The following is a 115,343-nucleotide window of genomic DNA, read 5'->3' as shown; positions in this document are numbered from 1 at the left end:
TTCGATGCGGCGAACGGCTTCATACTGCTCGACATCAAGCGACACGCCGCATACGGTCATTTGTTTTTTTTCTTTCGCTTGAAACGGTTCGGTTGGCTGAATGGCGATGATATTCGCTCGTTTTCGTTCTTCTCGGATGCAAGGGTCAGAAACATGATAAAAGTGCGGGGCATGTTCAATCGCTAAATGAAAGCGAACGACTCCACCGCACATCGGACACGTCCATTTGTTTCGTAAACTTTGTTCATACACGAGCTCATATTTTTCTCGCGCTAACGTATGAATATCAAATAGCTTACCGTTATATCGTGCTTTATTCATCGGTCAAACTCCTTCGTCTAACGTCAACGTCTATGTTAACAAATCATACAATAAGAGAAAAGGAGTTTTTTTATGGGTGGCGAATAAATAGACAAAGGAGGCGATTTGTATGCACATCCCACCGATTCGTTCACATCCGTTAACTGTTCCGCGCGTGACAAACATCCAACGAGCAACAAACGACAAAAAAGAACAAACGTCACAAAAGAAAAAACGACCTCAAGATCGTTCCATGAAAAAACGCTAATATGCTTGGACGTGCATCCCTTTTCCGTCTTGCCATTCGGCGTATAAAATATCGTTATAGTTTTCAAAACCAGCGTGGCGAATATGTTTTTTTAACCATTGTTCGTCCCAACCGTTCTCTTGTAAATTGTCCCAAATGACTTCCCCGTCGATAATGACCGTCACAGGCAATGTCGCTTCCGATGCAGACATGTGATGATCTTGCCGCGTCGGCTGCTCGAACGGGGCTTTTTTCATGACGCTCACTGTGCCGTCTGTTTCTAAAATGGCGTATTCCACTTCGCGAACGGAAAAGACGTTGCGGGCGCGAAGCAAATGTTGCAGTTGGTTTAGGTCGAGCTTCGTTTTTTTTAACGCTTCATACAAAATTTTTCCTTTCGAAATGACAATGACCGGTTTTCCTTCTAACAACTCGCGAAGTTCTTTTTTCTTTTGTGTAATCATCTCCGTCGTGTAAATGAGCAGTCCCCATAGTCCAATCGCAAACAATACTTTCGAGAGTCCGACTTCTGCATCGTATAAACCGTTGCCGACAAGTTCCCCGAGAACGAGGGCAGAAATAAAGTCAAACGGTGTAATTTGCGTAATTTGTGTTCGCCCAAGTATTTTCGCCATAATAAATAAGGCGATATAACCGACAACTAATTCGACCGCAATTTGTCCAAATTCGTTCATAACGATATCCTTTCGTATGTAGCTTCTTTTGTTAGTATGTCGAGTGTAAAAAAAAACATGCGACCGTTATGATCGCATGTTTTTTACCATCGTCACATGTGGAATGCCCGCGTCCAGAAAGACGTCCGATACCGTTTCGTAGCCGAGCTGCTTGTAAAACGGTTCGGCATGTGTTTGGGCGTTTAGTTTCACCTTTGTGACGTGTTGTGAAGCATATTGTTCGATCGCTTCCATGATCCGTTTGCCGATGCCGCGTCCGCGATATGCTGGAAGGACGCAAATGCGTTCGATTTTCCCGACGTCATCGATTGTACGAAAACGTCCTGCGGCAATCGGTTGATCGTCATCGTATATGACGAAATGAACCGATTCACGCTCGAATGCGTCAATTTCTTCTTCTTCCGATACCCCTTGTTCGTCAATAAAGACGGCGCGGCGAACAAAAAGGGCATCGTGCCAAAGCGCTTCGTCTTGTCCTCGTTTGACGTACATGTGGTTATTCCTTTCCAAGATGAAATGTTTCGTATGCTGACCACGATCCGTTTTCAAGTTGATATAGTAAATGGAAGCGGTCGACTTGTTCTTCAAAGTAGACAGACTGCATCTTGAAGCGGCCGAATACGTCCGAATATTCGTCGTTTGACAAGTTGCGTGCGATCGTAATATGCGGCACGAACGCATAGTCTGTTTGTTCAACAAACGGCGGACGATGCAATTTTTCATGCAGCTGAGCGAGTGGCTCTGTTTTTTCCACTTTTAAATAAATGACGTTATTGACCGGATAAAACGAACTAAATTTTGTGACGCGCAACGGAAACGGTTCTGTTTCGCGCGCGATGTCGCGAAGTTGTTGAACGAGCTCATTGAGCTTGTCTTCCTCCACGTCAAACGCATATTTTAGCGTAATATGTGGCGGAATGAGGGCGTAATGAGAGTCGTACCGTTTGCGATACGAATTCGCAAAATCTTGAATTTTTTTTGATGGAAAAATCGCGATACCACATTTCATGCGACCTTCCTCCTTTCGTCATTATACTTATATATTATAACAAATTTTCGGAAAATACTGTTACATTTCAATCACTTTTTTTAATCCGATTGGCAAATTTGGTTGCCAGTATGTCCAAGAATGGTCGCCGTCAAACTCGTCATAATGATAGCGGCTTTGTTTCGTTCCGAGAACGTGCGAAAGGGCGCGATTCGGTTCAATGAAGTTGCGCACCATTCCGTCTGTCGTTTTTACGTCTGTCTCTTGTTTACCGACGGAATGATAAAGCGCAAGCAAATGCCAGTCCGTAAATGATTGTACGTGCGCCATCACATCATCGTTCACATATGGCGACTGCATGACAACTTTGCCAAACGTATGTGGATATGTCATCGCAGTAAGAAGCGAAACGGTGCCTGCGAGCGAATCGCCAACGAGAATGCGCGTTGTACCCATTTGATATGTCGAAAAATGTTCATCAACGAGCGGCGCCAGTTCGTTCGCAAGAAAGCGCATGTATGCTTCCCGTTTTTTTCCGTTCGGATGATATTTCTCATAGCGATCTGACACGTTGCGATAAGGCACGCCGATGACGACAGCACGTATGCCAAGCTCATCGATGACGCGTGCGATTTTTCCGAACATAAAATAATCTTGTCCATCTTGTGCGATGATGACGAGATGTTTATAAAGCGGCGTGACAGGTTTAGAGCAATATACAGGTAACGATAGTTCCTCGTCTAAATATTGGCTGTGAAGTGTTAACTCTTGCATGTTCTCCCATCCTTTTTCGACGTTGTTCTTTCTTATCGTACCACATTTCTGCATTTTTTGTCGTTGCGTGATATGGTTCTGTTTTTTCATTCAATCGTAAAAATATATTAAACATTTTGATAAAATATATTTGAGATCCCACTTCTTTCGTGATTATCTTTACATCTTATTGCATGGCTCTCTGATGAACATGTATAGTAAAAGAGAGAGCGAGGTGAACAACGATCATGATGGCGAATCGAGTGGAAAGGCATATGATTTGCGCCACTCATCCGTATTATCCGATGATCGACGAGTATTGTTTTCGGTCAAAAAACTTGTACAACTTCGCCAACTATCAAGTGAGGCAAACGTTTTTTCAACAAGGCATGTATCTTTCTTACAACAAGCTAGACAAGCTGCTGAAAACAGAAGGGATGGATGCAGACTATCGAGCGATGCCAATGGCTCAATGTGCCCAACAAACGTTAAGAATGCTCCATCAAAATTGGCAATCATTTTTTAAATCGATGAAAGATTGGGCAAAAAACAAAGACAAATATACAGGCAGACCGAAACCGCCCAAATATCTCAAAAAAGACGGACGGTATGTACTTGTGCTAACGAATCAATCATGCAAAGTCGTCGATGAACACATCACGTTTCCTGCCTGCTTTCAAGGGTTTCGGTTAAAGACAAACATGAAAGGGAAGCTTCAACAAGTCCGATTCGTTCCAAAACACCGCCATATCATCGTCGAAGTTGTTTACAAAATCCCTATTCCGCCGCAAAAACAAGATCATAACAGATATATCAGTATTGATTTGGGTTTAGATAACTTTGCAACCATTGTGAACAATGTGGGGAAACAACCGATCGTCATCAATGGTAAAGGTCTAAAATCCGCCAATCAATACTATAACAAACAAATGAGCCACTATCGCAAAGTAGCGAAACAGATGAATGGACTCGATTGGACAAAACGAATGAGCAAAATGACAGAGAAACGAAATCGCATCGTAGAAAACTTTATGCACCAAGCGAGTGCCTTTGTCATCAAACATGCGTTGTCTTTAGACTGCGATACGATTGTGGTGGGGATGAATAAAGATTGGAAGCGTGAAGTCCATCTCGGAAAGCGCACAAATCAAGCGTTCGTTCACATTCCGTATCAAACGTTTCTTCATCAGTTGCAGTACAAAGCGGTACAGCATGGGATTCGTGTCGTCGTGACAGAAGAAAGCTACACATCGAAATGCAGTTTTTTAGACATGGAAGAAATGAAGAAACAAAAACAATACAAAGGAAAACGAATCAAGCGCGGGCTGTTTCAATCTGAAAACGGAACGCTTATCCACGCAGATGTCAATGGGGCATACAACATTATGAGAAAAGTATTCCCAAAGGCGTTTGCCAATGGGATAGCGGGTGTGGGGTTACACCCGATCCGAGTACATGTCGTTTAAACGACGTGGACGGATAAACAATTTTATTAAAATCTTTACCATTATTCTATGATTTTGATAAAATTGATAACCTAATGAGAGAACGAGAGGAGGATGAGGAATGAAGCGCGTATCTAGTCAAGAAGTGTATGAAAGAACGTTGCAACTATTAACGGAACGTGGTGTGACGATTCCAGCGATTGCTGAGATTGTATATGAAATGCAAAGTCCGTACAATAAAAATTTAACGATGGCAGAATGTATTGAAAGCGTAGAAAAAGTGTTACAAAAACGCGAAGTACAACATGCGATTTTAGTTGGTATTGAGCTTGATAAACTTGCAGAAAACGGCATGTTGTCACAGCCGCTTCAAACGATTGTCGAAACGGATGAAGGGCTGTTTGGCGTCGATGAAACGTTGGCATTAGGAGCGGTTCTCGGATACGGAAGCATTGCAGTGACAACGTTTGGACATCTTGACAAAAATAAAGTAGGAATCATTAAACAGCTTGATACGAAACGTGGCAAAGGTGTGCATACGTTTTTAGACGACTTAGTCGCAAGCGTTGCCGCAAGCGCCTCTGGTCGCCTTGCGCACAACTTGCGCGATGAGGAAGAAGCGGCATTAAATGCGTAAAAGAAGCCGTAAATCCGTATGGGTTTACGGCTTTTTTAGGGAAGAGATGTGAACATCACATGCAGGAAAATAGTCGATGTTGTCGAATAAAAACATCGAAACGATTGTATGCGAGGTGACTATATGTCCATTGACCACGATCGTCTGTTTAAAGAGTTGATCCAAACGTTTTTTGAGGAGTTTATTGTTCTCTTTTTCCCAGCCATGCACGAGCATATCGACTTTCACCATTTGTCGTTTTTATCCGAGGAGCTGTTCACCGATGTGACGGCAGGGGAGAAGTACCGCGTCGATTTGCTTGTCGAAACGAAGCTGAAAGGCGAAGACGGGCTTGTGATTGTGCATATCGAAAATCAAAGCTACGTTCAACCATCATTTCCAGAACGGATGTTTATTTATTTTAGCCGTTTGTTTGAAAAGTACCGTAAACCCATCGTACCTATTGCCGTATTTAGCTACGATACGATCCGCGACGAACCATCGACATTTACCCTCCAATTTCCATTTGGCCACGTGCTAGACTTTCGCTTTTTCACTTTGGAACTTCGCAAACAAAACTGGCGAAATTACGTTCGAAATGATAACCCTATTGCCGCTGCACTGCTAAGCAAAATGGGATATACTGAAAGTGAACGAGTAGAACTGAAAAAACAATTTTTACGTATGCTTGTCCGGTTGGAGTTAGACGAAGCGAAACAACGATTGCTGTTTGGCTTTTTTGAAACATATGTAAAATTATCCGATGAAGAAGAACGAAGACTACGAAGCGAGGTGAATGAAATGGAGACGAAAGAAAAAGAACAAGTGATGGAATTAATTATTTCGTATGAACAAAAGGCGTTAGAAAAGGGAAGAGAAGAAGGAGTGGAGCAAGGAATAAAACAAGGAATGAAGCGTCTTGTACAAACGATGGCGAAAAAAGGGATGAGCGTAAAAGATATTGCAAACGTTACGGATCTTTCGGAAGAAGAAGTAAAGCAGTTCGTAGAGAAAGAATGAGTGGGAAGCCCCCAAAAAGCTCTGGGGGCTATGTTGTTTCTTTTTGTTGTTTTAATAAATCGCGAATTTCTGTGAGCAGTTGTTGTTCTTTTGTGATCGTTGGTGCGGTTTGTTTCGTTTCTTCTTGTTTTTTGATTCGTTCGTGTACGTTGTTTAACAGCTTAATAAATAGAAAAATCGAAAAAGCGATCAGGAAAAAGTCAACGACGGTTTGAATAAAAGCTCCGTATTTGACTTCTGCTTCACCGACTTTCCAAGATAATCCGCTAAAATCGACGCCACCTAAAATGAGACCAACAAGTGGCATAATGATGTCATTCACGAGGGAAGAAACGATTTTTCCAAATGCTCCACCAATGATGACCCCAACAGCTAAGTCGATGACGTTGCCCCGCACAGCAAATTTCTTAAATTCGTTCCACATCGGCATGCCTCCTTTTTCCATACCTTAACATATATCCGTTCTATTTGTCGATTTTTGCATGTGAGGCGCATAGTCGGGCAGTTGTGCATAACATGGCGATGAATATGAAAAAAAGAGGTGAGAACATGTATTACTATCCGAATGTTGTGTATATGCCTGTATATCCATATCCGATCATGCCTTATCCGTTTCCGCGCGAACATACGAAAGATTACGGACCAAACCCGTTTGTCGTACAAATAGAAGAAGCGACGAAACGAAACAACATGTTCCGTACGACGTTATGGACCGGACCTCATTTGCAAGTGACATTGATGAGCCTTCGTGTCGGAGAGGATATCGGTTTAGAAATGCATCGGGGTGTTGATCAATTTTTACGTATTGAACAAGGAGAAGGGATTGTGCGGATGGGCAAAAAGAAAAACGAATTGACGTTTGAAAGACGCGTGACGGATGGCTCTGCCATTTTTGTGCCTGCAGGAACGTGGCATAATGTGATCAACATAGGGAACGTTCCGCTTAAGCTGTACTCCATTTATGCGCCGCCACAACATCCAGCCGGCACCGTCCATCCGACAAAAGCCGATGCTCTTGCAGCAAGAAAATAGGGGACAATTTTTGTCCCCTTTTTCACTGCCAAACTACAAAAAATGTGAAGTGCATCAAAAATTGCCTTGAGTACTCAACTTCAAAACCGAGAAGCTATTGACACAGTGTTGTCGGTTCTATTGGATCTGTGTATTTTGTTCATAGGAAACTGTAATGATTTGAATGCAGAATTTGAAGTATTGATATTATCTCTTTTTATGATTTTGTTCTATTAGTAATTGGATAATGTGTTCGTTTTGTTTAATTTGTATATCGCTATTTTTTTTTAGCTGGTAAGCACATTTCAAAAGAAAAAATAGTGAAAATGCAAAAATAATAATAGCTACAAGTGAAAAGTATCCCATTGCTCTCCGTCCTTAGTAATTAGTTTTCAATCAAATAATAAAAATCATTCATATGAAAAGTCTCGTAAAATCCGAATACAAAAATATTAGTCGGAAATATTGTAAGAGTAAGAATTTTTTTAATTGGAATACCTCCTAGTAATTATAATTTTAAGATATATTTTACATGATTATAGTCCGAAATTCGATATCATTCACATTATTGTAAAAAGTAAGGTTTGTCATATTCCTATATAAGGAGATTTGGGCTAAATTTCTATTACTTTTGCCTTGTGTATCGTTTCAGACATGTTGTTTTTTCGCTAAAGAATGAGTATGCGTTCCGTTATATCAGATAAGACTTATCTGTTATTTTTTATATAAAAAAGGGGTGCATCATCACAACATGTGCTTGACAAGCGATATGCTCCCCTAGACAAGGATTTGCAAAAATCATTGATTCACTGATTTTTCCTTACAAGCGGGAGGGAGACATGTTGCGAAAAAATCAAGCGCAACTTTTAGTGAAGAAAAAAGTTGCATTTTTTTTGAAAATCATGTACATTAGTTAAAAATCAGAAAATTCAATATGCGTGTGCATTCTTATCAAGAGAAGGGGAGGGACTGGCCCGATGAACCTTCAGCAACCAGCCGAAAGTGGTCAGGTGCTAAATCCAGCGGATTGGTGTTCAATTCGGAAGATAAGAAGAAGCGTTTGTCTATGGACAGAAAGCCTTCTTCTTAGAAGGCTTTTATTTTTTTGAGAAAGGGAGAGGGCGAATGAGTCATGTGGAAACAGTATTAGCGCAAATCGGTAATCGAAGCGAGACGACGACAGGAACGGTCAATCCACCTGTATATTTTTCAACAGCTTATCGTCATGAAGGGATCGGACAGTCGACGGGGTACGATTACATTCGGACAGGAAACCCGACGAGACATATCGTCGAGGAGGCGATTGCGCAATTAGAGGAAGGGGATCAAGGGTTTGCATGTAGTTCAGGCATGGCGGCGATTCAAACGGTGTTTGCGCTTTTTGAAAGCGGCGATCATTTTCTCGTTTCGGCCGATTTATATGGCGGGACGTATCGGTTGTTTGAAAAAGGGTGGAAGAAATACGGGCTGTCGTTTACATACGTCGATTTTCGCGATGTAGATGCGGTAAAGGGACAGGTGACGGACAAAACGAAAGCGATTTTTTTAGAAACGCCGACAAATCCGCTCATGCAAGAAGCGGATATCGAAGCGGTTGCGGCGTTTGCGAAACAATATGAGCTGCTTCTTATTGTCGATAATACGTTTTACACACCTGTGTTACAAAAGCCGCTCACGAAAGGGGCAGATATCGTCATTCATAGCGCGACGAAATATTTAGGCGGGCATAACGATGTGCTTGCGGGGCTCATTGTCGCAAAAGGAAAAGCGCTGTGCGAGCAATTGGCGATGTATCATAACGCGATCGGAGCGGTGCTGTCTCCGTTTGACTCATGGCTGTTAATTCGCGGCATGAAGACGCTCGCTCTTCGCATGCGTCAGCACGAACAAAATGCGAAAGCCATTTACGAATTTTTACGTGAACACGAAGACGTCACCGATGTGTTATATCCGGGAAGAGGAGGCATGTTGTCGTTTCGCGTGCGCGATGAAAAGTGGGTCAATCCGTTTTTGCGCAGTTTAACGCTCATTACGTTTGCAGAAAGTTTAGGCGGTGTCGAAAGTTTTATTACGTATCCAGCGACGCAAACGCATATGGATATTCCAGAGGATGTTCGCATTGCCAATGGCGTATGTAATCGACTGTTACGTTTTTCTGTCGGCATTGAACACCATGACGATTTAATTGCCGATTTAACACAAGCGTTTCAACGCATGAAAGAGGTGTAACAAATGGAGTGGCAAACGCAATTGCTTCACAATAAATGGCGAGTGGATGCACAAACAGGGGCAGTCAGCGTCCCGATTCATCATGCGTCGACGTTTCATCAGTTTGATTTTGATACGTTTGGAAAATATGATTATAGCCGCACAGGCAATCCAACGCGCGAGGCGCTTGAAGAAACGATCGCGGAGCTTGAAGGAGGAGTGAGCGGCTTTGCGTTCGCATCAGGCATGGCGGCGATTTCAACGGCGTTTTTGTTGTTGTCAAAAGGGGATCATGTGTTAATTACAGATGACGTATATGGCGGAACGTATCGCATCATCGCGGATGTATTAAGCCGATTTGGCATTGAATATACGTTTGTCGATATGACCGATTTAGATGCCGTAGCGCGCCATATTCGTCCGAATACGAAAGTGATTTATATGGAAACGCCGTCAAATCCGCTGCTGAAAATTACGGACATTCGCGGGGTTGTGAAGCTTGCGAAAGCCCACGGTTGTTTGACGTTTTTAGATAATACGTTCGCGACACCTTTATTGCAGCGTCCGCTCGATCTCGGCGTCGATGTCGTGCTCCATAGCGCGACGAAATTTTTAGCCGGCCATAGCGATGTCGTCGCTGGACTTGCGGTTGTGAAAGATGAGCGACTAGCCAAAGAGCTTCGGAAGTTGCAGTATGCGTTCGGTGCGGTGCTCGGCGTGCAAGATGCGTGGCTTGTGCTGCGCGGGCTAAAAACGCTTCACGTTCGGCTTGATTATGCTTCCCGTTCAGCGATGCAGCTCGCGCAGTTTTTACATCGTCATCCGAAAGTGGCGCACGTATATTATCCGGGGCTTTCGCATCACGAAGGGCACGTCATTCATCGCGATCAAGCGCGTGGGTTTGGGGCGGTGTTGTCGTTTGAATTGGAAAATGAACAAGCGGTGCGGACGTTTGTGAAATATGCGCACATTCCGGTATTTGCGGTTAGTTTAGGAGCGGTAGAGTCGATTTTATCTTATCCGGCAAAAATGTCGCATGCGGCGATGCCGAAAGCAGAACGCCTTCGTCGCGGCATTACGGACGGGTTGTTGCGCATAAGCGTCGGACTCGAGGCGATCGATGATTTAATTGCGGACTTTGAACAGGCGTTATCATATGTATAGGCTAGGCATATGCCTAGCCTTAGCTAATTTGGTCGAGGGCATCGCGTTGTAGTTGTTGCTCGACCATGCGATCGAGTTGTTGAATTTTTTTCAAAGCGAGTTCGTCATCGATTTGGCGATAGTGATGTTTGCCACCTGGTTCTTCATCTGCTTCATCGGCAAGTTTAACGATCGTCTGAAGCGGTTTTCGTTTTAGCTCTCCTTCTGGAAGATACGAATCGGTATGAAGCAAAATGGCGAGGGCGATTTCTTTGGCATGTTGAGGATGTTCACCGAGTCGAATAAGCAATTTGTGCGCTCGCTCCGCCCCTTTAATCGCATGAATGTCGTTTTGTTTATATGTTTCATAGTCCCACGTTCCGTTTGAGTACCATTCATAATGCCCAATATCATGAAGCAGTGCCGCTTTTGTCGCTAAATCGACATTTACTCCATATTGCAGGGCAAGGCGATACGCATGATATGCGGTAGCGATGGCGTGTGCGACGCCTGAACGTTTTACATATTTTTGAGTGATGGGGTGAAGGAAGATGTCAGTTAATGTGACACGTCTCATTGTGCATGCCCCCTTTTTTGTTTTTCTAATTATCATACCATGTCTTATTTAAGAAAGGCAATACATATTTTTTCTGTTTTTCTTTCATAATAAGTGAAAAAAGTATGGAGGATACGTATGTTTTTATCATTGTTATTATCGGTTATGACAGCGCTTTCGTTCAATGGACATGCTTGTACGAAAAAATTAGAGGAAGCAAACGTGCAACTATGCGGCAAAGAAGATGGGGATTGGGTGCGTCATTTTACGCTTCACGTCGGAAAAGCGACGTATGCTTTTCCAGAATGGGAACATATCAATGACCCGAAAGCAACTCCGCAATTGTATTCTGTTGATGTGATGGACGATGGAAAGGAAGATGTCGTCGTTTTTCTCGTGAAAGCACGCGGCAACGGCACGTATAAAAATGAAGTGCACGTATTTGCCCATCACGAAAACGGCATAGAAGAAATGATCGTCGAAGATCCGCGCACCGTCGTTTTAAAAAGCATGAAAATGAAAGAGACAGACGAAGGAACAGAGATCATCATTGATCACGTTCGCGCGTTCATTCCGTACGCGCACGAAGGGCAAAAAGGGGGAAAAACGACATTCGACCGCTTTTTAAAATACGCGCTCGATAAACAAAAGCTGAAAGCCGTATTACTTCTCGAACGAAAAAAAGGGGAATACATCGGCAGTTTAATCATCACATACGAATATAAAGACGGCTTTTTCCAAGGCACTCACATCGACTTTATCCGCCATTAGCCATTGCCGAGGCAATGGCTAAAAAATTTTTTAAAAAAGTATTTGACAATGTGAGAGAAGGTAAGTATAATGAAAAATGTGTTCGATAGGACAACAACATACGATTCCGTAGCTCAGCTGGGAGAGCGCCACCTTGACAGGGTGGAGGTCGCTGGTTCGAGCCCAGTCGGAATCATCTCTAAGATAAGCTTGAAGTCCTTGTGTATCAAGGGTTTCAAGCTTTTTGTATTTTATAGGAAGGCACTCAAAACAGCGTTCAAATTATGATTGGTGCCGTTTCGGTGCCGAAGTATTTTTAGTTTGATTTCGATAGCAGGGCATCGATTTGATTAGCGGCCTCTTCCTGCATATTAGGTAATACATGAGAATAAATGTCTAAAGTTGTTTTGATATTGCTATGACCTAGGCGTTCTGATATTACCTTTGCGTGTACACCCTGAGCAAGGAGCATCGTAGCGTGAGTGTGGCGCAGGTCATGGAAGCGAATCTTTGGAACGTCCGCTTTTTCAATCAACCTTTCGTAAGTCCTTTTCAAATTCTCAGGGTTTACAGGTGTACCTTTTAACGTGCAAACGACAAGGTCATAATCCACATAATCAGGCCCGAGTTGTAGCTTCTCTCTAGCTACTCTAGCCTTATGTTTCCTTAAAACAGCAATGGTTTCATTTGAGAGTTTAATACTACGGACACTTGATTCTGTTTTAGCTCCGCTCAAAAATCTCTTTCCATCTTTACTCAAGGTTTGACGAACATATAATATGCCTTTATCAAGGTCAACATCTTTCCAGCGCAGTCCTAGTATCTCACCCCGCCGCATTCCAGTCGTGATCGCCAAATGAAAAGCAGGATATAGTCGATCTTTGCTAGCTATTTTAAGAAAAGCTCTAATTTCATCGATATCCCATACCTTCATTTCTTTCTTTTTATCCTTTGGTAGCTGGATCTTTTTGGCGGGATTAGAAGGTAAAAGCTCCATGTTCACAGCATAATCAAGCGAGCCTTTTATGATATTGTAAATTTTTTTGATCGTTGCACTCGCAAGACCTTCTTCTTTTAAATTACTCACATAATTTTGCAGCAACATAGGTGTTAGCTGTGACAGTTGAACGTGTCCTAACACTGGAATGATTCGATTGTTCATGTAGTTTTCATAAACTTGTGCTGTTTGGATGCCAATAACGTTCTTTTTCACTTTAAACCATTCGTAAAGATGGTCTTTAAATGGAGTATTCGATGGCTTAAAATACGTGCCTTTGAATATCTCCGCCTCAATTAAAGCAAGTGCCTTTTCAGCATCCTTCTTTGATTTAAACCCGCACCTTTTCGTTCTTCTTCGTTTACCTGTAACTGGATCAGGACCTAGCTCTGCAACAAAATACCATGTATTTCTCTCTTCGTCTCTTTTTACATAACCCATAGAAGACATCCCCCTTTAAACAGATGTCCTCTAAAGGCAACATGACAAGCTTTCTTAACCATAATGTAGCAAATAAAATGCTTATAAACAATTGTAAACATTCAATAAAACCCCCCACATTTTAGAATTGCAGCTCAATAGCCATATACGCCTGCGGAGGGAGCTAGTTAAGAGGAACTCAAAATAAATTTATGTACATATTGCTAAACAACTTATTGTTATGGAATAAATTTTTTCGTTCTTATGAATGACAATAGCGATAAGCTATCCGCTAATTTTTAGCGATTTATTTCTCCTCCCTTTCTTTATGACTTTTAATAATCCTCTTCCTTATACTCATAGCTACAGTTTTGAACCCACTTTAAAATTAAAAAATTACATATTATAGCAGACTGAAAAGGTAATCTCTATCATTTATCTGTTTAGGTCACATTATATTTTTAAAAATTTTATATCCATGATTTATCTTAAAACCCCCCCCAGTACCTATAAAGTGGGCTTTTGTCAAGCACAAGGGCGGGGGGCTGATTTTGTCTACGGGAAAATTTTTATGAAGGGTGGTGTGAATTAAAAAATCCTATCCTTAAGGAAAAATGACATTAATGAATTAACAGTACTGTACATCTATTCAAAAACAGTTTTTAGCCATTCTATCTGTATACTAAAAATTTTTATTTTATCTCTTAACTCCCCGCTCCCCCCGCGTATAAGGCTAATGAGGCGGGGAAAACGCCATAAAAATACAAAAAGGGACATTTTCTTATAAATATTTTATAAGATCATGTCCCCTTTTAGGAGGGAGTACACCAATGAATAAACACACGCTTAACAGTCTGAAGGATGTAATTCTATATTTTAGTAATGGAAGTGATGATTTTCCTATTCTTTCATATAGCGATGATAAAGAAATAAAAACCAAATACCCACAGAGTATTTACTCAATTAATATGAATCACCTCGATTCTGACCTTCGTTATTACTTAAATTTTGCTGAAAAACAAAAGCGGTCATTGTGTTTCTATCCAAATGGCGCAAATGATTCAAAGTATATAAAAGAGATTAAATGGCATTTTGTCGATATTGATGAAGGAGATAAAGAAAAACAATATGAACGTATTCTTTCCGCCCCACTGCGCCCAACGCTAGTTTACAGAGGGAGGGCGGGACATAAACTCCTATATAGAGTAACCAATGCCGTATGGGATAGCTCATGTCGTAAAAAATTAGACCAATCCATATTAATCTTTAAAAATATCCAACAACAATTAATCGAATATTTTAATGGAGATGGAAAGTTAGTATCTCCTAATAATGCTTTACGATTACCTTATACAAAAAATTATAAATATTGGCGGAAAGAAATCGTAGAAGAAGAAATTGTTTTATTTGAGCCTGAAAATATTTATACACAAGAAGAACTTTCTAAGGCTTTTCCACCTGCCAAAAGGATACATACCCAAAATAAGGAAGTTAATTTTGGAGGTTTAGATGAAGAAAAAGAAGAGGTTGTTCGGGCCTTTGTTGACCTTTTAGATACAATGGGGTTATCCTACATTGATTACGGTGATCGATTAGCATTTCAATGTCCGTTACATGATGACTCTTCACCATCTGGTTTTATGTTCAAAGATAATCTAATTATACATTGTTCAACAGGTCAAGCTAACGGACATTGTCCTATTGAAAGAGGAAAGCCTATCGACTGGGTGGCGGAGCAACTAGACGCTGAGGAATTAAAAGAGGTTTATAAAAAACTCTTAAAACGAAGCGAACAGAAGTATCGCGATATACGATTAGAGAGTATGACTGCTGATGTATCTATCCCTCTACATTCTCCTGAAAATATTTTAATAGATGGAATAGTAAAAGAAATGGAGAATGAAATGCAAAAAAGGGGTATTATAGTCGATCAACAATCAAAACTGGTTTATCAAAATATATTAGATTCCGCTCTTTCTCTTAAAAAGCAGGTACTCTCTGTTCCACTGCCGCCAGGCGGGGGAAAAAGTACATTAATCGAAGTCATGTTTAAATATCTTCTTAAACACGATATTAACAAGGCGGGTGCTGTAATTGCAGTTGAAAGAATTGAAACAGCTAAAAAATTAGCGAAAAGTATTGGCCAGTACGAGATATGGCTTGACGGACCAGGGATAGATATTCCAAGACGCGAATTTAAAAAAGCTGCTTATGTTATGGAAAGTGCGTTTACTTCAGAATTATGTAAGAAAAAAGAGGGGATCGAGGAGTATGTATATGGCATTTGTCGTGGTTGCTCAGAGAAAAAAAGTATGTCCGATTGCTCAAAAATATCGGGAGCAGAAACAATATCCAATTGTTATCGTTTCACATGCCCGTCTAGCCATGGATAAAGACCGTTTGAGCAATTACAAAGAATGGGTAGATGTAAATGGTAATAAGCATGAACGGAGGCTTTTAATCATAGATGAAAAACCCCCTTTAGTTACTGTACAAAATCTAACCCTTTCCGATATCAACGAGTTTGAATATGAAATTCACAATATGTCTTACGAAATCGAGGGGGCAAATGAAGTCAAAGAATTAATCGGGAAGGTAAAAGACTTCTATTATCACGAGTGTTGATTATCCAAAATTATACATACGCCTTCCATAAATTCGGGCATACTCAAACAAAGCAGCGGCCATCCCGGATTTCCAATCGAGAGGAAGCTGCCCAGAGAAAAAACGGCGAACGAACGAAATGAAGGAAAGAGAGACGTTCGTCTGTTTTTTTGGTTTGATCATACAGCCATCGCAGCAACACATACGCGATGAACGCCGCAAACAGTTGGTTGTATACCGCATTTTCCGTCGTGCCAAACAAGGTCGGGACATTCAGATATTGCTTCACCCAACGGAAAAAGACCTCAACAGTCCAACGTTGTTGGTACATGTCGGCAATGGTTTCCGCAGACGCATGGAAGAGGTTCGTCACGACCCGAATGTCGCGGCCATTCGCATCTCGAAAGATCACCACCCGGTGACGCTTGGTGGAGCGGCATTGTTTCGTCCCCAACTGGCACGTGAAGTCGGCTTGAACCGATGAGGATGTGCTGGAAAGGCGTTTCAAGCTTTTTTTCTGATGAAGTTCGATGTTGTCCTTCATCCGAATGACAAAGAGCTGATGCTGCTCCACAAATCGATCGAGGCGTTCGATTTTGAAATACGCCCGGTCTTCCACCAGCACTTGTTGAGCGTTCGTCAACTGTTCTCCCACCGGGCCATCATGACGCAGTCCGATGGTTTCCACCACGTCTGCCGGCAACGAGGATTCCGGCGAATACGCGACGTGCAGCTTCACTCCGGCGCGTTCGCCGTGATACGGCGCCCATGGCAGGCGGTTTTTCCCGACCGTGACGGTCGTCGAATCCACCACCCGAAGCGGTTTGGGAAACCGAAGCGAACGGCGGGTTTGGCGGTTGCACTTGGAAATGATCAACGCCAACAAGCGTTTCATGATGTCATAGGGAACTTCTTTCGCTTTCTTGGATACAGTTGAATAATGGAATCGCGGCAATCCATACAGAGGCCCCACATCGGCTCCGTGGCGAAAGCTTTTCCATTGATGCATGGCGGCCAGCAGGAAGAAGTGAATCAACTCGCGCAACGTAAAGGTTCGAGACGAATCACGATACCCAACCGCTTCGGCAATCAGTTGAATCTCTTCATCCGAAACAAGTTTTTGCATCAAATTCGGGAGTGTGGTATGCTTGTTCATAGAGAGCACCTCCTGGGTTTGTTTGTGTCGCTACTCACATTCTACAGGAAAGGTGCTCTTTTTTCTATACCCTTTGGATTTTATTGGATAATCAACACGCCTGTTATTGTATTTTATTAATGAAACTAATGTGGTTCAATATGCAGGAGAACAACCTCTTAACCAAGACATTTATTCAGGTCATGAGGAAAACTTAGAAATACGAACTGTTTCTAAAGAAGGAATAGAATCCTTGATCACTTTTAGACAGGGAGAGAATGATCAGCCTATCCAAGTAAATATTAACTTTAAGGTTGGTTTAGATACTCCACCAGGAATATATAAGCTTAGTAATGACATATTGGGAAAAAAAGTGGGTGTCCCTCAATTATTAGTTGCGGTAGGACTAGACCCTTCACCTATTGAAACATATATTCAAGTGGTAGATAGGGAAATGACTGGTTATTAATAAACAATTTTGCTTTTTAGTTTAAAATTTTGTCTTCTACCAATTCCTTACTTAATGCAGTACCTATAGTAAGAGTATATGATGTTTGTCAAAGTTGATTTAAAAAGTTCTTTAATAACTCGCTTATAATACCTATTATGGGCGGTGTTTTATTAAATTCTCCATTAAAGAATGTTGTTAACTTTCTTGTTTAACTAACCCGAAAATTAGTATTTTCGTCATTTGCTCGTGTCGTAGCACGGCATGAATGTCTATCCTAAAAATTAATATTTTCATACTGATGATGGTGCCTCAACTATGTGGTATGGTTGTCTACCATGGAAGAATGAACTAACTTACGTTATCTGTGGTAAAGCATGCTTCATAGTTGGTTAATAGGGCAGGTTAGTTAAATACAGATTTACCAGCTTTCTTTATACCGAGGAAGGATTTTTTATTTGTAGAAATAAGTTGAGTGTGTGACACCAATTAGGAGGAAAGCTGTAAGGATAATATCACTCATTTATAAATTACCATTTTAAAGGTATTACTAACATATTTATTTTGTAAAAAAATGGATAAAAAATTATAAGGGTAATTTTAAAGTGGGGACAAAGTTATGGGAGAATTAGTACTGAGAAGTGCGTACTACATGGCGACTGCTCAAATATGTGAAGATAATATTGATAGCCACTTTTATAGACAAATAAGAATAATGTTCACTGATTTTTATCATAACATTCTGGCATTAGCAAGAGTCATGAAAAGGATAGAAAAGAAAATTGCAGATGAAGTTTATAGAGTAGAAATAGAACATGATAAATTTAGAGAAATACTTAGACAAACAAAAAATGATAAGTTAGAAAACACAGATGAAGATGCTGAATATTTGCGGTACCTTGCTTCTCAAAGGTTAAATTCATTTTTGCTAAAGTATGAAGATTTAGAATTAGAAACACACATCGCTAACAAAGGTTTGGTAATATCTTCATATAGTTTATTTGAGGATACACTTCTTAAGTTTACTAAAGTATTTAGGCATTATATAAAGTGTGAAGAGAATATAGAAGTAGTGTGTAAACGTGACAGGGGAATTTTTAAATATATCAAATATTTGGAAAAAGCGTGTGGTGTTGATTTAGCAAATGTTAAGAATGGGATTTATTATAATAAAATTTGTAGCTGGAACAAAATCAGAAATCACCTCGTACATGTTGGTGATGTAGTTCCTGATGAAAATAATTTTTTAACAAATGAACTCAATAAGTTAAATATCTCTTTGAGCAAAAATAAAATATTTTTAAGATTTGATAATACAGAAAACCTACTCAACACAATTGATAAACTTTTATCTGAGATTGTTGAATCCTGTTGGAAATTTCTTGGATTAGAAATATTTGAAATAGACTTTTCTTTTTAAAAGAGGAGGATATAATATGTGGATTGGTCTAAAGTAGATTCAAACATCTTGAGCATAACAAATATTAAAAATAGAGTTAACGCTGATATTTTGTTTGTAAGTTTAGTTATGGAGATGGAAAAAAGGTATATATTTACAAGTGAAACTAAGAATATCACAAATGCCTCAGATTATACCTAGGGGAACAGGGGAATAAATAATTATTCTATATATGGATTTTCTGTACTAAGTATGCAAAGTAGTCAAAAAGAAGGGATTATTTTATTTTTGACAATCCAAGACTTAGGGAGGAATTTAAATCTATCGCTAACAATAATCGTAACTGTGATAATTATTATTGGTTAAAGAAATATCCCAATGAGAAGTTTAGAATCAATCCAAAGTATATAAATATATAAAAATCTAGAGAGGAGTCAAGTTGCTCATTAAAAAGTTAAGATAAACGAACACACACTGTTTTAAATTTTTTATGTCAAAGGAAAGAGTGGACATGAGTAATGAGATTTTTCTTCCAATAGACCTAAATGAAAATACGGCTATAGAGTTTTCACAGAAACTTCGCAAATTTAATTTAACGAGTAATAAGAGTGTAATGATTGATATTACAAATTTTTCAAAAAATAATGGGCGTATCGAACCTTTTGCTTCATTATTAGTTATTAACTCACTAAGGCATTTTTTTGCTCATTGTTTAAAAAACGATATAAATTATAGTATTAGATATATAAAAGAACATCGTATAGTTAATACATATGCAAAAACGCTTCGTTTTTATAGTAGTTTAGGCTTAGGAATAGGTGAAACTCCTGATACAGATTATGTTGGTAGTTCAATGAAGAACTTCATTCCTATTATGAGATATCCTGTAAAAACAATTAAGCAATCTCTAGATGAATACAATGAAATAAAAAAGATTGCCGAAAGGATAGCCATAGTGGCATCACGGGGAAAAGAGAAACTTTTTAAATATATAAAATTTTGTTTAATAGAACTATTAAGGAATATAGTTGAGCATAGTGAGTCTAAGTATTTTTGGTATTGTGCGCAATATTGGTCATCTATAAATTGTGTTGAAATAGCAATTATGGACGAGGGAATTGGAATACACGAGTCATTAAAAAAAGAATTGGATGAAGACGATATTAATAATGCGTTGAGATTTTCTTTAATCCCAGGATGTAGTAGTAAACCAACTACTCATTATATTGATGATGCCGAGAATTCGGGATTTGGGTTATATATGATTAGCGAAATAGGTAAGGAAAATGGGGATTTTATTATTGCTTCTAATAAAGATTTAATTAAAAAGTGTAAAACAAATGAAGTTGAAAATTTTACATTTTTAAGGGGGACAATTATAAGACTAAGGTTGAATATAGAGGATTTAAGAGAATATGAGCTTGAGTTGGAAGAGTTAAGAAAAAAAGGTTTACAACTAACTGAAAATTATAAAATTTATAGAGAAAAAAAGAAGTATGCACCAGGAACAGAATTACCAAAATTGTTTTGAGATGGATATTATTATTTTATATGTAAGTTTGAATACAATATAAAAATTAAATTTTTGTTTTTGAGGAACCATTGGTATTGTGTTAGGAAAATGGACAGGTTAAACAGAGAGAAATAGTTGAACTTAGGCAGCTACTTTTCTCTGATTAGTGTAGTATGTAGGTTCAGATTCACATGGTGATACATAGCTAGGATGAGTAGCTCCTTTTTTCGGTTATAAAAGCATTCAATGTATTCGAAAATCGTTTGTCTTGCTTCTTTCCGCGTACGGAATTGATTTAGATAAATGCACTCTCTTTTGATGAGGTTATGAAACGACTCCATACAAGTGTTGTGGTAACAGTTCCCACGTTTTGACATGCTCACCTGAAGGTGATGTTCCTGTAAGAGCTGTTGATAGTCATTCGACGCATACTGGCTCACATGATCCGAACAATGAATGATTCGTTCTGTTGTTTTTTACTATTTAAGGCCCTATGTAAGACTTTGGTGAATAACTCGTTGGTCATTCGTGTACCGATATAAAAAACTACGATTTTACGAGTATATAGATTGATCGCTCAATATAGCTTAATAAATGAATGATGGAAGGGAACGAAGCATCCTTAGACTATTTAATTGGACCTGAACTCCTTACTAAAGTATGGTGAATAGTACCTCAGGTATAATTTAAACACAATTATTCGTAAAAAGTACCTTCGGGAATATGTGAGGAAATGCTGAAAATCCCAGGCCGACATAATAAGTTCTCGCTTTAAATAATAATGCTTTCTAAAAATTTTATTTTTAACATGGTTAATTCTGGATTACCAACATTTAGTAATATATAATATAATATGTACCGAATTTACTTGGCGGCAGGGTAGATTACTTCTTTGTTTTATCAATTAAAGTAATCACAAGGGTACACCGAAAAAGGGCTACCTCATCAGTTTTATGAGATAGCCCTTTTTCAATTGAACACACTTCATAAATATATCCACCGCTCATAATAGCAATTATGAGCGGTTGGTTTATTTTTACATTTCTCCACACTAATTTTTAATTTATTCTTCAATGAAACTATCGCCTTTATGGAACAGGAAATATAATTCTCCAATTTTCATCAGGATTGTATACATCATCTTCTGTTTCCTCTTCTGGACACCAGGATCCAAAAAAGTCCTCCACTAATCCCTCTGTCATCGTAAAATACAGACTGAGAGGATATCTCTGTTTTCTAAAAATATAATCTAGTCGATACCAGTCTTCTTTATCTATAAGTTGTACTTCTCCAAGATTATACTTTATATTCTGTTTAAAAAAATCCCAATTAATTTCGAATACTTTATTTTCACAATATCTTTCAATACAATACTCTAACTGTTCACTGTTAAATTGGGCAATTTCCGCTAGTAAAGCTGCTAATTCAATAGCCTCTTCATAATCGATTAATTGGACACCCTTAGTAATATCAGTTCCACTGGCAGGAAACTTATATGAGAACAGTTCTCTATAGTCTCTAGCAGTAGAAAGTTTATTTTTTAATTCCTCTCCTTTCTCTTTGCTTATTTGCCCTACCAAATCACTTACTACATTAATAATTTTCTTATGTGTCATGGTTACTATTTCCCCATTATTCCATGTTACATCAGGAATGGTAAATATAAGTCCTCTCGATGCTGTTAGTAAAGCATAATATAACAAATAAGGTTCTACTATTTTTAGGTTCTTTCTCTTTGCAAATTCTATAGATGTCAACATAACCGAGGTAGCTAATATCATTTTTACAGACAGGTAATGCCTAAATAACCATTCAGTATTTAATTCTGTATTCCAGCTTTTAGCTAACTCTCTAAATTTTTTTCTCGTTCTTTCTTTGTATTTTGCTAGCTCATCCTCTTTGAACTCTTTCGGAAGATAATCGTATTCAAAAACATCTCCTATAATCTTTCTTACTAAAGCATTGGTCATTAACTATATCCCCCCAACAATTTAATCAGCACTTTGTTTGTCATCAAATTTAATTTGATAATTTGTACTTAAATGTAATATTTTATCAATCTGTGTTTTTATATATAATAATTATAGTAAATAATTGTAATTAGGGGGAGTTGTTTAAATGGAAAAAAATATGATAGGAAACTATGAGGTTATAACCCCCTTAGGGCAGGGGACGTTTGGAGCTACATTCTTAGTAAATAAAGATGGAAAAAAATACGCTTTAAAACTTTTTAAGAATGAAATGATTCGCTCAAAAAATGACATAAAAAGAATTGAAAGAGAGATTGAAGCATTAAAAAAAGTAGACCATCCTAATGTTGTTAAATATATTGATGATGGATTTCACATTAGAGGGTTTGACAAATTCCGTTATCTTGTCATGGAGTATACAGAGGGAGAACCTTTAAGCAACTTTATTGAGAGAAATAAACGATTAACAATTGCCCAGGCTCAAAGAATTGGACTTCAAATTTTAGAAGGATTAAAAGCTATACACGATAATGGTTTATTTCATAGAGATTTGAAACCAGATAATATTTTTATAACACGTTTAGGAGATGTACGTATTCTTGATTTCGGATTAGTTAAATTATTAGATGCTAGCACATTAACTGCAACGGGTGTACCAATGGGTACATATGCATATATGGCTCCAGAACAATTACTAGATAGCAAAAATATTGATTACAGATCTGATTTATATAGTTTTGGTGCAATCTTATTTCACATGGTCACAGGACGTATTCCAATTGAAATACATAGTTTAGTAGAAGCACCATATAAAATACTTAATGAGGTACCTCCGTTCGCTAGTACTTTAAATCCTGCAGTTCCTAATAAATTGGATAATATTATCGCTACACTATTGGAAAAGCAAATTCACCGTAGAAACTTCACCATTGATTCACTTTATTTTGAACTTCGCAACTTAGAAAACAGAACAATTCAAGTTACCTCTACAGACTTAACTCTACGATTTCTTCCTAGATTATTACATAATGAACGTTCTTTGGTCGAAGAATATAACAATACATTTGGAATAGATGGAATTGTATTTCCTGCAAATTTCTTCCCAAAATACAGTGCAGTATATGAAAGTGTTAGGGATAGCGGTAAATTTACCATTATTGATCCAGTTGTTTATAGGCTTGCCTATTCAAAGTTTAGTAATACTAAATCTTTAGTAGATTTACCTTATGTTCTATCACCATATCATAAAGAAAAGCCTGAAGATTTTAATGGTTTAGAAATCTATCAAAAAAGAGCAAAGCAAGTATTAGATTGGCAATTAGCTCAAAAACCAAGTGTTTTAGTAGCACCTTTTCATTTTTATGCAAACGAAAATGATCCTTGGATCGATATTGATATAAAAATATTTCATGAATGTAGAAAATATCTAAACGAAATTAATGAAAAAAGGCCTTTATATGCTGGCCTATCAATTCAAATAGAAAGTTTAACAGATAATTTAAGTACCATTAGACTAGTAAATAAATTTACAAGAACCCAAGCAGACGGATATATACTTATGTTTGATATCAAACTTGATTCCTTTAATAAAGCTCACTACTATGCATTTGGACGTATAGTTAGTATGCTAGGAGATCTAGCTAAACCAATTGTTTTATCAAGGGTTAATGATTTTGGGCTTGGTTTGCTTGGTTTTGGAGCAACGTCTATTTCATCAGGTATTGGTTTTATAGAAGATTTTAAAGAATCAATTTTAATTGAGGAAGCACAGGGGTATAATATCAAGCCGAGATATTATATTCCACAGTTATTGACATCCTTCAATGAAAAAGCTCTCAAAGATGTATTTGAACCAGCTATAGGTAAAGAATTAAAATGTAATTGTCCATACTGTCAAGGAAGTACTGATATAAAATATTTATTTACTCCTAGAGTTACTAAAGGACATTATTTATGGCACAAACAAAAACAAGTTAAGACTTTAAGTGAAATGCATTATGAAGAAAGAACTCGTTGGTTTTTACAACAAACAGATAATGCCCGCGAATTAGCTAAACAATTAAAAAAGGCTACGAAAAGTAAGTTAATTTCCTATGAACATTTTAACATCTGGAGTGAGGTGTTAAAGCCGATGATAAAATCCCCAATATAGCCGGAATAAAATTCCCCACTTACAATAGAACCATAGTGTCAACGAGAGGAGCTATGGTTCATGACTACGAGAGGGGAATTTTTCATGATCAAAGAGATGTATGAAAGGGGAATGAGTATTTCCGATATTGCGAGGGAATTGGGGATCGATCGGAAAACCGTCCGAAAATATATTCACTCCCCCAATCCTCCTTCCAAATCCAAGAGAAAACAAAGAAAAAGCAAGTTAGATCCATTTAAGACGTATCTTCAAAAACGAATGTTAGAAGATGGGGTGTTTAATAGCGAAAAGTTGTTTTTTGAAATTCGACAACAGGGCTATACGGGAGGAAAGACGATTTTAAAAGACTATATGAAACCTTTCCGAGAGACGGCGAAAAAGAAATACACCGTTCGTTATGAAACGCTTCCTGGCGAACAAATGCAAGTCGATTGGAAAGAAGTTGGGGAGGTCGTGATCGAAGGGAAAAAAGTCAAGTTATCGCTATTTGTGGCTGTGTTAGGCTATTCGCGGATGAAATACGCGGTATTTACGACCAGCCAGGATCAGGAACACTTAATGGAATGCCTGATTCAGAGCTTCAAGTACTTTGGTGGGGTTCCGAAGAAGGTGTTATTTGACAATATGAAGACCGTTACAGACGGGCGAGAACAAGGAGTGGTGAAATGGAATCAACGATTTTCCGAATTTGCGAGTTACTACGGATTTATTCCAAAAGTATGCCGGCCTTACCGGGCCCAGACAAAGGGAAAAGTCGAACGAGCCATTCAGTATATTATGGATCACTTCTATGTAGGAACATCGTTTGAAAGCATCGAAGAATTAAATTTCCTTTTACATCGTTGGCTCGATCAATTGGCGAATCGGAAACCAAACGCCACTACCGGTATTTCTCCGCAAGAGCGTTGGGCAGAGGAGTCACTCAAGCCTCTTCCGTTGAAAGATTACGATACGAGTTATCTTTCCTATCGGAAGGTGCATTGGGATGGCAGTTTCTCCTACAAAGGGGAACAATGGCTCTTATCGGCGAAGTATGCGGGCAAAGAAATTCTGGTGAAGGAGCGATTAAATGGAGATATTCGATTGTACTTTCGAGGGGAGGAGATTTCTCACGTGGACCAACAGAAAAAAGTGATTTCATTCGCCGAAAAAATAAAAAAGAAACAGACGGAAATGGCTGCCACCATTTCGCCTGTTTCGGTGGAAGTGGATACTCGTCCATTGTCCGTTTATGACGCATTCCTGCGAGGGGAAAGCTCATGAAAGAACGAATACACGAGTATTGCCACCAACTCCATTTGCCTGTCATGGCGGAGCGATGGTCCGCCATGGCAGAATACGCCTCTACTCATAATATATCATATTCAGAGTTTTTATTCCGTTTATTAGAGGCAGAAATCGTCGAAAAACAGGTACGATCGATCCAAACGCTCATCAAGCTGTCCAAACTGCCGTATCGCAAGACGATCGATACGTTTGATTTTACTGCGCAGCCTTCGGTGGATGAGCGCCGGATTCGAGAACTGCTTACGTTGTCCTTTATTGACCGGAAAGAAAATATCCTCTTTCTCGGTCCACCGGGGATTGGGAAGACACATCTGGCCATTTCGATTGGAATGGAGGCGATCGCAAGAGGATATAAAACGTATTTTATTACCGCTCACGATTTGGTCAATCAGTTAAGAAGAGCCGACCAGGAAGGAAAGTTGGAGAAAAAGCTTCGTGTCTTTGTGAAGCCAACCGTTCTCATTATTGATGAAATGGGGTATCTAAAACTGGACCCGAACAGCGCTCATTACTTATTTCAAGTGATCGCCCGGCGGTACGAGCATGCCCCGATTATCCTCACCTCCAACAAAAGCTTTAGGGAATGGGGAGAAATCGTGGGAGACTCGGTTTTGGCGACAGCGATGTTAGATCGATTACTGCATCATTCCATCATTTTCAACCTAAAGGGGGAAAGCTATCGATTACGGGAAAAGAGGCTCCAAGAAGAAAAACAGAAGGATCAATGAAAGGTCCTTCTGGGGAATTTTAAACCGGCGATTTGGGGGAAAAAATAATCGGCCTTGACATGAGGTAATTAGTCAGTTGGCAGAAGAAAGGGAAAAATCCCTATCTTTTACTTCCGTTGCTCCGTTCTAATATTCGAGCTAGGCTGGATAGTAGTCAATATTTTGAACACTAAAAAGCTTAGGATATGCTATCTTTTTCAGCACCCACTCTTAATTCTGAGAGGGTTATAACTAATTATTGCTAGTAAAACAATAATTATAAAGCCGCTCAAATAACATGAGCGGCCTTAATAGTCATTCTATATCTTCCAGATAGGCATTCAATTTTCGCATTGCATCTCGATATATTCTTATTTGCCTTTTCGCCAAATTGATTCCTTGCAAGTCATTAATTAGACATTGTAGTCTACTTTGGATAATTATAAGATTGTAATCAACATTAATGTGATTCTCACCCACTATATTAATTTGGCGTTTAATTTCCTCAAGATTTTTTATTACGGAATCAATATATAATAATATATCTTCTTTTTGTCTGTTGATATAATCTCTCTCATCTCTTATAAGTTTGGCTAGATAATCTAATATGATATGTTGACCGTTATTATTCATTTTACAAGTCCTCTTTCCATTTAATATTGTCGGAAAGCTTGTCACATCAACCTTTAGAGGACTTTTTATTGGTGCCATAAGTGGTGCCAAATTTGGTGCCGAAACGGTGCCATTCGATAAATTTGGTATAACCTAGTAAATGTTCAAATTAGTAAAACCTTGATATATCAACGTTTTTCAAATGTTAAAGGTCTCATCTTTCTCGAATAAAACTAAGAAAATCAGCTGTTTCACCTTGACAGGGTGGAGGTCGCTGGTTCGAGCCCAGTCGGAATCATCACAACCCCGAGTTCTTTTAGAGAACTCGGGGTTTTTCGTTGTATTCAGCATCTTTTCCTGACTGTCGCAAATGTTTGACAGTTCGACCGCATTTCGTATGCAGGAAAACGATCGATGTTGTCGAATAAAAACATCGAAGCCATTGTATGCGAGGTGAATGTATGTCCATTGACCACGATCGTCTGTTTAAACAGTTGATCCAAACGTTTTTTGAGGAATTTATTGTTCTCTTTTTCCCGACAATGCACGAGCATATCGATTTTCGCCACGTATCGTTTTTATCCGAGGAGCTGTTTACTGATGTGACGGCAGGGGAGAAGTACCGTGTCGATTTGCTTGTCGAAACGAAGTTAAAAGGCGAAGACGGCCTTGTGATCGTGCATATCGAAAACCAAAGCTACGTTCAACCATCATTTCCAGAACGGATGTTTATTTATTTTAGCCGTTTGTTTGAAAAGTACCGCAAACACATTGTACCAATTGCCGTATTTAGCTACGATACGATCCGCGACGAACGATCTGCATTTACTCTCCAATTTCCATTTGGCCACGTGCTTGACTTTCGCTTTTTCACTTTGGAACTTCGTAAACAAAACTGGCGAAACTACATTCGTCAAGACAATCCAATCGCTGCTGCACTGCTAAGCAAAATGGGATATACTGAAAGTGAACGGGTAGAACTGAAAAAACAATTTTTACGCATGCTTGTCCGATTGGAATTAGACGAAGCGAAACAACGATTGCTGTTTGGCTTTTTTGAAACATATGTGAAACTATCAGATGAAGAAGAACGAAGACTACGAAGCGAGGTGAATGAAATGGAGACGAAAGAAAAAGACAAAGTGATGGAGTTAATTATTTCGTATGAACAACAAGGAATGAAGCGCCTTGTACAAACGATGGCGAAAAAAGGGATGAGCGTAAAAGATATTGCAGACGTCACGGATCTTTCGGAAGAAGAAGTAAAGCAGTTCGTAGAGAAAGAATGAGTGGGAAGCCCCCGAAAAGCTTTGGGGGCTTCAATCATTGCGCTGTGTAACCACCATCAATGACAATCGCCTGACCTGTAATCCCTTTCGCTTGATCACTACCGATAAATAGAGCATAATTAGCAATTTCTTCAACAGATAATAAGCGTCGCTGAGGGACAAGCGGATAAATAACTTCCTCTAATACGGCTTCTAGTGACACGTTTCTTGTTTTTGCTAGATCATTTAACTGATTACGTACGAGTGGTGTATCAACGTAGCCGGGACAAAGTGCATTGACGGTAATTCCATAAGGTGCCCCTTCAAGAGCAGCGACTTTTGTAAGTCCAATAACCCCATGTTTAGCGCTATTGTATGCTGCTTTCCCAGCAAATCCGACTAATCCGTTAATTGACGCCATATTAATAATGCGACCATACTGTTGTTGTTTCATGATTGGAAAGGCGTGCTTAATCGCCACAAACGGTGCAGTAAGCATAATGCGAATGAGTGTTTCAAATTTTTCTGTTGGAAAATCTTCAATCAAAGCCACATGCTGCATGCCTGCATTATTCACTAAAATATCGAGCCGACCATAACGCTCAACCGTTTGATGTAAACAGCGATCTAACGTTTCTTCTGACATGACGTCGCAAACCATACCGGTCACGTCATACGAGGACAAAGCAGCAACAGCTTGGTGTACCGTTTCTTCATTAATGTCCGTTAATACAACTTTTGCGCCGTGCTTAGCAAATGTTTTCGCTATTTCAAATCCGATACCACGAGCAGCGCCCGTAATAAACATTACGCGACCTTGTACCATATATGCTCCTCCTTAAATCCCTAATCCGAATGAAAATAAAATAATAGCTAATATCGTGCCTAGCAATGGAACGATGACAGTTAATGCTCCGACTGGATTATATGCATCCTGGTGCGTTTCACCGCAAATAGCCCGAATTGTCGTAACGACATATCCATTATGTGGCAAAGAGTCAAGTGCACCAGACGAAATCGACACGACGCGATGTAATGCCTCTGGATTTACTCCAGCGTCTAAATAATGTGGGGCAATAAGTGGCAAAGCGATCGCTTGCCCTCCAGATGCCGATCCCGTCATACCGGCAATAACACTGACTGCAATCGCACTACCAATGAGCGGACTACCTGGAATGTTCGTAATCGTTTCAACCGCAAGTTGAAAAGCAGGTGCCGCTTTAGCCACTCCTCCAAATCCAACAACCGCCGCCGTATTTCCTAGCGCAAGCAACGCTCCTAACGTTCCTTCTGATAGCGCTCCAGTGAAATTTTGAAAATATTTTCGGTTTAATATATACACAGCGATAATCCCACCAAGTAAAGCGACAATTAATGCTGACTGTTTTAACGAATCGTGGAAGACGAATGAAATGACTAATACAATGATCAGTGGAACAAGCCCTGCAAGCGGATGTGGTAGAAGTCTTGCCTTTTCCTCAGTTGGATCTCCGTCACGAGCAATAAAATATTCGCCATTGGCTACCGCTCGATTAATCATACGTTTCAACCACCAATAGCCAAACAACGCCATAAAAATTGCAACAATAATACTTACTTCCCATCCTGCATAAGGTGATGTGTGCAAATACTCAATTGGAATCCAGTTTTGAATTTCAGGCGATCCGGCAGATGTCATTGTAAACGTCACCGAACCAAATGCTAGTGTTGCTGGTATGAAACGTCTCGGCAAATTAGCTTGCTTAAACAAACTAACCGCCATCGGATAAACAGAAAACGCAACAACGAATAAGCTAACGCCACCATATGTCAAAATTGCACATGCTACAACGACCGCTAGTGCTGCATGTTTTAAACCAATTTTTTTAACAACCCATTTCGATACACTGTCAGCCGCCCCGCTATCTTCCATCACTTTTCCAAAAATCGCACCAAGCAAAAACATTAAGTACCATGATTGAACGAATCCAGAAAACCCGGCCATGTAGTTCCCAACAAAATTCGCCTGTCCTTCGCCAGCAAGTTGCGGAAATAACGGAAGTTCACTAAACAAAGCGACAATAAGCGCGCATAACGGAGCAGCAATAAATAAGTTCATTCCTCTCATCGTCAAAAAGATTAACAACGCCAGACCACCAATTAAACCGATCATACTCCACATCGTTTCATCCCCCTTATACTCATTTTAGAAACCGTTTTCATTTCTCCTTTCCCCCTTTCACTTCTTTTATTTTGCAAACTTCGTGCCAAGTCGTTGTCCATCGCAATAAACACTATATGTATATTGTTTATTCCATTTTTCAAGAAACGCCTTTTCATTTTCCTTGATATATGGACAAATAAAAATTCCGCCATTGTGGAACGAATTCCAGCATGGCGGAATGTCATATGCCGTATTTTTTTATTTTCTCATACATCGCAGATTTACTAATGCCAAGCGACTTGGCTGCTTTTTGTTTATCAAAATGATGCCGTTGCAAACTTTGTTGGATGATTTGTTTTTCAGCTTCTTCTAATAGTTGTTTCAATGTCTTTCCATCCGTTTGATAAACGCCCGTTGTTCGCAAATATTCTGGCAACGCTTCTAACGTAATCGTCTCTCCACTCGCAAAATAAACAGACGCTTCAATGACGTTTTCTAACTCGCGGATATTGCCAGGCCACATGTGACGTCGCAAAATGTCCATCACATCTGGCGTAATGGAACGAATGCGCTTTCCGGAACGTTTACACACTTTGTCGAGAAAGTGATGAATAAGCGGTTCAATATCTTCTGGTCGTTCACGAAGCGGTGGAATGAAAAAGGGAACAACGTTAATGCGATAATATAAGTCTTGGCGAAATAGTTTTTCTTCAATCATCTTTTCTAAAGGTCGATTCGTTGCTGCAATAATGCGCACATCAATGTTGATCGTTTTCGTCGCACCGACAGGTTCAATTTCTTTTTCTTGTAACACTCGAAGTAGTTTCACTTGCATATGTAATGGCATATCGCCAATTTCATCAAGAAAAATCGTGCCACCATCCGCTAATTGAAATTTTCCTTTTTTCCCACCTTTCCTTGCTCCCGTAAATGCGCCATCCTCATATCCAAATAGCTCTGATTCAAGCAAATGTTCAGGGATGGCACCACAATTAATTTTTACAAACGGCTGGTCGCTTCGGCTGCTGAGCTGATGAATGCTATGGGCAAACAATTCTTTTCCTGTCCCACTTTCGCCACGAATCAAAATAGAAATGTCGCTATCCGCAATTCGCTTCACCTTTTCTTTCAATTGTTCCATTTGTTTTGAAACGGAAATAATATGATTAAGTGTATATTTCGCCCCGCTATGTTCTTTCCATTCTTGCAAATATGTTTGTAGTTGAGGAAGCAAACTTTTAATATGACTGTTCATCCGTTTCCACTCATTTGTATCGCGAAAAATAACCGTACCAACCGCTCCGATCACTTTTCCATCCATCCAAATGGGAATACGATTAGCAATCATATAGTTTCCTTGAATATAATGCAAATCAGCAATTTCTTCCTGACCTGTTTGAACAACAATATGCATGCGCGTATTTTCAATTACTTCGGTCACATGTTTACCAATGACTTCTTCTTTCTTTTTCCCTAAGAAATCACAATAATTTTTATTCATATATACGATCGTTCCTTTATGATCCACCACAACAATCCATTCATACGCTTGATCGATAACCGTTTCTAAAATTTTATGCTCAAATAACAACTTCACCCCTCCTTTTCTAATTTTTTAAATTTTTAATCTATTTTACTATAAAAACAAAAGATTGTTTATTCAACTGTTGAAAAATATATACATCCAAATTAACATTTTAACCTCTGGTTTACGCAGTACACCCGATGCGACGTAACACCTCATCTGGGTGCTGTAAGACGTGTTGCTCAAATCGAGTAATCGACTGGACGATGTCCTTTTGATTTTTGCGCAAGATGTTGGCGGTGACTTCATCTTTCAGCCACTTCCACAACCGTGCAATTATCAAACGATCAGATGAAGAAGAACGAAGACTACGAAGCGAGGTGAATGAAATGGAGACGAATGAAATGGAGACGAAAGAAAAAGATCAAGTGATGGAATTAATTATTTCGTATGAACAACAAGGAATGAAGCGCCTTGTACAAACGATGGCGAGAAAAGGGATGAGCGTAAAAGATATTGCGAACGTCACGGATCTTTCGGAAGAAGAAGTACAACGGTTGTTAGAGTAGGGGGGTTACTGTCGTCGACCGTTTCGGAGCGACGACAGTTTTTTGTTTTACAATGAGTAGGTGCCAATATTATGTTCGTTTGCCGTTTAACACGCTCTCTTCTAACACCGCGAATTTATCGCCATACACTTTCGTAATGTGTTTTTCTCCCCATGCACATAACGAGTCTAAAATGTCTTGTAAACTCCAGCCGTATTCACTAAGTTCATACTCTACTTTTGGAGGAACTTGGTTGTACACAATGCGATGAATGATACCGTCCTCCTCTAATTCACGTAACTGTTGTGTTAGCATTTTTTGTGTAATGCCCGGCATGAGTCGTTTCAGTTCACTTGTGCGTTTTTTGCCATGTGTGAGATGACAGAGAATTACACATTTCCATTTTCCACCTATTACTTCTAATGTAGCTTCTACTGGGATATTGTACTTCTTTTTCTGCATATTTTCCTCCTCGTTAATGGGTACTTAAAAGTAACTATAGAACTTTTAAGTATCTATATTACTTTAAAGTACGTACTTTTCGAAAAGATTTATATACATCATAATAACACTTACCGGCCGGTTTGAAATGTTTTCGTGTATAGAACTAACGATTAGGAGGAGAAAAATGACTTCGCATAAAAATCGAAGCACATTGGCACTATTGGCGTTAGCCATAAGCGCCTTTGCGATTGGGACCACAGAGTTTATAAGTGTAGGGTTGTTGCCACTTATATCTAAAGATTTGCAAGTTTCTGTTTCGACAGCGGGATTAACAGTTTCCTTATATGCTTTAGGGGTTACTTTCGGCGCACCTTTGTTAACATCATTGACATCGAATATGTCACGTAAAACGTTATTGCTTTTGATTATGCTTGTTTTTATTGGTGGAAACAGTGTGGCAGCTAGTGCGACGAATATAGGTGTATTGTTAATTGCTCGCGTGCTGTCTGCATTGTCGCATGGAGTATTTATGTCGATTGGTTCTACGATTGCGGCAAGCTTAGTTCCAGAAAATCGTCGTGCAAGTGCGATTTCTATTATGTTTACAGGTCTTACGGTAGCCACGATTACAGGAGTGCCTTTTGGGACATTCATTGGCCAGCAGTTTGGATGGAGATTTGCCTTTATCTTTATTGTGATCGTTGGCATCATAGCATTTATTGCTAATGCTATGCTCATTCCAGCCAACTTGCGAAAAAGTGGTCGCACGACGTTTAGTGATCAGCTAAAGCTTTTAGCTAACGGTCGTTTAGTTCTTTTGTTTGTTATTACGGCTTTAGGATATGGGGGAACGTTTGTCGTCTTTACATATTTATCTCCACTTCTTCAAGAGATTACGGGATTTGGTGAGAAAACTGTCGCATTGATTTTGCTGTTTTATGGTGTGGCGATTGCGATTGGTAATGTGGTGGGGGGAAAGCTCTCCAATCAAAACCCGATTGCATCGTTGTTTTACATGTTTATTGTGCAAGCCGTTGTGCTTGGGATGTTCACATTTACCGCTCCATATAAAATAGCTGCGTTCATCACAATCATTTTCATGGGATTGTTAGCATTTATGAATGTACCTGGGCTACAAGTATACGTGGTGATGTTAGCAGAGCGATTTGTACCTAGCGCAGTAGATGTCGCTTCTGCGATGAATATTTCAGCATTTAATGCAGGCATCGCCATTGGAGCTTATCTAGGTGGTGTGGTTACTGATTCGATTGGACTTATTCATACACCATGGATTGGAGCATTGATGGTTGTTGGGGCTACGCTTTTAACAGGATGGAGTCGAGTTTTAGAGCAAAAAGATGAAAGTATGATCGCACAGGAAAATAGTTTTTAAAAAAGAAATGTACGATTTGAATCGAGTTTTCATTTATTAGGAGGGATAGTATGGTCGCGAAACATTTGCAAGATACAACTACTTTATATAACGGTGTAAACATCCCTTGGCTAGGGCTTGGAGTGTTTAAAGTAGAAGAAGGACCTGAAGTGGTTCAAGCGGTAAAAACGGCTATTCAACACGGGTACCGTAGCATTGATACGGCGTCTATTTACGGAAATGAAGTTGGTGTCGGACAAGGCATACGTGAAGGAATGAAAGAAGCGGGGATATCGCGCGAAGATTTGTTTGTCACCTCGAAAGTATGGAATAGCGACTTAGGGTATGAATCCACAATCGCAGCGTATGAGGAGAGCGTGAATAAATTAGGATTGGATGCACTGGATCTATATCTTATTCACTGGCCAGTCGCTGGAAAATATAAAGAGGCGTGGCGAGCATTAGAGAAACTTTATAAAGAAGGACGTGTCAAAGCAATCGGAGTTAGCAATTTTCAAATTCATCATCTTCAAGATTTAATGCAAGATGCCGAAATAAAACCGATGGTAAACCAAGTGGAATATCACCCACGACTGACTCAAAAAGAGCTTCATTCGTTTTGTCGGGAACATGGCATTCAGTTACAAGCGTGGTCTCCATTGATGCAAGGCTTGTTGCTTGACAATGAGGTTTTGCAGGAGATTGCAATAAAGTATAACAAGTCGGTGGCGCAAATCATTTTGCGTTGGGACTTGCAGCATGGTGTTATCACGATTCCAAAAACGACAAAAGAACATCGTATGGTTGAAAATGAGTCAATATTTGATTTTTCACTCACAGAAGAAGAGATGGAACGAATTGATAACTTGAATAAGAACGAGCGAGTTGGCCCTGATCCCGACCATTTTGATTTTTAATGAAAAAAGTCAGCGCTTTTGTCGCTGGCTTTTTTATATGAGATTGTTTGACGGTGAATACACCTCAAGAAGTAGCGCAAATTCATACTTGCGTACATATGAAGGGAACGCCATTCCTACTACAATGAAAGGTGTTGTAATTATAAAAACTTACGTAGGGGGCGTTGTGTGTGAAAAAGATCGGGCCTAATGGGATGAAGTGGTTGAAAATGATTCATGTATTTTTAGTTGTGCTATTTTTTGGCGGGATTTTAAGTTCAGTTACATTATCTCTTTCGCTTGATTTGACGACATATGATGAAACGTACTTAGGTTATAAAAACATCGTGATGATTAGCGACCATGTTGTAAAATGGGGGGCCATTGGTACGTTACTTGTTGGTGTCGTTTACGGCTTTTTTACGAATTGGGGTTTTTTTAAGCATCGTTGGGTAGGAGTAAAGTTTGTTCTATACATCATTCAAACGATTGTCGGGATTTCCATTGTCGATCAGCTAATGATGGCCAATATGGAACTGTTGGAGACGCAAAAACAATTGGCGTTAAGCAATCCGACGTTTATCCGAAATCATGAGATAAGGCAGTATGCAGTATATTTTCAAGTGGCAGTAACGATTTTTGTATTTATCATTTCTTTTTTACGGCCGTGGAGAAAGAAAAAATGGCCGATGGGAAAGCAGGTGTAAGAAGTGCCCTTGCATGTTCGTAAGGGCACTCCCTTAAAAAATGTCGAAATTAATCGCTCAATCGTTCTCGTATTTCCGTTACGCAAAACTTACAAAACTCTACAAGAACCTTGCAGACATTTCTGTTTGCTTCCTCATTCATCGTGCCCGATTTCGCCAAAGCTACTCTCGTTTGGTATAGCACTCCAGAGGCTTAATTTTCCGTGTAACTCACGGTACAAACAGCTATGCAGGATATGTCGAAAGATTGATGCTTGCATTTAAATCCCTGTCTATTTCAAGACCGCAGTTATCGCATCGAAATATCCGTTCGGATAGTTTAAGTGTTTTTTTCAAATATCCGCATGAATGACATGTTTTCGATGATGGATACCACCAATCCGCTTCTACAAACTCGATTCCGTACCATTCACATTTGTGTTTGATTTTTTTCTTAAAAGTATATAGACGTTGTTGTTGAATAGCATTCGATAGATGGCGGTTTTTCATCATCCCACGAATGTTTAAATGTTCCATGACGATCCGAGAAGGCTTGGTTCTCACCAACTCGTTCACCACTTTATTCTCATAATCCATGCGTTTATGTTCTAACCGAATTCGTATCTTCTGCATCTGCCTTTCGAGTTTTGTAATGTTGCGTGTTTTGACGTAACGGACTACACCTCCTTTTTCTTGAACTTTGTTCATTTCGTACTTCCTTGAGCATTTACGTTGCAACCGACGCAAACGCTTTTCTAGTTTTTTGATTTCTTTCGTTTTATTTATGCTTGGGAATACCCGACCGTCTGAACAAACGGCTAGATTTTGTACTCCCACATCAATTCCTAGTGTATGGCTGTGTAATGCGACAGATGGTTTTGGAACGTCATATCCCACGGATACATACCAATGAACACCGTCAAACGTGATGCGAGGGTTGTAATACTTTGTATTGGTTGGAATTTCCCCTCGTTCGGATAGACGTACCCATCCGACTTTTTCGATATACACATGCGTATCACTAAATTTGATTTTTTCTGTGTCTTGGTAGAAAGATGGCTTGCTTCTCTTTTTGCTTTTGAATCTTGGTTTTTTTGTTTTTCCTTTGAAAAAGTCTTTGTATGCTTTGCACGCATCTTTAATCGCTTGTTTGGTGATGTTATTAGAATAATCATATAACCATTGATAATTAGGGTCGTTTTGTTTTAAAGCTGTTAATCTTTTCCGTAAATCTCCGTCTTTGATGAATTTATCACCGTTTTTGTAGTTGTTTTCTTGTTGTTCAAGCGTCCAATTGTACGCCCAACGAGCCACACCTGCTGATCCAAATAATTTTGTTCGCTGCTTGTTGTTCGGCTCTAACCTAACTTTGATCGACCGAATCATCTTCAAGCCACTCCTTTATCATTTTCTTGGCTCGGTTGGCTCTTTTTCCTTGAAGTTTGCCACGAAAAACGGTGATAATCTGTACTAAATCCTCGACAAGTTCTTGTTCTTCTGTTTTTTCTGTATGGTCGATAATTTCAATATCTACCTCATAACGTTTACAAATCTGTTCAATCAGTTCAAATCCGAAACGAACCAAACGGTCTTTATACAAAACAACAATTTTTTCTACCTCACCATTACAAACCATGTCGATTAATCGAGTTAATCCTTTTTTCGTGTAGTTGATTCCACTTCCAATATCCTCAATGATTTCAAACGAATAGCCTTTCGCAATCATATATGTGCGTACGGCTTCGACTTGACGTTCTAAATCATCTTTTTGTTTTTTACTTGATACTCGACAATAGCCAATGACTTTTTTAGGGACAATCGCTTTTTTTACCCCAAGCACTTGATGAAGCTGTTGTTCGGAATAATATCTAAATCCCGATGGCGCAACATAAGCAGGTTTTAACACGTCATTTTTATCCCAATTTCTTAAAGTTTGCTGACTTTTTCCGATAAGTTTTGCAAATTCGCCAATACTGTAATATTTCATAACAATCACCTCTCTACACAAATAAAACCATAAAATTTGTTATTTATGTAGAGAGTTTTATAAAAAATTATAGAAATTACTTAACTGCTTCAACCCTCCTCTGTCATATCGAGAATATGGGCAACGTCTGTTATATTCATTCCTTTTTCGAGCATTTTTTGAATCGTTTCATTTTTTCCTTCTTCTCGACCTTGTTTTAAGCCTTCTTGCCTTCCTTCTTCCCGACTGCCGCGAATGTTTGAGAGTTGATCAAGAAGCCATTTCAGCCGCATTTCGTATACGTAGCGGTTTTTGGGGGCTACGCTTAAGTTTTGCCATTCTTCTAGCGCTTCTAAAATGTCTTGTTCTGCCATCGCGATTCCCTTCAATTCGCGAAACATCTCTTCATCTATTTTTTTTCGTTCGTCCATCGACAGCGGACAACATCGTTAGCCATGGCCATTCGGACGATTGCTTCAAAGGGGAGACATTAATAAAATTCAAATGCAGGAAAACGATCGATGTTGTCGAATAAAAACATCGAAACGATTGTATGTGAGGTGAATGTATGTCCATTGACCACGATCGTCTGTTTAAAGAGTTGATTCAAACGTTTTTTGAGGAGTTTATTGTTCTCTTTTTTCCTGCGATGCACGAGCATATCGACTTTCACCATTTGTCGTTTTTATCCGAGGAGCTGTTTACCGATGTGACGGCAGGGGAGAAGTACCGTGTCGATTTGCTTGTCGAAACGAAGTTAAAAGGCGAAGACGGGCTTGTGATTGTGCATATCGAAAACCAAAGCTACGTTCAACCATCATTTCCAGAACGGATGTTTATTTATTTTAGCCGTTTGTTTGAAAAGTACCGTAAACCCATCGTACCCATTGCTGTATTTAGCTACGATACGATCCGCGACGAGCGATCTGCATTTACGCTCCAATTTCCTTTTGGCCACGTGCTAGACTTTCGTTTCTTCACTGTCGAATTGCGCAAACAAAACTGGCGAAATTACGTTCGAAATGATAACCCTATTGCCGCTGCACTGCTAAGCAAAATGGGATATACTGAAAGTGAACGAGTAGAACTGAAAAAACAATTTTTACGTATGCTTGTCCGGTTGGAGTTAGACGAAGCGAAACAACGATTGCTGTTTGGCTTTTTTGAAACATATGTAAAACTATCAGACGAAGAAGAACGAAGACTACGAAGCGAGGTGAATGAAATGGAGACGAAAGAAAAAGACAAAGTGATGGAGCTAATTATTTCGTATGAACAAAAGGCGTTAGAAAAGGGAAGAGAAGAAGGAATGAAGCGCCTTGTACAAACGATGGCGAAAAAAGGGATGAGCGTAAAAGATATTGCGAACGTCACGGATCTTTCGGAAGAAGAAGTGGAGCGTTTGTTAGAGTAGGGACCCCCACAGCGCTCCACCTTCTTTTGTTTTTGTAAAATTGTTTTTACACACAAGATTACATTACAATGTTCTTTGTTCGACGTGCTATAGAGACGATTAAAAAATCTTTTCTTGACAACATACTTTTTCAACACCTTGCAAATAACCCTCTCAAAGGGGGTTATTTGGTTTTTGTGGAAAAATCAGGTGTATCATTTTTGGAAGATCGTATATACTATGTATATACATTTTGGTTGGGGGGTGATATAATGAACTCAAAGGAACATTTAGAAAGCAAAATAAACCAAAGTAAAGGAGGAGACTACATGTCTACAGTTGTTGCTCAAAAATGGGGAAACAGTTTGGGCATTCGTATCCCAAAAGATGTTGCTGATCAAATAGGGATTAAACAAGGTTCCGAAATAGAATTAAATGTGATTGGAAATGAAGGGATCATCACATTAAAACCAAAAAGAACACGGAAGAAATACACACTGGAAGAACTAATATCACAGATTACACCTGAAAATCGACACGAAGAAATTGATTTCGGGATAGAAGGGCGTGAATTGATTTAATGTCAGCAGACGTACCAGAGAGAGGCGATTTCGTTGTTTTAAACTTCAATCCACAAGCTGGACATGAGCAGGCTGGGAGAAGGAATGCGATTGTTTTATCGCCTAAAGAATTCAATCAAGCAACAGGATTTATAGCTGTTTGTCCGATTACCACTCAAAAGAAGGGTTACCCTTTCGAAGTGGATTTACCAAAAGAAGGAATATTTCTTGGTGGCGATGGCTATCCAATAACAGGGGTAGTTTTAACTGATCAAATTAAATCATTGGATTGGAAAGTTCGTCATCTAAAAATTTTAAAGAAGTATAATCCAGAAGATGCACAAATTGAAGAAATAGATAAAATAATTGATGAATGCCTAGCGAAAATAGAAACATATCTGACTTGACATAATCCTTTCTCTTTCAGAAAGGGTTATTTTTTACTTTAAAGTTTCTTGACAATTGTTGAAAAGCTAATTTTAGTTGGTCAGGTGTCGAAAAACCGAAATGAGTAAGTTGGTCGTTTTTATTTTAATTGCGGAAGTTGTGAGTCAAATTGGCATTTTGTTTGCTTACTTTTGTCATTAAATCCACAAGAAAAATGAGTCTAGTAAACGGTTCAACATAGCAAAAAACTAGTCCTATCAAGGAGTTGATTCTTTAATGGCTGGCGCAAGTACATCTTTTGGTGATGAACTAGTAAAAATATGATTTAAACAACCAAGTGATATGTAAAAGCGGGCGAAATATTTGATACAATGAAGAAATAACAAATGAACAGGAGGGGAGAACGATGTTGTTTGAAAACGATCAACCAGCAGCTTGCTTCTAAGACGGGGCAAGCGCACGTTCCGTCTTGTAGAAAAAAGAAAAAAGACGGAGGGGGAAAAGATGAGACAAACGTTTTTCGGTTCGTTGTATTTGTCGCTCGCTGCTAGCATTTGGGGTGGAATGTATGTCGTTAGTAAATATGTGCTCGATTACGTTCCGCCATTTACGCTCGTATGGCTTCGTTATGCGATTGCTTTTTTTGTATTATGGACGATTTTACGACTAAAGCGCATCCCGATGCCAAAAGGAAAAAACGATTGGAAACCGATCATATATATTGGAGTTGTTGGATACGTTCTTTCGATTTCCTTACAGTTTGTCGGGACGAAATGGTCGGATGCGCACACGGCTTCGCTCATTACGTCGGCCACGCCTGCTTTCATCGTCATCTTTGCCCGTTGGATGTTGCATGAAACGATGACGATGCGGAAACTCAGTGCGTTGTTACTCGCAACTGCGGGGGTTGTTGTCGTCGTTGGATTTAGCGAGGGGGAGACGACTTCGTTTTTAGGGAACGTCTTACTCGTTGGAGCAGCGGTGACGTGGGCGCTTTTATCTGTGCTCGTCAAAATGGCATCTGCGCGCCTTTCCGTATTAGTGATCACGACATACGCCATTTTTGTCGCTTTCATTGGCACAACGCCGATGATGGTATGGGAATGGTGGGAAGGGATGTCAAAAACGTTTTCGTTTCCGGTCGTGCTCGGGATTTTTTATCTCGGAATCGTGTCGACGGCTGGGGCGTTTTTTCTTTGGAATAAAGGGATGGAAATGATGGATGCTGGGGTCGGTTCGCTCTTTTTCTTTTTCCAGCCACTTGTCGGATCTTTGTTCGGTTGGCTGTTTTTGCATGAACAATTGCGCTTCTCATTTTGGGTTGGTGGAGCGTTCATTGTTGGTGGAGTCGTCATGGCTGTTTTGGAGAAAAACGGAGTAGAAAGCGAACGGCAAAATGAAGAAAAAGTCAGCGTGTGATGCGCTGACTTTTTACTATGACACTATTGTATATGCGGTTAACACAAGGACGGATATGAAAACGACGCTCATGACGTTTGCGCCGAGCCATGAGGCAAGTACGGCACTCACAAAGCCGAGGATGCCAAATACCGGATCGTCTTGAATAAGAAATATACCCGGAATAATTAAAGCGCCGAGCGTGGCGTATGGGACGTTGCGCAATACACCGCGCCAAAATGGCGGCAAGTTCATGCGATGAAAAACCGTCAACGGAAGCATGCGCGGAATGTATGTCACGATGCCCATGCCAACAATGATGAGAAAAATGTTATCGTACATATTCCGCCTCCTTTCCTTTTTCTACAATCCACTGTATACATATAGCTGAAACGATTGTAGAGATGACGATGGCCCATCCTTTTGGGACGTTGAGCCATAATAAAAGCGCGCTGTTCATAAGACCAGAGCACACCGCAAGCCAAAGCGCTTTTCGTTCGGTTTTGATGGCGGGGACTAATAGCCCGACAAACATCGCATACAAGGCGACAGATAAGCCGATTTGTACGGTTTCTGGCAAATATGCGCCAACGATATGTCCGATGGCTGAATGGACGACCCAACTGCTGTAGGAAATGAAAATCAGTCCGAACATATACGAAGCAGAGACGGTTCCTTCTTTCATGGCGGCGACAGAAAACGTTTCATCTGTGATGCCGAATGCGTATAGCGCTTTTTTCCAAAGTGCGTCATGTTCTGCTTTTTCATGAAGAGATGCGGACATTAAAAAATGCCGAATGTTTAAAATAAATGTCGTTAAAATGATTTCAAATGGGCCGGTGCCAAGAGATAGTAAATTGAGCGAAATGTATTGTGCGGCCCCTGCAAATACAATCATGCTCATGAGCGTCGTATCGATCAGCGTTAACCCTGTTGATTTCGCTAACAACCCGAACATGAGCGCAACAGGCGCATATCCAATCGCAATCGCTGTTCCTGACTTCACTCCATCCCGAAACATATGCATTCCCCCTTCTTTTGTATTTTCATAAAATTTTTTCTATTTCGCAAGACATATATGTCAAATGTGAAACTTTTTTTTCTCTTTTTCGTATATTCAAGTATTTAAGATGAAGGGGATGATCACTATGTTGAAAAAATTGCTGGAAATGCTTTTACACAAAAGCATGCATAAACATCGTTACAGCAGCAGCGATCGTTATACGTACCGTCCGCATCGCCATCCATCGCAATACGGCTATAAGCATTATAAGAAAAAACATCATAGCCACAGCATTTTCTCTAGCTTTTTTGGCAGTTCATGATTTTTATTGAAAAGCCGTATCGAGAAGGAACGGTCGTAAACGGTCGGTACACGATTCAAACGCAACTTGGAGAAGGCAGCTATGGTGTAGCGTACGTGGCGCGCGATGAAGAAACGAAGGAGCTTGTCGTTTTAAAACAGATGAAGCGGACGAAAAGAAAGAAGCGGCGCGCATCGTTTGAACGAGAAGCGCTCATTTTAAAAAAGCTCAATCATCCTCAAATACCGAAGTTGTACGACTCGTTTGACGTGCGCGGCACGTTGCATCTTGTCATGGAATATATTGAAGGAGATACGATTGAGACGCTTATTTTTGATAAAAACAAAACGTACGATGAAAAAGAAGCGTTTTCACTATTGGCAGATGTGTTGCGTGTCGTGCAATACATTCACGCGCACGGCATTGTCCATCGCGATTTACGCATCCCAAATATCGTTTTTCGTAACGGGATTGTATATGTGCTCGATTTTGGACTTGCGCGCTTTTTATCCGAAAAAAATGAACGGCTGTTTACACTTGAACAGCGGCTCAGGCGAACCATTGATGTAACAAGCGACATATACGCCCTCGGCCATTTTTTATTGTTTTTATTGTACTCTTCTTATGAGCCGACAGCGGACAAAGAGAAAAGCTGGGAAGACGAACTGTCCTTGTCAAAAGAAGCACGTCATGTGTTGCGACGCATGTTGCAGCTAGATCGGCCGTATGGTTCTGTGGAACAATTGATGCGCGATGTCGCGATCATTCCGTAGGCGTTTTGTGCGCCTATTTCTTTTTTTCGATGTCGCGTTTTGCGCGAAGAAAAGCAATGAGCCAAACGATTTCGTCTTCCGTCACCGTTTTTCCATCGACCGTCATATGAAACGCCGCATTCGTCAGCTCAATGGTCGGTTGTTCATCATCTATGGCGCCAAGCAAATAATCCGTTGTTGTGCCAAATAAGATGGCGAGTTCTTTGACAGCTTCTAACGACGGTTGACGATACCCCGATTCATAGCCAGCATATGTACTTTTTGCGATATTTAGTTGATCGGCAATATATTGCAGCGACCATTGTTTCTTTTTCCGCAACTCCGATAATCGTTTTGAAATCATCATCTGTCTCTCCCTTACTATGCTTCGTTCGCAAAACGAATAAAAATACTTGTTATTTTCTATTTTCCTAAATATAATTGAATTAAAGGTACGCGAATCGCGAACAATTTTATTTATAGTTTACACGATGTAACACAAAGAATACAATAGATGACTTAAAATCGCCATATTTGAGGTGACGATGATGAAAAATATTTTGTTGCTTGCGACAGGCGGCACGATTGCTTCTGTGCCGAGTGAAGAAGGGTTGACGCCGAAGTTGACGGCAGAAGAATTGACGAGCTACATTACGATCGACAATCAGCCGTATCGGCTACATAGCCAAATTTTAATGAACATCGACAGCACAAATATGCAGCCAGAACATTGGCGCGATATTGCTGAGGCGATTTATACACATTACGATCAATATGACGGTTTCGTCGTCACACACGGAACGGATACGATGGCTTATACAGCAGCCGCGTTATCATATATGATCCAAAACAGCCACAAACCGATTGTCTTGACCGGTTCACAAGTGCCGATCGGTTTTCCGAAAACAGATGCGAAAAAAAATATACGCGATGCGCTTCGTTTTGCGTGCGAAGACGTCGGCGGGGTATTTGTCGTCTTCGATGGGCGCGTCATTTTAGGAACGAGAGCGGTAAAAATGCGGACGAAAAGTTATGACGCCTTTGAAAGCATTAACCATCCGTACGTCGCCTACATTCATGGGGAAACGATTCATTATCAATATGAGCTCCAGAAGCCGAGCGGAAAACTGCAGTTTGATGCGTCGCTTTGTCCGGATGTGTTTTTGTTGAAGCTTCATCCGGGCACAAAGCCAGAAATATTTGATTACATTCGCCATTTATATCGCGGCGTCATCATCGAAAGCTTCGGAAGCGGCGGCGTGCCGTTTCAAGGGCGCAATTTGTTGCCGAAAATAAAAGAACTTATTGATGATGGCATGGCCGTCGTCATTACGACGCAATGTTTAGAAGAAGGGGAAGACTTAACGTTATACGAAGTCGGGCGAAAAGTAGCGCAAAACACCGTTATTTTATCCGGTGATATGAATACGGAAGCGATCGTACCGAAGCTGATGTGGGCGCTAGGAAAAACGACGAATTTGCTTGACATTAAAAACATGATGGAAACGCCAATCGCAAATGATATGACACGAAAACAAGAAGAAAGTTGGGATGCGTAAATGATGCAAACGAAAGATGTACGAATCGAACGAGATTTGCTTGGCGAAAAAGAAATTCCATACGACGCATATTACGGCATTCAAACGATGCGTGCGGCAGAAAACTTCCCGATTACAGGGTATCGATTGCATCGCGAACTCATTCAAGCGATGGCGATCGTAAAAAAAGCGGCTGCGCTTGCGAATATGGAAACGGGTCAACTCGATGCGCGCATCGGTCAGGCGATTGTCAAAGCGGCAGAAGAAGTGATCGCAGGACAATGGCACGATCAGTTTATCGTTGACCCGATTCAAGGCGGCGCAGGAACGTCGATTAATATGAATACGAACGAAGTGATCGCGAATCGCGCACTTGAATGGTTAGGGGAGAGAAAGGGAAGTTACCATATCATTAGCCCAAATACGCACGTCAACATGTCACAATCGACAAACGACGTGTTTCCGACGGCCATTCATATTGCGGTGTTAAACATGGTGAACCAATTGCTTCAAACGATGGAGCATATGCACGATACGTTCGCCGATAAAGCGAAACAGTTTGATCACGTCATTAAAATGGGGCGGACGCATCTGCAAGACGCTGTTCCGATTCGGCTCGGGCAAGAATTTGAAGCATATCGCCGCGTCGTGAAGCGCGATATGGAGCGCATTGCGCAGTCGCGCCAACATCTATATGAAGTAAATATCGGCGCAACAGCGGTAGGTACAGGATTAAATGCCGATCCGGTCTATATTGAGCGCGTCATTTTTCATCTCGTTCGTTTGACAGGATTGCCGCTTGTGCGCGCAGAACATCTCGTTGATGCGACACAAAATACAGATGCGTATACAGAAGTATCGGGCGCTTTAAAAATATGTATGATCAACATGTCGAAAATTGCCAACGACCTTCGTCTCATGGCGTCTGGTCCGCGCGCGGGGCTTGGAGAAATTACATTGCCTGCTCGCCAACCCGGTTCGTCCATTATGCCAGGAAAAGTGAATCCGGTCATGGCGGAAGTGGTGAATCAAGTCGCATTTCAAGTGATCGGCAACGACCAAACGATTTGTTTAGCATCGGAAGCAGGGCAGCTCGAGTTAAACGTCATGGAGCCTGTGCTTGTGTTTAATTTGCTTCAGTCGCTTCATATGATGGACAACGTGTTTCGCGTGTTTACCGACTACTGCTTAGCTGGCATTGAAGCGAATGAAGAAAGATTAAAACAACATGTCGAAAACAGCATCGGCGTCATTACAGCAGTCAATCCGTACATCGGCTATGAAGCGGCATCACGCATCGCAAAAGAAGCGCTTCGTACCGGAAAATCGGTGCGTGAATTATGCCTCGAGCAAAATTTGTTGAATGAAACAGAGCTATCTGCTATTTTAGACCCGTATGCGATGACAAGTCCAGGCATTGCAGGAAAATAACACGAATCGACAAAGAAAAGGAAGGGTACATACGATGTCAAGCGGAGCAAACATGCACATTACCATTCGACTACAATTTGCGAAAAACGTTGTCGCTTTTAGCGACATTGCGACAGCGGTCGGACAAGCTGGCGGGGATATTGTCGGCATCGACGTCATTTCTTCAAGCAAAACACATACGGTGCGAGATATTACCGTCAGCGTTCTTGACTCAAAACATGCGGACGTTGTTGTCGATACGTTGCGGAAAACGACAGGTGTCAAAGTGATTCACGTCTCTGACCGCACGTTTTTAATGCATATCGGCGGAAAAATTGAAGTGAAATCAAAAATTCCGATTAAAACGCGCGATGATTTAGCGCGCGTGTACACGCCGGGGGTGGCGCGCATATGCACGGCGATTGCGGAAGATCCGACGAAGGCGTATTCGTTAACGATTAAACGAAATACGGTAGCGGTCATTTCCGACGGAACGGCCGTATTAGGACTTGGAGATATTGGACCGTATGCAGCGATGCCGGTGATGGAAGGAAAGGCGATGTTATTTAAACAGCTTGCGGGCGTCGATGCGTTTCCGATTTGTTTAGATACGAAAGATACGGAAGAAATTGTGCAAATCGTCAAAGCGATCGCCCCAGCGTTTGGCGGCATCAATTTAGAAGATATCGCCGCACCACGTTGTTTTGAAATTGAAGAACGGTTAAAACAAGAGCTCGACATTCCTGTTTTTCACGATGACCAACATGGCACAGCTGTCGTCTTACTTGCCGGTTTGTTAAATGCGTTAAAAATTGTAGATAAAAAGATTGAAGACATTAAAGTTGTATTAACAGGCATCGGTGCTGCAGGAATTGCCTGCACGAAAATATTGCTTGCGGCTGGTGTGAAAAACATTATCGGTGTCGATCGTCAAGGGGCGATTCATCGCGGCGTACAATATGACAATCCGTATTGGAACGAATATGCGCAATTAACGAACCCTGAAAATATGACAGGCTCTCTTTCCGACGTCATCGTTGGAGCGGACGTATTTATCGGCGTATCGGCACCGGGGATTTTAACGGTAGAAGATGTGAAAAAAATGGCGAAAGACCCGATCGTTTTCGCGATGGCAAACCCTGTTCCAGAAATTGATCCAGAGCTTGCCGAACCGTACGTTCGCGTCATGGCAACAGGACGTTCCGACTATCCGAACCAAATTAATAACGTCCTTTGCTTCCCAGGCATTTTCCGCGGGGCGTTAGACTGCCGCGCCATCGAAATTAACGAAGAAATGAAGCTAGCGGCAGCTGAAGCGATCGCCTCTGTCGTCACCGACGAAGAATTAAGCGAAACATACATTATCCCAAGCGTCTTTAACAACAAAGTGGCTGAACGCGTGCGCGAAGCCGTCATGAAAGCCGCATACAAAACAGGCGTCGCCCGAAAAGACGATATGATGTTCCGATAAAAACATGGCGTGATTGCGCCATGTTTTTTCGTTTCAAGTTTAAGGCATAAGCTTCCGTTGCTTCTTCGTTGTGTTTGAAATAGAATGGTAGAGTGAAAGAAAACGACATGATAGGTGAATATATTTTATGAAGCGATTATACACATGGTATGTGGCGCTCATCTCGATTATGGGGTGTGCCTTATTTTTGTATATACGTCCCTTTGAGCATGTAGAACAACAATGGCTGTTGTTGCTTTTACTTTCTTTCTCGACGACTTTGTTAAGTATTTATATCGTCCATCTCCCTCCAAAAGGGAATGCCTTTTCATTAGACTCAACAATTTATTTAGCTACCATCTTCGTATATGGATTAGAAACGTCTTTAATGGTGTTGTTATTTAGTATGATTCCGACATATTTTTTTCATGAAAAGAAGATGGAATGGTGGAAACATGTATGTAATTTTGCGATGTATACATGCATGATTGTTGGGGCTTATTATTCTTTTTTGATGCTTGGGGGAGAAAGTGGTATTTTTTCGCTCCATGATCTTGGTGCGTACTTCGTTTCTTTAGTTGTTTATTCTTTTATCAACATATTGTTGATGATAGGGTTTTTTTCATTTTCCCCTTCTTTTAGTTTTAGAAATATGTTGATTAGTATAGTGAAGGAATGGTTTTTTACTTATGGTGTGACGCTATTAGCGTCATTGATTTTAGTCAGTCTCCTTTTGTTGCATGAATATTTTGGGATTTTACTATTTACGAGCATTGGTTTATTGTTATCTTTCACGTTTAGACAGTATGGACAGTTATATGAGAAAGTGGCGCATGACAAAGCGTACATTGAACAGTTATTAAACTCGTTGCCTATCGGAATTGTCACAATGGATGAAGCGACATCGAATCATTTTATTAATGATTCCGCAGCTACATTGCTTCGTTTGGATAAAAAAGAAATAAAACAATGGATTGAACGTGAAAGAAAAAGTGAGCGCAATGCTTCGTTTTGGGATCTTTTCACTTTCCCCGATCCATTTCAACAAGTAAAAGTATCATATGAAAGAGATGGAGAGGAAAAAATATTTTTAGTGTCGCAATCGAATTTGCATCATTTATATGGTGAAATAATAGGTAGAACGATTTTCTTCCTCGACATCACCGAAATGGAACAGCTAACGAAGCGAATACATCAATCGGAAAAGTTGGCGTTAATGGGGGAAATGGCGGCAAAGGCAGCGCATGAAATTCGCAATCCGCTTGCGGTCATTCACGGTTTTTTAGCGTTTATGAATGAAAATTTAGCGGAAAACGAGCGCGAACAGTATCATATTCCGCTTTTATTACAAGAAATTGATCGCATTAACGCGATTGTGGAAGATATGCTTCTTATCGCAAAACCGAGCGCCCCCGTGATGAAAGAAGCGTATATGGAAACGATCGTTCAAGATGTTCTTTCTCTTTTTCAACAAACGTTAGAGGCGAAAAATATACGCGTGCACGTGCGCCTTGATCACGTGCCGTTACAGCTTGATTCGAAACAAATGATGCAAGTGTTATACAATTTGCTTCACAACAGCATCGAAGCGATGGAAGAAGGCGGAACGATTTGCATATATTCCGATGTCGATGAAACGTACAACATGTACATGTACGACTCTGGAAGCGGCATTCCGACACATATGCAGGAGACGATTTTTGAACCATTTATTACAACGAAGTCATCAGGGACCGGATTAGGATTAACGATCGTCAAACGAATTATTGAAAACCATGGCGGAACGATTGCGCTTCACGACAGCTCGGAACAAGGAACGACGTTTGTCATTCGCCTTCCGATTCAATGATAAAAACAGCATACTTAAGGTTTTGTTCATCATTTCACAACTGTCGTCGACCTCCAATCTTGCAAAAACCCCGGGGGATCGACGACAAGCTGTTTTTCGGGATTTTTGCATATGTAGCAAGGAATATAGACTATTGACTGAATTTTCGAATATGGGGATACGATCGAACTAGAGATGGTAAAAGGGAAGTTATAAAATTATGCATTTTACTTTTTATTCAAAATTTGATATAATTATTAAAGCAGGGAACATCTTTCTTTCCGATTTCGGTAAAGCGAGATGTTTTTTTCATGGAGATATTGATTTCACAAAGAAATGGAGGGATTTCTTGTGAAGAAATACGCCATTGTATATTGTGAAAATCAATTTGGTTCCATGGATGGAAAAACAGCGAACGGACTTGTGCGCGATTCTGGATTGTATGAAATCGTGGCGGTTATTGATTCGACAAAAGCTGGTCAAGACGCGGGAGAAGTGCTTGATCAAAAGAAAAACGGCATTCCGATTTGTAAAAACCTTCAAGATGCAATGACCTCCGCAAAAGAAAAACCGAACTACTTCATCTTAGGAATTGCTCCAGCGAACGCTTTTCTCAAAAAAGAAGAACGACAAGTCGTTATCGAAGCGATGGAAGCAGGCATGCATATCATTAACCCACTTCAAGAGTTTTTAACAGAAGACGAAGAAATGATGGCAATCGCCAAACGTTGTGGAGTAACGATTCGCGATATTCGCAAACCGCGTCCAAAAAAAGCATGGACGTTATTTACGGGACGCATTTTGCAAGTGAAAGCGCCTGTTGTGGCGGTGCTCGGAACAGATGGGGCATGCGGAAAACGAACGACAGCGATGATTGTCGCAAAACATATGCAACAGCGTGGTTATAAAACAGCGTTTGTTGCGACAGGACAAACAGGTTTAATTCAAGGTGCTTCGTACGGATTTGCGATGGATGCGTTTCCGCTTCAATATATGATCGGCGAACTCGAACGAGAAATTGTGCGCGCGTACGAAACGGAAAAACCCGACATCATTATTGTAGAGGGACAAGGGGCGTTAAGCCATCCTGCCTATGTTAGCTCGGCTGGCATTTTAAAAGGGGCGCGGCCACAAGCAGTCATTTTGCAGCATCCACCGAAGCGAAAAGTGCTCGGTGATTTCCCGTTTGTCGAAATGCCTACGGTCGAAAGTGAAATCGCATTAATTGAACATTTCGGAAAAACGAAAGTTGTTGCGATTACGTTAAACCATGAAGGGATGACGGATGAGGAATTAAAACAAACGATTTCCGAATATGAGCGAACATTCCGAATGCCAGTCACAGATGTATTAAAATACGGCGCAGACAAAATTGTCGATTGTCTGATCGATTATTTCCCATCGTTACAAAAGGATGAGGTGGTAGTATCATGACGCCGAGAGTCGAAATTGACTTGCGGAAAATTCGTCATAATGCTGTCACGTTGAAAAAATGGTGTGAAGAAAAAGGAATACAAATGACAGCTGTCGTCAAAGGGGTGGGCGGAGATGTGCAAATTGCTCGCACCCTTGTCGATAGCGGTTTGACAAGTTTAGCGGATACGAAAGTCGAACGAATCGCAAAATTAAAATCAGCGCACATTCCAGCAACGTATATGCTGATTCGTACACCTGCGTTAAGCGAAGTAAATAAAGTTGTTCAATACGTTGATGTGAGCGTTCAATCGGAAATCGACGTCGTGCGTGCGATTTCAGCGGAAGCGGTCAAGCAAAATAAAACGCATGCCATGATCATTATGGTTGAAATGGGCGACTTGCGCGAGGGGATTATGCCGAAAGACGTCCCGGCATTTATCGAACAAATCCGCCCGTTGCCAAACATTCAAATTGTCGGCATCGGCGCAAATTTCGCCTGTTTTGGAGGCATTATTCCGACGGATCAAAAAATGCGTGAGCTTTCGTCACTTGCGAAACATATTCAAAAAGAGTATGCGTTGTTTTTACCGTACGTATCCGGTGGCAATTCCGCGAACTATTATTGGTTAAAACAAACGAAAGATGTCGGTTGCATTAACCATCTCCGATTTGGCGAAGCCATTTTTTTAGGACGAGAAACGATTCGCGGGGCAGCTATTCCTCATCTATATCAAGATGCGTTTTGTCTCGTCGCGGAAGTGATCGAAGTGAAAACGAAGCCATCTGTTCCGTACGGTGTACAAAGCCGCAATGCGTTTGGGGAAATACCGATGTTTCAAGAGCGCGGCATGATGAAGCGCGCCATCGTCGGTATCGGTCGCCAAGATGTGCACGTGAGCGGATTGACGCCACTTTCTCCTGTCGCCATCATCGGATCGAGCAGCGACCATATTATTGTCGATGCCACACGCACTGACATTCGCGTCGGTGATCATATTCGCTTTGCGGTCGATTACGGTGCGATGATTTCCCTTATGAGTTCTCCATACGTTCAAAAAACATACGTCCAAACGGATGAAAAAAACGGCCATTTCCCGACGAAAACATCGGCATAAAAGAAGTCAGCGACTAACACGCTGACTTTTTTTATGCTTTTAACTGAGAATATGTGATGCGTATGTCTTTTCACTTAAAACTGTTGTGCGGCTTCTTGTGCGCGTTCGATTGCTTGTTGTTTTATGCTTTCCGCTTCGTTCGGAAAAGCGTTCATTCCTTCAACGGCAATCGTTTCGACGTCTGTAATGCCAATAAAAGCGAGCAGCGCGCGCAAATAGCGGTCACCAAATTCCATTTCCTTCGCTGGACCTTCGGAGTAGATGCCACCGCGTGCTTGAATGTGAATAGCTTTTTTTTCTTTTAACAATCCGACTGGACCTTCTTCTGTATATTTAAAAGTTTTCCCGGCAAGGCAAACCGTATCCATATACGCTTTTAGTTTTGGTGGGAAGCTAAAATTCCACATCGGTGTAACGAATACATATTTGTCAGCTTCCATAAATTGTTCACACAACTCGTTTATACGCGCTACTTTTTGTTGCTCATCTTTGTTTAATTGCTCTCCGGCTTGAAGTTTCCCCCAACCACTAAACACATCTGCATCAAGGTAAGGCAAGTCGATGTCATAAAGATGTAGTTCGACGATTTCGTCTTCTGGATGATGTTGTTTGTAGGCGTTTAAAAACGCACGTCCGACTGATAAGCTAAATGATTGATATTCTTGCTTAGGATTGGCAGTAATGTATAGCACTTTCGCCATTGTTTTTCCTCCTTGATATTTATTTCTAAAATAGATGTAACTATAATATAGTATATTACTTACTTTTGTAAAGTAAAAAACTTTTTGTTCATGTGACAAACGTCGAAAAAAAGGGTAAAATACGGATGTGGGTATAAAAACGAAAAGGACGGATGATTCATGGCTGGGCAACGATTTCATCATTCTAAAGCAGAAAAGTTGTTGAATCCGAAAAGGAGAGAGTTGATTGCTCCAGAGGAAGTCGTTTCGTTATTGCACATTAGCGAACGGGACGTTGTGGCGGATTTAGGGGCAGGGAATGGCTATTTTACTGTCCCGATAGCGAAAGTGGCAAAAACGGTATATGCCGTTGATGTGCAACAAGAAATGCTTGACTTCTTAAAGCAACACGCCGAAAAAGAAAGGGTAGAAAACATTTCTTACATCCTAAGTGATGTGACCGCAACGACGATTCCATCGCAATCGGTTGATCAAGGGCTGATGGCGTTTGTTCTTCATGAAGTGGCCGATCGGGAAGCAGTGTTTGCGGAAATCGCTCGCATCATGAAGCCGAACGGTGCGTTTCTTTTGGTTGAGTGGGAAGCGGTCGAAAGCGACATGGGTCCACCGATTCATGAGCGCATTCCGTCGCAACAACTGATGGATGAGGTGAAAAAAACATTTGCGGACGTTGCGCTCGTTCATTTTCACCCGAGCGTATATGGAATCGTGATGAAAAAGTAGTCATCGCATAGTCGATGGCTATTTTTTTATCCGTTCGTTTATTCGAACGACATGCATATTTTTCATTTGTTGTTAAAAAATAATAGGGAATGGAGGGGCGTTATGAAATTGTTCGCATTTGGGCTGATGATCGTTTGTTTACACGCATTGCCGTATTTCGTGCTTGGGGAAGATGCGCATATGCGCGTACACGATAATTTAGATTCAAACATCGCTTGGTATCGTGTGCTTGTAAAAAGCGGCGAGCTGTTCGGTTCCGTTCATGCGACAATTCCGCAAGTGATAAACGGCTTGCCGCGCAACGCATACGGAACGGAGTTTAGCGGCATCGTCTGGCTTCATGCCCTTTTCCCGTCCGTCTATGCGTACGGATTGAGCCAGCTGATCACGCGCGTCTTTGCATTTATCGGCATGTATGCATTGTTGAACACGCACGTGATAAAAGAAAAGACAGCGGAGTGGATTCGTGTCGGAGTGGCGCTTGCGTTTGCGTTGACGCCGTTTTGGCCATCGGGGATGCTTAGCACGCTCGGCATGCCGCTAGCGCTCTGGGCGCTACTTAACATTCGTGCTGGTGATCGTTCATTGAAAAACTATGTCGTCCTGACTTTGTTGCCGCTCTATTCTAGCTTTGTGCTCGGCTTTTTCTTTTTTTTAAGCGCGATGTTTTTGTTTTGGATCGTGGATGCGTGGCGCCGTCGCCCGAACATTCCGTTATTGTTGGCGCTCGTATATATGACCGTTCTTTATTTGGCGGTGGAATATCGGCTCGTTCATTCGTTTTTATTTTCGACCGAACCGACAAGTCGTGATGAATATTTCCACGCCCGTCTGTCGTTATGGCGCTCGCTGCGATTAACATTAAAAAACTACATATTCGGTCATACGCATGTGATGACGATTCATACGCTCATTATTTTACCTGTGACGTTTATCGCATTATATATCGTATGGAAAAAAAAGTGGTGGCGAAACGAACGGCTATTTTGGCAACTTCATGTCTTGAATGTTGCGCTATCGCTTTGGTATGCGTTTTGGTTTTACAAAGGATGGCTCCCTGCGACGGAGGCATTTCCGTTTTTAGATCGGTTTAATTTTGCGCGCTATCATTTTTTACGTCCGATGGTCATTTATGTGCTGTTTGCTTTGTCGCTTCGCATCATTTGGCGCGCGTGGGATCGGCGCATCGTTTCGTTTGCACTTTTGGCGCAGCTTGTTGTGGCGCTGTTGTTTCATGAACAAATCGTCTATCGCGATAAGCCAACGTTTCGGGCGTTTTATGCCGAAAAGCAATTTCAAGACATGAAACAATATATCGGAAAGCCTGTTCATACGTATCGGGTCGTCAGCATCGGCATTCACCCAGCGATCGCTCAATATAACGGCTTTTACACGTTAGATACGTACAACAACTTTTATCCGCTTTCGTACAAACATCAATTCCGGCAAGTGATTGCGAGCGAGTTAAACAAAAATAACAAGCTAAAGGAATATTTCGATGAATGGGGCGGACGTTGTTATGTGTTTGTGGCGGAGCTTGGCAAACGTTATATGTTTACGAAGCAATCAAAAAAACGCATTCGCCATATGCAGCTTCATACAGACGTGTTATACGACATGGGAGGGCGATACGTCTTGTCAGCTGTGCCGATTGACAATGCGAAAAAAAATCGCTTAAAGCTATTGCGAACGTTTGAACACGATGAGTCCGCATGGACGATTTATTTATACGAAATAGAAAGGAGTGAAACGACATGACGATTTTAGCGATCGTTGTCCCTTGTTATAATGAGGAAGACATATTGCCAGAGACGATTGAACAGTTGCTTTCGTTAAGAAATGAGCTTGTAGATGAACAACTTATTTCTCCGAAAAGTAAAATTGTATTTGTCGATGATGGAAGCCGCGATCGGACATGGTCGATCATTTATAAAGCATGTTTGCGACACGAAGAAATAAAAGGGATTAAACTGGCGGGAAACGCCGGACATCAACATGCGCTCCTTGCGGGGATGTTTGCCGCCAAACAAATGGCGCATTGCATTGTGACGATGGATGCCGATTTACAAGACGATATATATGTCGTTCGTGAGTTTTTGCGTAAATTTCATGAAGGATATGACATCGTTTATGGGGTGAGGAAAAAGCGCGATGTCGATTCGTATATGAAACGATGGACAGCTGAAACGTTTTATCGCATGATGAATCGCATCGGCGTGCATCTGATTTACAACCATGCGGATTATCGCCTCATGAGTCGGCGCGCTGTCGAAGCGTTACAACAATTTCGTGAAGTGAATATGTTTTTGCGCGGCGTTGTGCCGCTTCTTGGTTTTCCGTCTGCCACCGTATATTATGACCGAAAAGAGCGGAAAGCAGGAGTGACGAAATATCCGCTGATGAAAATGATCCGGTTTGCGTTTGATGGATTGACGTCATTTAGCATGATGCCGATTCGTTTCGTTTCTGTTCTCGGCTTTTGTTCGTTTTTTGTCAGCATCTTGTTTGCGGTGTATGTGTTATTTTTAAAAATGACTGGTCATACCCAAACAGGTTGGACGTCGCTTATGATGTCCATTTGGCTTGTCGGAGGATTACAGCTCATTGCGATCGGGTTAGTTGGAGAGTATATCGGAAAAGTATATAAAGAAACGAAACAACGTCCACGCTATATTGTGGATATGGATTTGTTAAATGGACCGATCATCGCGTCACGCGAACGAGAATCGTTTAGTGAAGAAGGAATTAGTTAAGGCTCCGGTTAAGCGGAGCCTTTTTGCGTCATTGTTCGTTGAAACGATTGAAATAGGGCGAATGAAACGAACGTAAGCACGATGCCTGTCATATATGGTAAGCTCGGTTTTAATGTAAACAGCCATCCGGCAATGGCAGGTCCGCCAATGCGTCCGAGCGAATCGAACGACGATAACAGCCCTGTTGCGCTTCCTTGTCCGTCGGTCGTCTGTTTCGTTAATAAGGCGGATACGCATGGGCGAATGACGCCGTTGCCGAGGCCGAAAATCGTTAAATAAAGGGCAGCCGTCCAAAAATGGTCGATGAATAAAATAAGGAAAAAGCCGAGCGCTGACATCAATAGTCCACCGCGAATGACCGTTCCTTCACCGAACGATTGAATGAGTTTTCCGAGCAGTCCCCCTTGCACGATCGCACCGGCAAGTCCCATGATCATAAAAATATAGCCGAGCTCTGTCGATGAAAGTCCTGCGCGTTTTGCGGCAAAATAAGCAAACGTTGCTTCAAGTCCCGCAAGCGAAAACGTGACGATGAATTGCAATATGTACAGACGTGATACGTCGCTTCGTAGCGCCGTCATCAGTGACGGACGTTTCGTTTCTCCGTTCGATCGCTTTTCTTTCGGAAGCGATTCATGTAAAAATAAGAAAACGAATACGGACGTGATGAGCGCTAAACTGCCTGCGATCCAAAACGGAACGGTTAAGCTCATCTTTGAAAACACGCCACCGATCGCTGGTCCGAAAATAAAGCCAAGCCCGACAGCCGCACCGATCATGCCCATTCCTTTCCCGCGGTTTTCTTCGGTCGTGACGTCTGCGACATATGCCATCGCTGTCGGCATCGTAGCGGCGGATAAAAAGCCACCGATGATGCGAGCGGCAAATAACATCCAAAGTTTTGTCGCTAAAGCGAACAAGAAAAACGAAAGCGCCAAACCGAAAATGCCGAGCAGTAAAAACGGTTTGCGTCCGTAACGATCAGACAATCGTCCCCACATCGGCGCAAACAAAAATTGCATAAACGAATATACAGCCATTAACCAGCCGAGCTGTGTCGGAGTCGCACCAATGTTTTCGGCGAAAAACGGAAGGACGGGGATAATAATGCCGAATCCAACCATCACGAAAAACATCACAACAAATAAAAGCGGCAAATAACGCCGATCGTTCATCATTACCATCTCCACTATGTAGTTTGCATCTTTATCATAATGGAAACGTCGTCATTTTTCAAAGATGTCGCTGCATTGACAACGGAAAAAGTTTTCGTGAAACTGAAAAGAGGATGAACGATGTGGGAGAGTTGAGAAAGATGACATATATGAATCAACATGTGTTAAACAATTTGTTTTACATTTTAGTGAGCGTTTTTTTCTTTTTCTTTTTGTACGATTACGTTCGTTTTTTTCAACGAAAAAAAGTGTATCAACGGTTGTTGTTTGTTGCATGCTTAAGCGTGCCGCTTATTTTATGTATGAAATACCCGATTTACATCGCGCCCGATTGCGTGCACGATTTGCGGCAAGTTCCGTTTCTTATCGGCACGTTTTATGGCGGATGGATGGTGAGCTTGCCGTTGCTTATTATTTTACTCGTTGCCCGATGGGTGATGTATGGGTATCAGTTTATTACGGTCGCTGTGTACGTCATGATGTTTATTTTCGGAAGTTTGTTTTCTCCGTTTTTTAAACGGTTGCCGAAAACAAAACGGCTCATTGCTTCGATGGTGATGACGTTTATTCTTGCGATTGCAGCGACGATATTAGCGATAGCGATTTCCGATTTTCAAGTGACTGAGTCGTATATCGTTGATTTTATTCTCGTTCCTCCTTTGGCTGTATTATTTGTTGTGTTTGCGATGGAAACGTTACGAGAAGCGTTGCTCATTCGTTCAGAAGCGATCAAGCTTGAAAAAATGGAAGTCGTTAGCCAGCTTGCCGCAAGCATTTCCCATGAAATTCGCAATCCCCTTACGGTTGTCAAAGGATTTATGCAGTTGATGAAAGCAAAAGACATATCAGCGGAAACAAAAGAGCAATATATGAATATCGCCCTTGAAGAATTAAACCGCGCCTGCGCCATTATTGATGATTATTTAACGTTTGCGAAGCCGTTTCCAGAAAAAATACAACCGCTTCATGTGCATCATGAATTAGAAAAAGTCATCGACATGTTGCGTCCGTTCGCGAATATGCAAGGGGTGCAAATTGTCTCAACCCTCATGCCTGCGACGATGAAAGGGAACGCGCAATATTTTCGGCAATGTTTTTTAAATATAATAAAAAATGGAATAGAAGCGATAGAAAGTAGCGGAGCGGTGTATGTTGCGGTACATGTTGATGAAAAAACGGTCACGATCGTCGTGCGCGATGAAGGAAAAGGGATGACGAAAGAGCAGATCGCGCGATATGGCGAGCCGTATTTCAGCACGAAAGAGAAAGGGACAGGGCTTGGGGCGATGGTATCGATTCGCATCATTGAAATGATGGACGGCACATGGGCGTTGGAGAGCGAAAAAGGGCGCGGAACAACGATGAAAGTGACATTCCCTTTGTTGTTGGAAAAATAAAAATATTTCGAAATAGCGAAAAAGTATTGTCTTTAACGATTTTGGGCGTTAAAGTATAAAATGAACATAACAAGTAAGGGGAGTTTACAACGATGAGTTTGTTTCGAAAAAAGTCCATTGATGCGCTCATGAGCGAATCAGGGAAAGGGGCAGCGCTCAAAAAAGAATTAGGCGCATTTGATTTAACGATGCTCGGAATTGGAGCAATTATTGGAACGGGTATTTTCGTTTTAACGGGAGTGGCAGCGGCTGAGCATGCAGGGCCAGCGCTCGTTCTTTCGTTTATTCTATCAGGATTGGCGTGCGTCTTTGCGGCGCTTTGTTATGCGGAGTTCGCTTCAAGCGTGCCGGTGTCGGGCAGCGCCTATACGTACAGCTATGCGACGTTTGGTGAGTTGATCGCATGGATGCTCGGTTGGGATTTAATTTTAGAGTACGGAGTGGCAGCGTCAGCAGTAGCGGCGGGATGGTCCGGTTATTTTCAAGGGTTGCTCGCTGGATTTGGCATTGAGCTGCCAAAGGCGTTGACAAGCGCCTACGATCCGGCAAACGGTACGTTCATTGATGTGCCGGCAATTGTGATCGTTTTGCTTATTACGTTTTTATTGACGCAAGGTGTGAGAAAGTCGGCGCGCTTTAATGCGGTGATGGTTTTTATTAAAGTTGCGGTCATTTTGTTGTTTATTGCCGTTGGGGTTTGGTATGTGAAGCCAGAAAACTGGACGCCGTTTATGCCGTTCGGCTTTTCAGGGGTGGCTGCAGGGGCTGCAACTGTGTTTTTTGCATACTTAGGATTTGATGCGGTATCGACCGCGGCAGAAGAAGTGCGCAATCCGCAACGCAACATGCCGATCGGTATTATCGCATCGCTTGCGATTTGTACGCTTCTTTATATTGCCGTATCGCTCATTTTAACAGGCATTGTGCCGTACGACCAATTAGGTGTAAAAAATCCGGTTGCTTTTGCGTTAAACTATATTCAACAAGATTGGGTGGCAGGATTTATTTCACTCGGAGCGATTACAGGAATTACGACCGTCCTTCTCGTTATGCTTTATGCCCAAACGCGTCTTTTTTATGCGATTAGCCGCGACGGCTTGCTTCCGTCATTGTTTGCGAAAGTGAGCGAACGGAAACAAGTGCCGCTTGTGAATTCATGGGTGACAGGCATTGCGGTTTCCATTTTCGCTGGGGTGATTCCGTTAAATAAATTGGCGCATTTAACAAATATCGGCACGTTGTTTGCGTTTACAACGGTCGCGATCGGCATTTTAATTTTACGCAAAACGGAACCAAACTTAAAACGAAGCTTTATGGTGCCTTTTGTGCCTGTGATTCCGCTTCTTGCGGTAGCGTTTTGTACGTATTTAGCCCTTCAGCTTCCAGCAACGACATGGTTAAGCTTTGGTGGTTGGCTTGCGATCGGTCTTGTCATTTATTTCTTGTACGGCCGCAAACATAGTAAGTTAAATGAAGAAAAAGTTGGACAAAAACAAGTGAGTTAACCGGTTGACAAAATGAGCTCGTATTTTTATAATAAAAGTACAATAACATAGTTTTCCTTCACAAAGGGGAGTAGCGTTCAGGCGTTGCCTGAAAACAAAGTCGTCAATTCATGGACATCGTCCATCGGCTTTGTTGGCACAACGATGTGTCTAGCGAGACCTTTGCCGTTCGGCAAAGGTCTTTTTTGCGTTTCCATGATTTTTGCCGATGGACGAGGGAAAACTACATATTACAGGAGGGATCATTGATGGATGTATCATTACTATTAGAGTACGGTTGGGTGCTTCTCGTTTTAATCGGTTTAGAAGGCATTTTAGCCGCCGATAACGCCGTTGTGATGGCGGTCATGGTGAAGCATTTGCCAGAAAAAGAGCAGAAACGGGCGCTCTTTTACGGGCTTGCCGGTGCGTTTATTCTTCGCTTTGCAGCGTTGTTTGTCATTTCGTATTTAGTGAACATATGGCAAATTCAAGCGCTTGGCGCGTTATATTTAATGTTTATCGCCGTGCATCATTTTATTAACAAAAACAGAGACGGTTCGCATAAAGAAGGGAAAAAGCAGTCCGGTTTTTGGATGACAGTATTGAAGGTAGAACTTGCCGATTTAGCGTTTGCGATCGATTCGATTTTAGCGGCGGTCGCTTTAGCGATGACGTTGCCAAATACGAATTTACCAGCGATCGGCGGCATGGACGGCGGGAAGTTTTTAGTCATTTTTGCAGGTGGATTAATTGGCGTCATCATTATGCGCTTTGCGGCAAATGCGTTCGTAAAATTGTTGCATAAACGCCCAAGCCTAGAATCCGCTGCGTTTTTGATCGTCGGTTGGGTTGGGGTGAAATTGGCAGTATATACGCTTGCGCATCCAAGCTTAGCCGTTGTTTCAGAACATTTTGCGCATTCTGCATTGTGGAAAGCAATTTTCTGGATCGTTCTTTTAGCGATTGCCGCTGGCGGCTGGTTTTTCTCAGGAAAAGAAACGAAACAACAAAAAGAAGCCATTCAAACGTTGAAAAAAGCGCAAAACGAATAAGGGGAGGCACGATCCTCCTCTTTTTGTTATAATGGGAAAAGGAGGAGTGATGATTCATGTTAAGTGAAAAATTGTTAAACGGACTGAATGAACAAATGAATTTTGAATTTTATTCTGCGCATGCGTACATGGCGATGGCCGCATATTGCTCGGCGGAAGGGTTGGACGGTTTTGCGAACTTCTTTTTAGTTCAAGCGGAAGAAGAGCGCTTTCATGCGATGAAGTTTTACAACTTTATTAATGCGCTTGGTGAACGAGCGATTATGACCGGTTTTCCTTCGCCAAACAATGAATTTACGTCTGTACGCGATTGCTTTGAAAAAGCGCTCGCTCATGAAAAAGAAGTGACGCGCCGCATTTATAAACTGTCTGACTTGGCGTTAGACGAGCGCGAACACGCGACGATGAACTTTTTAAAATGGTTTATTGACGAACAAGTCGAAGAAGAGTCGCTGTTTGATACGCTTATCCAAAAGCTTAAGCGCATCGAAAACGACAGCAACTCACTATTTATGCTTGACAACGAACTCGCGCAGCGCACATTTACACCGGAAGCATAAAGGGAATGCATACGCATTCTCTTTTTTTCTTTCCTCTAACCAAATGTCGCATATCAGGCGATAGATGTAGGTAGGAGGGATTCGGATGAAATGGTTAGTCGATGATGAACCGTTGTTCGTATTGCCGACGGTGGCGGTGAAGCTCGGGTTGAATGAAAGCATTTTTTTGCAGCAGCTTCATTATTGGCTCACGAAAAGTACGCATACGTATGATGGGCATGTGTGGGTATATAACACGTATGAAGGGTGGCAAAAGCAGTTTCCGTTTTGGTCGGAAAGTACGATTCGGCGCACGATCGTTCGGCTTGAGAAAAAAGGGATCGTCGTGTCAAGGTATCGCTCCAAGCTCGATAAAACGAAATGGTATCGCATTGATTATGATGTGTTAGCGAGCGTCATGAATGGTGAAGAAGAGCGACAAAATGATGAAACGAACGTGCAACATAAACAAACGACGGGGCAACATGACGTGTCGCACGCGTCAATTTGCCAAGACGGACGTCGCAAGATGAACAGACAAACAAATATAACGACAGATGATACATTACAAAACATGATACAATTTTATGAGCAAAACGGTTTTGGGAAGATGAGCAGCTACGTAAAAGAGAAAATGGCATTATGGGTAAGTGAAACGTCAAAAGAGATGGTGCTTGACGCGCTAAACGTCGCTTTGCAAAACGGGGTAAAGACGTGGACATATACGGAAGGCATTTTGCGTAATTGGAAGAAAAACGGGTATGTGACGACAAAAGAGCGAAAAAGAAGACCGGTGCGAACGGAAATAATTCCAGAGTGGTTACATATCGATTATGCACAATATGAACGAAAAGCTTGCAGTGAAGCCGAACTTGAACAAAAACGGCGCGAGTTAGAAGCGCGATTAAAAAAGAAAAGGGCATGAATCCATACCCTATCCGATTTGTTTCCATGGTTGATCTTTTTCTTTTGTCGCTTCGACGGCTTCAAAAAGCAAGTCGACGAGATGAACGGCGCGCACGTTTGTCAGCCCTTCTCGTTCAATGCCGAGCTTCATTTGTAATAAGCAACCGGGATTGGCGGTAACGATCGTCGTCGCTTTCGTTTGTTTCGCTTGTTCCATTTTATAATCGAGCACTTGCATCGACATGTCCGGATGAACGATGTTATAAATGCCCGCTGAGCCGCAACATCGGTCGGCATCTTTCATTTCGCGAAACTCAACGCCTGCAATTGAATGAAGAAGAAGGCGCGGCTCACTCGCTGTTTTCATCACGTTGCGCAAATGGCACGAATCTTGATATGTCACGATTTGATTTGGCAAACGCAAGATGCGATGATGAAAGCCGAGCTCTACTAAAATGACGGAGACGTCTTTGATTTTGGCGACGAACGCTTTCGCGCGCTCCGCCCAAACAGGATCGTCTTTTAACAAATGGTCGTATTCGATTAAAAACGCTCCGCAACCGCCGGCGTTTGTGACGATGTAGTCGACATTTAGCGCTTCAAACGCTTCAATGTTTCGTTTCGCTAACGTTTTTGCGTCCGCTTTTTCCCCGCTATGTCCATGGAGCGCTCCGCAACACGTTTGCGCTTCCGGAATGACGATGTCACATCCGGCAAGCTGCAACAGTTTCATCGTTCGATCGTTGATGTCCATAAACATCGTATCCATTAAACAACCGCTAAAAAAGGCGACGCGGCGCTTTCGTGGGGCGAGCGCTTCAACGTGCGCCGGACGTTCGTTCATTTGTTTCCACGTCGGCACGTTCGGAAGCACTTTTTCCATCGTCGCTAAATGGTTCGGCAACAGGCGCAACAAGCCAAGTTTCCGCACGACAGATTGCAGCCCAGACCGTTGATAAAAGCCGAGGAGTGCCGTTGCGATGCGCATGCGTTTCGGATATGGAAACAGCTGTTTAAACACGAGATGGCGAATGAAACGAACGATCGGCGAGTACGTTTTATGTTGCGCAATAATATCGCGCGCTTCTTCAAGCAAATGACCGTAGCGCACACCGGAAGGGCAAACGGGTTCACACGCGCGGCAACCAAGGCAAAGTTGAAGTGACCGTTCGACGTCTTCATCCGGTTCAATGAGTCCGTCAACGACCGCTTTCATTAACGCGATCCGTCCGCGCGGCGAGTGCGACTCTTGAAAGCCGGACTCAATATATGTCGGACATGTCGGAAGGCAAAAGCCGCAGCGCATACAGTTTAGTAGTTCGTCTTCGTTCATGCGCGCTTGAAATTGTTTCATGAGCTGTTCATTTTTCATCGCGTCACCACCACCCGTTTGCGCGTGCTTTTGGCGAACACTTTCCCCGGATTCATAATGTTGTTCGGATCAAGCGCACGTTTGATCGCCTGCATGGCGGCAATTCCTTCTTTGCCGAGCTTCCATTCTAAATACGGCGCTTTCATGACGCCGACACCGTGTTCGCCTGTAATCGTACCGCCAAGTTCAATCGCTTTGGCAAAAATGTCTTCAAACGCTTGCTCGACGCGATGCAGTTCGTCTTTGTCGCGCACGTCCGTCGGACATGTCGGGTGAAGGTTGCCATCACCGGCATGGCCAAACGTGCAAATGGTGACGTTATATTTTTTTGCAATATCGTTAATCGCTTTCACCATATTGGCAATTTGTGAGCGTGGAACGGTCGCATCTTCTAAAATGGTCGTCGGCTTTAAACGAGCGAGCGCCGATAAGGCGGAACGTCTCGCCGTACGCAAATTGTTTGCTTCTTCTTCCGTTTTCGCCACTTGAACGGAAATGGCATGTTGTTCGCGACAAATGCGCGCCATCTCTTCCATATCGCGTGCGACGACTTCGGCTGGACCGTCTTGTTCAATGAGCAATACCGCTTTTACGTCCGTCGGCAAGCCGATGTTGACGAATGATTCGACGACTTGTAACGTCGGTTGATCTAAAAATTCAAGCGTCGTCGGAATGATTTTGTTGGCGATAATCGCCGAGACGGAACGGGCAGCCGCTTCTAAATCTTCATACAGCGCAAGCATCGTTTTTTTCGTCTCCGGCATCGGAATGAGCTTTAACGTCGCTTCCGTAATGATCCCAAGCGTGCCTTCCGAACCGACAAATAAACGGGTAAGGTCATAGCCAGCGACGTCTTTCGCAAGTTTTCCCCCTGTGCGAACGATGTCGCCATTGGCGAGCACAACTTCAAGCCCCATGACGTAATCGCGCGTCACCCCGTATTTTAAGCCGCGCAAACCGCCGGAGTTTTCGTTAATGTTGCCACCGATCGTTGAAATTTTCATCGAGCTTGGATCTGGAGGATAAAATAACCCTTTGGCTTCGACCGCTTGAATAAGGTCGAGCGTAATGACGCCCGGCTGCACCGTCACCGTTAAGTTTTCCTCGTCGATTTCTAATATGCGATTCATATGTTTAAACAATAGGACGATGCCGCCTTGTGTTGGGCACGTGCCGGCGCAAAGATTCGTCCCTGAACCGCGCGGAACGATCGGAATGCGCTCTTCGTTACAAATTTTTACGATGTCGCTTACTTCTTTCGTATTGCGCGGTGCGATGACCGCATCAGGAAGCGATTGAAAGTTTGGGGTTGCATCGTATGAATAAACGAGCCGCCCAGCTTTCGAATCGTCGTAGTTTTCTGAGCCAACAATATCAATGAACTGTTGTTTCACTCGTTCAGTGATCATGTCATTCACCTTCTTTTTCATTTGTACTATAAGCATAAAAAAAAGCGGGGAAACCCGCTATGGATGAACATATAAAAATAAAACGTTTACATGCTATTTTTTTGTTGTTTCATCTAAAAAACGAATCGCTAAATATAAAGTGATGACATGTTCGAAGTTGCGCACGTTTAAATTTGTATATTGTTGTATTTTTTTTAATCGGTAATGGAGCGTATTAATATGAATGTGAAGCGCTTCGGCTGTTTGTTTGAGCGATAAGTTGTGCGCGAAAAATGTGCGGAGTGTTTGAAGCAGTTCTCCGTCGTTCATTAACGGCTCAATCGTTCGTTTTATGAGCTCTTGTTTTGTCGCAAGCGAAATGTCTTCTAAACACATATCTAGCCGTAAGTCTTCGTCAAAGATGATCTCCTCGGTTTGTTTCGCGACATGAAGGGCGCGCTCCGCTTGTTTATATGACTCATACACGTGTTTGGCATCGGTCGTTTTTCCGCATCCGACATGAAACGTAACGCGATATTTTTCGAACACCGATCGTTGTAACGCTTTTATTTTTGCGATCGTTCGTTCTTTGTCGTCGTCCATTTGCAAAAAAAGCAAGCGGTCGTTTCCCCAGCGAACGATAATGTCGCGTTTGTCGTCCCAAGCGGCTTGGATGAATTTCCACATCTCTATTGAAATCGTCCGTTCTTTATCGTTTAACGAAGCGATGATGACGCGCCGCTTCGCTGTTAAGTCGATATGAAACAGTTGGGCGCGCTCGAAAAAAGACGGTGACCATTCGCGCGCTTGCAGCCATTCAAACACGAACGTTTCAAGCGCCCGCGCTTGCAGCTGAAGCTGTTCGGTATAATAGTTTTCTTGAATAAGAAGCTCCGTCATTTTTTTCAACAGTTCTCCATACGGCGATACGTTTGCAGGGTTGCCTGTAATGCCGATGACGCCAATGACGTCGCCGTGAAAAAAAATCGGCAAGTTAATGCCTGCTTTTACTCCTTTTAATACCCCTTCATCTTGCTTTGTAATGATTCGTTTTTTCTTTTGTTGATAAACGAGAAACGCTCCTTCGTGAAATTGACCGATGCGCGTTGTGTCGGTGCTTGCCATAATGATGCCGTTCGTATCGACGATAATAATGTCTTCATCGATGAGGCGACGCACGTCGGATACAATTTTTTTTGCGAGGTGAGAAGAGAGCATTCGTTCACTTCCTTTCTTCATGTAGCATACGAAAAGAAACCGTCCTTTCGCTTGACCGAAAGGACGGTGCCTAAATTACATGTGGAAACGTGCGACCGTTTGGCGCAGTTGTTCGGCCGTGCTTGCGAGCTCTTGCGAAGAAGCGAGCAGCTCTTGCATCGTTGCATTTTGTTCTTCGGTTGTGGCAGCGACTTGTTCAATATTTCTTGCTGATTGTGATGAAATATCAATAATTTGATCAGCGAATGACGTCATCGTTTTTACTTTTTCATCAACGGAACGAATCGTTTCGTTTACCGCATCGCTTTCTGCTTGGACGCGCGCCATATCCGAAGAAATGGCACGGAAAATATGTCCGACTTGTTCAACGAGCGAATGGCCGCATTGGAACGACTCACTGCTTTCTTGCATGACGTTCACCGCATGCACCGTTTGTGTTTGGGACTGTTCAGCTAGCGTGCGAATGTTTCCTGCCGCTTGTGCCGTCTGTTCGGCTAGTTTGCGCACTTCTTCTGCCACAACGCCAAACCCTTTTCCGTGTTCGCCCGCTCGTGCCGCTTCGATGGCAGCATTTAACGCAAGCAAATTCGTTTGGTCAGAAATGTTTGTAATAAAGCCGACGATTTGATGAATTTCTTTTGATTTATCATTTAACGATTCAATGACGGAAGCGAGGCGTTCGATTTGTTCGCGGATGAGCTTCATTTGTGCAACCGTTTGCTCTACTAGTGATGTTCCTTCATGGACGCGCTTCGTTGCTTCCGTTGTTCGTTTCGCTGTTTCACCTACTTTGCTCATCACGGTCGTTAGCGCATCGGATACGCTATGCACCGCTTCGTTCGTTTGTTTCGATACGTTCACTTGTTCATCTGCCCCTGAAGCCACTTCAAGAATCGCTTGTGTAATTTGTTCGTTTGCTTCCGTTGTCGCTTCCGCGTTTAACCGCAACGTGTGCGACATGTCGTTTACATGTGCAGCAACCGCTTGAATTTGGGCGATCGACTGTTCAAGCCCGTCCGCTAATTCGTTCATCGCTTCGGCAATCTGCCCGACTTCATCCGTTTTTGTATCCGTCAAGCGCTGGACGCGCAAATTGCCGCGCGCAAGCTCATGGCAAACGTGGACGACTTGCTGTAATCGTCTGCGTATTTTTCGGCTAACAACAATGAGGGAGATGACAGATAAAACGATCGCAACAGCGACTGTAATCAACATCATAAAAATGTTTTTCGCAATCGTATCGTTCATTTGCGTCGTCAGCGCGCTTCGTTCATTGACGACGATGTTTCGTAACACATCGAGTTTTTCGATGCTCATATCGCGGATGGTCGCGGCTTTATTTTGAAAGCTAATGACTTGGAAAATGTCGATTTGTTCACCGCGATCACGATACGATAACACCGCAGGTTGAATCGTTTTATAAAGCAATTCATTTAACTGATTTTCAATCGAAATCGTCGAGCGATATATCGTTTTTGCTTCTTCTGTTTGTATATGCGGCTCTAATTGCTTCATTTTATCGCTAAACTGTTTCGTTAAATCGCTGTATTGCCAAAGTGTTTCTGGGCGGGGGTTTGTCATATAGTCGGTAATGACAATATATTTTTGTTTAAATAAAGAGCCGATGTCGGTAATTAAAATCGCTTCGTCGCTTTTTTGTTCGACTTGTTTGACGACGTTTGTTAAGTTATTGACGAGTAAAAATACAAAAATGAAAACGCTGACAAATAAAAGTGTAGCAAAGCTGAAAACGATCCCATACTTTTTCCCGATCGTCGTCGTTTTTTCTCGTTGGTTCGTTTTCTTTTTTTTCTGAAAAAGACTCGTCCATCGCTTCATCAAGAGGCCCCTCCTTTACTTTTTTCTCATTATAGCACGAAGATGACAAAGAGAGGGAGAACATTTTTGGAAAAAATGCTACGAATTTTGTCACAAATTTTTTGTTGCAATCGGTTTCAACTTCGTTTACAATTCAAATCAACAAGGAATCCGAAACGTTTTGGAGGAAATGAAAGTGACAACAATTAAAGATATCGCGAAAGCGGCTGGCGTGTCGGTGACGACTGTTTCTCGCGCGTTAAACGGCTATTCCGACGTTAGTGAAAAGACGCGCAAAAAAATTATCGACATCGCCAAGCAGCTCAATTACAGCCCGAATACGCTTGCGCGAAGCCTTGTCATGAACAAATCGAAAACGATTGGGTTGCTCGTTTCAGGCATGACGCGCTCAGCGGTAAAGGATAACTTTACGTTTGAAGTGATGACAGGCGTTAACGATTACATCGCTAAAACAGATTATGACGTCATTTTGTTTAATACAAATTCGACGAAACAAAGGGAAAAAACGTATTCGCAACTATGTCGCGAACGGCGGGTCGATGGTGTCATTTTACAAGGAATTAAAACAGATGATCCGTACTTAACGGAAGTTGTCGAAAGTGACATTCCGTGCGTATTAATTGACATTCCGATTCAGTCCGACCGCGTCGGATATGTGACGACCGATAACGTGTACGGTGCGAAAAAAGCGGTGCAACATTTGCTTGAGCTTGGGCATCGCAACATTGCGATGATGAACGGGCACGACTACGCATTTGTTAGCAAGCAGCGCCTGCAAGGATTTTATGAGGCGATGGAAGAAGCGAACGTACCGATTCGAAAAGAGTGGGTGATTAATGGCGATTTTTCCGAAGAGATGGCGGAAGCGAGGGCATACGAGTTGTTTCAAAGCGAACCGAATATTACTGCCATCTTTTGCGCCAGCGACTTAATGGCGCTCGGTGTCATGAGAGCGCTCAAACAGCTCGGCTTGCGCGTGCCTGATGACGTATCGGTCGTTGGATATGATGATATTTTGCTTGCGTCATACGTGTCTCCCGCATTAACGACGGTGGCGCAAAATAAATTTCAAATGGGTTATGAAGCGGCAAGCATGCTTATTGATATGTTGGAAGGAAACGAAGCAAAAGTCGTGACGTTGCGGACGCAACTTGTCGTGCGCGAGTCAACGGCGCCGATGAAAAAAGGGTAGCCTTTTTTCATACCGAAAATCCGAAACGTTTTGGATCACATCATTCATACGAGGAAAGGGAGTTTACGATGCTGCAATACAACTTAGGAACAGGCGAGTATAAAAACTGGATCGTATCAGAAGTCGCATTCAATCCGCATTATCTTGGAAAATGTGAAGCGATTATGGCGCTTGGCAACGGGTATATGGGGCTTCGTTCAGCGACGGAAGAATCGTACGTCGGGCAAGTGCGCAATTTGTTTGTTGCCGGTACGTTTAACCAGTTTGATGAATACGAAGTGACAGAACTGCCGAACGCACCTGATGTCGTTGAGTTAGACATTTGGTTAAATGATGAAAAGTTTTCGTTAGAAAAAGGGAAAATCATTCATTATCGTCGCGACTTAAATGTGAAAGATGCCGAATTAGTGCGCCACGTCATTTGGGAAAATACGCGCGGAGAGCAGTTTGAGCTGACGTTTCGCCGCTTTGTGTCGCTAAAAAATTTACATCTCATCGGCATGAAGATGGAAATAAAACCGCTCAATGGCGATGTAAACATTCGAATCACATCAGGCATTAACGGGCAAATGACAAATAGCGGAGCACAACATTTCCATGAAGGGGAAAAGCGCATTTTTGATAAAAAATATTTGCAACTTATTCAAACGACGACTGAATCGAAAATTGATTTTGTCGTCAATGCGGTGCATCGGTATATGATTGACGGAAAAGAAATTGAAACAGAGCCGCGCATGGCGATCGACCGCCGGAAAGTGTTTATTCAAGTATCGTTTGATGTCAAACAAGGAGAGACGTTCACGTTTGAAAAGCTCGCGAACGTGTACACAAGCCGCGACAAAGCGTACGATCACGATAAATATAGCCTTGATGTCATGCGGCAAGATGCGCTCAATAACTTAAAAGAAGAAGCGAAAAAAGGGTACGATGCGCTCTTTTCCGAAAACGTTTCGGAATGGAAAAAACGTTGGGAGCAAATGAACATTACGATCGAAAGCGAAAACGAATTTGACCAACTTGCGATTCGTTTTGCCCATTATCATTTAATCATTATGACGCCAGCGCACGATGCACGTTTCGGTGTTGCGGCAAAAGGGTTAACGGGCGAAGGATATAAAGGCCATTCGTTTTGGGATACGGAAATTTTCATTTTGCCGTTTTTCACGTACACGTTCCCGCATATTGCCCGCCGTTTGCTTGAATATCGTTACAACACGATTGAAGGGGCGCGCCGGAAAGCAAAAGCGAACGGCTATGAAGGAGCGATGTATCCGTGGGAGTCAGCGTTTACAGGCGATGAAGTGACACCGGTATGGGGCGCTGTTGATATTGTGACAGGAAAAGCGACGAAAATTTGGTGCGGATTTATCGAGCAACATATTACGAGCGATATCGCGTTTGCGGTATGGCAATATTACAAAGTGACAGGCGATGAAGATTTTATGAAACGTTGTGGCTATGAAATGTTGTTTGATACCGCAACGTTTTGGGCGAGCCGGTTAGAATGGAACGAAGAAAAGAAACAATATCACATTAACGATGTCATCGGTCCAGACGAATATAAAGAGCACGTCAACAACAACGCCTTTACAAACTATATGGCGCATTGGAATATCGAAACAGCAATTCGCTATTATGAAAGATTAAAAGAAAGCGATCCGGCGTTGCTTGACGCGTTACACGAAAAAATTGGCGTGCATGAAGCGTATAAAAAATGGAAAGAAAAAGTCGATCTCATTTACTTGCCGCAGCCGCGCGAAGAAGATCTCGTCATTCCGCAAGATGACACGTATTTAACAAAACAAATCATTGACTTAACGAAATATAAAAAGCAGACGCGCGTCGGCACGATTTTTGAAGATTACAATATGGAACAAGTGAACAACATGCAAGTATCGAAACAAGCGGACATTATGGTGTTGTTTTACTTGCTAGAAAATAAGTTTTCACAAGAAGTGAAACGAGCGAATTGGAACTATTATGAGCCAAAAACGTTGCACGATTCATCGCTCAGCTTATCGACACATTGCATTTTAGCGAGCGATATGGACGATCGGGAGCTAGCGTATCAATTGTTTGAACAAGCGTCCCGCATCGACTTAGGCCCGAATATGAAATCATCGGATCACGGCATGCATACCGCATCGATTGGCGGCATATGGCAATCGGTCGTATGCGGATTTGGCGGCGTGCGCATGCTTGACGGAAAGCTGCGCATTCATCCGAAACTTCCGAAACAATGGAAAACATTATCGTTTCCAATATATTGGCGCGGTGATCGGTTAGAAGTCACGGTCACGCACGAGTCGCTCGTCGTGAAAAAAGTGACGAACGTTCACGATGTCGTTTCGTTTGATGTGTTCGGCACGACATACGAAGTAAAAGACGAAGTGACGATTCCACTTGCATGAAAGGATTTGACATGATGAACAAGCAACTGAAAGCAGTCATTTTCGACTTAGACGGTGTCATTACCGATACGGCAGAGTATCATTTTATCGCATGGAAACAGCTTGCGGAGGAACTAGGGATCACGTTTGATCGCACATTTAACGAGCAGTTAAAAGGGGTGAGTCGCATGGAGTCGCTCGAGCGCATTTTAGCGTTCGGCGGCCAAACAGAGCGCTATACAGCCGCAGAAAAAGAGGCGCTGGCGCATAAAAAAAATGAGCATTATAAACAGCTCATCGCGCGCATGACGCCAAATGATTTACTTCCCGGCATACTCGATTTATTGCGCGAACTAAAACGTGAAAACGTGAAAATCGGCTTAGCATCGGCTAGTAAAAATGCGTTTACCGTCATCGAACGGCTACAAATTGGCGAATATTTCGATACGATCGTCGATGCAGCGAAAATAAAACAGAGCAAACCGCACCCAGAAATTTTCTTGACTGCTGCCAAGCAGTTACAAGTCGATCCGTCCGCGTGCGTCGGAGTAGAAGATGCACAAGCGGGCGTGGCGGCCATTCAAGCGGCGAACATGTTCGCCATTGGCGTCGGCGACAAAGAAGCGTTAAAAGAAGCCGACTACATCGTCGAAACGACAGCTGAACTAACGTACGATGCGATTGTACGTGCATTTTATCGGGAATAAGGGAGCTCGTCTCCCTTCCAAATATAAGACGAATAAGAAAGGGGTCTCGTATGATGAAAAAGAAACAATGGTTTGCCCTTGGTATGACGACGATGCTTTTTGGAAGCGTTTTAGCGGGATGTGGCAGCGAAGAAAAAACAGCAAAAAACGAAGGAAGCAATCAGAAAGAAGAACAAGTAGAAGTCACGCTTGCGGGTTGGGGCGGCAACCCGATGGAACAAAAATTGTTAAAGCAAACGTTAGATGAATTTGAGAAAAAATATCCGAACATTAAAGTGAAACATGAAGTCATTTCCGATCAATATATGGATGTCATTAAAACGCGTTTAATTGGTGGCGAAGGTCCAGACGTATTTTATTTAGATGCGTTCGAAGCGCCAGCAATGATTGAAACAGGCGTGCTAGAGCCGCTTGATGACTACGTAACAGACGATTTTGACATCAACGATTTTGAAAAACCGCTTCTCGATGCGTTTAAAGGTCCAGACGGTAAAATATACGGCTTCCCGAAAGACTATTCAACGTTAGCGCTTTTCTACAACAAAAAAATGTTTGAAGAAGCAGGGCTAGACGTACCGAAAACGTGGGATGAATTGCGCGAAGCGGCGAAAAAATTAACAAAGGGAACAGAAGTGTACGGTTTCGGGGTAGCACCGGAATTAGCGCGCCTATACTACATCGCGGAATCAAAAGGCGGCAAAGTCGTGACAGACAACAAAGCAAGCTTTGCGGATCCGAAAGTGGTCGAAGCGTTGCAGCCAATTGTTGATATGCGCTTAAAAGATAAATCAGCGGCGCAACCGAGCGAAGTTGGCGCCGGATGGGGCGGTGAAATGTTCGGTCAACAAAAAGCAGCGATGGTGATCGAAGGAAACTGGGCGATTCCGTTCCTACAAGAAACGTTCCCAAATACACCGTTCGGGACAGCAGAAGTGCCAACGATTGACGGCAAAAAAGGAACGATGGCGTATACGGTTGCTTACGTGATGAACAAAGATTCACAAAAGAAAGAAGCAGCATGGAAACTCATTTCGTTTTTAACAGGAAAAGAAGGAATGAAAATTTGGACGAGTAAAGGATTTGCGTTGCCAACACGTAAATCGGTCGCCGCTGAACTCGGATATGATAAAGATGAATTGCGCGCTGCGCTTGTCGCTGGAGCACCGTACGCGACCGTATGGCAAAACGGTACGAACTTGCCAATTATTATGAACAACTTTAACAACCAATTTGTAAGCGCCTTTTTAGGTGAACAGCCGCTTGCAGAAGCGCTTAAAAAAGCACAAGACATTGCGAATAAAGAAATTGAAGCGAAGTAACGGCTGAGGGGAATTTCCCCTCGCTGTTCCCTTCTTTCAAGTGAAGCGTTGCACAATCTTCACTTGAAAGAGGCGAATAGCACGACAAAAGGAGATGAAAACATGTTTACTCGTAAACGATGGAGAGAAGCAGGAACGGCCTATACGTTATTGTCACCGACGTTATTTGTCCTTCTTTTATTCGTCATCGGTCCGATTTTATTTGCGATTTATTTATCGTTTCATAAAGTGCAGTTGTTAGGAACGGCAAGTTTTCAATTTGTCGGGTTCGACAACTTTGCGCGCATATTAGATGATACGCGCGCGAAAATTGCGCTTTGGAATACGGTGAAATACGTGGCGATCGTCGTGCCGACGCAAACGATGCTGGCGCTCGTTTTAGCGGCAACGCTCAATGCGGGCTTAAAAGGAGAAAAGTTTTTCCGCATCGTTTATTTTTTACCGACATTAACCTCATCAGCTGTTTTGACGCTTATTTTTATGTGGATGTATAACCAAAATGGTCTTGTCAACCACGTGCTTGCGTTTTTCGGCTTGCCGACGTACAACTGGCTTGGCGATCCGTCTGTCGCTTTAAACGCCATTATGATTATGAACATTTGGTCAACGGCACCGTTTTTTATGGTCATTTATTTAGCGGCATTGCAAGACATTCCCGATTCGTTATATGAAGCGGCAGAGTTAGACGGAGCAAACGCTTGGCATAAGTTTTGGTACGTCACTGTTCCGTATTTAAAACCGGTCACATCGTTTGTCGTCATTATGGGGTTAATCGGTACGTTTCAATTGTTCGACCAATCGTACATTTTCTCAGGCGGTTCGGGCGGACCGAACAATGCGACGTTAACGGTTGTTCTTCTTATTTATCAATATGCGTTTAAATCGCTTGGAACGATGGGATATGCAGCCGCGCTTGCTTTTGCGTTAGCGATCGTCATTTTACTTGCGACGTGGTTGCAGCGGAAATTTTCAAAAGAAGAGTCGCTCTACTAAAGGAGGGAAGGACATGAAAATAGGCAAAGCGTTGTTATATACGATTCTCGTTTTATATGCGATCGTGACAATGATTCCGTTTTTATGGGCGCTTTCATCATCGTTTAAAACTCTTGAAGAAATTGTAAGTGGTTCGATCCGCTTTATTCCAGAACATTTTACGCTCGATAACTATAAACAAATTTTTATTGAACAAGAGCTATTTCCTCGTTGGTTTATGAATAGCGTCATCATTGCGGTGACGGTGACGGTCTTAAACTTAATCTTTAACTCGATGGCAGGCTATGCGCTCGCTCGCCTTCATTTCCGAGGAAAACAGACGATTTTTATGATCATTCTTGCGGTATTAATGATTCCGGCACAAGTGACGATGATTCCGAACTATTTAATTTTAAAACAGCTCGGTTGGCTGAACTCATATCAAGGAATGATTGTCCCAGCGATGATTAACGCGACATTTATTTTTATGATGCGTCAATTTTTCATTAACTTCCCGAAAGAGTTAGAAGAAGCTGCGGCGCTAGATGGGTTAAGCCGCATCGGCACATTTTTCCGTATCGTGTTGCCGCTTGCTCGCCCAGCGCTCGCCGCGCAAGCCATTTTCGTTTTTATGGGTTCGTGGAACGACTTTATGCGTCCGCTTATTATTTTATCCGATCCGAACTTGTTTACGTTGCCGCTTGGGTTAAATAGTTTTAAAGGACAATACATTAGCTATTGGAACTACATTATGGCGGCATCGATGGTATTTACAATGCCTGTTTTAGTCATTTATGCGTTTTTCAACCGCTACTTTATTAAAGGCATTTCGTTTACAGGGGGGAAATAACCTCGTGCATGTCGCACGAGGTTATTTTAATCCGCCCCGTATCCGACATCTTTGTCTGGATGGGTGAACGGGGCTTGTCCGCTTCGTTTTTCTTCTAATAAGGCGCGGTTTTCGGGTGTATTCCAACCGATGTCGTTCGTCGGATGTACCCATTCATCACCGGCCATGACGCTTGGATCGGTTTCATCGCTCCATTCATTCAGAGGGGAGTGTGGCGAGTTGTATTTGCTGTCGCCGATGACGACCCCGTATTTGTTTATAAACGGTGGCTGCATGCGTATGTTTGTCCCTTTAAACGACGGCGCATGAATTTGATGCGGCTGTGTCTCATCGAAAATGGGCGATTCGATTTTTTTATCCATTATCATCACCTCAGTATTAATGTGGCTTAGCGACGTATAAAATATGTTGCTTTGCGCGACATTACTTGTGAGGGGGAATGAATATGCGTTTTCCAATTGCCCACTTGAACGAACGCGACATTGCCGAAGTGCAACAATTTGAGCGAAAGCTTCGTGAACAAACGGGCGAAGACATCATACTCATTGCGTACAAAAAAGAACAAACATACAGACGAGGTGAACGATCATGAAACGAAAAGTAACACATGATGCGGCGAAGACGAACAACCAAACGCCGACGGAAAGCATGCCGAAAGACGAATTTGAAGCGCAATATGCTGGTGGGGAAGATATGAGCCGCGGCGCAAACCGAAATTCGAAAAAAGGACGGCAAGGAAAATGAAAAAGAAACAAGCGGGCAAAACAGTTCCGATTCCAAGCGACATATTAAAGGAAGAATTCGGACACGAACAAGGCGACATCAATGCTCATAAAGTGATTGAGCTGTTAGAAGAAGCGAAAAAGGAAAAGAAAAAGTAGGAGGGCGCTCTCTCCTACTTTTCTATTTCCAAACTATACGTTTCCGCTTTCATCGTCGTTTGGTTAAAGTAAACGATCATCGCCATGTTGCATCGGCGAATATGTTTCGTTTGTAAATAATGCGGCAAGTCGAAAGGAATCATTTCGACGACGGTATGTTTAAATAATTCTTTTTCGCTTAGCGAAAGAAGGTGCGGTTGTTCGGACAGTTTTTCGTATACGCGCGCGCGTACATGTTTGTCCGTTTTTTCGTCCCACCACGGTTTGCGCGGTTTTTGTTTTTGATTGCGCAAATAGTCGTATTTCATCAACGCTTCAACGATCGGCAAGTCGTTCGTGTGTAACGTTTGTAAAAACGAATAAAGGCGGCGGAATAAATCTTCAAGTTGATGTCCGATGCGCGCCCAACCTTGTTCGTCCCAATACGTGCCAAACGATTGGAAAAAGTCAAACGGCGTGTCAAATAGATGGGTGACGATATATTCAATCGTTTCATCCATGCGATGATCGTTCCAATATTTTTCAAGCACATCTTCGACTTGTTTTAATCGAATGATGTCATCAAACGAAAGCACATGGTTGCGCAAAATTTCATACGGTGCGCGATCCATAAAGATGTAGCCGTACTCGTTTGCTTTTTGGCGCAGCCCTGTGCCGCGCAACATTTTTAAAAAGCCGAGCTGCAACTCTTCTGGACGGAGCGCAAATACGTCGTTAAACGTTTTGCGAAACGATGTGTAATCTTCTTCCGGAAGCCCGGCAATTAAATCAAGATGTTGCGCAATTTTTCCGCCTTGTTTCACCATGGTGACGGTGCGCGTAAGCTTTTCAAAATTTTGTTTGCGCATGACGAGTTTGTTGACGTCATCGTTTGTCGATTGCACACCAATTTCAAAGCGGAACAGCCCTGGAGGTGCTTCTTTATTTAAAAACTCAATGACTTCTGGCCGCATAATGTCGGCCGTAATTTCAAATTGGAACACAACGCCTGGCACATGTTCGTCAATTAAAAATTGAAACATATCCATCGCGTAGCTCCGGCTAATGTTAAACGTCCGATCGACAAACTTAATGACTTTCGCGCCGTGTTTCATTAAATAACGCAAATCTTCCTTTATTTTTTCGCGGTCAAAATAACGAACGCCAACTTCAATCGACGATAAGCAAAATTGGCAGCTAAACGGACAGCCGCGGCTCGTTTCGACATACGTCACGCGCTTCGACAAATGCAGAATATCTTCAGGAAAGCGAAACGGCGACGGCATGTTTGCTAAGTTGATTTTATTTCTTTGCGGGTTAATGATCGCTTTTCCGTCTCGGTGAAACGCAAGCCCTGCAATGTTTGTCACATCTTCGCCACGTTCTAGTGCGGTAAGCAGCTGTTTAAACGTTTCTTCTCCTTCGCCGATGACGATATAATCAAACTCTGGCACGCGCTCTAGCCAATAAGCGACGTCATATGACACTTCTGGTCCACCGACGACGATCGTGACGGTTGGATGCACTTTTTTCAACAGCTGAATGACTTCAATCGTCTGTTCGATGTTCCAAATGTAACAGCTAAACCCGACGACATCCGGTTTGCGACGATACAAACCGGTGACGATATTTAACACCGGGTCTTTAATCGTATATTCAACAAGCTCCACATGAAACTCCGGCTGGGCGTACGCTTTTAAATATCGAATCGCTAAGTTCGTATGAATATATTTTGCGTTTAACGTTGTACAGATAATATGCACTGCAAACGACTCCTTTATATGTAGGTTGCAACGAGTAATTATATCATATCCGAGGGGAAGGAAAAAGGGTGCCCTTTTTGTAAGGACACCCTTTGTATTATGCTGAAATTTGGTTTTCTGCACGTTTCGTTTTGCCGCGGTTTGATACCATAAAGAAAATGAATGCGACAACGACGACAGCATATAAGGTGAACCAGATGTTGAAGCCGCCGACGATGAAGCCCATGCCGAGCATACCAGCCGCTAAAATGTAATATGTCATCGGAATGAGCGCTTTGCGAATTAAGCTTCCTTCTTGACCGACAAGACCGACTGTCGCAGAAGCCGCAACGACGTTATGGACACAAATCATATTTCCGGCTGCTCCGCCAACAGCTTGCAACGCAACGACAACCGCAGCGCCTGAAGCGGATAAACCGATGCTTTCCGCTGTACCGAATTGGAAAAGCGAGAACATCATGTTGCTGAACGTGTTACTTCCAGCGATAAACGCTCCGAGCGCACCGATGAGCGGCGCAACGATTGGCCATGCGGAACCGGCGATGTGCGACACCCCTTCCGCTAATACGAGCGGCATGCTTGCGAGTTCTTCTGTTTTTGAGTTAATGAAAATGTTGATCATCGGCACGGCGAAAATGAGCGCGGACCCTGCGCTTAATGCCGTTTTAAACGAATCGCTAAACGCTTTTTTGTAGCTTGCTGCATCCATCCGATGTAAAACGTATGTGATTAGTGAAACGATGAAGAAAATGGTACCCGGTAAATAAAGCGGTGTCGACTTAATCGCAATGCCGGAGTTAAACAAATTGTCGATGACAATCGTGACGCTTTCTCCAGTTAAAAACGTTTTTACTTCTGTCACTGTGCGCGTAATGACGAGCAAAATCGCCACTAATACGTACGGGAACCATGCGTTGAAAAGCGAAATGCGCTTTTTCGCTTGCCCGATGTTCGTTTGTTCGTTGTTTAAACGACCGATCCATTCTTGTTCCCAATGGTTGCGATGCTCAAAATCAAACGTATCTTTCGGAATAAATAACCCTGCTTTGGCAGCTGGGACGACGATGATTAAGCCGATTAATGAACCGAGCAATGATGGAAACTCTGGACCGAGCACGTTCGCAATGATTGCATACGGAACGGTAAACGCAAAGCCAGCGAGCATCGCAAATTTCCAAGCGCGCAATCCTTCGCGGAACGAACGGTTTTTACCGAAAAAGCGCGTAAGCATTCCGACGACAATAAGCGGAATAAACGTTCCGACCATCGCATGAATGAGGCCGACGTTTGCAGCAATTTGCAATAAGTAATCCGTAAACTCCATATCGCCAATCGCTTTCATGACCGCTTCTTGATTCGCAAGACCGGTGTTTACTCCGACGAGAATTGGTGTTCCAATCGCTCCGAAAGAAACAGGCGTACTTTGAATAATGAGCGCAACTAGCACCGCCGCCATCGCTGGAAAGCCGATCGCAACGAGAAGCGGTGCGGCGATCGCAGCAGGTGTACCGAATCCTGCAGCCCCTTCAATAAATGAACCGAACAACCAAGCGATAATGATTGCTTGAATGCGGCGGTCAGGTGAAATGTGAATAAACCCTTGGCGAATCGTTTCAATCGCGCCGCTTTCTTTTACCGTATTTAAAAGCAACACCGCTCCAAATACGATAAACATAATTTCGATTGCCGTTTTTATACCGTTGACGCTTGCGGCAGCCACAACGTTCATTTTCGTTCCCCAAACGAATAGCGCGATGGCCGCAGTGACGACGAGCGCAACAGGCATCGCACGGCTTGCCGGCCATTTCAGTATGACAAGGAATAAGAAAACTGTTAAAATTGGCAATAGTGCGATAAATGATAACATACCGATACTCATATGCATCCCCCTTTGTTCAATGTGATGATGTAATTCCTTATCCCCTCATCATAAGGTCATACAATCATCTGATGAGTATATCATAATGTAAGCGCAATCATTTTTCAATATGAATATTTAAAAATTTTTCACAGTTATTTTGTAGAAAAATATGATATGATATTCTATTTATGTGGGGGAGTAAACAAGAAGCAATGGGGTGGACAACGTGTACAAACAAATTAAACCGAAAAAAATATATGAAGAAGTAGCGGAAGCGATTTTACATATGATTCAAACAGGGCAGTTAAAGCCCGGTGATAAACTCGATTCCGTTCAACAGCTAGCAGAAAATTTCCAAGTTGGACGAGCAGCGATTCGTGAAGCGTTGACGGCGCTTCGGGCGATGGGGCTCATTGAAATGAAACAAGGGGAAGGCACATACGTGCGCGAGTTTGATCCAGCGATGTTGTCGTTTCCGATTTCCGCAGCGGTGCTCATGAATAAAGAAGACGTCGCTCATTTATTAGAAGTGAGAAAGCTGTTAGAAGTCGGTGCATCAGGCGTGGCAGCGAAACGAAGAACAGACGAAGATTTGCGCGCGATGCAAAGCGCCCTTACGCAAATGCGCGAAGCGATTGGCGACGAAGAACTTGGTGAAAAAGCGGACTTTTTATTTCATATGGCGATTGCGGCGGCAACGAAAAATCCGCTATTAGTGAGTTTAATGAACAACGTCTCAGGCATGATGATGGAGACGATGCGCGAGACGCGTCGCATTTGGTTGTTTGCCAAACAAGCGACGACCGAACAGCTGCTTGAAGATCATATCGCGATTTTTGAGGCGATTCGCGAACAAAACGCCGAACTTGCCCAAGAGCGAATGAAAGACCATTTAGGGCATGTCGAAAAAGTTTTGTCCGACTATATGTCTTCATAACGGAGGGACTTCCTCCGAACGTACTCATCAGATGACCGGTTGACTAATTTGACAATTAGATGTAAAGTGAAAAAAAGAAAACGTTTTCTTGGAGAGGGGATCGGGGAATGAACGTCACATTATTTGTTACATGTTTAGTCGATTTGTTTCACGTCAACGTCGGAAAAGCGACAGTCGAGCTATTAGAGCGGCTTGGCTGTACGGTCCATTTTCCAGAAGCGCAAACGTGCTGTGGACAGCCGGCGTACAATAGCGGCTATGTAAAAGAAGCGAAAGAAGCGATGAAACATATGATTCGCACATTTGAACATGCCGAATATATCGTCACGCCATCTGGTTCGTGTGCGACGATGTTTAAAGAATATCCGCACATTTTTAAAGGCGACGGGGAATGGGAAGAGCGGGCGAAACGCGTGGCCGATAAAACGTATGAACTGACGCAATTTATCGTCGATGTGCTACAAGTGGAAGATGTCGGGGCGCGGTTAAAAGGAAAAGCGACGTATCATACGTCATGTCATATGACGCGCTTACTTGGCGTAAAAGATGCGCCGCTTACGCTTTTGCAACATGTGAAAGATCTTGAAGTGGTGCCGCTTCCAAACGCGCACAATTGTTGCGGATTTGGCGGTACGTTTTCTGTCAAAATGGGACCGATTTCGGAACAAATGGTCGATGAAAAAATGGAATGTATTGAACGAGTCGAAGCGGATTATTTAATCGGGGCCGATTGCGGCTGTTTAATGAACATCGGCGGGCGCATCGAGCGAAAAGGCAAACCGATTCGCGTCATGCACATCGCCGAAGTGTTAAATAGCCGATAAAAGGGGGGATTCATATGGCGATGAAAATTAACACGGGAGAATTTCACGAGCGAGTGGAAAAAGGGATTCATAATACGTTTATGCGCGGAGCGGTGGCAGGAGCGCAAGAACGGTTGCGCACGCGCCGATTGGAAGCAGCAGCGGAGCTTGGCAATTGGGAACAATGGCGCGCGCTTGGGGAGGAAATTCGTAAACATACGCTTGAAAACTTAGATTATTATTTAATGCAATTAAGCGAAAATGTAAAAAAGCGCGGTGGGCATGTGTTTTTTGCGCAAACAGCAGAAGAAGCGAACGATTACATTTGCCGCGTCGTCGAAAGCAAACAAGCGAAAAAAATTGTGAAATCAAAATCGATGGTGACAGAAGAAATTCATATGAACGCTGCTCTTGAAAAGCTCGGTTGCGAAGTCATTGAAACAGACCTTGGCGAATACATTTTGCAAGTCGATGACCACGATCCACCATCGCACATCGTCGCGCCTGCGCTTCATAAAAATAAAGAACAAATTCGCGACGTATTTCAAGAAAAGCTGGCGTATACAAAAACAGAAAAGCCAGAAGAACTGGCGCTTCATGCGCGCCATATGCTTCGTCATGAATATATGACGGCAGATGTCGGCATTACAGGATGCAACTTTGCGGTTGCGGAAACGGGTTCGATCACGTTAGTGACGAACGAAGGAAACGCCGATTTAGTGACCGCTTTACCGAAAACACAAATTACGGTCATGGGAATGGAGCGCATCGTACCGACGTTTGAAGAAATGGAAGTGCTCGTCAGCTTGCTTACAAGAAGCGCCGTCGGACAAAAATTAACGAGCTACATTACCGTATTAACAGGTCCGCGCGATGAAGGAGAAGTGGACGGACCGGAAGAATTTCATCTCGTCATTGTCGATAACGGGCGTTCCGATATTTTAGGAACGGAATTTCAACCGGTGTTGCAATGTATTCGTTGCGCGGCTTGCGTCAACGTTTGTCCGGTATACCGTCATATTGGTGGACATTCGTACGGTTCGATTTATTCCGGACCGATTGGAGCGGTATTGTCACCGCTTCTTGGCGGCTATGACGACTATAAAGAATTGCCGTATGCATCGACGTTATGTGCCGCTTGTACAGAAGCATGTCCGGTCAAAATTCCGCTCCATGAACTGTTGTTAAAACATCGGCAAACGATTGTTGAACGGGAAGGAAAAGCGCCGATTTCCGAAAAGTTAGCGATGAAAGCGTTCGGACTTGGTGCGGCATCGTCCATGTTGTATAAACTCGGTTCAAAAATTGCGCCGACAGCTGTCCATCCGTTTACAGTAAACGACCGCATTTCGAAAGGGCCAGGACCGTTAAAAGCATGGACGGATATTCGTGAATTTCCAGCGCCTGAAAAAGAACGGTTTCGCGATTGGTTCAAACAAAGGGGGGATGAATAATGGAAGCTTTTTTACAACGTCTCGCTTCTCGTCTTGGACGTGACATGCCGACATTTGTCGAACGTCCACAATGGAAACATGCGCCGCAACAAACGGTATTTCAAGGATATAGTCAAGACGAGTTACTCGCTGAGTTAAAAAAGCAATGTACCCGCATTCATACGACGCTCGTGGAAACGAACACCGCTGAACTTCAGCAAACGATCGAACAAGTCATTGATGCACATGGCGGCGGACCGATTGTTGTCGCAAACGATGAACGATATGAACAAGTCGGGTTATCTTCCTTTTTAAAAAGAGAAGATGTGCACGTCTGGGACGTATCACTCGGACGAGCAAACATCGAAGCGGCAGAAAAGGCGAACGTCGGCATGACATTTAGCGACATCACGCTGGCGGAATCTGGAACGGTCGTGTTGCTTAATCATCACAACCAAGGGCGGACGATTAGCTTTTTACCGAAAACGTACGTGGCGATCATTCCGAAAAGTACAATCGTTCCACGGATGACGCAAGCGGCGCGCATCATTCGTGAACAAAAACATGTTCCGTCATGTATCAATTTCATTACAGGCCCAAGCAACTCGGCAGATATTGAAATGAATTTAGTCGTTGGGGTGCACGGACCGATGAAAGCCACATACATCGTCATTACTGATTGTTGAGCAGTTCATTCGCTGCTCTTTTTTTTATTTCCGATCAGATTAATAAAATTTTCAGAATGTTAAGAAGGAATGAAAATATATGTGGCGAATATACATGATAAATATGGAGAGGGAGTAGTGGGGAGGGAAAGCGTTTGAGTTTCAAAGAAAGCATGATGGAGGAGTCTGCATTCGTTCAACTTTCGAAACAAGAGAAAGAAGCGATCGATGAGCGAATAAGTCGGTATCATTTCATGTTGCAACAAGTGACGGATGCGATGATTGTTGTAAAAGATGACGGGACGTTTGTGGAAGTAAATGAGGCGGCGTGCCGTTTGTTTCGTGCGCCAAAAGAACAACTGTTACGAAAAAAATTTCAAGAATATACATACCTTGTTCCTGAACATATTTTCCAATTTCAAAAGCAAATGTTGCGTAAATTTGGGGCGTACGATGATGAACTCGTTATTCGTCTAGCCGATGGCGAATTGAAGCATGTGCAATTATTTATGCGTCGCCATCAAGAGCAACAATTTGATTTATATATGATCCGCGACATTTCCTCGAAAAAAGCGCTTGAGCGTGAACGAACGATTAACGAAACGTTATTTAAAGATTTGTTTAATCGCGCAGGCGACGGCATCGTCATTTTTGATGGACAAGGGCGCTTCATTGACGCAAATCCTTCCTTTTGTGCGAGTGTCAACGTAAAAAGAGAAGAGTTGTTTAAACTTTCAATACAAACATTTATTCCGATTGAATATCACGATTTATTCGATCAACTGTTGCTTACGTTAAAACGAAACGGAACGGTATCAAGCGAGCTTCCGTTTATTTTAGGCGACGGCATGCAAAAGTTGTTTGAATTGACGTTGACAGCGAACGTGCATAGCGGATTTTTTATGGCGATTATGCGCAACGTGACAGAAAAACGAAATATGGAAATTAACTTACAGCGAAGCGAAGAACGATTTCGCGCCATTTTTGAACAAGCGCACGAAGCCATTATTATTTGCGACGATTTTGGAAACATTTTGCGCGCGAATCCGGCCGCTAGCCGTACGTTTGAGCTGCCGCTTCACGATCTCGTTCATGCGAACTTATTGCAGTTTATGGATGGAAAAAATAAAAAAGTGCGCGACGTGTTGCGTCAATTTTTCCGCGTTGGGCAAATTCGCGATGAACTGACGTTTCATATGCCGAATGGCGAAAAAAAACAGCTTGAATTTACATCGAAAAAGGGCGTTATTAACGGCTACCATTTAACGATTTTTCGCAACGTCAGTGAACGAAGAAAAATGGAAAAGCAGTTGCGCGAACAAGAACAAAAGTTTCGCAGCGTATTTAATCATGCGATGGACGGCATCGTGCTGATTGACGATCAGCAGCGCATTTTTGATGCCAACCCTGCGGCATGCCGTATTTTTTCGCTTCAAAAAGAACAGCTGCTTGAAAAATGTATGCATGAGTTTATCGGCAGCAACGATTTAATGAAATTTCAAACGTGGTTAAACGACGGAGAGGAAGAAGAATTTTGTATCATTGACGGAGAAGGAAAGAAAAAAATTGTGGAATTATCGTTTAAGCCGAACATTATTGAACATGTCGGGCTAATGATGATGCGCGATATGACCGAGAAAAAAGAAATGGAAGAACAGTTGCGCAAGTCAGATACGTTAAACGTCGTCGGGCAACTCGCAGCAGGCATCGCTCATGAAATTCGCAATCCGATGACAGCGTTAAAAGGATTTATTCAACTATTGCAAGGAAGTATCGGCAATGATTGCGAACAACACAATATGTACTTCCACGTCATTATGTCAGAATTAAAGCGTATTGAGTCGATTATTACCGAATTTCTCGTGTTGGCGAAACCGCAAGCGATTCATTATGAACGGGGCGACGTGGCGAGAATTATGCAAGAAACGGTCGATTTATTAAGCGTGCAGGCGACGATGCATAACATTCAAATTGAAGCGACGTATGAACAAGTTCCGCTTATTTATTGCGAACCGAAACAATTAAAACAAGTGTTTATTAACATATTAAAAAATGCGATTGAAGTCATGCCAAACGGCGGCACGATTACCGTTTCTGTTTCACGTGTCGAAGAAGGCATACGCATCGCCATCCGCGATGAAGGAAGCGGCATTCCAAAAGAGAAAATAAAAAAATTAGGGGAGCCGTTTTATACGACGAAAGAGCGTGGAACGGGGCTCGGTTTAATGGTCAGCTATAAGATTATTGAAGAGCATCACGGGCGCATTGATGTTGAAAGCGAAGTGGGCGTTGGTACGACGTTTTATATTACTCTACCAGTTACTAATGACATGCAATAAACAAATATAGTATAATGTGCGTATATGTCAAGACAGCTAGAGAGGTGAATTGCATGTTATTTAAGCGCCTTCGTCCTTCATTGAACGAATTGCTTGAAAAAGGGACAGACTATTCGTTTGAAGGACGATTTAACGACACATTATCATACAACCATTTTACGACAGAAGATTTCGCAAAGTTAAAACAAATTGATGAACTTATTGCACCGCATAAAAAAGAAATCGTTCATCTTCTTTATGAGGGGCTTCAGCAAGTGCAGCCAGAAGCGACAAATGTGATTACTGAAGCGCGCGTGGAAGCGTATATCGATGCCTTTTTTACGATGGAACGCAACCGCGCGTACGTCGATGAATCGCTTCGCTTTTTCCATTTGTTGCGCAAACAAAAAGTGAACGTCGGAAAATTGATCGTTGCCTTTAATCATTTGAATTTCTTTATTTTAACGACGTTGTTATCGAAAACGGCACTTGCGCCGAAACGTTGTTTAACGTTGATGGAAACGTTGCAGCGGGCCATTAATATCGAGCAACAACTTCTCGTTGAAGTGTATACGGAAACGATGATGGAACAAATCGCAAGCGGAACAGCGGTGTTGATGGAACAAAATGCGGAAATTATGTTTATTAAAGATTTACTGCAAGCGCTCGACCAACAAAATAGCGATGTGCAAATGGTGACGGCGGCGACAGAAGAAATGACGACGGCCGTTTCGGAAGTGGCGCACGCAGCGACAGTCATCGCCGAAAAAACGACGACATCGGTTGAACGGGCGGAAAAAGGGCAACAAATGATGACGGAAGCGTTCGAAGAAATTATGGAAACGTCCGAACAGTTTACGAACATGGTTGACCGTTTTGAACATTTACAACAGCATTTAAGCGCGATTGAAAAAGTGATGCAGCTCGTGAACGGCATTGCGGATCAAACGAATTTACTTGCGTTAAACGCTTCGATTGAGGCGGCGCGTGCAGGGGAATACGGAAAAGGATTTTCCGTCGTCGCGGAAGAAATTCGGAAGCTTGCTGATCATACCGTGCAATCGCTCGGAGAAGTGCAACGAAACGTCGGAGAGTTGCGGACGATTTCATCGGAAGTATCATCGGCCATTTATTCGACGTCATCGACGATTCGTCAAGCCGTTCAGCAAGCGCAAGAAGCGATGCCATTGCTAAATGAAATTGTATCGGCGATGGGCGACATTCAAGATAGTACAAATACGAACGCAGCGGTTGCTGAACAACAAGCAGCGGCTGTCGATGAAATCGCAAACCGTATGGCATCGATCGCCTCATTAACAGAATATATTCGCGAGCTTGGTGAAAAAACAGGAAAGACGGTTCATGCGCTAAGTCAAGCGATTGATCGTTTTCGCTTAAGCATGGTAAATGAAAGTAGCGTGAAGCTATCTGCGAAAGCGTTATTGCATTTAGCGAAAACGGACCATTTGTTATGGAAATGGCGCATTTACAATATGATTATCGGTTACGAGAACGTTCGTCCCGAAGATGTCGCTTCTCACCATCAATGCCGATTAGGAAAATGGTACTTCGATGAACAAACGAAAAAACATCTGCAAGGCACGCCAGCGTATGAAAAGCTTGATGCGCCTCATGAACGTGTGCACGTCGCGGCGAAAAAAGCAGCGGAAGCGTACGCCAAAGGCGATATAAAAGGTGCCGAAGCGCAACTGAAAGAACTAGAGCAAGCATCTACGGAAGTGATTCGTCTCATTGATGAACTAATGGAAAAAGTAGAAAAAGAACGAACGTTTGAAACCCACCTTGCGTAAGGTGGGTTACTTTTTTACGATATGGGACAACGCGAGTGCGAAAATTAAAATCGTTCCTTTGATTATATCTTGGGCGTAGTACGGGACGTTCATCATCGTCAGCCCATTTAACAACACCCCGATTAAAATCGAACCAAGCAGCGTGCCGATGACGTTCGGTTTGCCTGCGCCAAAGACGGAAAAGCCGATAAAGGCGGCAGCGACGCCGTCCATTAATAAGGAAGCTCCTGCCGATACTTGTCCGGTGCCGATGCGCGAAGCAAGAACAATGCCGCCTAAAGCAGCGAACAGGCCGCTAATGATATACGCAGCCGTGCGGTAACGATCGACGGGAATGCCGGTGAGCCTTGCTGCTTCGCGATTTTCGCCCGTCATGTAAAACAAGCGTCCGAATGTTGTATACGTTAAAAAAAGATGAGCACAAACGACGACAAAAAGCATAAGCAACACAGAAAATGGGATGCCAAACAGCTCTCCTTGTCCGATAAATAAAAACGATGGAATAAATTTTCCCGGCGCCGTTCCGCCTTCTGGAAGCGGCATGTCGTTGTAAATCGAAAATCCTTTCGTATACGTCAATTGCACGCCGTTAATGATATACATGACGGCTAACGTCGCCAATAAATCAGGCAGGCGAAGGCGAATGATGAGAAAGGCGTTAAGCAATCCAACGAGTGCGCCGAGAAGAAGCGGAATGATGAGTGCAACGAAAAGCTCTTGACGATGTAAAACGAGCGCGGAGGCGCTTGCAATGGTCGCTAAACTGACGGTTGAACCGACCGATAAATCAAAACCGTCGACAATTAATGAAAACGTAATGCCGATCGCCACGAGCGTAACAATGGAAATCGAACGTAAAATGTCGCTAAAGTTTGCATACGTAAAAAACGAATCGAGCGTGATGCTGAAAAAACTAATGACGACAACAATCGCGATCATCGTTCCGTATTTGTATAAAAATTTCATCTCATTTCACCTCCCGTTGTATCATGGACGAGCTGTTCATATGTCGCTTCTTGGGCGTCTATTTTTTTTATGAAACGACCGTCGACCATCACATAAATCGTATGTGCGATATTTAGCAGCTCTTGAAACTCGCTCGTGAAATAAATGATCGCTTTTCCTTCCTCAGCAAGCGAGCGAATGATCGAAAATACTTCCTCTTTGGCATGCACATCAATGCCTTTTGTCGGCTCGTCAAAAAGAAATACGTCGCTATTCGTTTGTAGCCATTTGCCGATGACGACTTTTTGTTGATTGCCGCCGCTTAAGTTTTTCGCCAGTGCGGTCGGCGAGGATGGACGAATATGTAACGATGAAATGAGCGATGTGGCGATCGTGCGCTCGCGGCGTTTGTTTATCCATTTCCATTTCGAAATGTTTGACAATAGACGAGCCGTTAAATTTTTTTCTACCGTCTCGTTCATAAATAGCCCTTGTTTGCGGCGCTCTTCTGGGATAAGACAAACGCCTGCTTCAATCGCATCTTTTGGCGATGTCCACGTCTGTTTTTTCCCGCGCACGATGCGTTCCCCTGTCGTGTTCACATGAGCGATGATGCTTTCTGCTAATTCTGTTTTTCCCGCGCCGACGATGCCGGCAATGCCGACAATTTCCCCGCGCTGTACACGTAAATCAACCGTCGTTTTCGTTTTCGGAATGTATAGTTGTTTCACTTCAAAAATCGTTTCGCCACTTTTTTCCCGCGCAAAAGTGTTGCGCGTTTTTGGTTGCCGTCCGACCATATGGCGCACGATTTGTTCCGTCGGTAGCGACACATCACCTTCATACACGACATGGCCGTCGCGCAAAATCGTCATCCGGTCGCAAATGCGTTTGACTTCGTGCAATTTATGCGAAATATAAATAAACGACACACCTTGTGCTTTTAATTGTTCGATCATCGAAAATAGTCGTTCCGTTTCTTGTTCGCTTAACGAAGCGGTTGGCTCGTCTAAAATAATATAGCGAGCGGAAGAAGAAAGGACGCGGGCGAGTAAAATGAGCTGTTTTTCATGGAGCGTGCACGTTTGAACGAGCGCATCAGGCGATACATGCGCTAAACCGACGTGCTCAAGCAGCTGGAAAACAAATGCCCGCTTTTTCGTTTTTGAAAACAACTTGTTCGATTGTTCAGCAATTTGTTCAGCGAGCACGTTTTCATACACGGACAAGGCAGGAAATAACGCCGCGTCCACTTCTTGTACGACATGTCCGATGCCAGCCCGCTTCGCCTCTCTTGGGGAAGAAAACGTATACGACCGTCCGTCGATGTCAATCGTTCCTTCGGTCGGTTGAAGATGGCCGGCTAAAATGTTCATTAACGTGCTTTTTCCCGCGCCGTTCATACCTAAAAGGGCGTGAACTTCGCCCTGTTGGACATGGAAGTTCACGCCGTTTAATACGGTGACATCGCCAAACGAATGGACGATTTGTTTCATGGAAAGCCCGCTCATTGCTTTTTCACCTGTTGTTCGAGCGTTTTCATCCATGGAGAGACAGCGACGTTTGATTGTCCCCAGCTCGAAATGTAGTTGTGCAGTTCGCCCATCGACACTTGTTGATCTGGTAAGTCGGAACGTTTGACTAAATGCGGTTCAAGTGAATAAATGTTTGGCGTTTTTTCGCCTGCAATTTTTTGATACGCAAAGCGCACTTGCACGCGCCCGACTTCCGCTGGGTCAGTTGCTGTTGTTGCGACCCATGGGCTATTTGGTTGTTGAATCATTTGTAAATCTTCATCGCTTAAGTCGATGCCGTACACTTTAATTTCTGTTCGACCTGCTTGTTGAATGGCGCGCGTTGCTCCTTTGGCAAACTCATCCCATGTCGCAAATACCGCATCAATATCGCCTTTGTTCGGATATTTTTTCAAAATCGCTTCCATTTGCGTTTGTGTATCTAAAGCGGTATTTGCGCTCGCTGTGCCGAATTTGGCGACTTCTTTTATGTTCGGATATCGTTTTTGAAACGCTTCGTAAATGACGTGACGACGTTCCATCGGCGTAAAGCCGCCGACCCAAATCGTGACGATTTCGCCTTCACCGTTTAAATCTTCCGCTAACGTTTTTAACGTTTTCCATGCTAAGCTGTAATCGTCTTGGTCAATGACAGTGACACCCGGAATGTTTAAATCATTATCAAACGCGACGACGTGAATGCCTTTGGCGAGCGCTTTTTCCACAGGGGCTTTCAGCGCATCCGCGCGCCCATGATCTAATAAAATCGCATCGACGTTTTGGTTAATCGCCGTTTCGACGTACGATGCCATTTTTGTTAAATCGTTATCCGCGTTATAAATTTGCACCTCGCCGCCAAATTTGGCGACTTGTTCTTTCACACCTGCGATATATTGCGATGAAAAGGTGCCGATCGACATTTGCATAATGGCGGCAATTTTAATCGGTTTGTTTAGCGCGGCTGGAATGTCCGCTCCTGTTGTTTCATTCGTTTGTTTCGTTTCTTCTTTCGGCTGTTGCGCCGGTTTAGAAACGGCATCTTGTTCGTTCGTGCATCCGGCTAATAGCGCAAAAATGAGCACGAAGGCAAGCCATATGTTTCTCATGCGAAAACCCCCTCAAATAATGTTGGTAGTTTTGTTGCGTAATCGCCAAAAATGATCCCTTTTTCGGTAATAATGCCCGTAATGAGTTCATGCGGTGTGACGTCAAATGCAGGGTTGTAGACGTTCACGTCCGGTGCGATGCGCACGCCGCCGATATGCGTCACTTCTTCTTTTGCGCGTTCTTCAATCGGAATGTCATCGCCTGTTTTCGTCTGTAAGTCGATCGTTGAGAGCGGAGCGGCGACGTAAAACGGAATGCGAAACGCTTTAGCTAAAATGGCTAGACCGAACGTCCCGATTTTGTTGGCGGTGTCGCCGTTTGCGGCGATGCGATCTGCGCCGACGATGACAGCGGAAATGTGTTTTGCTTTCATCGTTTGCGCGGCCATATTGTCGGTAATGAGCGTGACATCGACACCGGCTTGTGAAAGCTCCCAAGCGGTGAGCCTTGCTCCTTGCAGCACAGGCCGCGTTTCACAAGCGTACGCATGAAGCGTCATTCCTTTTTCTTTCGCTAAATGAAACGGAGCAAGTGCCGTTCCGTAGCGCGCCGTCGCAATCGCTCCTGCATTGCAAATCGTCATGATGCGATCGCCGTCTTGAAAAAGGGAAAGGGCATGTTCGCCGATGCGGCGGCATACGTCTTCATCTTCTACTTGAATGCAAATCGCTTCATGAATGAGCGTCGTTTTCGCTTCGTTGACGGATTTTGCTTGCGCGACGCTTTTCATGAGCCGATCAAGCGCCCAAAATAAGTTGACAGCGGTCGGACGCGAGCTAGCTAAATAGTCGCGGTCTCGTTTTAACTCGGCATGAAATTGCGCTAAGTCGTTCGTTTCATACGATTTTGCCGCAAGCGCTAAGCCGTAGGCGGCGGTCATGCCGATGGCTGGCGCCCCGCGCACTTTTAACGTCACGATCGCATCCCATACGTCTTTGATATGTTTTAATTCTAAATATTCAGTCTTATGAGGCAATGCTTGTTGATTTAAAATCGTAATATGTGTATCGTGCCATTGTACAGATTTCATTGTCTTCCTCCTAGCTGTTCACATGTACCGTTTGTTGCACAAGTTGTTTGATCGCATGAATCGGCAATTGTTCACGCTGTACGATCAGCTCGCGTCCGAGGCGAAGCGCGTGACGTTTCACATCAAGTCGGCGCTCAAGCGACAATTCGTCAACGTCTGCGACATGCGCTAAACCGATTGTTCGGCGAATGACTTCACAGCCAGCAAATCCAATCGCTTCTGTGAGGGCATCGCGAAGCACGTCATGAAGCACGCCAGAAACGGTCGCGTACGGTTCATTGCTTTCACGCCAAAGTTCAGAAAATGTGCGAACAAACACGTCCCACGTTTTTTCGATATGATGAAAGAGCGGTTTGCGGTCACGTTCATCGCGAGCGAGGGCGTTTAACAGCAAATTAGCGAAAAATTGCCCGAGATCAAAGCCGATTGGACCGTAAAATGCAAATTCTGGGTCGATCACTTTCGTTTCATCGTCACTTGCGAAAATGCTTCCTGTATGTAAATCGCCATGAAGCAAGACGTCCGCTTTCGTTAAAAAGCGCCGTTTCAATTTTGCGGTTTCGCGTTTTAATGCGTCATCTTGCCAAAGCTGCTCGACATCTGCGCGAAGTTCGGCTTCAAAGTTGTTTGTGTCATGGTCAAAAAACGGGTCGGTCAATACGAGATCTTCTGTAATTTTACAAAGTTCAGGATTTGTAAATTGCTGTGCGAGCTTCTTTTTTTGTTGTTGGTTCATGCCGAAATCGGACGTGTAAAACGCTGTTTTCGCGATAAATTCGCCGATATGTTCAGAAATGTTCGGAAATGTTTTTCCTTCGATGAACCCACGACGAGCAATTTGTAAATGCGATAAATCTTCCATCACTGTAATCGCTAAAGACTCATCAGAATAGTATACTTTCGGAACGTATTGAGGGACGTAGCTTGCGAAAGTGCGCAACGCTTGGCTTTCAATCGTCGCCCGTTTTAACGTGAGCGGCCAGCTTTCGCCGACGACTTTCGCATACGGTAACGCTTGTTTGATGATGATGCTGTCGTTTGTGCGCTCGTTGACGATACGAAACACGAGATTTAAGTTGCCATCGCCAATTTCTTTGCATGAAAGAAGAGCATCTTTTCCAAAAAGCCCTAACCGAACAGCAAGGGCGATCGCTTTTTGTTCTGTTAACGGTTCGTACATACAAATTCCTCCCTTGACATAAATAAAAAACCTCTTTCGCTGAATGAAAGAGGTTTGAAGTTTGCTTCGCACCTCTTATCTCTCAGCCTACTGCTGCAAGAATTAGCACCGTGCGTCATCGCCGGTTGCCGGGCTTCATCGGGCTCGTCCCTCCACCTGCTCTTGATAAGAGTGTTTATCGTTATTTGAATGTTTTTAACAGTGAAAAAGTTTCGTGAATTCGCTTGATTCGAATCATACATCGGTTCATGCTCGTTTGTCAATCCTTTTTTTCAAAAATTTTATACACGTCTGGGCGACGATCAGCAAAAATCGGGATGCGTCCGCGCACATGTTGCACTTCGTTTATGTCAATATTCGCCGCAATGACCGTTTCTTGTTCGTCCCCTTCAGCGAGCACGTTTCCCCACGGATCGATGATCATCGAATGACCAGCAAATGTGTTGTTCGGGTCTTTTCCAGCGCGGTTGCAGGCGACGACGTAACATTGGTTTTCAATCGCTCTCGCCATTAATAACGTACGCCAATGATGAAGGCGAGCAAGCGGCCACTCCGCGACGACAAATAGCACTTCGGCTCCGTGAAGCGCATGGGTGTGAATCCATTCTGGAAAACGAATGTCATAACAAATGACGCCTGCGCACGTCGTGTGAGCGAGTTGAAAAACGTGTAACGTCTCCCCAGCGTGTAAATACATATGTTCATCCATCAATTTGAACAAATGAAGTTTACTATATTCGCTAACGACATGACCGTTTCGGTCGACGACATACATCGTATTCGTCATTTGTTTGTCTGTTTTTTTCGCTACCGATCCGCCGACAATATGCACATCGTACGTGCGCGCAAGCGAGGAAAGAAACGTTTTTGTATCTTCGCCGTTTTCGTCGGCGATGTCTGTTAATCTCGTTAAATCGTATCCTGTCGTCCATAGTTCTGGCAATACGACGACGTCGACGTCACGCGCCATTTGTTCCATGTAGCGCACGATCGTTTGTTTATTTTTTTTAGGCGCTCCAAACGCAATGTCCATTTGTATACAAGCGATATTCATTTCATTCACCTCGAAAAATTTTCTTTACATTTTGATTTTTACGATATATGATACATGACTAGAATTTCAACCTTTTTGTGAAGTAGGTGTGCGAAAAATGAAAACATTTCCGCAATCGAACTTGTTACAGCAACTACCGAAGCAATTTTTTGCTTCGCTCGTTCAAAAAGTCAATGCGGTCATTGCTGAAGGGCATGACGTCATTAATCTTGGGCAAGGAAATCCGGATCAGCCGACCCCTGCTCATATTGTAAACGCAATGCAACAGGCGGTCGCAAAGCCAGCGTACCATAAATATTCCCCGTTTCGCGGGTATTCGTTTTTGAAAGAAGCGGTAGCGACGTTTTACAAACGGGAGTATGGGGTAACCATTGATCCAGAAAAAGAAGTCGCCATTTTATTTGGCGGCAAAGCTGGGCTCGTTGAAATGCCGCTTTGTTTATTAAACCCCGGCGATGTCGTGCTCGTTCCCGATCCCGGTTATCCGGACTATTGGTCGGGCGTTGTGCTTGCGCGGGCGCGCATGGAAATGATGCCGCTGCGGGCGGAAAACGACTTTTTGCCCGATTATGAGGAGTTAAACAAAGACGTCGTTCGTCAAGCGAAATTGATGTTTTTAAACTATCCGAACAACCCGACAGGTGCGACAGCAACGGAATCGTTTTTTAAAGAAACCGTTTCGTTTGCTGAAACATACGGCATTGCTGTCGTGCATGATTTTGCGTATGGGGCGATCGGGTTTGACGGGAAAAAGCCGGTCAGCTTTTTACAAGTCGAAGGGGCGAAAGACGTTGGCATTGAAATTTATACGTTTTCAAAAACGTACAATATGGCAGGATGGCGCATCGGCTTTGCGGTCGGCAACGAAAGCATGATCGAAGCGATTAACGTTTTGCAAGATCATTTGTATGTGAGCATGTTCGGCGCCATTCAAGAAGCGGCAGCGGTCGCGCTTTTACAGTCGCAACAATGCGTCGATGAGCTTGTCGCCACGTATGAAGCAAGACGGAATACGTTTATTCGTGCATTAAACGACATCGGCTGGAACGTGCAAGCGCCAGCAGGTTCTTTTTTTGCGTGGCTTCCGGTGCCAAAAGGATATACGTCCGAAACGTTTGCCAATCTTTTACTTGAACAAGCACATGTCGCCGTTGCCCCAGGCATCGGCTTTGGAGAGCATGGGGAAGGATATGTGCGCACAGGGCTGTTGACAAGCGAAGAACGGCTGAAAGAAGTAGCAGAACGAATCGGACGATTGCAACTTTTTTAAAAAATCATTGACAAAATGAGAGACTGCTGTCATAATTCGAATTAAATTTATGAAAAACGAACCATTCAAAAAATTTCATACATTGCGAATTCTTATCAAGAGTAGGCGGAGGGACGAGCCCGATGAAGCCCGGCAACCGACTTAACGAACGTTAAGCACGGTGCTAATTCTCGCAGCAATCAGCTGAGAGATAAGAAGAGACGAACGATTAGCCTCTTCTTATGAAGAGGTTTTTTATTTGTAAAGGAGTGATACGATGATTACGGCAACATATTTGATTCATGATGACAAAGATTTGGCGAAAAAAGCGGAAGGGATTGCGCTTGGTCTTACGGTAGGATCGTGGACCGATTTGCCGCAACTTGAACAAGAACAGTTAAAAAAACATAAAGGGGTTGTAGAATCGATTGAACAGCTTGAGGAAGATGAGCGGGTCAATACGTATTTCGGGAAGCGATTCAAACGGGCGCTCGTGCGCATTTCGTATCCGAGCGTCAATTTTAGTGCCGATTTTCCAGCGATTTTGACGACGACGTTTGGCAAATTGTCGCTTGATGGAACGATTAAACTTGTTGACCTGACGTTTTCTGACGAATTAAAACGAGCATTTCCTGGTCCGCGCTTTGGCATTGATGGCATTCGTGAAAAGCTTGGCGTCTTTGACCGTCCGCTTGTCATGAGCATTTTTAAAGCGGTGATCGGTCGCGATTTGCGATATGTGACCGAGCAATTAAAACAGCAAGCGCTCGGCGGTGTCGATCTTGTGAAAGACGATGAAATTTTGTTTGAAAACGACTTGACGCCGTTTGAAAAGCGCATCGTCGCAGGAAAAGAAGCGTTACAAGACGTGTACGAACAAACAGGGCATCGGACGTTATATGCGGTCAATTTAACAGGGAAAACGTTTGAGCTAAAAGAAAAAGCGAAGCGGGCGGCGGAGCTCGGCGCGGACGTGTTGTTGTTTAACGTGTTTACATACGGGCTTGATGTATTGCAAGCGCTTCGCGAAGACGATGACATTCGTTTGCCGATCATGGCGCATCCGTCATTTAGCGGCGCGATCGCTTCATCGCACGTATATGGAGTGAGCTATGCGCTTCTTCTTGGCAAACTGTTGCGCATGTCAGGAGCGGACTTTTCGCTTTTCCCATCTCCGTACGGAAGCGTAGCGCTTGAAAAAGAACAGACGCTTGCGATTGCCGACGAACTGACGAAAGAAGAGCCGTTCGTCCGCGCGTTCCCTGTCCCATCGGCCAGCATTCATCCGGGACTTGTGCCGCTTTTAGTTCGCGATTTTGGCATCGATTCAGTCATTAACGCAGGCGGCGGGGTGCACGGTCATCCAGCCGGAGCGGTTGGCGGCGGGCAAGCGTTTCGAGCGGCAGTCGAAGCGGTGCTTTCAGGGCGTTCGCTTCATGAAGCGGCAAAAGAAAACGAACCGTTGCGACAAGCGCTTCATTTATGGGGGAGCGCATCATGAAGCCTGTCATTTTTTGCGACTTTGACGGGACGATTACGTTAAACGATAACATTATTGCGGTGATGAAACAGTTCGCCCCACCGGAGTGGGAAGCGATCAAAGACGATATACTTGCGCAAAGATGTTCCGTACAACAAGGCGTTGGGCGCATGTTTTCCCTTTTGCCGTCGTCATTGAAAGAAGAAATTGTGCAATTTTTGCTTGACACTGCCCGCATTCGCGACGGATTTTCCGAGTTTGTCGCATGGACGAAACAACAACATATGCCGCTTTATATCGTCAGCGGTGGCATCGATTTTTTCGTTTATCCGTTGTTAGACGGGTTCATTGAAAAAGAACGCATTTTTTGCAATCGCGCGGACTTTCGCGGCGAAACGATTCAAATTACATGGCCGTATGCATGCGATGAACATTGTCAAAATGAATGCGGCTGTTGCAAGCCGTCTCTTCTTCGTAAACTCGCACCAAAAGGGGCGAAAACGATCGTCATTGGCGATTCGATTACCGATTTAGCGGCGGCAAAATTAGCGGATCATGTCATCGCCCGCGACTTTTTGCTTGAAAAATGCCGTGAGCTTCATTTACCGCATACGCCGTTTACGACGTTTTATGATGTCATCGATGCGTTAAAAGAAAGCGAGGTGATCGCATGAGGCAAAAAAAATGGGAAGAGCTTGCGGAGGTGAAACGAGAACTAGCGGCGCGCGACTGGTTTATGGGAACAAGCGGCAATTTGTCGCTCAAAGTGAGCGATGAGCCACTCACGTTTCTTGTCACTGCAAGCGGCAAAGATAAACGAAAAGAGACGGCGGAAGATTTTTTACTCGTCGGTGCCGACGGACAGCCAGCGGAAGCGACGTCTCTCAAACCGTCAGCAGAGACGCTTCTTCACGTCCACATTTACAACAAAACGAACGCTGGCTGCGTTTTGCATGTGCATACCGTTGACAACAACGTCATTTCCGAATGGTACGGCGATGAAGGAGAAGTCGTTTTTACGAATCAAGAAATCATTAAAGCGTTCGGGTTATGGGAAGAAGATGCGGTATTTCGCATTCCGATTATTCCGAATTTCGCCCATATTCCGACGTTGGCGAATGAATTTGCCAAACATGTGCATGAAAGTAACGGGGCGGTACTTATTCGCAACCACGGCATTACCGTTTGGGGAAAAGATGCGTTTGAAGCGAAAAAATGGCTAGAAGCGTGCGAGTTTTTATGTCAGTACCACGTCAAATTATTACTTTTAAAACGATAAGGGGGAGTAAGTATGGCAGTGATTAAAGTGCGCAATACAGGAGAAGTGATTGAAGGAAAGGAAAATGTCGCTGCGTTTTTAAATAAGCAAGGTGTGTTGTACGAACATTGGGATGCAAGTAAACTTCCAACGCATCTGCAAAACAAATTTGTATTAACAGACGAAGAAAAAGCGGACATTTTAGCCGCGTTTCAATCCGAAATTGAAGATTTAGCGAAGCGAAGAGGCTATCAAGCGTGGGACGTTGTTGCCCTCTGCGAACAAACACCAAATTTAGAAGAGCTATTGAAAAAATTTGAACAAGTGCATACGCACACGGAAGATGAAGTGCGTGCAATCGTCGCAGGACATGGCATTTTCGTCATTAAAGGAGACGAAAACACAGGATATTTTGACGTGGAACTTGAAGCAGGAGACGTCATTTCCGTGCCAGAAGGAAATCCACATTTCTTTACATTAATGGACGATCGTCAAGTCGTTGCGGTTCGGTTATTTATCGATCCATCCGGTTGGGTTGCCCATCCATATGAAGAAAAAGAAGGGGAATAACGCCCCTTCTATTTTTTTGTAAACAATATGACGCCTGCAATGGTGACGAATGAGCCGATCCATTGGGGCAACGTCAACGTTTCCCCAAGCAGTATGTATGCAAATAAGGCAGTAAAAAGCGGATTAAAATTTAAAAACATGCCTGCTGTCGTAGCACCGACCCGTTTGACGCCGACGTTCCAAAGAAACATCGCAAGCACCGTCGCCCCGACGCTCGTATATAAAAGCGCAAGCGAAAAGGAGACGTTGACGTCATGAACGGAAAAAGAAGAAAGAAACGGCAACAATCCGATGACCCCAAATACGCCAGACCAAAACGTCGCCGCAAGCGGAGAGTACGATGTCATTACCGCCTTCGCACAAGCCGAATAAACGCCCCACATGATGACCGCTGCGATCATCCATAAATCGCCGATGTTTACATCCGCTAAACGATGCAATTGCCCGTGCGTCATGACGATGAGTACGCCGATCAGTGAAACGATCATCGCGAGCCATTGTCGTAACGTCAGTTTGTCACGATAGACGACATAGGCAACGAGCGCGATCGCCATCGGATTTAACGTCGAAATTAAACCGACATGATCCGCTGACGTATAGCGAAGCGCTTGAAACATCAACACGTTAAACAACACAACGCCCGAAAGCCCCATCGCAATCAAAGGAACGATGCCGCGCGTTTGTAGGCGGATCGATCGCTCTTTTTTTAAAACGATCGGAAATAAAAAAAGGACTGCGATCGTCCAGCGAATAAACGTCAACGTGAGTGGGGAGGCGTGAGCGACAAGCAATTTGCTTGCGACAAAGTTTCCTCCCCATAATGCGCTTGTCAATAAAAGAAGCATATAATATTTCGACATGTGGATCATCCTTTAAAATGTTTCAATTAAAAATATCATCACTAATAGTCCGATAATAAAAGCGTACGTTGACGATTGTTCATTCCCATCGCCATGGCTTTCAGGAATTAATTCTTTATAAATAATAAACAACATCGCTCCAGCCGCAAACGCTAATCCGTAAGGGACGAGCGCATCGACGACAGACGTTAAATAAAAGCCGATGACGGAAGCGACAAGTTCAATCATTCCTGTCCCTGTTGCCATCAAAAACGCTTTTCCTTTTGAAATATGTTGGTTAAATAAAAAAAGCGCAACGAGCAATCCTTCAGGCGCGTTTTGGAAGCCGATCGCAAGCGCAATTAAATCGCCAATATGCGTTTGTTCGCCGGAAGCGTAGCTCACGCCGACAGATAGTCCTTCTGGAATGTTGTGAAGCGTAATTGCCGCAAGCACAAGCAACGCTTTTTTGTCCATTTTTACGCCGCTTTCAGTATGCGCTAAATCGATGTGCGGCACGATTTTTTCAAGAAACGTTAAGGCGAGCACACCGACGCACAATCCAACTGTTAAGGCAAGAAACGTTCCGGAAGAAAGCGCTTCTGGAATTAATCCAAGCATGGACGCGGCCATCATGACACCTGCTGTAAAAGCGAGCAACATGTCGCGCCATTGATGTGTTAGCGAGCGCGACAAAAACAAAATAGGAACAGCGCCAGCTCCTGTGGCTAGCGCAGATAGCGTGCTTCCGATCAGCATGTCGACCATAATCATCCTCCTAACGGAAAACGAACAGTAATCGTCGTTCCTTTCTTTTCTATGCTATGAATGTCGATCGTTCCTTCGTGCATGTCTATAATGCGTTTACATACGACGAGCCCAAGCCCTGTCCCTGTTTGTTTAGACGTGACAAACGGTTGAAATAGCTTGTCGCTCACATGTTTCGGAATGCCGATTCCTGTATCTTTGACGTGCAATATGCCGAAGTTTCCTTGTTTTTCGAGAGAAATGGTCAGTTCGCCACCATGCGGCATCGCTTCTATCGCATTTTTTGCTAAATTTAAGACGACTTGCTTCAAATGGTCTTTCGAACAACGAATCGGAAGCGGTACGTCTGCACGTTGAAACGAATAGATGACGTTATGGAAATGCGCTTGCGACTCAATCATCGGATGAATGCTTTGGACGATATGATTTAAATCGCACATTTCGAGCTTTTGTGCCGTCGGTTTGCCGAGAATTAAAAATTCGTTGACGATATCGTTAATGCGTGTAATTTCGTTTTGAATGACGGAAAAATAAAGTTGTGATTCGTTATCTTTATGTTTTTCACTTAATAGTTGAATAAACCCTTTAATGCCAGCGAGCGGGTTGCGAATTTCGTGCGCCGTGCTTGCGGCAAGTGTACCGATGAGCTCAAGCTTTTGCGCTTCCGTTTCCATTCGTTCGACGATCGTTTGCCGTTTTAATAGCGAATATTGAATGAACAACCAAATAATATGGATGATCACAATAAGCGACAAGATATAAGGAAGGGAAGCTTGTATCTTTTGTTTCATATTGACGTGCGGCACGTTCGCTTCAATCGTCCATGGCGCTTGATTTAAATGAACGCTTACCGTTTGTTGTGATGCTTGAAGTTTGTTTGTCGCAAGAAGAACCGCTCCATGTTCATCATATAAACGAAAAGAAGTGTTCGGATAAACGATTTTCATGCGATGCTTCATATACTCTGTGCGCAACTCCGCCACGAAAAAGCCAACCGTCTCGTTCGTCTGCTCATTGATAATCGGCGTGATAATTGTCGGTATCCGATTGCTGTCGATCATCGTCTGTTTCGTCAGTTTCGCTAAGCGCATCGTCGCATTTGTACTTTCAGAAACGAACGAAATGCGTTGAAAACGAACGTCTTGTTTTTGCATTTGTTGCAATATGTCGTTTATTTCTTCCTTTTTTAATGTCGCAATATGTTTGCTTACAACGAACGCTAACGTTTCAAGGCGAACGGTCGTTTCCATTAGAAAACGGTCTAAATCATTTTTATGTATATTTGCAAACAGTTTCGTTTCTTCAAGCAACTGTTGTTGCTGTTGTTCGTCCTGCCAAAGCAAAATCCATACGCTGCCGATGACACACGGCAACATGACAAACAAGACGTACAACCATCGCTTTTTTCTCTCTCTCCCCATATATGCTCCCTCAACAAAACAAAATTCAAGGAATATTATAGCATAAATATGAGAAAAAGACGGAAAAAATCATTGGTGTAAGCAGGGGATTTTTGCTCGAATAGGAAGGATGAAAAATAAAAAGACTAAATTGTTCGTGTACGGAGGAATTGTAACTGATCCATTCGGCTAATCAATGACCATTTATTATTCTTTGCTTGTCCGAAACAATGCAGGGAGACGAAAAATATGAACCCCCAGCACTAAAGTACTGGGGCAAAAGCGATGATTTCCCCGCTAACGAGGTGAAATGGCCTGCGACGTGGCAGGCAACTTATCATTAGTTTATGATTCTATTGACGGTAATATGCAAAGAGAGGAACCATTTAGGCTCCTCTCCGTTGCAAAAACAAACGAATCCACGTTTTTTTACGTGTGAAATAGTCTGTGACGAGACAGACAACTTATTTTGTAATCTAAGTATAGAAAAAAACTAGGGAAATGTCAATACGCTGTAAGTTCGTTACAGGTCAAATACCCACTTTACACGGTTCATAATCTTATTTAAGTCATCATCGTTTATATTGCCGATATGTTGTTTTAATCGTACTTTGTTGACGGTCGTTAATTCTTCCACCTTTACCGCGGAAGTCTGCGCTAAAAACGGATACACTTCCTTTTGAAGAAAGTAATGTGTCTTTAAACGAGGTACTACCTTGGTTTTTCCTTTTCGATCTGTAATCGTTTTTGTTTTTAACTTTGTCGACAGAGGAGCTATCTTAACGCTTCCAGATGTACGGTTAATCCAGTCATTGGAAATAACAAGCACCGGTCGCTCTCCATTTTGTTCTGTGCCTATATTTTCTCCGAGTTCACAAGTGAAAATAGCTCCTCGTATGATTGGGCGCTTCATTTGTGTTTGCTCATTCTCAATCCATTCATTTGCTAAAGCAATCTTCTTTGGATGCCATTCATCTAGTTTTTCCTTTTTGTCCATTTTTTTCAAACGTAAACGTTCGCGTTGAATTGTATCTGCTTCCATCTTCTCCTACGTCCCCCTCGTTTTATATATCACGCTCATGATTGTATCACATTTCAACAACCGTTCAATCGGATTCAAGACGGTGGAAGAAAGAGAAAATGGAGTACAGCGCCTTCGCCATGATCAAGGAATGCTTGCAACAGGTATTCATGCAGAAGTCACTATTTCAAGTTGCATGTATATGACAAAATCACCTTCTTCAACTTGCCAATGATATACTGTGAGCAGCTGAAGAAGGTGGGCTTTTTCTTGCCAGCGATATGTTCAAAATGACGGGGGATTTGTTATGCCGACTGTTTTTGTTTGTTCGTTTCTTCGCTTTGTTGTTTGACAACAAGCGGGTAAAAAAGCAAGCTGCTTGCAAGCAAGGCGATGCCGAGTAAAAATGTTTTCATATCGGCTGTTCCGGCTTTCACAAGCCAAATGGAGTAAACGGTCGCAAGCACGGCGATCGTTCCGTCGATCATTCGTTCTTGCATCGTGCGATACGTTTCTCCTGTCCAAACGAGCTTCAATTGGTAAACGGAAGCGATGACGTATGGAACGAGATACGATAATGTCGCAATGTAAATGACGAAATCAAACGCTGCCGCCATCGAGTTGGAAATCGTTGAAAAAATGAATAGTTGCGCAATCATATTCGAGACGATTAAAGAAAAGCGCGGCATTCCGTTTTTATTTTCTTGTAAAAAGGCGCGAATGAACAACTGTTGTTTTGCGGCTTGATACGGCACTTCCGCACTTAAAAAAATCCAACCGAGCGTAGAGCCGATTAAGCTAATTAAACCGAGCCCGGCAAGCAGTTGCGATCCGATCGGTCCTAACACTGTTCCAATCGCATCGACGAGCGGTTTTTCCGACTGCATGAGCACCTCTTGTTTTAACAATCCCATCACGAGCACGCTAATGCCGACGTAAATCGCTAAGGCGATAAATAAACCGACAATGGTCGCGCGTTTCACATCGCTTTGTTTGCGCGCGCGCGAAGCAAAGACGATCGCCGATTCAATACCGATAAACGCCCAAAGCGTGCTTAATGCGACGTTGTTGATTTGCGAAAGAAGACCGAGCGTATGCCCTGCTTCATCGTAACGCGGAGCAACAAACGGTTGGATATAGCTTTTTTCAAAGGCGAACAATCCGATCACAATGAATAAGAAAAAGCCAAGCACTTTCGTTGCTGTTGCGACGAAATTTAATTTTCCAGCGTTTTCGGCTCCTTGTAAAATAATCGCATGCATCACCCATAAAAGTGCTGTACAAACGAGAAACGTCAGTAAATTTCCAAGTTTTAACGTCAATGAACCAGCGGAAAAGACGACATGTTCGCTCGTTAAAACAGGGAAAAACGTTGATAAGTAACTAGCAAACGTCGTAATGATGGCGACGTTTCCAGCAACGTTTCCGATCCAATAACCCCAAGATGACATAAAGCCGGATAAAATCGACGCATTTGAACCTTTTGGAAACAGCTCTTTCGCATAAATTTGCGGTCCGCCATTTAATTCTGGTTTTCGAATCGCTAAGTTACCAAAAATAATCGCAATCATTAACACCCCAGCACCCGTCAACAGCCATCCGAGCAACACGCCAGCAGGGCTTGCGGCTTCCGCAAGCGAACGAGGAAGCATAAAAATACCAGATCCGACCATGTTACCGACAACGAGCGCTGTCAATACCCAAAAGCCGAGTTTTTGTTGTTTCATGTTTTTCATCCTTTCGTTCATAAAATATACGGTGCATACGGTAGAGCGCTGTTGTCGTGCACTTTTTTAAATAAAAAAGTGCACCCTAAGTTTTCAACGGGTGCACAATATATGACACATCCGCATCAAACTTAAGATCGATAGCTCTCCACCGCATGCGCGATGACAGTCCTGCACCTATTCGGCAACAGGCCCAGCTTATAGCGTCAGAGCACGCTATAAACTTCGGCGACAAATCCTTTCATCTCACTTCCTCGACGTCTCTGCGCCTCCATGAAACTACTATTATTTGCCGCGACCTCTATCTCATCTTAGTTGACGAGAAAGATTTCGTATGAAATTGACGTTACTATCGTACAAAAATCTTTTCGTTTCGTCAATGAAAAATTTTTCGCACATATGTACAAGGAGGAAGTGGAACGTATATAATTAAAGTGAGTACTCACTCACTTTAATGAAAGCGAGGGAACATGATGGCAATTCAATTGCAACGTGTAAGTAAACAGTTTCATAAAAAAGAAGTCATTCATGACGTGTCACTAGAAGTAAATGAAGGAGAAATTTTCGGCATCCTCGGTCCATCTGGGGCGGGGAAAACGACGCTCGTCAAAATGATCGCAGGCATCGATATGGCGACAGAAGGGACGATTCATGTGCTCGGTGCGCGCATGCCGAATTTGCAAACGATGGCGCGCCTCGGATTTATGGCACAATCCGATGCGCTATACAGCGAGTTAACGGCACTTGAAAATTTAGACTTTTTCGCCTCGATTTATGGACTAAAAGGGAAGAAGAAAAAAGAGCGCATTGAAGAAGTGTTGCAGCTTGTCAATTTAACGGACGATAGGAAAAAAGCGGTTCATCAATATTCTGGCGGAATGAAACGCCGTCTTTCGCTAGCGGCCGCGCTTCTTCATGAACCGGAAGTACTAATTTTAGACGAGCCGACCGTCGGGATCGATCCGCTTCTTCGGCAAGCGATTTGGGAAGAACTTGAACGCATTCGTCAACGCGGAACGACGATCGTTGTGACGACGCACGTCATGGATGAAGCAGAAAAATGTATGCGGCTGGCGATGATTCGCGACGGACGGTTGATTGCCGTCGGCAGTCCAGACGAATTAAAGAAACAAACAGGCACAACGACGTTAGAACGAGCATTTTTACATTTTTGGGGGGCATATGCATGAGAATTCAAGCGATTGTCGTTCGCATTATTCGTCAGTTTTTTCGCGATAAACGAACGCTTGCGTTAATGATTGTTGCACCGATGTTTGTATTGTTTTTAATGGACTTAGTGTTTAACGGAGAACAATATGAACCGCATATCGCGGTTGATGCAAACGTGCCACAGCCGTTGCAAGACGCATTAAAACAAGCGGATGCGCATGTGACGACGATGACAAAGGCGAAGGCGATGGACGAACTAGATGAGCAACAAATTGATGCGTTTATTGAAATGAAGGAAACCGCTTTCCGTCTGACGCTTGAAGGAAGCGATCCGTCCGTCAGCAAAACGGTGCTCATGACGGTGCAAAAAGCAGCACAAACGCTTATGCCGCCGACGAAACAACCATTTGCGATCGACACGGTATATATGCACGGCTCAGAAAACATGGCGTTATTTGACAATTTCGGTCCGGTATTAATCGGCTTTTTCATTTTCTTTTTCGTCTTTTTAATTGCAGGGGTGTCGTTTTTGCGCGAGCGGACGAGCGGCACGCTTGAGCGTTTGTTAGCGACGCCGTTAAAACGATGGGAAATTGTGATCGGTTACGTCATCGGCTTTGGCATATTTACGACGATTCAAGCAAGCCTTATTTCTTCGTTTGCGATTCACGTATTAGACATGATGATGGAAGGGTCGTTTTCGTATGTGCTGCTCATTACGTTTTTATTGGCGATGACGGCGCTCACGTTAGGGACGTTATTATCGGCATTTGCGAACAACGAATTGCAAATGATTCAATTTATTCCGCTCGTCGTCGTTCCGCAAGTTTTTTTCTCAGGGTTGTTTCATTTAGAAACGATGGAGCCGTGGCTTCGTTCCGTTAGCTTCGTCATGCCGTTATATTACGGGGCAGATGCGTTAAGGGAAATGATGATTCGCGGGAAAGGGTTTGAAGCGATCGCCTTCGACGTATACGTTTTAATTAGCTTTTCGCTTTTATTTATGATATTAAATGTATTAGTATTAAAGAAATATCGAAAGTTGTGAGGGGTACGATGGACGAACGACAACAGTTGTTTCATTTATTAAACGTCGATGGACAACAGTTAAGCGAAAAACAAATCAATATTTTACAAGCGGCCATTGACATGTTTGCAGAAAAAGGATACGCCGCGACGTCGACGAGCGAAATTGCGAAGCGGGCAGGGGTAGCGGAAGGAACGATTTTTCGTCATTATAAAACGAAAAAAGATTTGTTGTTGGCGATCGTTAAACCGACGGTATTTCAATCGGTTGCGCCGTTTTTAGCGAAAAAGTTTGTGAAAGACGTATTTGAAAACGAATATGAACATTATGAGCAGTTTGTGCGGGCTGTTTTTCAAAATCGGTACGAATTTGCGAAAACGTATTTGCCTGCGATTCGTATATTATGGCAGGAAATGTCATTTCACGATGACATTAAAGCGCAGTTTCAAACAATTTTTATCAATCATGTGTACGAAAAGTTTAAACAAATTGTCGAGCATTTTCAACAAAAAGGGGAGCTTGTTCCACTTCCGCCGGAAACGATTATTCGCTTGACGATTACGACAATCGCAGGGTTTTTACTCACTCGCTTTCTTCTCATGCCCGACGGTCCGTGGGATGATGAACAGGAGATGGAGCGGACGATTCAGTTTTTGATGAATGGACTAAAAGCCTAATCCATGTGCGGATTAGGCTTTTTCATGTTTCACAACGATGCGATCGTCTTCTACATCAATGTGGATTGTACGAACATGTTCTTCATCAAGCAACACGTCGGCAATTTGGTCTTCGACATGTTCTTGCATGACGCGGCGGAGTGGACGAGCGCCAAATGTCGGATGATAACCAAGGTCAGCTAATTTTTCTTTCGCTTTGTCGCTCATTGTAACGGTTACCTGTTGTTCAGAAAGCGTGCGTTGCAATTCAGCGAACATGAGGTCAACGATTTGCAACATGTGAGCTTTTTCAAGCGGTTTAAATTCGATAATGGCATCGAGACGGTTTAAAAATTCCGGTTTGAAATATAGGCTGAGACGTTGAAGCAAGTCGCCTTCGATATTCGTGCCTGCGTTTGATGTCATAATGATGACTGTGTCTTTAAAGCTGACGGTACGACCTTGGCTATCTGTTAAACGACCGTCTTCTAAAATTTGTAAGAACATATGTTGCACATCTGGATGCGCTTTTTCCATTTCATCAAGCAAGATGATGCTGTAAGGGTTGCGGCGCACTTTTTCCGTTAATTGACCGGCTTCTTCATGGCCAATGTAGCCAGGAGGTGCACCGATGAGTTTGGCGACCGCATGTTTTTCCATATATTCGCTCATGTCTAAGCGAATCATCGCATCTTTAGAGCCGAACAATTGTTCAGCAAGCGTCTTCGACAATTCTGTTTTACCGACGCCAGTCGGACCGACGAATAAGAACGAACCAATCGGACGGTTTTTCGCTTTTAAGCCGGCGCGGCTTCTGCGAATCGCTTTTGCGATTTTTTTCACGGCTTCTTCTTGACCGATGACTTTTTTCGCTAAGTTTTCTTCTAAATGTTTCATTTTTGCTTGTTCATCAGCTTGTAGTTTGCCGACTGGGATGCCTGTTTTTTCTTCAATGATTTGTTGAATGTGCATGACGTCTACTACCGGTTGCTCAGCTTGTCCGTTTTGTTGTAATTGTTTTTCAAGCTGCAATTCTTCGGTGCGCAATTTGGCAGCGAGTTCGTAATTTTCTTCTTGCGCCGCTTTTTCTTTTTCTTTTCTTAATTGTTCGAGCCGTTGTTCGATGGCTTCTTTATTTGTCGGTGTCGCTTTTAAGCTCACTTTTGAACCCGCTTCGTCTAACAAGTCAATCGCTTTATCAGGAAGGAAGCGGTCTTGAATGTAGCGATGCGACAAAGTGACGCATGCGTGAATCGCTTCATCTGTATATTTGACTTGATGGAATTGTTCATATTTTGGCTGAATGCCTTTTAAAATATCAATCGCTTGTTCGATTGTCGGTTCGTGAACGATGACCGGTTGGAAGCGACGTTCAAGCGCAGCGTCTTTTTCGATTTGACGATATTCTTTTAACGTTGTTGCGCCGATGATTTGCAATTCTCCGCGGGCAAGCGTCGGTTTTAATATGTTGCTTGCGTCCATTGAGCCTTCTGCCGATCCGGCACCGACAAGTAAATGAATTTCATCGATGAATAAAATGACGTTTTTCCGTTGCTGTAATTCAGCAATTAATTGTTTCATTCGCTCTTCAAATTGACCGCGAATGCCTGTGTTTGCGACTAAGGAAGCGACATCGAGCACGTACACTTCTTTGTTTAATAGTTTCGATGGAACAGATCCTTCAACGATTTTAAGCGCTAATCCTTCGACGATCGCCGTTTTACCAACGCCCGGTTCACCGATTAACACCGGATTGTTTTTATTGCGACGATTTAAAATTTCAATGACGCGTTCAATTTCTTTATCGCGTCCGATGACAGGATCGATTAGTCCTGCTTTCGCTAATTGCGTTAAGTTGCGACCGAATTGGTCAAGCAATCCGTTTCGTTTCGGTTGTTGTTCTTGTTGTTGGGCGTGGGAAACTGTTCGTTCAGCAAGCGGTGCGAAGAAGTCGGAGAACAATTGATCAAAACGATCGAAGTGGAATCCTGCTGGCACTTTTAATTGTTGTTTTTGTTTTTCATAGCACGCCTCGCAAAGGTGTAATTGTTGTTTGTCGTTGTTTACTTGCACATGTAAAAAGATGTTTGCTTCATTTTGTTTACATACTTGGCACATCATAGGCACCAACCTCCTTTTTTGACTTTGACTATATTTGACCTTTCTGACTTTATTATAATTTGACCTTTTTTGACTTTCAAGACCTTTTTTAAAAAAAAATAAAAATTTTTTTCGTGACGAAAAAAAACTGCCGCGATGGGCAGTTATAAAAGCTTCGTCAGTTTGTCTGTAATTTTGATCATATGTTGTTGTACTTGGTGAAGTTCGTCGATTGCCTCGGCGCTATTGTTTATTTTTTCCGCCACTTCTTGAAGCATATGAACCATCTCTAACACCGAGTTTGTAATATGATTCAGCTGTTCGGAAATGTCTTCGGCGGAATGTTTGCTTTTTTCTGCCATTTTGCGTACTTCTTCTGCGACGATCGCAAAGCCACGTCCATGTTCGCCAGCGCGAGCCGCTTCGATGGCGGCGTTTAATCCGAGCAAATTCGATTGCATTGCAATGTCTTTCACGAACGAAATGACGCCTTGAATTTCTTCTGTGCTTTTGCTTACTTTTTCCGCTTTTTCGCTTAACTGTTTTAAGTGACTGTTGATTAAGCGGGCGGAATGTTGAATATCGTTCGTGCTTGCGTTTATTTCTTCAAGTAAACTAGCAAATTCTTCATTTATTTCAAGATGAGCATCGACGATATTCGTCACATCGGTTGCGATTTTAAAAAACGCTTGCAATTGTCCTTGTTCGTCTAACACCGGAGCATAGAGCGCTTTCAGCCATATATGTTTGCCGTGTCGAGTGACGCGTTGCACCGTGCCGTAAAACGGCTGTTTGTTTTTTAGGCGATTCCAAAATTGTGTATACTCGTAGCTATTTGCGTATTCTGGAAGGCAAAATTGACGATGGGATAAACCGAGCAATTGTTGCTCCGTGTAGCCCATCGCTTGAAGAAATACATCGTTTGCCCATAATACTGTTGTATCTGGGCGAAATAAAATCATCGCAAAGGAATTGTTTAATGTTTCAAAGATGTGTTGGATGTCGAACGGAATGGCATGTGTTTTCATTGTCAGTCGTCCTCCGAAAACATAAAGTGTGATGGTGATATTATACCATACTGTATTATTTTTGTACTATCCTTTGTATAACGGCAATTGAACGTACACAGTCGTTCCTTTTCCTTGTTCGCTTTCAAAGCGAATTGATCCGCCGTGTAGTTTTACAATTTGCTTGACGATCGCAATGCCAAGACCTGTGCCGCCATGTTCGCGCGAGCGGGAGCGGTCGGTTCGGAAAAATCGTTCGCCTAATCGTTCAATGTCTTGTTTCGACATTCCTTGTCCCGAATCGGAAATGACGAGCTCGCACATCGGATGTTTGTTTACGGTACATAACGATATGTTGCCGCCAGAAGGGGTGTAGCGCAACGCATTATCAAGCAAGTTTTGCAACACTTGTTCGATGCGATCGGGGTCGCCATCGACGACTAAGTCATGATCGACATCGAGGGAAAGGTGAATGCGTTTTTCTTGTAAGAGCGGCTCGTATTTTTCCATCGTTTCTTCGATGAGCTGTGCGATCGAAAACGGGGTGCGCACGAGCGGATATGTGCCTTCTAATTGCGCCAAATCAAGCAAATCGCGCACGAGACGTTGCATGCGGCTCGCCTCGCGGTGAATGAGTTTCATATATTTTTTTTGTTGTTCTTCGTCTTTCACCACCCCGTCTAATAACGCTTCGCTATATCCTTTCACATAGCTTAACGGCGTGCGCAATTCGTGGGAAACGTTCGCTAAAAATTCTTTTTTTCGTTCATCTTCCTTGGCGAGCGCATGCGCCATTTGATTGAACGCCTTCGCTAATTGTCCGATTTCATCTTCCGTTTCGACATCCACATGGACAGAAAAATCGCCTTGTGAGACGCGATAGGCCGCTTGTTGCATATGTTGCAACGGTTTTGTGAAATGCATCGCAATTTTTCGTCCGACAAATACCGTAATGAATAAAAAAAGGCTACCGCCGATCATGACGAACGTTTGAATGCGCTCGAGCACATCTTCAATGGATGCAAGCGGAACGTACAAATATAAAATGCCCATGAGGCGATGTTCGTCTAATAGCGGAATGATGATGCCGACGATTTGGCGGTCAAACGTTTGTTCATATCCTTTTTTCGTTACCGTTTTCCCGGCAAGCAGTTGTTGCCGTTCCGCTTCGCTAATGACGGAGTGATGATCGACTTCAAACGGCAAACAGGCGCTTAATTCACGCGGATTGTTGACGAGCACAATTTCTGTATCGGATATGTCATTGATAAAGGAAACGGTGTCGCGAAACGAGTCTGTCAGCGCACCGCCGTCATATTTTTCCGCAATGTTCATTCCTTCTTGCAATAAACGTTGTTCGACGTGTGAAATATAAATATTTTCATATATATACAGAGCAACTGTATATAAAAGCAACACCGCAAGCACTAAAAAAGCGCTAATCGTGAGCCATAGTTTTTGTTGTAGAGAAAGAGAATTAAACCGTTTCATCAAATTTATATCCCACTCCCCATACCGTTTGGATGAGTTGCCCCGCTTCACCTAATTTAATGCGCAACGTTTTAATATGCGTATCGACCGTGCGCGTGCTGCCGACGTAATGAATGCCCCAAACGCGATCTAACAGCTGTTCACGCGTAAATACTTGACCGCGATGTTTTAAAAATAACACGAGCAATTCAAATTCTTTTAACGTTAATAGAACATGGTTTCCGTTGACCATGACTTTTCGAGCTTTTTCATCGACAACGATCGGACCTGCTTCATATTGCGGAGTTGCCTCAGTCCCTTTCGTTCGGCGAAGTACAGCATGAACGCGCGCCACGACTTCATTCGGGCTAAACGGTTTTACGATGTAGTCGTCTGCGCCAATTTTCAGCCCATATACACGATCCCATTCATCGCTTCGTGCCGTTAAAAAAATGATCGGCACTTGCGAACGCTCGCGCACGTGCATGCAAAAACGGTAGCCGTCGAGTTTTGGCATCATAATATCAAGTAAAATTAAATCGACATGTCTTCGTCCGAATTGGGCAAGCCCTGCTTCGCCATCGTCCGCCTCGATGCACGTAAATCCTTCCGGCTCTAAATATAGGCGAAGTAGCTCGCGCATCTCTTTTTCATCGTCAATAATTAAAATCGTTGCCACGCTTATTCCCCCTTTGCATCACGAAAAAAGATATAAAACGGTCCATGTCCGACAGAAACGGTATTTGTTTGTTTGAACGTTTTTTCATCGACAAAAATTAATTCATTGCTGTCGTAACTTGCGATGACGAGATCGCTTTTCGCCTTTGTCATCGCAAACGGATTGGCGCCAACATCAAGCGAGCGCATCATACGTTTTGTTTTTGGTTCAAATGCATACAACATATTCGATCCGTGACAAAGAGCGTATATCGCTTCGTTCGTTTGAACGAATTGAATCGGCATCGTTTCTGCTCTTACACGTGTGAGCAACCGTCCGTCGACAAGTGAATGAACGTACACTTCTTGTTGAATCGTTGCTCCGCTACCATGCCCGCCGACCCATAGTTCATTCGTTTCGGAAACGACGAAGCCGCTGACGGCGGAATCGAGCGTATCGACCGTTCGTGTCACTCGTTTTGTCGTTTGATCAATAAATGAAATCGCACCGTTTTTAAAATGAATAATGATCCATTGGTGATGTTTATCGTCTTCTACGATTGAAAAAGGGGACGGTGGAGTGGTGATCACTTTTTTCACTTTTCCATCAAACGTCATGATTGACACCGTTCCTTTTTTTTCGTTGACGACGAGCAAGTGACGTTCGGTGACAAGCACATCCGTTATCCCTTTTTCAACGTTCCATCGTCTCGTTTCTGTTCCGGTTGATAACGTATAGGCGATCATTTCGTCCATGTCTTGTCCGAATAAAACGATCGTATCTCCGTCCGGAAGAAGCGCTGCTTTTGTGATTGGCTTTTTCATTTGCCATGTTGTCATGACTTGTTTCGTGTTATAATCAATAAATGACAAGCTTTGTTCTTTTATATTTACGACGCCAATGATCGCCTCGTCCCGTTTGATCGGGGGGTACGTTTGTGAGGTGCAGCTCGTTAATAACATCACGATCATCAGCCAAAGAAAGAAACGAACTTGCATTGTACGAGTCCTCCATCGCGTTTTAATACTATTGTAGCAAATAGTTGTGAATATTTTGTGAAACTATTGTAACATGGAAGGGGATAAACATGAAAAAATGGTTGTTGTTGTTTTCGTTCGTTTTGCTTGTTGTCGCCGGTTGTGCGAGCAAGGCGGAAGAAGAAGAGTTGGCGTATTTAGACGTCAAAATGGCGGTGGAAGAAAAGCTTCCGGCTAATCAAGAAGTCGAACTCGCTTGTTTTGTGACATATGGCGATGAAAAAGTAACGGATGCATCAGAAGTGAAATTTGAAGTATGGAAACATGGCA

The 115,343-nt window shown here is 42.8% G+C and carries 111 protein-coding genes, 1 tRNA gene, 1 pseudogene and 4 riboswitches (2 of these 117 running past the window's edge); of the genes and pseudogenes, 66 read left to right on the top strand and 47 right to left on the bottom strand.

What is annotated here, in order from left to right:
• Window positions 1–321: the beginning of an ATP-dependent helicase gene (locus K1I43_RS02380; protein ID WP_136260475.1), read on the bottom strand. It extends 1,803 nt beyond the left edge of the window; 321 of the gene's 2,124 nt are visible here — the first part of the coding sequence; it begins with the start codon at window positions 319–321; the stop codon falls past the left edge of the window.
• Window positions 322–430: 109 nt separating this feature from the next.
• Here K1I43_RS02380 and K1I43_RS02375 point away from each other — a divergent pair, with 109 nt between their 5' ends.
• Entirely contained in the window at window positions 431–568 is a 138-nt protein-coding gene (locus K1I43_RS02375) for a hypothetical protein (protein ID WP_019418188.1), read from the top strand.
• On the opposite strand, the gene K1I43_RS02370 is transcribed toward K1I43_RS02375, so the two are convergent.
• The 4 genes from K1I43_RS02370 to K1I43_RS02355 form a co-directional block, all read right to left on the bottom strand.
• Window positions 565–1,242 (bottom strand): DUF421 domain-containing protein, encoded by a 678-nt coding sequence (locus K1I43_RS02370; protein ID WP_019418187.1) that lies wholly within the window; start codon window positions 1,240–1,242, stop codon window positions 565–567. The genes K1I43_RS02375 and K1I43_RS02370 overlap by 4 nt on opposite strands.
• A gap of 66 nt (window positions 1,243–1,308) precedes the next feature.
• The gene (locus K1I43_RS02365; RefSeq protein WP_009362135.1) at window positions 1,309–1,734 is read right to left on the bottom strand and encodes a GNAT family N-acetyltransferase; all 426 of its coding nucleotides are present in this window, start codon (window positions 1,732–1,734) and stop codon (window positions 1,309–1,311) included.
• Between the two features lie 4 nt (window positions 1,735–1,738).
• The gene (locus K1I43_RS02360) at window positions 1,739–2,251 is read right to left on the bottom strand and encodes a YjcG family protein (protein ID WP_026011776.1); all 513 of its coding nucleotides are present in this window, start codon (window positions 2,249–2,251) and stop codon (window positions 1,739–1,741) included.
• Window positions 2,252–2,311: 60 nt separating this feature from the next.
• On the bottom strand, window positions 2,312–3,004 hold the full coding sequence (locus K1I43_RS02355) for an alpha/beta hydrolase (protein WP_026011775.1): 693 nt from the start codon (window positions 3,002–3,004) through the stop codon (window positions 2,312–2,314).
• A gap of 227 nt (window positions 3,005–3,231) precedes the next feature.
• On the opposite strand from K1I43_RS02355, the gene K1I43_RS02350 reads away from it, so the two are divergent.
• The 3 genes from K1I43_RS02350 (at window position 3,232) to K1I43_RS02340 (ending at window position 6,064) form a co-directional block, all read left to right on the top strand.
• On the top strand, window positions 3,232–4,449 hold the full coding sequence (locus tag K1I43_RS02350; RefSeq protein WP_116052112.1) for an RNA-guided endonuclease InsQ/TnpB family protein: 1,218 nt from the start codon (window positions 3,232–3,234) through the stop codon (window positions 4,447–4,449).
• Window positions 4,450–4,549: 100 nt separating this feature from the next.
• The gene (locus tag K1I43_RS02345; protein ID WP_009362761.1) at window positions 4,550–5,065 is read left to right on the top strand and encodes a phosphatidylglycerophosphatase A family protein; all 516 of its coding nucleotides are present in this window, start codon (window positions 4,550–4,552) and stop codon (window positions 5,063–5,065) included.
• A gap of 123 nt (window positions 5,066–5,188) precedes the next feature.
• Window positions 5,189–6,064: an Rpn family recombination-promoting nuclease/putative transposase gene (locus K1I43_RS02340; RefSeq protein WP_019417665.1), complete on the top strand. Its 876-nt coding sequence runs from the start codon at window positions 5,189–5,191 to the stop codon at window positions 6,062–6,064.
• Window positions 6,065–6,092: 28 nt separating this feature from the next.
• On the opposite strand, the gene mscL is transcribed toward K1I43_RS02340, so the two are convergent.
• Window positions 6,093–6,488 (bottom strand): large conductance mechanosensitive channel protein MscL, encoded by a 396-nt coding sequence (gene mscL, locus K1I43_RS02335; RefSeq protein ID WP_009362741.1) that lies wholly within the window; start codon window positions 6,486–6,488, stop codon window positions 6,093–6,095.
• Window positions 6,489–6,613: 125 nt separating this feature from the next.
• Between mscL and K1I43_RS02330 the strand changes: the two genes are divergently transcribed.
• From K1I43_RS02330 to metC, 3 genes are all read left to right on the top strand, one after another.
• The gene (locus tag K1I43_RS02330) at window positions 6,614–7,096 is read left to right on the top strand and encodes a cupin domain-containing protein (protein WP_019417664.1); all 483 of its coding nucleotides are present in this window, start codon (window positions 6,614–6,616) and stop codon (window positions 7,094–7,096) included.
• 924 nt (window positions 7,097–8,020) lie between these two features.
• Window positions 8,021–8,128: riboswitch (SAM riboswitch) on the top strand.
• A 72-nt stretch (window positions 8,129–8,200) separates the two neighbouring features.
• On the top strand, window positions 8,201–9,304 hold the full coding sequence (locus tag K1I43_RS02325) for a methionine biosynthesis PLP-dependent protein (RefSeq protein WP_136260446.1): 1,104 nt from the start codon (window positions 8,201–8,203) through the stop codon (window positions 9,302–9,304).
• Window positions 9,305–9,307: 3 nt separating this feature from the next.
• Window positions 9,308–10,447 carry a cystathionine beta-lyase gene (gene metC / locus K1I43_RS02320; RefSeq protein WP_019417663.1) on the top strand — a complete coding sequence of 380 codons (1,140 nt, stop codon included), beginning with the start codon at window positions 9,308–9,310 and terminating at the stop codon, window positions 10,445–10,447.
• A 19-nt stretch (window positions 10,448–10,466) separates the two neighbouring features.
• Here metC and K1I43_RS02315 read toward each other — a convergent pair whose 3' ends face one another.
• The gene (locus K1I43_RS02315; RefSeq protein ID WP_075039675.1) at window positions 10,467–11,003 is read right to left on the bottom strand and encodes an HD domain-containing protein; all 537 of its coding nucleotides are present in this window, start codon (window positions 11,001–11,003) and stop codon (window positions 10,467–10,469) included.
• A 117-nt stretch (window positions 11,004–11,120) separates the two neighbouring features.
• Here K1I43_RS02315 and K1I43_RS02310 point away from each other — a divergent pair, with 117 nt between their 5' ends.
• Both K1I43_RS02310 and K1I43_RS02305 read left to right on the top strand, forming a co-directional pair.
• On the top strand, window positions 11,121–11,753 hold the full coding sequence (locus K1I43_RS02310; protein ID WP_220382601.1) for a hypothetical protein: 633 nt from the start codon (window positions 11,121–11,123) through the stop codon (window positions 11,751–11,753).
• 102 nt (window positions 11,754–11,855) lie between these two features.
• Window positions 11,856–11,928: transfer RNA gene (locus K1I43_RS02305), tRNA-Val, on the top strand.
• Between the two features lie 120 nt (window positions 11,929–12,048).
• On the opposite strand, the gene K1I43_RS02300 is transcribed toward K1I43_RS02305, so the two are convergent.
• Window positions 12,049–13,170, bottom strand: coding sequence for a site-specific integrase (locus K1I43_RS02300; protein ID WP_136260448.1), 1,122 nt, complete (start codon window positions 13,168–13,170; stop codon window positions 12,049–12,051).
• An 809-nt stretch (window positions 13,171–13,979) separates the two neighbouring features.
• Here K1I43_RS02300 and K1I43_RS02295 point away from each other — a divergent pair.
• Window positions 13,980–15,542, top strand: coding sequence for a hypothetical protein (locus tag K1I43_RS02295; protein ID WP_019417659.1), 1,563 nt, complete (start codon window positions 13,980–13,982; stop codon window positions 15,540–15,542).
• Between the two features lie 232 nt (window positions 15,543–15,774).
• Here the strand turns inward: K1I43_RS02295 and K1I43_RS02290 are convergent.
• Window positions 15,775–16,909: pseudogene (locus K1I43_RS02290) on the bottom strand (IS4-like element IS5377 family transposase).
• A 130-nt stretch (window positions 16,910–17,039) separates the two neighbouring features.
• Here K1I43_RS02290 and K1I43_RS02285 point away from each other — a divergent pair.
• The 4 genes from K1I43_RS02285 (at window position 17,040) to K1I43_RS02270 (ending at window position 20,266) form a co-directional block, all read left to right on the top strand.
• Window positions 17,040–17,357 carry a hypothetical protein gene (locus tag K1I43_RS02285; protein WP_019417170.1) on the top strand — a complete coding sequence of 106 codons (318 nt, stop codon included), beginning with the start codon at window positions 17,040–17,042 and terminating at the stop codon, window positions 17,355–17,357.
• Between the two features lie 598 nt (window positions 17,358–17,955).
• Window positions 17,956–18,756 carry a hypothetical protein gene (locus K1I43_RS02280; RefSeq protein ID WP_019417171.1) on the top strand — a complete coding sequence of 267 codons (801 nt, stop codon included), beginning with the start codon at window positions 17,956–17,958 and terminating at the stop codon, window positions 18,754–18,756.
• Window positions 18,757–18,774: 18 nt separating this feature from the next.
• Window positions 18,775–18,936 (top strand): hypothetical protein, encoded by a 162-nt coding sequence (locus tag K1I43_RS02275; protein ID WP_019417172.1) that lies wholly within the window; start codon window positions 18,775–18,777, stop codon window positions 18,934–18,936.
• A gap of 310 nt (window positions 18,937–19,246) precedes the next feature.
• Window positions 19,247–20,266, top strand: a complete 1,020-nt coding sequence (locus tag K1I43_RS02270) for a sensor histidine kinase (protein WP_019417173.1) — start codon at window positions 19,247–19,249, stop codon at window positions 20,264–20,266.
• 131 nt (window positions 20,267–20,397) lie between these two features.
• On the opposite strand, the gene K1I43_RS15845 is transcribed toward K1I43_RS02270, so the two are convergent.
• Window positions 20,398–20,625, bottom strand: coding sequence for an IS3 family transposase (locus K1I43_RS15845; protein ID WP_157966494.1), 228 nt, complete (start codon window positions 20,623–20,625; stop codon window positions 20,398–20,400).
• A gap of 711 nt (window positions 20,626–21,336) precedes the next feature.
• The gene (locus K1I43_RS02260; protein ID WP_019417174.1) at window positions 21,337–22,218 is read right to left on the bottom strand and encodes a hypothetical protein; all 882 of its coding nucleotides are present in this window, start codon (window positions 22,216–22,218) and stop codon (window positions 21,337–21,339) included.
• A gap of 148 nt (window positions 22,219–22,366) precedes the next feature.
• Here K1I43_RS02260 and K1I43_RS02255 point away from each other — a divergent pair, with 148 nt between their 5' ends.
• From K1I43_RS02255 to istB, 3 genes are read left to right on the top strand one after another with little or no spacing between them, the layout of a single operon-like run.
• Window positions 22,367–24,370 (top strand): serine/threonine protein kinase, encoded by a 2,004-nt coding sequence (locus tag K1I43_RS02255; RefSeq protein ID WP_136260449.1) that lies wholly within the window; start codon window positions 22,367–22,369, stop codon window positions 24,368–24,370.
• Between the two features lie 60 nt (window positions 24,371–24,430).
• Complete coding sequence (istA, locus tag K1I43_RS02250) at window positions 24,431–25,633, top strand: IS21-like element IS5376 family transposase (protein ID WP_012576119.1); 1,203 nt, start codon at window positions 24,431–24,433, stop codon at window positions 25,631–25,633.
• Window positions 25,630–26,385: an IS21-like element IS5376 family helper ATPase IstB gene (gene istB, locus K1I43_RS02245; RefSeq protein WP_019417176.1), complete on the top strand. Its 756-nt coding sequence runs from the start codon at window positions 25,630–25,632 to the stop codon at window positions 26,383–26,385. The genes istA and istB overlap by 4 nt, the downstream gene beginning before the upstream one ends.
• Window positions 26,386–26,679: 294 nt before the next feature.
• Here istB and K1I43_RS02240 read toward each other — a convergent pair whose 3' ends face one another.
• Window positions 26,680–26,997, bottom strand: coding sequence for a hypothetical protein (locus K1I43_RS02240; protein WP_019417177.1), 318 nt, complete (start codon window positions 26,995–26,997; stop codon window positions 26,680–26,682).
• Between the two features lie 440 nt (window positions 26,998–27,437).
• On the opposite strand from K1I43_RS02240, the gene K1I43_RS02235 reads away from it, so the two are divergent.
• Window positions 27,438–28,265 carry an RpnC/YadD family protein gene (locus K1I43_RS02235; RefSeq protein ID WP_116052109.1) on the top strand — a complete coding sequence of 276 codons (828 nt, stop codon included), beginning with the start codon at window positions 27,438–27,440 and terminating at the stop codon, window positions 28,263–28,265.
• Between the two features lie 34 nt (window positions 28,266–28,299).
• Here the strand turns inward: K1I43_RS02235 and K1I43_RS02230 are convergent, their stop codons facing one another.
• The 3 genes from K1I43_RS02230 to K1I43_RS02220 all read right to left on the bottom strand — a co-directional run bounded on the left by K1I43_RS02230 (window position 28,300) and on the right by K1I43_RS02220 (window position 31,978).
• Window positions 28,300–29,070 (bottom strand): 3-hydroxybutyrate dehydrogenase, encoded by a 771-nt coding sequence (locus tag K1I43_RS02230; RefSeq protein WP_019418694.1) that lies wholly within the window; start codon window positions 29,068–29,070, stop codon window positions 28,300–28,302.
• A gap of 12 nt (window positions 29,071–29,082) precedes the next feature.
• Window positions 29,083–30,405, bottom strand: a complete 1,323-nt coding sequence (locus tag K1I43_RS02225; protein WP_019418695.1) for a GntP family permease — start codon at window positions 30,403–30,405, stop codon at window positions 29,083–29,085.
• 223 nt (window positions 30,406–30,628) lie between these two features.
• Window positions 30,629–31,978, bottom strand: coding sequence for a sigma-54 interaction domain-containing protein (locus tag K1I43_RS02220; RefSeq protein WP_136260246.1), 1,350 nt, complete (start codon window positions 31,976–31,978; stop codon window positions 30,629–30,631).
• Window positions 31,979–32,211: 233 nt separating this feature from the next.
• On the opposite strand from K1I43_RS02220, the gene K1I43_RS02215 reads away from it, so the two are divergent.
• A complete protein-coding gene (locus K1I43_RS02215) occupies window positions 32,212–32,481 on the top strand; it encodes a transposase (RefSeq protein ID WP_240688416.1) in 270 nt (89 codons plus the stop codon).
• A 69-nt stretch (window positions 32,482–32,550) separates the two neighbouring features.
• Here the strand turns inward: K1I43_RS02215 and K1I43_RS02210 are convergent, their stop codons facing one another.
• Window positions 32,551–32,922 carry a winged helix-turn-helix transcriptional regulator gene (locus K1I43_RS02210; RefSeq protein ID WP_019418688.1) on the bottom strand — a complete coding sequence of 124 codons (372 nt, stop codon included), beginning with the start codon at window positions 32,920–32,922 and terminating at the stop codon, window positions 32,551–32,553.
• A 166-nt stretch (window positions 32,923–33,088) separates the two neighbouring features.
• Here K1I43_RS02210 and K1I43_RS02205 point away from each other — a divergent pair, with 166 nt between their 5' ends.
• The 3 genes from K1I43_RS02205 to K1I43_RS02195 all read left to right on the top strand — a co-directional run bounded on the left by K1I43_RS02205 (window position 33,089) and on the right by K1I43_RS02195 (window position 35,879).
• Window positions 33,089–34,297, top strand: coding sequence for an MFS transporter (locus K1I43_RS02205; RefSeq protein ID WP_136260244.1), 1,209 nt, complete (start codon window positions 33,089–33,091; stop codon window positions 34,295–34,297).
• Between the two features lie 50 nt (window positions 34,298–34,347).
• Window positions 34,348–35,193 (top strand): aldo/keto reductase, encoded by an 846-nt coding sequence (locus tag K1I43_RS02200; protein WP_136260243.1) that lies wholly within the window; start codon window positions 34,348–34,350, stop codon window positions 35,191–35,193.
• Window positions 35,194–35,363: 170 nt separating this feature from the next.
• Window positions 35,364–35,879 (top strand): DUF2269 family protein, encoded by a 516-nt coding sequence (locus tag K1I43_RS02195; RefSeq protein WP_136260242.1) that lies wholly within the window; start codon window positions 35,364–35,366, stop codon window positions 35,877–35,879.
• Between the two features lie 225 nt (window positions 35,880–36,104).
• Here K1I43_RS02195 and K1I43_RS02190 read toward each other — a convergent pair whose 3' ends face one another.
• The 3 genes from K1I43_RS02190 to K1I43_RS02180 all read right to left on the bottom strand — a co-directional run bounded on the left by K1I43_RS02190 (window position 36,105) and on the right by K1I43_RS02180 (window position 38,255).
• On the bottom strand, window positions 36,105–37,244 hold the full coding sequence (locus K1I43_RS02190; RefSeq protein WP_136260241.1) for an RNA-guided endonuclease InsQ/TnpB family protein: 1,140 nt from the start codon (window positions 37,242–37,244) through the stop codon (window positions 36,105–36,107).
• A complete protein-coding gene (locus K1I43_RS02185) occupies window positions 37,222–37,845 on the bottom strand; it encodes an IS607 family transposase (RefSeq protein ID WP_136260240.1) in 624 nt (207 codons plus the stop codon). Before K1I43_RS02185 ends, K1I43_RS02190 begins: the two co-directional genes overlap by 23 nt.
• Before the next feature lie 89 nt (window positions 37,846–37,934).
• Window positions 37,935–38,255 (bottom strand): Rpn family recombination-promoting nuclease/putative transposase, encoded by a 321-nt coding sequence (locus K1I43_RS02180; RefSeq protein ID WP_240688415.1) that lies wholly within the window; start codon window positions 38,253–38,255, stop codon window positions 37,935–37,937.
• 137 nt (window positions 38,256–38,392) lie between these two features.
• Here K1I43_RS02180 and K1I43_RS02175 point away from each other — a divergent pair, with 137 nt between their 5' ends.
• The 4 genes from K1I43_RS02175 to K1I43_RS02160 all read left to right on the top strand — a co-directional run bounded on the left by K1I43_RS02175 (window position 38,393) and on the right by K1I43_RS02160 (window position 41,583).
• Window positions 38,393–39,238 (top strand): Rpn family recombination-promoting nuclease/putative transposase, encoded by an 846-nt coding sequence (locus K1I43_RS02175; RefSeq protein ID WP_220382600.1) that lies wholly within the window; start codon window positions 38,393–38,395, stop codon window positions 39,236–39,238.
• Between the two features lie 251 nt (window positions 39,239–39,489).
• A complete protein-coding gene (locus K1I43_RS02170) occupies window positions 39,490–39,798 on the top strand; it encodes an AbrB/MazE/SpoVT family DNA-binding domain-containing protein (RefSeq protein ID WP_019418225.1) in 309 nt (102 codons plus the stop codon).
• Window positions 39,798–40,184, top strand: a complete 387-nt coding sequence (locus K1I43_RS02165) for a type II toxin-antitoxin system PemK/MazF family toxin (protein ID WP_136260327.1) — start codon at window positions 39,798–39,800, stop codon at window positions 40,182–40,184. Before K1I43_RS02170 ends, K1I43_RS02165 begins: the two co-directional genes overlap by 1 nt.
• 484 nt (window positions 40,185–40,668) lie before the next feature.
• On the top strand, window positions 40,669–41,583 hold the full coding sequence (locus K1I43_RS02160) for a DMT family transporter (protein WP_035067428.1): 915 nt from the start codon (window positions 40,669–40,671) through the stop codon (window positions 41,581–41,583).
• 15 nt (window positions 41,584–41,598) lie between these two features.
• Here the strand turns inward: K1I43_RS02160 and K1I43_RS02155 are convergent, their stop codons facing one another.
• Together K1I43_RS02155 and K1I43_RS02150 are read right to left on the bottom strand one after the other, a co-directional pair.
• Window positions 41,599–41,904, bottom strand: coding sequence for an AzlD domain-containing protein (locus K1I43_RS02155; RefSeq protein ID WP_136260326.1), 306 nt, complete (start codon window positions 41,902–41,904; stop codon window positions 41,599–41,601).
• On the bottom strand, window positions 41,894–42,583 hold the full coding sequence (locus K1I43_RS02150) for an AzlC family ABC transporter permease (RefSeq protein ID WP_136260325.1): 690 nt from the start codon (window positions 42,581–42,583) through the stop codon (window positions 41,894–41,896). The genes K1I43_RS02155 and K1I43_RS02150 overlap by 11 nt, the downstream gene beginning before the upstream one ends.
• A 127-nt stretch (window positions 42,584–42,710) precedes the next feature.
• Between K1I43_RS02150 and K1I43_RS02145 the strand changes: the two genes are divergently transcribed.
• Window positions 42,711–42,887 carry a hypothetical protein gene (locus K1I43_RS02145; RefSeq protein ID WP_165569765.1) on the top strand — a complete coding sequence of 59 codons (177 nt, stop codon included), beginning with the start codon at window positions 42,711–42,713 and terminating at the stop codon, window positions 42,885–42,887.
• Complete coding sequence (locus K1I43_RS02140) at window positions 42,884–43,639, top strand: serine/threonine protein kinase (protein ID WP_136260324.1); 756 nt, start codon at window positions 42,884–42,886, stop codon at window positions 43,637–43,639. The genes K1I43_RS02145 and K1I43_RS02140 overlap by 4 nt, the downstream gene beginning before the upstream one ends.
• 13 nt (window positions 43,640–43,652) lie before the next feature.
• On the opposite strand, the gene K1I43_RS02135 is transcribed toward K1I43_RS02140, so the two are convergent.
• Window positions 43,653–43,982 carry a helix-turn-helix domain-containing protein gene (locus K1I43_RS02135; RefSeq protein ID WP_136260323.1) on the bottom strand — a complete coding sequence of 110 codons (330 nt, stop codon included), beginning with the start codon at window positions 43,980–43,982 and terminating at the stop codon, window positions 43,653–43,655.
• A gap of 184 nt (window positions 43,983–44,166) precedes the next feature.
• Here K1I43_RS02135 and K1I43_RS02130 point away from each other — a divergent pair, with 184 nt between their 5' ends.
• The 6 genes from K1I43_RS02130 (at window position 44,167) to K1I43_RS02105 (ending at window position 52,375) form a co-directional block, all read left to right on the top strand.
• Entirely contained in the window at window positions 44,167–45,177 is a 1,011-nt protein-coding gene (locus tag K1I43_RS02130) for an asparaginase (RefSeq protein ID WP_136260329.1), read from the top strand.
• Entirely contained in the window at window positions 45,178–46,587 is a 1,410-nt protein-coding gene (gene aspA, locus K1I43_RS02125; protein ID WP_136260322.1) for an aspartate ammonia-lyase, read from the top strand.
• 34 nt (window positions 46,588–46,621) lie between these two features.
• Entirely contained in the window at window positions 46,622–48,037 is a 1,416-nt protein-coding gene (locus K1I43_RS02120) for an NAD-dependent malic enzyme (RefSeq protein WP_035067414.1), read from the top strand.
• Between the two features lie 127 nt (window positions 48,038–48,164).
• Window positions 48,165–49,865, top strand: a complete 1,701-nt coding sequence (locus tag K1I43_RS02115) for a two-component system sensor histidine kinase NtrB (protein WP_136260321.1) — start codon at window positions 48,165–48,167, stop codon at window positions 49,863–49,865.
• Between the two features lie 330 nt (window positions 49,866–50,195).
• Window positions 50,196–51,278 (top strand): N-acetyltransferase DgcN family protein, encoded by a 1,083-nt coding sequence (locus K1I43_RS02110; protein ID WP_240688430.1) that lies wholly within the window; start codon window positions 50,196–50,198, stop codon window positions 51,276–51,278.
• Window positions 51,275–52,375 carry an alanine/ornithine racemase family PLP-dependent enzyme gene (locus K1I43_RS02105; protein ID WP_019417232.1) on the top strand — a complete coding sequence of 367 codons (1,101 nt, stop codon included), beginning with the start codon at window positions 51,275–51,277 and terminating at the stop codon, window positions 52,373–52,375. The genes K1I43_RS02110 and K1I43_RS02105 overlap by 4 nt, the downstream gene beginning before the upstream one ends.
• Window positions 52,376–52,449: 74 nt before the next feature.
• Here the strand turns inward: K1I43_RS02105 and K1I43_RS02100 are convergent, their stop codons facing one another.
• Complete coding sequence (locus K1I43_RS02100; RefSeq protein WP_009362482.1) at window positions 52,450–53,076, bottom strand: FMN-dependent NADH-azoreductase; 627 nt, start codon at window positions 53,074–53,076, stop codon at window positions 52,450–52,452.
• Between the two features lie 159 nt (window positions 53,077–53,235).
• Between K1I43_RS02100 and K1I43_RS02095 the strand changes: the two genes are divergently transcribed.
• The 3 genes from K1I43_RS02095 (at window position 53,236) to K1I43_RS02085 (ending at window position 56,552) form a co-directional block, all read left to right on the top strand.
• Window positions 53,236–53,799, top strand: coding sequence for a class I SAM-dependent methyltransferase (locus tag K1I43_RS02095; protein WP_019417233.1), 564 nt, complete (start codon window positions 53,236–53,238; stop codon window positions 53,797–53,799).
• 102 nt (window positions 53,800–53,901) lie between these two features.
• Entirely contained in the window at window positions 53,902–55,557 is a 1,656-nt protein-coding gene (locus K1I43_RS02090) for a DUF6044 family protein (protein ID WP_026011588.1), read from the top strand.
• Window positions 55,554–56,552: a glycosyltransferase family 2 protein gene (locus tag K1I43_RS02085; protein WP_019417235.1), complete on the top strand. Its 999-nt coding sequence runs from the start codon at window positions 55,554–55,556 to the stop codon at window positions 56,550–56,552. The genes K1I43_RS02090 and K1I43_RS02085 overlap by 4 nt, the downstream gene beginning before the upstream one ends.
• 8 nt (window positions 56,553–56,560) lie before the next feature.
• On the opposite strand, the gene K1I43_RS02080 is transcribed toward K1I43_RS02085, so the two are convergent.
• Window positions 56,561–57,727, bottom strand: a complete 1,167-nt coding sequence (locus K1I43_RS02080) for an MFS transporter (protein ID WP_019417236.1) — start codon at window positions 57,725–57,727, stop codon at window positions 56,561–56,563.
• Between the two features lie 113 nt (window positions 57,728–57,840).
• Between K1I43_RS02080 and K1I43_RS02075 the strand changes: the two genes are divergently transcribed.
• From K1I43_RS02075 to K1I43_RS02055, 5 genes are all read left to right on the top strand, one after another.
• Complete coding sequence (locus K1I43_RS02075; protein ID WP_168707725.1) at window positions 57,841–59,124, top strand: sensor histidine kinase; 1,284 nt, start codon at window positions 57,841–57,843, stop codon at window positions 59,122–59,124.
• Between the two features lie 92 nt (window positions 59,125–59,216).
• A complete protein-coding gene (bcaP, locus tag K1I43_RS02070) occupies window positions 59,217–60,629 on the top strand; it encodes a branched-chain amino acid transporter BcaP (RefSeq protein ID WP_019417238.1) in 1,413 nt (470 codons plus the stop codon).
• A gap of 248 nt (window positions 60,630–60,877) precedes the next feature.
• Window positions 60,878–61,663 (top strand): TerC family protein, encoded by a 786-nt coding sequence (locus tag K1I43_RS02065; protein ID WP_009362489.1) that lies wholly within the window; start codon window positions 60,878–60,880, stop codon window positions 61,661–61,663.
• A 56-nt stretch (window positions 61,664–61,719) separates the two neighbouring features.
• Window positions 61,720–62,223 (top strand): ferritin, encoded by a 504-nt coding sequence (locus tag K1I43_RS02060; RefSeq protein WP_009362490.1) that lies wholly within the window; start codon window positions 61,720–61,722, stop codon window positions 62,221–62,223.
• A gap of 85 nt (window positions 62,224–62,308) precedes the next feature.
• Window positions 62,309–63,127 (top strand): DnaD domain-containing protein, encoded by an 819-nt coding sequence (locus K1I43_RS02055; protein ID WP_019417239.1) that lies wholly within the window; start codon window positions 62,309–62,311, stop codon window positions 63,125–63,127.
• A 9-nt stretch (window positions 63,128–63,136) separates the two neighbouring features.
• On the opposite strand, the gene K1I43_RS02050 is transcribed toward K1I43_RS02055, so the two are convergent.
• The 4 genes from K1I43_RS02050 to K1I43_RS02035 form a co-directional block, all read right to left on the bottom strand.
• Window positions 63,137–64,480 (bottom strand): (Fe-S)-binding protein, encoded by a 1,344-nt coding sequence (locus K1I43_RS02050; protein WP_019417240.1) that lies wholly within the window; start codon window positions 64,478–64,480, stop codon window positions 63,137–63,139.
• Window positions 64,477–65,889, bottom strand: a complete 1,413-nt coding sequence (glcD, locus tag K1I43_RS02045; RefSeq protein ID WP_019417241.1) for a glycolate oxidase subunit GlcD — start codon at window positions 65,887–65,889, stop codon at window positions 64,477–64,479. The genes K1I43_RS02050 and glcD overlap by 4 nt, the downstream gene beginning before the upstream one ends.
• Window positions 65,890–65,982: 93 nt before the next feature.
• Window positions 65,983–67,086, bottom strand: coding sequence for a CdaR family transcriptional regulator (locus K1I43_RS02040; RefSeq protein WP_019417242.1), 1,104 nt, complete (start codon window positions 67,084–67,086; stop codon window positions 65,983–65,985).
• A 75-nt stretch (window positions 67,087–67,161) separates the two neighbouring features.
• Window positions 67,162–68,925, bottom strand: coding sequence for a methyl-accepting chemotaxis protein (locus K1I43_RS02035; protein WP_019417243.1), 1,764 nt, complete (start codon window positions 68,923–68,925; stop codon window positions 67,162–67,164).
• Between the two features lie 175 nt (window positions 68,926–69,100).
• On the opposite strand from K1I43_RS02035, the gene K1I43_RS02030 reads away from it, so the two are divergent.
• From K1I43_RS02030 to K1I43_RS02005, 6 genes are all read left to right on the top strand, one after another.
• Window positions 69,101–70,117 (top strand): LacI family DNA-binding transcriptional regulator, encoded by a 1,017-nt coding sequence (locus K1I43_RS02030; protein ID WP_026011589.1) that lies wholly within the window; start codon window positions 69,101–69,103, stop codon window positions 70,115–70,117.
• Between the two features lie 68 nt (window positions 70,118–70,185).
• Window positions 70,186–72,528 carry a glycoside hydrolase family 65 protein gene (locus K1I43_RS02025; RefSeq protein ID WP_019417245.1) on the top strand — a complete coding sequence of 781 codons (2,343 nt, stop codon included), beginning with the start codon at window positions 70,186–70,188 and terminating at the stop codon, window positions 72,526–72,528.
• Window positions 72,525–73,214 (top strand): beta-phosphoglucomutase, encoded by a 690-nt coding sequence (pgmB, locus tag K1I43_RS02020; RefSeq protein ID WP_019417246.1) that lies wholly within the window; start codon window positions 72,525–72,527, stop codon window positions 73,212–73,214. The genes K1I43_RS02025 and pgmB overlap by 4 nt, the downstream gene beginning before the upstream one ends.
• A 53-nt stretch (window positions 73,215–73,267) precedes the next feature.
• Complete coding sequence (locus K1I43_RS02015; protein ID WP_020424528.1) at window positions 73,268–74,533, top strand: ABC transporter substrate-binding protein; 1,266 nt, start codon at window positions 73,268–73,270, stop codon at window positions 74,531–74,533.
• A gap of 102 nt (window positions 74,534–74,635) precedes the next feature.
• Window positions 74,636–75,526: a carbohydrate ABC transporter permease gene (locus K1I43_RS02010; protein ID WP_035064222.1), complete on the top strand. Its 891-nt coding sequence runs from the start codon at window positions 74,636–74,638 to the stop codon at window positions 75,524–75,526.
• Between the two features lie 13 nt (window positions 75,527–75,539).
• Window positions 75,540–76,355: a carbohydrate ABC transporter permease gene (locus K1I43_RS02005; protein WP_009362501.1), complete on the top strand. Its 816-nt coding sequence runs from the start codon at window positions 75,540–75,542 to the stop codon at window positions 76,353–76,355.
• Between the two features lie 26 nt (window positions 76,356–76,381).
• Here the strand turns inward: K1I43_RS02005 and K1I43_RS02000 are convergent, their stop codons facing one another.
• Window positions 76,382–76,717 (bottom strand): DUF3905 domain-containing protein, encoded by a 336-nt coding sequence (locus K1I43_RS02000; protein ID WP_009362502.1) that lies wholly within the window; start codon window positions 76,715–76,717, stop codon window positions 76,382–76,384.
• A gap of 83 nt (window positions 76,718–76,800) precedes the next feature.
• Between K1I43_RS02000 and K1I43_RS01995 the strand changes: the two genes are divergently transcribed.
• The 3 genes from K1I43_RS01995 to K1I43_RS01985 are packed head-to-tail and all read left to right on the top strand — an operon-like array spanning window position 76,801 to window position 77,236.
• Window positions 76,801–76,947, top strand: coding sequence for a hypothetical protein (locus K1I43_RS01995; RefSeq protein WP_019417250.1), 147 nt, complete (start codon window positions 76,801–76,803; stop codon window positions 76,945–76,947).
• The gene (locus K1I43_RS01990) at window positions 76,944–77,099 is read left to right on the top strand and encodes a hypothetical protein (protein ID WP_006321568.1); all 156 of its coding nucleotides are present in this window, start codon (window positions 76,944–76,946) and stop codon (window positions 77,097–77,099) included. Before K1I43_RS01995 ends, K1I43_RS01990 begins: the two co-directional genes overlap by 4 nt.
• On the top strand, window positions 77,096–77,236 hold the full coding sequence (locus K1I43_RS01985) for a hypothetical protein (RefSeq protein ID WP_019417251.1): 141 nt from the start codon (window positions 77,096–77,098) through the stop codon (window positions 77,234–77,236). The genes K1I43_RS01990 and K1I43_RS01985 overlap by 4 nt, the downstream gene beginning before the upstream one ends.
• A 14-nt stretch (window positions 77,237–77,250) precedes the next feature.
• On the opposite strand, the gene K1I43_RS01980 is transcribed toward K1I43_RS01985, so the two are convergent.
• Window positions 77,251–78,978: a B12-binding domain-containing radical SAM protein gene (locus K1I43_RS01980; protein WP_026011590.1), complete on the bottom strand. Its 1,728-nt coding sequence runs from the start codon at window positions 78,976–78,978 to the stop codon at window positions 77,251–77,253.
• Between the two features lie 97 nt (window positions 78,979–79,075).
• Complete coding sequence (locus K1I43_RS01975; protein ID WP_136260319.1) at window positions 79,076–80,857, bottom strand: L-lactate permease; 1,782 nt, start codon at window positions 80,855–80,857, stop codon at window positions 79,076–79,078.
• 199 nt (window positions 80,858–81,056) lie between these two features.
• On the opposite strand from K1I43_RS01975, the gene K1I43_RS01970 reads away from it, so the two are divergent.
• The 6 genes from K1I43_RS01970 to K1I43_RS01945 all read left to right on the top strand — a co-directional run bounded on the left by K1I43_RS01970 (window position 81,057) and on the right by K1I43_RS01945 (window position 88,806).
• Window positions 81,057–81,776 carry a FadR/GntR family transcriptional regulator gene (locus K1I43_RS01970; RefSeq protein ID WP_026011591.1) on the top strand — a complete coding sequence of 240 codons (720 nt, stop codon included), beginning with the start codon at window positions 81,057–81,059 and terminating at the stop codon, window positions 81,774–81,776.
• A 107-nt stretch (window positions 81,777–81,883) separates the two neighbouring features.
• On the top strand, window positions 81,884–82,600 hold the full coding sequence (locus K1I43_RS01965) for a (Fe-S)-binding protein (RefSeq protein WP_019417254.1): 717 nt from the start codon (window positions 81,884–81,886) through the stop codon (window positions 82,598–82,600).
• Window positions 82,601–82,614: 14 nt separating this feature from the next.
• On the top strand, window positions 82,615–84,033 hold the full coding sequence (locus tag K1I43_RS01960) for a LutB/LldF family L-lactate oxidation iron-sulfur protein (protein WP_019417255.1): 1,419 nt from the start codon (window positions 82,615–82,617) through the stop codon (window positions 84,031–84,033).
• Window positions 84,033–84,698 (top strand): LutC/YkgG family protein, encoded by a 666-nt coding sequence (locus K1I43_RS01955; protein WP_019417256.1) that lies wholly within the window; start codon window positions 84,033–84,035, stop codon window positions 84,696–84,698. Before K1I43_RS01960 ends, K1I43_RS01955 begins: the two co-directional genes overlap by 1 nt.
• A gap of 152 nt (window positions 84,699–84,850) precedes the next feature.
• On the top strand, window positions 84,851–87,016 hold the full coding sequence (locus tag K1I43_RS01950; protein ID WP_033383321.1) for a PAS domain-containing sensor histidine kinase: 2,166 nt from the start codon (window positions 84,851–84,853) through the stop codon (window positions 87,014–87,016).
• A 53-nt stretch (window positions 87,017–87,069) separates the two neighbouring features.
• A complete protein-coding gene (locus tag K1I43_RS01945; protein WP_019417258.1) occupies window positions 87,070–88,806 on the top strand; it encodes a methyl-accepting chemotaxis protein in 1,737 nt (578 codons plus the stop codon).
• 6 nt (window positions 88,807–88,812) lie between these two features.
• Here the strand turns inward: K1I43_RS01945 and K1I43_RS01940 are convergent, their stop codons facing one another.
• The 6 genes from K1I43_RS01940 to K1I43_RS01915 all read right to left on the bottom strand — a co-directional run bounded on the left by K1I43_RS01940 (window position 88,813) and on the right by K1I43_RS01915 (window position 95,636).
• Window positions 88,813–89,772 (bottom strand): ABC transporter permease, encoded by a 960-nt coding sequence (locus tag K1I43_RS01940; protein WP_019417259.1) that lies wholly within the window; start codon window positions 89,770–89,772, stop codon window positions 88,813–88,815.
• Entirely contained in the window at window positions 89,769–91,262 is a 1,494-nt protein-coding gene (locus K1I43_RS01935) for a sugar ABC transporter ATP-binding protein (RefSeq protein ID WP_020424529.1), read from the bottom strand. The genes K1I43_RS01940 and K1I43_RS01935 overlap by 4 nt, the downstream gene beginning before the upstream one ends.
• Window positions 91,259–92,371, bottom strand: coding sequence for a sugar ABC transporter substrate-binding protein (locus tag K1I43_RS01930; RefSeq protein WP_019417261.1), 1,113 nt, complete (start codon window positions 92,369–92,371; stop codon window positions 91,259–91,261). The genes K1I43_RS01935 and K1I43_RS01930 overlap by 4 nt, the downstream gene beginning before the upstream one ends.
• A complete protein-coding gene (gene mtnA / locus K1I43_RS01925) occupies window positions 92,368–93,402 on the bottom strand; it encodes an S-methyl-5-thioribose-1-phosphate isomerase (protein ID WP_019417262.1) in 1,035 nt (344 codons plus the stop codon). Before mtnA ends, K1I43_RS01930 begins: the two co-directional genes overlap by 4 nt.
• Before the next feature lie 10 nt (window positions 93,403–93,412).
• Window positions 93,413–94,582 (bottom strand): S-methyl-5-thioribose kinase, encoded by a 1,170-nt coding sequence (gene mtnK / locus K1I43_RS01920; protein WP_026011592.1) that lies wholly within the window; start codon window positions 94,580–94,582, stop codon window positions 93,413–93,415.
• Between the two features lie 72 nt (window positions 94,583–94,654).
• A riboswitch (SAM riboswitch) is annotated at window positions 94,655–94,754 on the bottom strand.
• Window positions 94,755–94,841: 87 nt separating this feature from the next.
• Window positions 94,842–95,636: a carbon-nitrogen family hydrolase gene (locus K1I43_RS01915; protein WP_033383314.1), complete on the bottom strand. Its 795-nt coding sequence runs from the start codon at window positions 95,634–95,636 to the stop codon at window positions 94,842–94,844.
• A 97-nt stretch (window positions 95,637–95,733) separates the two neighbouring features.
• On the opposite strand from K1I43_RS01915, the gene K1I43_RS01910 reads away from it, so the two are divergent.
• From K1I43_RS01910 to K1I43_RS01890, 5 genes are all read left to right on the top strand, one after another.
• Window positions 95,734–96,906, top strand: coding sequence for a pyridoxal phosphate-dependent aminotransferase (locus K1I43_RS01910; protein ID WP_019417265.1), 1,173 nt, complete (start codon window positions 95,734–95,736; stop codon window positions 96,904–96,906).
• 89 nt (window positions 96,907–96,995) lie between these two features.
• Window positions 96,996–97,103, top strand: a riboswitch (SAM riboswitch).
• Between the two features lie 59 nt (window positions 97,104–97,162).
• A complete protein-coding gene (mtnW, locus tag K1I43_RS01905) occupies window positions 97,163–98,386 on the top strand; it encodes a 2,3-diketo-5-methylthiopentyl-1-phosphate enolase (RefSeq protein WP_019417266.1) in 1,224 nt (407 codons plus the stop codon).
• On the top strand, window positions 98,383–99,039 hold the full coding sequence (locus tag K1I43_RS01900) for a 2-hydroxy-3-keto-5-methylthiopentenyl-1-phosphate phosphatase (RefSeq protein WP_033383316.1): 657 nt from the start codon (window positions 98,383–98,385) through the stop codon (window positions 99,037–99,039). Before mtnW ends, K1I43_RS01900 begins: the two co-directional genes overlap by 4 nt.
• Window positions 99,036–99,644, top strand: a complete 609-nt coding sequence (locus K1I43_RS01895) for a methylthioribulose 1-phosphate dehydratase (RefSeq protein ID WP_009362523.1) — start codon at window positions 99,036–99,038, stop codon at window positions 99,642–99,644. Before K1I43_RS01900 ends, K1I43_RS01895 begins: the two co-directional genes overlap by 4 nt.
• 12 nt (window positions 99,645–99,656) lie before the next feature.
• Entirely contained in the window at window positions 99,657–100,193 is a 537-nt protein-coding gene (locus K1I43_RS01890) for a 1,2-dihydroxy-3-keto-5-methylthiopentene dioxygenase (protein WP_009362524.1), read from the top strand.
• Window positions 100,194–100,201: 8 nt separating this feature from the next.
• Here the strand turns inward: K1I43_RS01890 and K1I43_RS01885 are convergent, their stop codons facing one another.
• From K1I43_RS01885 to K1I43_RS01865, 5 genes are all read right to left on the bottom strand, one after another.
• Window positions 100,202–101,053, bottom strand: a complete 852-nt coding sequence (locus K1I43_RS01885; protein WP_009362525.1) for a DMT family transporter — start codon at window positions 101,051–101,053, stop codon at window positions 100,202–100,204.
• A gap of 12 nt (window positions 101,054–101,065) precedes the next feature.
• Entirely contained in the window at window positions 101,066–101,800 is a 735-nt protein-coding gene (locus K1I43_RS01880) for a ZIP family metal transporter (RefSeq protein WP_026011593.1), read from the bottom strand.
• Between the two features lie 2 nt (window positions 101,801–101,802).
• Window positions 101,803–103,221, bottom strand: coding sequence for an ATP-binding protein (locus K1I43_RS01875; protein WP_019417269.1), 1,419 nt, complete (start codon window positions 103,219–103,221; stop codon window positions 101,803–101,805).
• A gap of 502 nt (window positions 103,222–103,723) precedes the next feature.
• Window positions 103,724–104,242: a type II toxin-antitoxin system PemK/MazF family toxin gene (locus K1I43_RS01870; RefSeq protein ID WP_019417270.1), complete on the bottom strand. Its 519-nt coding sequence runs from the start codon at window positions 104,240–104,242 to the stop codon at window positions 103,724–103,726.
• 284 nt (window positions 104,243–104,526) lie between these two features.
• On the bottom strand, window positions 104,527–105,948 hold the full coding sequence (locus K1I43_RS01865; RefSeq protein ID WP_136260318.1) for an amino acid permease: 1,422 nt from the start codon (window positions 105,946–105,948) through the stop codon (window positions 104,527–104,529).
• A 133-nt stretch (window positions 105,949–106,081) separates the two neighbouring features.
• A riboswitch (Lysine riboswitch) is annotated at window positions 106,082–106,260 on the bottom strand.
• A gap of 161 nt (window positions 106,261–106,421) precedes the next feature.
• On the opposite strand from K1I43_RS01865, the gene K1I43_RS01860 reads away from it, so the two are divergent.
• Genes K1I43_RS01860 through K1I43_RS01850 form a run of 3 tightly spaced genes read left to right on the top strand, consistent with a single transcriptional unit; the run spans window position 106,422 to window position 108,822 of the window.
• A complete protein-coding gene (locus K1I43_RS01860) occupies window positions 106,422–107,138 on the top strand; it encodes an ABC transporter ATP-binding protein (RefSeq protein ID WP_220382617.1) in 717 nt (238 codons plus the stop codon).
• A complete protein-coding gene (locus tag K1I43_RS01855; protein WP_019417273.1) occupies window positions 107,135–108,166 on the top strand; it encodes an ABC transporter permease in 1,032 nt (343 codons plus the stop codon). Before K1I43_RS01860 ends, K1I43_RS01855 begins: the two co-directional genes overlap by 4 nt.
• Before the next feature lie 8 nt (window positions 108,167–108,174).
• Window positions 108,175–108,822 (top strand): TetR/AcrR family transcriptional regulator, encoded by a 648-nt coding sequence (locus tag K1I43_RS01850; protein WP_019417274.1) that lies wholly within the window; start codon window positions 108,175–108,177, stop codon window positions 108,820–108,822.
• Between the two features lie 12 nt (window positions 108,823–108,834).
• Here the strand turns inward: K1I43_RS01850 and K1I43_RS01845 are convergent, their stop codons facing one another.
• The 5 genes from K1I43_RS01845 to K1I43_RS01825 form a co-directional block, all read right to left on the bottom strand.
• The gene (locus tag K1I43_RS01845; RefSeq protein ID WP_220382599.1) at window positions 108,835–110,922 is read right to left on the bottom strand and encodes an ATP-dependent Clp protease ATP-binding subunit; all 2,088 of its coding nucleotides are present in this window, start codon (window positions 110,920–110,922) and stop codon (window positions 108,835–108,837) included.
• Window positions 110,923–111,065: 143 nt separating this feature from the next.
• Window positions 111,066–111,929 (bottom strand): methyl-accepting chemotaxis protein, encoded by an 864-nt coding sequence (locus K1I43_RS15805; protein ID WP_019417275.1) that lies wholly within the window; start codon window positions 111,927–111,929, stop codon window positions 111,066–111,068.
• 66 nt (window positions 111,930–111,995) lie between these two features.
• Window positions 111,996–113,399, bottom strand: a complete 1,404-nt coding sequence (locus tag K1I43_RS01835; protein WP_026011597.1) for a sensor histidine kinase — start codon at window positions 113,397–113,399, stop codon at window positions 111,996–111,998.
• Window positions 113,386–114,063, bottom strand: coding sequence for a response regulator transcription factor (locus tag K1I43_RS01830; protein ID WP_483297890.1), 678 nt, complete (start codon window positions 114,061–114,063; stop codon window positions 113,386–113,388). Before K1I43_RS01830 ends, K1I43_RS01835 begins: the two co-directional genes overlap by 14 nt.
• Entirely contained in the window at window positions 114,060–115,034 is a 975-nt protein-coding gene (locus K1I43_RS01825; RefSeq protein WP_019417278.1) for a YncE family protein, read from the bottom strand. The genes K1I43_RS01830 and K1I43_RS01825 overlap by 4 nt, the downstream gene beginning before the upstream one ends.
• A gap of 89 nt (window positions 115,035–115,123) precedes the next feature.
• Here K1I43_RS01825 and K1I43_RS01820 point away from each other — a divergent pair, with 89 nt between their 5' ends.
• A protein-coding gene (locus K1I43_RS01820) for a FixH family protein (RefSeq protein WP_009362729.1) crosses the window boundary here: on the top strand, window positions 115,124–115,343 show its 5' portion. Its footprint extends 155 nt past the window's final position; 220 of the gene's 375 nt are visible here — the first part of the coding sequence; its start codon is at window positions 115,124–115,126; its stop codon lies beyond the right edge, outside the window.

This window comes from Anoxybacillus sp. ST70 (assembly GCF_019553625.1).
In the GTDB taxonomy this organism is placed as follows: Bacteria; Bacillota; Bacilli; order Bacillales; family Anoxybacillaceae; genus Anoxybacillus; species Anoxybacillus gonensis.
This window is presented reverse-complemented; position numbering and strand designations above follow the sequence as displayed.

Bases quoted from the DNA above. Each gene is read 5' to 3' on its own strand.
- K1I43_RS02375 (WP_019418188.1), top strand. From the start codon at position 431: ATGCACATCCCACCGATTCGTTCACATCCGTTAACTGTTCCGCGCGTG.
- K1I43_RS02370 (WP_019418187.1), bottom strand. From the start codon at position 1,242: ATGAACGAATTTGGACAAATTGCGGTCGAATTAGTTGTCGGTTATATC.
- K1I43_RS02365 (WP_009362135.1), bottom strand. From the start codon at position 1,734: ATGTACGTCAAACGAGGACAAGACGAAGCGCTTTGGCACGATGCCCTT.
- K1I43_RS02360 (WP_026011776.1), bottom strand. From the start codon at position 2,251: ATGAAATGTGGTATCGCGATTTTTCCATCAAAAAAAATTCAAGATTTT.
- K1I43_RS02355 (WP_026011775.1), bottom strand. From the start codon at position 3,004: ATGCAAGAGTTAACACTTCACAGCCAATATTTAGACGAGGAACTATCG.
- K1I43_RS02350 (WP_116052112.1), top strand. From the start codon at position 3,232: ATGATGGCGAATCGAGTGGAAAGGCATATGATTTGCGCCACTCATCCG.
- K1I43_RS02345 (WP_009362761.1), top strand. From the start codon at position 4,550: ATGAAGCGCGTATCTAGTCAAGAAGTGTATGAAAGAACGTTGCAACTA.
- K1I43_RS02340 (WP_019417665.1), top strand. From the start codon at position 5,189: ATGTCCATTGACCACGATCGTCTGTTTAAAGAGTTGATCCAAACGTTT.
- mscL (WP_009362741.1), bottom strand. From the start codon at position 6,488: ATGTGGAACGAATTTAAGAAATTTGCTGTGCGGGGCAACGTCATCGAC.
- K1I43_RS02330 (WP_019417664.1), top strand. From the start codon at position 6,614: ATGTATTACTATCCGAATGTTGTGTATATGCCTGTATATCCATATCCG.
- K1I43_RS02325 (WP_136260446.1), top strand. From the start codon at position 8,201: ATGAGTCATGTGGAAACAGTATTAGCGCAAATCGGTAATCGAAGCGAG.
- metC (WP_019417663.1), top strand. From the start codon at position 9,308: ATGGAGTGGCAAACGCAATTGCTTCACAATAAATGGCGAGTGGATGCA.
- K1I43_RS02315 (WP_075039675.1), bottom strand. From the start codon at position 11,003: ATGAGACGTGTCACATTAACTGACATCTTCCTTCACCCCATCACTCAA.
- K1I43_RS02310 (WP_220382601.1), top strand. From the start codon at position 11,121: ATGTTTTTATCATTGTTATTATCGGTTATGACAGCGCTTTCGTTCAAT.
- K1I43_RS02300 (WP_136260448.1), bottom strand. From the start codon at position 13,170: ATGGGTTATGTAAAAAGAGACGAAGAGAGAAATACATGGTATTTTGTT.
- K1I43_RS02295 (WP_019417659.1), top strand. From the start codon at position 13,980: ATGAATAAACACACGCTTAACAGTCTGAAGGATGTAATTCTATATTTT.
- K1I43_RS02280 (WP_019417171.1), top strand. From the start codon at position 17,956: ATGGGAGAATTAGTACTGAGAAGTGCGTACTACATGGCGACTGCTCAA.
- K1I43_RS02270 (WP_019417173.1), top strand. From the start codon at position 19,247: ATGAGTAATGAGATTTTTCTTCCAATAGACCTAAATGAAAATACGGCT.
- K1I43_RS15845 (WP_157966494.1), bottom strand. From the start codon at position 20,625: ATGTCAAAACGTGGGAACTGTTACCACAACACTTGTATGGAGTCGTTT.
- K1I43_RS02260 (WP_019417174.1), bottom strand. From the start codon at position 22,218: ATGACCAATGCTTTAGTAAGAAAGATTATAGGAGATGTTTTTGAATAC.
- K1I43_RS02255 (WP_136260449.1), top strand. From the start codon at position 22,367: ATGGAAAAAAATATGATAGGAAACTATGAGGTTATAACCCCCTTAGGG.
- istA (WP_012576119.1), top strand. From the start codon at position 24,431: ATGACTACGAGAGGGGAATTTTTCATGATCAAAGAGATGTATGAAAGG.
- istB (WP_019417176.1), top strand. From the start codon at position 25,630: ATGAAAGAACGAATACACGAGTATTGCCACCAACTCCATTTGCCTGTC.
- K1I43_RS02240 (WP_019417177.1), bottom strand. From the start codon at position 26,997: ATGAATAATAACGGTCAACATATCATATTAGATTATCTAGCCAAACTT.
- K1I43_RS02235 (WP_116052109.1), top strand. From the start codon at position 27,438: ATGTCCATTGACCACGATCGTCTGTTTAAACAGTTGATCCAAACGTTT.
- K1I43_RS02230 (WP_019418694.1), bottom strand. From the start codon at position 29,070: ATGGTACAAGGTCGCGTAATGTTTATTACGGGCGCTGCTCGTGGTATC.
- K1I43_RS02225 (WP_019418695.1), bottom strand. From the start codon at position 30,405: ATGTGGAGTATGATCGGTTTAATTGGTGGTCTGGCGTTGTTAATCTTT.
- K1I43_RS02210 (WP_019418688.1), bottom strand. From the start codon at position 32,922: ATGCAGAAAAAGAAGTACAATATCCCAGTAGAAGCTACATTAGAAGTA.
- K1I43_RS02205 (WP_136260244.1), top strand. From the start codon at position 33,089: ATGACTTCGCATAAAAATCGAAGCACATTGGCACTATTGGCGTTAGCC.
- K1I43_RS02200 (WP_136260243.1), top strand. From the start codon at position 34,348: ATGGTCGCGAAACATTTGCAAGATACAACTACTTTATATAACGGTGTA.
- K1I43_RS02190 (WP_136260241.1), bottom strand. From the start codon at position 37,244: ATGATTCGGTCGATCAAAGTTAGGTTAGAGCCGAACAACAAGCAGCGA.
- K1I43_RS02185 (WP_136260240.1), bottom strand. From the start codon at position 37,845: ATGAAATATTACAGTATTGGCGAATTTGCAAAACTTATCGGAAAAAGT.
- K1I43_RS02180 (WP_240688415.1), bottom strand. From the start codon at position 38,255: ATGGACGAACGAAAAAAAATAGATGAAGAGATGTTTCGCGAATTGAAG.
- K1I43_RS02175 (WP_220382600.1), top strand. From the start codon at position 38,393: ATGTCCATTGACCACGATCGTCTGTTTAAAGAGTTGATTCAAACGTTT.
- K1I43_RS02170 (WP_019418225.1), top strand. From the start codon at position 39,490: ATGAACTCAAAGGAACATTTAGAAAGCAAAATAAACCAAAGTAAAGGA.
- K1I43_RS02165 (WP_136260327.1), top strand. From the start codon at position 39,798: ATGTCAGCAGACGTACCAGAGAGAGGCGATTTCGTTGTTTTAAACTTC.
- K1I43_RS02160 (WP_035067428.1), top strand. From the start codon at position 40,669: ATGAGACAAACGTTTTTCGGTTCGTTGTATTTGTCGCTCGCTGCTAGC.
- K1I43_RS02155 (WP_136260326.1), bottom strand. From the start codon at position 41,904: ATGTACGATAACATTTTTCTCATCATTGTTGGCATGGGCATCGTGACA.
- K1I43_RS02150 (WP_136260325.1), bottom strand. From the start codon at position 42,583: ATGTTTCGGGATGGAGTGAAGTCAGGAACAGCGATTGCGATTGGATAT.
- K1I43_RS02145 (WP_165569765.1), top strand. From the start codon at position 42,711: ATGTTGAAAAAATTGCTGGAAATGCTTTTACACAAAAGCATGCATAAA.
- K1I43_RS02140 (WP_136260324.1), top strand. From the start codon at position 42,884: ATGATTTTTATTGAAAAGCCGTATCGAGAAGGAACGGTCGTAAACGGT.
- K1I43_RS02135 (WP_136260323.1), bottom strand. From the start codon at position 43,982: ATGATTTCAAAACGATTATCGGAGTTGCGGAAAAAGAAACAATGGTCG.
- K1I43_RS02130 (WP_136260329.1), top strand. From the start codon at position 44,167: ATGAAAAATATTTTGTTGCTTGCGACAGGCGGCACGATTGCTTCTGTG.
- aspA (WP_136260322.1), top strand. From the start codon at position 45,178: ATGATGCAAACGAAAGATGTACGAATCGAACGAGATTTGCTTGGCGAA.
- K1I43_RS02120 (WP_035067414.1), top strand. From the start codon at position 46,622: ATGTCAAGCGGAGCAAACATGCACATTACCATTCGACTACAATTTGCG.
- K1I43_RS02115 (WP_136260321.1), top strand. From the start codon at position 48,165: ATGAAGCGATTATACACATGGTATGTGGCGCTCATCTCGATTATGGGG.
- K1I43_RS02105 (WP_019417232.1), top strand. From the start codon at position 51,275: ATGACGCCGAGAGTCGAAATTGACTTGCGGAAAATTCGTCATAATGCT.
- K1I43_RS02100 (WP_009362482.1), bottom strand. From the start codon at position 53,076: ATGGCGAAAGTGCTATACATTACTGCCAATCCTAAGCAAGAATATCAA.
- K1I43_RS02095 (WP_019417233.1), top strand. From the start codon at position 53,236: ATGGCTGGGCAACGATTTCATCATTCTAAAGCAGAAAAGTTGTTGAAT.
- K1I43_RS02090 (WP_026011588.1), top strand. From the start codon at position 53,902: ATGAAATTGTTCGCATTTGGGCTGATGATCGTTTGTTTACACGCATTG.
- K1I43_RS02085 (WP_019417235.1), top strand. From the start codon at position 55,554: ATGACGATTTTAGCGATCGTTGTCCCTTGTTATAATGAGGAAGACATA.
- K1I43_RS02080 (WP_019417236.1), bottom strand. From the start codon at position 57,727: ATGAACGATCGGCGTTATTTGCCGCTTTTATTTGTTGTGATGTTTTTC.
- K1I43_RS02075 (WP_168707725.1), top strand. From the start codon at position 57,841: ATGAACGATGTGGGAGAGTTGAGAAAGATGACATATATGAATCAACAT.
- bcaP (WP_019417238.1), top strand. From the start codon at position 59,217: ATGAGTTTGTTTCGAAAAAAGTCCATTGATGCGCTCATGAGCGAATCA.
- K1I43_RS02065 (WP_009362489.1), top strand. From the start codon at position 60,878: ATGGATGTATCATTACTATTAGAGTACGGTTGGGTGCTTCTCGTTTTA.
- K1I43_RS02060 (WP_009362490.1), top strand. From the start codon at position 61,720: ATGTTAAGTGAAAAATTGTTAAACGGACTGAATGAACAAATGAATTTT.
- K1I43_RS02055 (WP_019417239.1), top strand. From the start codon at position 62,309: ATGAAATGGTTAGTCGATGATGAACCGTTGTTCGTATTGCCGACGGTG.
- K1I43_RS02050 (WP_019417240.1), bottom strand. From the start codon at position 64,480: ATGAAAAATGAACAGCTCATGAAACAATTTCAAGCGCGCATGAACGAA.
- glcD (WP_019417241.1), bottom strand. From the start codon at position 65,889: ATGATCACTGAACGAGTGAAACAACAGTTCATTGATATTGTTGGCTCA.
- K1I43_RS02040 (WP_019417242.1), bottom strand. From the start codon at position 67,086: ATGCTCTCTTCTCACCTCGCAAAAAAAATTGTATCCGACGTGCGTCGC.
- K1I43_RS02035 (WP_019417243.1), bottom strand. From the start codon at position 68,925: ATGAAGCGATGGACGAGTCTTTTTCAGAAAAAAAAGAAAACGAACCAA.
- K1I43_RS02025 (WP_019417245.1), top strand. From the start codon at position 70,186: ATGCTGCAATACAACTTAGGAACAGGCGAGTATAAAAACTGGATCGTA.
- pgmB (WP_019417246.1), top strand. From the start codon at position 72,525: ATGAAAGGATTTGACATGATGAACAAGCAACTGAAAGCAGTCATTTTC.
- K1I43_RS02015 (WP_020424528.1), top strand. From the start codon at position 73,268: ATGAAAAAGAAACAATGGTTTGCCCTTGGTATGACGACGATGCTTTTT.
- K1I43_RS02010 (WP_035064222.1), top strand. From the start codon at position 74,636: ATGTTTACTCGTAAACGATGGAGAGAAGCAGGAACGGCCTATACGTTA.
- K1I43_RS02005 (WP_009362501.1), top strand. From the start codon at position 75,540: ATGAAAATAGGCAAAGCGTTGTTATATACGATTCTCGTTTTATATGCG.
- K1I43_RS02000 (WP_009362502.1), bottom strand. From the start codon at position 76,717: ATGGATAAAAAAATCGAATCGCCCATTTTCGATGAGACACAGCCGCAT.
- K1I43_RS01995 (WP_019417250.1), top strand. From the start codon at position 76,801: ATGCGTTTTCCAATTGCCCACTTGAACGAACGCGACATTGCCGAAGTG.
- K1I43_RS01990 (WP_006321568.1), top strand. From the start codon at position 76,944: ATGAAACGAAAAGTAACACATGATGCGGCGAAGACGAACAACCAAACG.
- K1I43_RS01985 (WP_019417251.1), top strand. From the start codon at position 77,096: ATGAAAAAGAAACAAGCGGGCAAAACAGTTCCGATTCCAAGCGACATA.
- K1I43_RS01975 (WP_136260319.1), bottom strand. From the start codon at position 80,857: ATGAGTATCGGTATGTTATCATTTATCGCACTATTGCCAATTTTAACA.
- K1I43_RS01965 (WP_019417254.1), top strand. From the start codon at position 81,884: ATGAACGTCACATTATTTGTTACATGTTTAGTCGATTTGTTTCACGTC.
- K1I43_RS01960 (WP_019417255.1), top strand. From the start codon at position 82,615: ATGGCGATGAAAATTAACACGGGAGAATTTCACGAGCGAGTGGAAAAA.
- K1I43_RS01955 (WP_019417256.1), top strand. From the start codon at position 84,033: ATGGAAGCTTTTTTACAACGTCTCGCTTCTCGTCTTGGACGTGACATG.
- K1I43_RS01950 (WP_033383321.1), top strand. From the start codon at position 84,851: ATGATGGAGGAGTCTGCATTCGTTCAACTTTCGAAACAAGAGAAAGAA.
- K1I43_RS01945 (WP_019417258.1), top strand. From the start codon at position 87,070: ATGTTATTTAAGCGCCTTCGTCCTTCATTGAACGAATTGCTTGAAAAA.
- K1I43_RS01940 (WP_019417259.1), bottom strand. From the start codon at position 89,772: ATGAAATTTTTATACAAATACGGAACGATGATCGCGATTGTTGTCGTC.
- K1I43_RS01935 (WP_020424529.1), bottom strand. From the start codon at position 91,262: ATGAGCGGGCTTTCCATGAAACAAATCGTCCATTCGTTTGGCGATGTC.
- K1I43_RS01930 (WP_019417261.1), bottom strand. From the start codon at position 92,371: ATGAGAAACATATGGCTTGCCTTCGTGCTCATTTTTGCGCTATTAGCC.
- mtnA (WP_019417262.1), bottom strand. From the start codon at position 93,402: ATGAAATCTGTACAATGGCACGATACACATATTACGATTTTAAATCAA.
- mtnK (WP_026011592.1), bottom strand. From the start codon at position 94,582: ATGTACGAACCGTTAACAGAACAAAAAGCGATCGCCCTTGCTGTTCGG.
- K1I43_RS01915 (WP_033383314.1), bottom strand. From the start codon at position 95,636: ATGAATATCGCTTGTATACAAATGGACATTGCGTTTGGAGCGCCTAAA.
- K1I43_RS01910 (WP_019417265.1), top strand. From the start codon at position 95,734: ATGAAAACATTTCCGCAATCGAACTTGTTACAGCAACTACCGAAGCAA.
- mtnW (WP_019417266.1), top strand. From the start codon at position 97,163: ATGATTACGGCAACATATTTGATTCATGATGACAAAGATTTGGCGAAA.
- K1I43_RS01900 (WP_033383316.1), top strand. From the start codon at position 98,383: ATGAAGCCTGTCATTTTTTGCGACTTTGACGGGACGATTACGTTAAAC.
- K1I43_RS01895 (WP_009362523.1), top strand. From the start codon at position 99,036: ATGAGGCAAAAAAAATGGGAAGAGCTTGCGGAGGTGAAACGAGAACTA.
- K1I43_RS01890 (WP_009362524.1), top strand. From the start codon at position 99,657: ATGGCAGTGATTAAAGTGCGCAATACAGGAGAAGTGATTGAAGGAAAG.
- K1I43_RS01885 (WP_009362525.1), bottom strand. From the start codon at position 101,053: ATGTCGAAATATTATATGCTTCTTTTATTGACAAGCGCATTATGGGGA.
- K1I43_RS01880 (WP_026011593.1), bottom strand. From the start codon at position 101,800: ATGGTCGACATGCTGATCGGAAGCACGCTATCTGCGCTAGCCACAGGA.
- K1I43_RS01875 (WP_019417269.1), bottom strand. From the start codon at position 103,221: ATGGGGAGAGAGAGAAAAAAGCGATGGTTGTACGTCTTGTTTGTCATG.
- K1I43_RS01870 (WP_019417270.1), bottom strand. From the start codon at position 104,242: ATGGAAGCAGATACAATTCAACGCGAACGTTTACGTTTGAAAAAAATG.
- K1I43_RS01865 (WP_136260318.1), bottom strand. From the start codon at position 105,948: ATGAAACAACAAAAACTCGGCTTTTGGGTATTGACAGCGCTCGTTGTC.
- K1I43_RS01860 (WP_220382617.1), top strand. From the start codon at position 106,422: ATGGCAATTCAATTGCAACGTGTAAGTAAACAGTTTCATAAAAAAGAA.
- K1I43_RS01855 (WP_019417273.1), top strand. From the start codon at position 107,135: ATGAGAATTCAAGCGATTGTCGTTCGCATTATTCGTCAGTTTTTTCGC.
- K1I43_RS01850 (WP_019417274.1), top strand. From the start codon at position 108,175: ATGGACGAACGACAACAGTTGTTTCATTTATTAAACGTCGATGGACAA.
- K1I43_RS01845 (WP_220382599.1), bottom strand. From the start codon at position 110,922: ATGATGTGCCAAGTATGTAAACAAAATGAAGCAAACATCTTTTTACAT.
- K1I43_RS15805 (WP_019417275.1), bottom strand. From the start codon at position 111,929: ATGAAAACACATGCCATTCCGTTCGACATCCAACACATCTTTGAAACA.
- K1I43_RS01835 (WP_026011597.1), bottom strand. From the start codon at position 113,399: ATGAAACGGTTTAATTCTCTTTCTCTACAACAAAAACTATGGCTCACG.
- K1I43_RS01825 (WP_019417278.1), bottom strand. From the start codon at position 115,034: ATGCAAGTTCGTTTCTTTCTTTGGCTGATGATCGTGATGTTATTAACG.